This is a genomic window from Leifsonia sp. Y878, from assembly GCF_057669685.1.
The window spans coordinates 286,479-401,341 of the sequence record NZ_JBYHFS010000001.1; the positions used below are offsets into that span (position 1 = coordinate 286,479).

Genomic DNA, 114,863 nt, shown 5'->3' on the forward strand with positions numbered 1-114,863 from the left:
CCGAAGAACCCTGAGCACGTCGAGATCGCGACGGTTCGCTTGCTCGCCAAGCTTCCGGTCATGGCTGCATACGCGCACAAGAAGAGCATCGGCCAGGCCTTCCTGTACCCAGACAACTCGCTGAGTTTCGTCGACAACTTCCTCAAGCTGAACTTCGGCACCCTCGCGGAGCCCTACGAGGTCAACCCGGTCGTCAGCAAGGCGCTCGAGCGCCTGCTCATGCTGCACGAAGACCACGAACAGAACGCGTCGACGTCGACCGTTCGCCTCGTCGGGTCGACGGAGGCCAACCTGTTCGCCTCTGTCTCCGCCGGCATCAACGCGCTGTTCGGCCCGCTGCACGGCGGCGCCAACGAAGCAGTACTCTCGATGCTCCAGGACATCAAGGACTCCGGTGAGGGCGTTGCAAAGTACGTCGAACGTGTGAAGAACAAGGAAGCCGGCGTCAAGCTGATGGGCTTCGGACACCGGGTCTACAAGAACTACGACCCGCGCGCGAAGCTTGTCAAGGAGAGCGCCCACGAGGTACTCGCCGCGCTCGGCGTGCAGGATGACCTGCTCGACATCGCCATGGAGCTCGAGCAGTACGCGCTGAACGACGACTACTTCAAGGAACGCAAGCTCTACCCGAACGTCGACTTCTACACCGGCGTCATCTACAAGGCCATGGGATTCCCGACGCGCATGTTCACCGTGCTCTTCGCGATCGGCCGCCTGCCGGGCTGGATCGGCCACTGGCGCGAGATGAACGAAGACACCGCGACGAAGATCGGCCGCCCGCAGCAGCTGTACATCGGCTCAGGGGCGCGCGACTACCCCGTCCGCTAAGGCGGCACGTCAATAGAAACCACATCGTTCAGGGAGGCCAGCCGGCCTCCCTGAACTGCGTTAAGCCTGCCCGACGTGTCTTACGGCGTGAGGACCAGCGTGTTCGTCGCCGCCTTCGCAACGGCGTCCAGGCTGAAGAGCCACTCCCTGGTCTTGCCGTGCTGCCACAGCGGCGTCTGGTCGGTGTAGTTCGGGTGGTAGGCATGGCCTGATGCCCCGGTGAGGTTGATCCACGTCGACTCGTCGAAATCGGCCAGGCTGATCACCTGGCGCATCGACGGTACCCAGTTGACCTCATACCCCTCCGTTGCCGACCACGCCATGGCGTTGACGACGGATGACCCGCCCCCGACCTCGTATGGGCCGCGGTTGAAGAGCCACTCGATGGGCGCGATGCCCGACTGCCCGAAACTGCCGTTGGTGAGGCTCAGGGTGTGGAGGCTTCCCCACTCCCAGGTGGACTCGCGCGAGCCCAGGAGGTCGACGGCTTCTGCGGCGGCTTCGTCCAGCGCATCAGACAACACAGCGTCGCGGCCGGTGACGCCGGTGCGATCGCTCTTCCACCAGGGCGAATCGGGCTGTTCGAGGAGCGGAATCACCACCTGGAACGATCGGTCACCACCGGTGAGCTGGGTGCCATCGGGCAACGATCCGAACATGTCGTCGAGCAATACGCGCCAGACGATATTGAAGTAGGCAGCCGCTGCTGAATCGTCGTCGACCGAGAAATCCCAGCCATCGAACAACGCTTGCGCCTCTGCGGTGGCGTCATCGCGTGAGGTGTCGATGGCCTGCAGGTGCGGCACGAGGGCGGCCGCGATGGCACTGAAATTGTCTGACTGGATGTCGCTCATGTCGGCAGCGGTCAGCGGCACCCCCGCAGTGATGAACTCCTGCAGCCGGTTTGTGATCTGCGTGGCGCGGTAGCCGGCATCCCAGTCAGCGGTGAGGAACGCCGGGTAGTCGGCCGGCGTCGCCGCATTGTTCGCCGTCACGATGAAGCCGCTTGGTGGGTTGTAGAGCGTTGGAAGCTGCTCGAAGGGGATTGTGCCACTCCAGCCGTATTCGCTGGTCCAGCCGGGCACGGGGAGCGTGCCATCGCCACGCGTGCGGATGGGGATGCTCCCAGGAGCCTGGTAGCCGATGTTGCCCTCGACGTCGGCGTAGATCAGGTTCTGCGACGGTACTTCGAACAGTTCGGCTGCGGCGCGGAAGCTCGTCCAGTCCGTTGCAAGGGCCATGGCGAAGATAGCGGATGCCGTCGTGCCGGGGGTGAGGGCCGCCCACTGCAGTGACAGCTCATACGATGCAGCGGGCGGCGTCGCATCCGCTGCCGTCTCAGCGCTGCCGTCGGCAGCCGTGTCGGCCGCGGTGCCTGTGCCAGCTGCAGTGTCTGTGCCGGCTGGCGCCTCTTCGCTGAGGTCTGGCATATCTGCGGCCACCGGATACTCCGTCGAGATGCTCGCGAAGTCGGTGCCGACGAGTGAGCTGACGATCGGCCCGTGCCCCGTCGACCTGATTTCGATCTTCACAGGGTCACCGCCGGCGACCGTGATCTTCTCGTTTCGCACCGTGAGCGGCAGCTGCTGGCCGTCGTACTCGTAGGTGTCTCCGGTGACCTTTTCGACATACAGGTCGGCGACGTCGGGGCCCAGGTTCGTGAAGCCCCATGCGACGGTGGCATTGTGGCCGATGATGATGCCAGGCATGCCGGAGAAGCTGTAGCCGGCCAGGTCGAACGGGCAGTCCGGGCTGACGGTCTCGCAGCGGAGGCCCACCTGGTACCAGACGGAGGGCAGCGCAGGGCCGAGGTGCGGATCGTTGGCCAGCAGCGGCTTACCGCTGTCGGTGAGGGCGCCAGAGACGACCCAGGAGTTCGAACCGATCTCCCCGCCCGCAGGTCCAAGCAGCTCTGGAACGCTCGCCAGCGCGGCACGCAGGCTGTCCAGCGGGGTCGCCAGGTCCGCGGCGGATGCTGCGGCGTCAACTGTGGCAGTGCCGGCCGTGTCAGCGCTGGCAGCGGTGTCGGTGCTGGCAGCCGTCTCAGTGCTGGCAGCCGTGTCCGCTGCCGCGGTCTCTGCGTCGTCGGCCGGAATCACGGCGGGCAGGCCACCGAGGATTGTCGGCTGTGACGCGAAGTCGAACGCCGGATGCAGAACGCCGATATCGGTCGCCGCCAGTTCGGTGGACAAGAGCGAACGATCGATCTCGTCGTCGAGGTTCGACCTGAGGTCCCATGCCATGGCTTTCAGCCAGGCCACCGAATCGGCTGGGGTCCACTTTTCGGGGGTGTAGCCGGGGTTCTGCAGGTCGAGCACGGCGTACTCGAGTGAGATGTCCGCACCTGAGTGCTCATCGAGGTACTCATTCACGCCATCGGCGTATGCCTGGTAGTAGCCGAGCGTCACTGGATCGAGAAGGGCGACCTCCTGCTCGGCGATCGCTCGCCAGCCCAGGGTGCGGATGAAGGCATCCGTTTCAACCTGGCTCTCGCCGAACAGCTCTGACAGGCGGCCAGAGGTGACGTGGCGTCGGAAATCCATCTCCCAGAAGCGGTCCTGCGCGTGCACGTAGCCCTCTGCCATGAAGAGATCGGCCGGCGTTGTGGCCACGATCTGGGGAATACCGGCGTCATCGCGGTAGACCGTGACATCGGCCGACAATCCAGGTACCTGCACCTCGCCGCTCAGCTGTGGGAAGGAACGGGTGACCGTCCAGACCCCGACGCCGCCGGCAACAATGGCGAGTACCACCACCACGCCGAGGGTGATCAGCGCAGGCTTGTATCGTCTGCGCCTCTTGCTGCGCGGTGCGTCGGTTCCCACGTCACTCCCTCGTGATTGCTGTGCGGTGCTCGTGCTCGTGCCGTGCGTGTGCGGTGCTGGTGCGATGCTACTGCGGGTGGTGCTGCAAAGCGGGAATGTGTTGGAGCGTAAACCTTAGGCGTGCAGGGCGTCGTTCAAGACGACACCCGTGCCGCTTCTCGGCAGTACCTCGACCGCTCCCGTGAGGGAGTTGCGGCGGAAGAGGAGATTCGGAACGCCGGAGAGCTCGACGGCCTTCACCGTGCGGCGGGCGCCGTCAGCGGTGCGCGTCTCGTCGAGCACGACAACCTTGGTGCCGGCCGTGACGTAGAGCCCGGCCTCCACGACGGTGTCGTCGCCGATGGAGATGCCGATGCCGGAGTTGGCGCCGAGGAGTGCGCGCTCACCGATCGAGATGCGCTGCGTTCCGCCGCCGGAGAGCGTGCCCATGATGGATGCGCCGCCGCCGATGTCTGAGCCGTTGCCGACCACGACGCCCTGTGAGATGCGCCCTTCCACCATGGAGGCGCCGAGGGTGCCGGCGTTGAAGTTGACGAAGCCCTCGTGCATCACCGTTGTACCAGGGGCCAGGTGTGCGCCGAGGCGAACGCGGGAGGCGTCCGCGATGCGCACGCGGTCTGGCGTGACGTAGTTGAGGAGTGGCGGGAACTTGTCGATGCCTGATGCCTGGATTCCGGCGCGCTGCAGCAGGGGGCGCAGGCCGTCGAAGTCGGCGGGCAGCACGGGGCCGGCGTTAGTCCAGACCACAGAGGGGAGGTGCGCGAAGATGCCGTCGAGGTTGAGTGTGTTCGGGCGCACGAGCAGGTGCGACAGCAGGTGCAGGCGCAGGTAGGCATCCGGGGTGTTGCTGGGGGCGGCATCCAGGTCGATGACCGTGGTGATGGCGTCAAGCCGCACGTTGCGCCTGGCATCCTCCCCGGCCATCTCTTCGAGTTCGGCTGGGACGATCCACCGCTCGCGGTCCTCCGGCAGTGCGCCGAGGCGCGGGGCCGGGTACCAGGTGTCGAGGACGGTGCCGTCGCCGGCAATGGTGGCAAGTCCGTACCCCCAGGCCGTGGAGTGTGATTCGGCGGGAGCGGTGATCTCGGAGTCGGGGGTGGTTGCCATGCATCTAGATTAGTAGGGTGCCCGATAATGCCGAGTCCTCCGTCACAGCGCCCGCCGATCTCAACGCGGGCAGCCCGCAGTCCGCTTCCCTTGACCTGACTCTCGGGTCAGTTGAGCTGACCCGGATCATCTGCGACATGGAGTCGGTGTCTGGAAACGAGACAGCGCTGGCGGATGCCATCGTCGCCGCGCTCGCCGCGTACCCCCACCTCGAGATCATCCGCGACGGAGACACGATCGTGGCCAGGACCAACCTGGGACGTGCGGAGCGCGTGGTCATCGCCGGTCACATCGACACGGTTCCCCTCAACAACAACCTCCCGACCCGCTTCGAGACGATTGACGGCGTCGACTACCTCTGGGGACGCGGCACCGTCGACATGAAGGCCGGCGTCGCTGTGCAGCTGAAGCTGGCAGCCGAGCTGGTCGATCCAGCCGTTGACATCACCTGGATGTGGTACGACAACGAGGAGGTCTCGTCAGACCTCAACGGGCTCGGGCGACTGGCTCGTAACCGCCCTGACCTGTTCGCCGGCGACTTCGCGATCCTCGGCGAACCGAGCAACAGCCAGGTCGAAGGCGGCTGCAACGGCACGCTGCGCGCCGAGATCCGCACATTTGGGCGCAGGGCGCACTCCGCGCGCAGCTGGGTGGGGGAGAACGCCATCCACAAGGCAGCGCCCATCCTGGCGACGCTGGCCGCATACGAGGCGCGCGAGGTCGAGGTGGAAGGCCTGGTCTATCGCGAGGGACTCAACGCTGTCGGGATCACGGGTGGCATTGCCGGCAACGTCATCCCAGACGAGTGCATGGTCCACGTAAATTACCGGTTCGCCCCGAGTCGCAGCGTTGAGGAGGCCATCGCGCACCTCGACGAGGTCTTCCCCGGCTACGACATCACGGTCATCGACAGCGCTGCGGGCGCTCGCCCTGGCCTTGATGCCCCGCTGGCGCAGCAATTCCTGGCCGCCGTTGGTGCTGAGCCACGCCCCAAGTACGGCTGGACGGATGTCGCGCGCTTCTCCGCGCTTGGCGTGCCGGCCGTGAACTACGGGCCAGGCGACCCCCTGAAGGCCCACGCTGACGATGAGCGGGTGGCACTCACCCAGATCGTCGAGTGCGAGAACGGCTTGAGGTCGTGGCTCAGCGCCACCATGTGACCGGCATGACGTCCCTCACGCCCGCAGTGCCGACGACGCGAGCCACGCGCACGACGCACTGGCTTCCCGTCTCGTGGCGCGTCCGCTATCGACTGACGCCGTGGTGGGCGCGGGTACTGGTCGTCTGGGCGCTGTCCAGGGTGGTCACCACGACGCTGGTGCTGATCCTGGCCAGTGTGCAGGGGGCCAACGCGTGGACGGGCGCCCAGCCCGGCTATGCAGATTTCGCGAACATGTGGGACGGCCGCTGGTACAACATCGTTGCCGTCGGCGGATACCCGTCGCAACTGCCGCTCACCCCAGAGGGCGAGGTCGCCGAGAATGCCTGGGCGTTCATGCCTGGATACCCGGTGGTCGTCCGGCTGCTCATGATGCTGAGCGGTCTGCCGTGGGCGCCGGTCGCTGTCTTCGTCTCCGTGGCGTTCAGCCTCGGCACCGCGCTCGTCTTCTACCGGTTGATGGTGAAGTTCCTGCCAGCATCCACCGCGCTCTTCTCCGTGGTGCTGTTCTGCGTGGCTCCGCTGTCGCCGATCCTGCAGTTCGGCTACGCGGAGTCGATGAACCTGTTCTTCCTGACCCTCGCGCTCCTCCTGCTGGTTGAGCGTCACTATGCCCTGCTGTTCCCGGTGATCACGGTGATGGCCCTCACTCGGCCGAGCGGGCTTGCCTTTGCGCTGGCGCTCGGGCTGCACGTGGTGCACCGGTGGTTCACCAGGCAGCGCGATCCGTTCCCGGTGCGGGAACGGGTGCTGGCGGTATCCGTTGCAGTCTTCAGCGGGCTGATGGGCCTGGCGTGGCTCCTGGCCGCATGGGCGGTGACCGGTTCGATGAGCGCCTATACCGATACGGAGCTCGCCTGGCGTTCGGCCTACATCGGGTATCAGGAACTCATTCCATTCACGGCATGGTTCCAGAGCGGTGTCTGGTGGTTCGGAATGCCCCAGGGCATCATCATCGTGATTGTCGTGATCGCGCTGTTCGCCGTAACAATGTTTCTGCCGGCCGTTCGCCGCCTCGGCGTCGACCTGCGCTTCTGGGTGTTGAGCTACGCGCTCTACCTGCTCGCGGTGTTCTTCCCGCAGTCGAGCACGTTCAGGCTGCTCATGCCAATGTTTCCGTTGCTCGGGGCGGTCGCACAGCCCCGAAATACGATCTACCGGGTATTCCTCGTCATAGCCTCCATTGGGGGCCAGTGGGTCTGGTTATTGATCTGCTGGGGAGTCGATGGCGCCGATTGGACACCGCCGTGATTATTGTCTAGGCGAAAAATGGTCGATAATGGAAGAACACTCGAATGGAAGGGGAGTTCATGGCGGCCATGAAGCCACGGACCGGAGACGGGCCAATGGAGGCTGTAAAGGAGGGGCGCCTCATCATCGTGCGTGTACCGCTCGAGGGGGGTGGGCGACTCGTCGTCTCTGTGAACGACGCTGAGGCTCTTGAGCTTCACGATGCGCTCGCCGGGGTCGTGAACCCCGCGTAATAGCTTTATCAATCGGCTGTGCAGCTTCTGCTGCACAGTCGATTGCTATTTAACCCGTCTCCGCTGGTTCGAGGCGACAATGGATGTCGCGCAGAAGGCCACGTATGTCGCGCAGCGGGCCACCGTGTAGCGAATACAGGATGAATCGAGCAACTGTCACCGAATACAGGACAGATCGCGCTCTCTGCGGCAATGTTTCCGGTTTTCGCGACAGGCCTGGCGGCACCCTCGATCACGTCTGTGAAGCCGAGTGCGGCGCGCTACGCCCGCTTGGTCATCTGGAGCAGGCCGTCTCCAACGGGGGAGAGGGCGCTCACGACGGCGCCAGAGGGGGCGATCTCCGTGAGGAGCGTGCGGAAGCCGGTGGCAACCTCATCGCGCTGCGTTGGGTCTGCGACGCGGCCACGCCACAGGGCGTGCGCCACGAGCAGGGTTCCGCCTGGCCGGGTGAGGCGCAGGCCGTGTTCCACGTACTCGATGACGGACTGCGGGTCGGCATCGATGAAGACGATGTCGTAGGAGTTCTCATTCATCCGTGGCAAGACGTCGCCGGCCTTGCCCGTGATCAAGCGGATGCGATTGGCCATGATGCCGGCTTCAGCGAAGCTGACCCTGGCGTGCTGCTGGTGGTCGATCTCGGTGTCGATTGACGTGAGGGTCGCGCCAGGCGCACCCGTGAGCAGCCACATGCCTGATACGCCGGCGCCGGTGCCGACCTCGAGGATGCTCTGCGCATTGGACGCGGCGGCGATGACAGCGGTCTGCGCACCGACGGCCGGCGCGATGGCGTCGATGCCGAGCTCAAGGGACTGCTGCCGTGCCCGGGCAATGGCATCGGTCTCGACGACGAAATCGTCGGAGAATTTCCAGTTCAGTTCTTTGTCAGACACAGTGCGCTCCAGTAGATGATTAGGACTACCTTACGGCCGGCTGGGTGCTGGCACGGGGAGGCCTCGCCGCAGGTTATCCTGATGTGATGTTCGGGTTGACTATGGAGAAGGTCCTTTTGATAGGGATCATTGCTGTCTTCCTGCTCGGACCGGAAAAACTTCCGCACTACGCGGCCAAGTTCGGGCAGCTTGTTCGTCAGCTTCGTGACATGGCCAACGGGGCCAAAGACCGCATGCGCGACGAGATGGGTCCGGAGTTCGACGATGTCGACTGGAAAAAGCTCGACCCGCGTCAGTATGACCCGCGCCGGATCATCCGCGAAGCCCTGGCCGATGACGACCCTGCGGTCAGCGGCACCCCCGCATCGGCTGCTGCTGCCACGATTTCTCGGGCGCCGAATCAGAACGGGGCCTACCTGCAGCGGAAGCGTGCGCGCGAGAGCGCGCTGACGGCCACCGAGCCGACCCCGTTCGACTCAGAAGCCACCTAACGCTGAGCCCCCTGGCACCGCAGTCATCTAGCGGCGGCGGATTGCCTTCAGGATGCCAGACATCAGCAACATCGGTGCCGCCAGCTGCCCGAACTCCTGCCCGGTGCGGGGAAGCTGTACCAACCCGGTTGCCCGCGAGATCGTGACCGGATTGACGAATCGAAGCAGACCCTCGTGGCCGTTTCGGCGCCCGAGGCCCGAACCCTTCACGCCGCCCATCGGCGCATCGACCGTGCCGAACGAGCCACGGTAGCCCTCGTTGATGTTGACGCTCCCGGCCTCGATCGCGCTGGCCACCTGCATTGCTCGCCGAGTGGAGCCCGACATGACTGACGCGTTGAGGCCGTATGCACTGTTGTTGGCGGCGATGATGGCTTCCTGGTCTGAATCGACGATGGCGATCGACACGACAGGACCGAACGTCTCGTTGGCGAAGCAGTCCATCTCCGGCGTGACATCCGTCAACACCGTCGGTTCGAAGAAGAACGGTCCGACATCAGGTCTGGCGCGGCCGCCGGCCAGGACGGTCGCTCCCTTGGACACGGCATCGTCGACGTGCGCGGTGACGTTGTCGAGCTGGGTCTGTGTGGTCAATGAGCCCACATCGGTCGCGTAGTCGAAGGAACGACCAAGCTTCAGCGACGACACGACAGTGCTGAATTCGGCGATGAATGCGGCCGAAACCGATCGCTGCACGTAGATCCGCTCGATCGACACGCACAGCTGCCCGAGCGAGGAGAAGCACGCATAGGCGGCATCCTTCGCGGCCTTCTTCACGTCGACGTCGTCCAGCACGATCAGCGGATTCTTGCCGCCGAGTTCGAGAGAGACACCCGTCAAGTTCTCGGCGGCCTGCACAGCCACGCGCTTGCCGGTCGCCGTCGACCCTGTGAAGCAGATGTAGTCGGCCTGCGCAGTGACGGCGCTGCCGATTTCGGATCCCTCACCGGTGACGACGGCCCACAGCTCGGCGGGCACCCCGGCCTCGATGTAGGCGCTCCGGAGCGCCAGGATGCTGAGGGCACCCTGGTTGTCGGCCTTCTGCACGACGCCACAGCCAGCCGCGAGGGCAGGGACGACATCCATTGCAGCGAGGCTCAGCGGATAGTTCCACGGGGTGATGATCCCGGCGACGCCCTTCGGGCTGTATCGCACCCTGGTCGTCACGATGAACGGGAGGGCGGATTGTCGGCGCCCACCTTTCAGCACGTCACGGGCCGAGAGCGCGTTGTAGCGGGTGACACTCGTTGACTGGAAGACCTCCTCGAACGCCTGCCCACGGGTCTTGCCCGTCTCAGACTGCACGAGGTCAAGCAACAATTCCTTGCGCTCGATGATGAGGTCATGAGCACGCAGCAGAACAGCGCGACGGTGAGCGAACCCTGCCCTGGCCCACGCCAGCTGGGCGAGGCGCGCGCGGCCGTATGCGCTCTGCACATCGGCGGTGCTGCTGGTGGGAAGCTCATGCAGTACCTGCCCGCTGAACGGAGCGATGACGGGCACGGTGAGTCCGGTGGTTGAGGTGATTTCGCGATCAAGCGCGGCGATGAGCGTGTGATCGAGCGGGGAAGCTGCCATGGTCGCCAGTCTAGGTCAGACGCCCCAGTTGAAGCTCATATGCGGTGAGCGGATGCAGCAGCCTATGCAGCTGCCTCTACATCAGTAGGCGCAGTAGTCGGCGATCCAGTCGTAGATCTCGCTGCGCACAGTGTCTGGCACAGCCACATCGATCTGGCCGGCACGCTGACCGAGTTCTCCGCCCGTCACCGACACATCGACGGGGAACACGGTGCCTCGCTTGTCCTCAGCGACGGCGTGCGGGTCGCACCGTGTCGGCCGCAGGTCGAGCGAGATCGTGAGCGGCACAGACGAGGCGGAAACGGATGCGCCCACCGGCCAGCCCTCACCCGTCGGTCCGGCGAGCAAGACCGTGCCCCCGACCGAGTTCACCTCGATCGTTCCGGTGGAGCCGGTCGGGGTGAGCACGATATCGACCAACGCCACCGACTCTGGTCCGTCGCCCTCCACCCGCAGCTGGTCGCTCGCCACCGCGCTGGCCACCGCGCTCACCGCCGCGTTCAGGCAATCGTCAGCAGAGATCCGGGCAATCGCTCCCGTATCGTCGAGCGGCGTGACGGATGCCTGCACATCGTCTCCGCCCGGCTCTCGCCAGGTCAGTGTCACGGTCGCGCTGTCCGCCGTGCTGGCGCTGTCTGTCGTGTGCGTGCCTCCACCGGCATCCGTGGGCTCGGCCGGCGCTGTTTCGGCCGGAGCTGTTTCGGCCGAACCAGTGCAGACCGGCGCCGCCAGGGCGACGGGCAGATTCCGCCTCATGCCGGGGGAGAGCACGAGGTCGTCCGAGTAGCTGGCGGGCCCCGCGAACAGCGGGGAGGCGAACGTTGCATCCCGCAGGTCGAAGTCGGCTTCCCCGTTGTTGGAGACGCTCACCTGGAGCGTGCGGGTGGCGTAGTCGAACCTGCCCTGGAAAATTCGTACGCTGACCCCTGCCGGCAGCGCGGCATCCGTTGCCCCATCAACCGCAGGGGTCGGACTGACGCACGCCGTGACTGTGAGGCAGAGCAGGAGCGCGCCGGTAACGGCACGAGCGCGCGTTCCCCGACCAACGATTCCCCCATGCTCGTTCATCGCGGCGCCGATCCCACTACCGCCGGGTGACCGACAAGCTCAGGCCGGAGAGGCCGCGTGCCCTGGTGGCCAGGATGTCGGCCACAGAGCTGATGGCGACGCTGGCGGGGTCTGCAGGGTCGGCCAGCACAACGGGAACCCCATCGTCACCGCCGCTTCGCAGCGCGACGCTCAGCGGCACCTGGGCCAGCAGGGGAACGGGAGTGTCCTGTCCCTGGCTCAGGCGGAGAGCGACGTCTGCGCCGCCCCCTGAACCGAACAGGTCGAGGATGCTGCCATCCGGCTGGGGCAGGCCAGCCATGTTCTCGATGACCCCGTAGAGCTTCTGGCCGGTCTGCCTGGCGACGACGCCGCTGCGCTCTGCGACGTCGGCTGCGGCGGGCTGCGGGGTCGTCACGACGATGACCTCAGCATGCGGCAGCAGCTGCCCAACGGAGATCGCCACGTCGCCGGTGCCGGGCGGCAGGTCGAGAAGGAGGACATCGAGATCGCCGAAATAGACATCCGTCAAGAATTGCTGGATGGTGCGGTGCAGCATGGGCCCTCGCCACGCCACAGCCACAGACGCGTCGTCGACGAACATGCCAATGGAGATGACTTTCACGTCGTGTGCGACCGGCGGCAGGATCATGTCGCCCACCTGGGTGGGCTTCACCCCGTCGAGGCCGAGCAGGCCGGGGATCGAGAAGCCGTGCACATCCGCGTCGACGATGCCGACTTTCAGGCCCCTGCGTGCGAGCGCGACAGCAAGGTTGGCCGTGACCGTCGACTTGCCGACGCCGCCCTTGCCGCTCGTGATGGCATAGACGCGCGTCAGCGAATCAGGGCCGAACTGCACGCCGCGCGCGGCCTTGCCACCCCGCAGCTTCTCGGTGAGGGCCTGGCGCTGCTCGCGGGTCATGATGGCGACCTCCACCACCGCGTTGCCGGTGCCGGCAACAGACTCAGCGGCCGCCAGCACGTCGCGCTCGATGCGATCGGCTGCAGGGCAGCCGGCAATGGTCAAGCGGATGCCGACGGTCACCAGCCCGGCATCATCGACCTGCACGGACGACACCATGTCGAGCTCGGTGATGGGTTTCCGGATCTCCGGGTCGGTCACGCGCGTCAGCGCAGCCGTGACCCGTTCAACCGTCGACGAGGCATCACTCAGCGCCGGCATGGTTGCGTCCTTTGGAACTGTCACGTTCTGCCTGGTCCTTGCCTGGCAGCTCGTCGTTGTCGTGCGACTCCAACTGCTCGACCAGCGTACGCAGCTCAGCGCGGATGAAGTCCTTTGATGCCATGTCCTTGATCGCCAGGCGCAGCGCGACGACCTCACGGGCCAGGTACTCCGTGTCGGCCAGGTTGCGCTCCGCACGCTGGCGGTCCTGCTCGATCTGCACGCGGTCGCGGTCGTCCTGCCGGTTCTGCGCCAACAGGATCATGGGTGCCGCATACGACGCCTGCAGGGAGAGAACCAGCGTCAGCGCGATGAAGCCGAGCGCTGCGGAGTCGAAGCGCAGGTGCTCAGGGCCGAGGGTGTTCCAGAGGATCCACGCGATGGTGAACAGGGTGAGACCGGCGAGGAACCATGGCGTGCCCATGCCGCGGGCGATGGATTCGGTGAAGCGCCCAAACCGGTCGCTGCCGGTACGACCGCGCCCAACGAGGGGAGTCGTCCGCAGGCCTTTCGGTGCGTCGAGACGAATATCGGTCTTGCTAGCTCGTGCCATTGGTGCTCCTCCTTCCTCGTAGCATCCGCCCGCCCTGTGCGGGGTCTGCGGGAGTCGATCCGCCCGGAAGCGGGATACTGCCTGTTGTCAGCTGGGTTCTGGCTGCCGCGCGCCTTCGCACGTCGTCGTTGCCGTCCTGACTTCGCCAGTCGTCGGGTAACAGGTAATCGAGAACATCATCAATGGTCACCACCCCGACGAGTCGGCGGTTTTCATCGACGACGGGCACGGAGACCAGGTCGTAGCTTGCAAGAATGCGGGAGACCTCTGCGGCAGACGTGTCTGCGGTCACCGGGTCGAGGCCGGCGTCGAGCAGCGTGCCGAGGCGCTCGTGGGGTGGGTAGCGCAGCATCCGCTGGAAATGCACCATGCCGAGAAAACGACCGGTCGGCGGTTCATACGGGGGAAGCGTGACGCAGATGGCAGCGCCGAGGGCAGGGGCCAGGTCGTGACGACGGATGAGGGCGAGGCCCTCTGCCACCGTCGCGTCTGCCGACACGATGATGGGCTCTGTGGTCATGAGTCCACCGGCGGTGTCAGGGGCATACGTCAGCAGGAAGCGGACGTCGTCTGCTTCCTCCGGCTCCATGAGGTCGAGCAGCTGTTCGCCACGCTCCTCTGGAAGTTGCGCAATGAGGTCGGCGGCGTCGTCTGGCTGCATGTGGTCGAGCACGTCAGCGGCACGGGCGTCGCCCAGTTGGGTGAGGATGCCGACCTGCTCGCTTTCGGGCATTTCCTCAAGCACATCGGCGAGACGGTCGTCAGGAAGCTCACCGGCAACCTCGAACATCCGCTCCTTTGGCAGGTCGAGCAGTGTGTTCGCGAGGTCGGCCGGCTTCAGGTCTGAGTAGGTGGCGATGAGCTGCTCGGCGGACTGGGCCTCGCCGACCGTGGTCTTCTCACGCACATCGCTCCAGCTCGTGAACACCGTCGCGCCCTTGGCGAACGGTGACGGGCTGGTCTTTGGACGACGCACGAAGAGCTGGCTGATAGCCCACTCGCCCTGATCGGTCTCCTCGATGGCAACGTCTTCGACGGTGGCCTCGCCTGAGCCGTCGTTGAAGACGACCTTGCGCCCGAGCATTTCTGCGATCACGCGCACTTCGCCGCCGCGCTGTTCGAACCGGCGCACGTTGATGAGTCCTGTGGTGATGATCTGGCCGCTGCCGATGCTGGTGACGCGCCCGATGGGCACGAACACGCGGCGCTTTCCCGGAATTTCGACGATCAGGCCGACAACGGTGGGCGGGTCACTTTTTCGATAGACGACCAGTACGTCTCGCACCTTGCCGACGCGGTCACCCGCGGGGTCGAAAACGGTACACCCGGCCAAACGGGCGACGAAGACTCTGGAGGCACTCACAGGTACAAACCTATGCCACTCGCCTGTGTTTTCCTGACCCCGTGGAAGAATGGAGCCATGAGTAATCAGAGGACGTTTGGTGGCCGCGGTCAAGGTCTCTTCCCGACACTGCCCAAGGGAGACGTCGTCGCGACCTACGAAACCTACGTTGAGGCGCAGGCTGCGGTCGACACGTTGGCGAAAGCGGACTTTCCCGTGCGCCAGCTGTCCATCGTCGGCAATGACCTCAAGAGCGTCGAACGCGTGACCGGCAAGCTCACCTGGGGCCGTGTCGCCCTTGCTGGCGCGGCATCCGGTGCCTGGCTCGGTGTGTTCTTCGGATTGCTGTTCTTCATCTTCTCGCCCGACGGCGCCGGGCTGCCGTTCGTGCTCGCCGCCGTACTGATCGGTGCCGGTTTCGGAATGCTCTTCGGTGTCGTCAGCTATGCGGTCAACCGTCGCCGCCGCGATTTCACGTCGACGATGCAGGTCATTGCCGCCAACTACCAGGTCATCGCGGAATCGGGCCTTGCGAATCGTGCCCGCAACCTGCTGGCCGGGCAGGCCACCGCAGCGGAGGCCGCGCAGACCGAGGCACCCGCTCCGCACCCGTCAGACCCGCCGCGCGCCTTCGTGCCGCCGGTGGCGCCGCCGACCACCCCGCCTGCCGACACTCCAACGGATGCGACGCCGCCCGCAGCAATTCCGCCCGCAGCAACCCCACCGATCGACTCTCCTGACGCCGACGGCACTCGCCCACAGGTCTAACCACCCAAGCTCATCATCCGAGTGCACCACCCGTTAACGCGAAAGCGCACTTTACGTCGCTCTACCTTTCGGTAAGCGACACAAAGTGCGCTTTCGTGTGCTGGGTGTTCCGTGCTGGGTGCTGCAGGGCAGCTAGCTCAGGCGGGCGATCCAGGCCTCAACGTCGGTCGATGACCGGGGGATGCCGATCGACAGGTTCTCAGCGCCATCCGCTGTGACGAGGATGTCATCCTCGATCCGTACGCCGATGCCACGGAATTCCTCTGGCACGGTCAGGTCGTCCGGCTGGAAGTACAGTCCCGGTTCGATGGTGAAGACCATGCCGGCCTCCATCACGCCGTCCATGTACATGTCACGGCGAGCCTGGGCGCAGTCGTGCACGTCGAGGCCGAGGTGGTGGCTGGTGCCGTGCACCATGTAGCGGCGGTGCTGGCCGTTCTCCGGCTGCAGTGCTTCCTCAGCAGAGACGGGCAGGATGCCCCACTCGGCGGTCTTGCGGGCGATGACCTCCATGGCGGCGGCGTGCACCTCACGGAAGATGACGCCGGGGCGCACAACGGCGAATGCCGCATCCGCTGCCTCGTGCACTGCGTCGTAGATGCGGCGTTGCACGTCGGTGAACGTGCCGTCGACGGGCAGGGTGCGGGTGATGTCTGCCGTGTAGTAGCTGTCGACCTCGACGCCGGCATCGACCAAAATGACGTCGCCTGGCACGACGGGGCCGTCGTTGGTGGTCCAGTGCAGGATGCAGGCGTGCGGGCCGGATGCCGCGATCGTGTCATACCCGACGGTGTTGCCGTCGAGGCGTGCGCGTGTGTTGAACACGCCCTCGACCAGACGCTCACCGCGTGGGTGGCTGCTCGAGCGCGGGAAGTCGCGGATGACGTCTTCGAAGCCGAGCGCTGTGGCGTTGACGGCCAGGCGCATCTGCTCGATCTCGTAGCTGTCCTTCACCAGGCGCAGCTCTGAGAGGTCGCGGGCGAACTGGGCGTCAGGCTCGTGCTCAGAGTTGACCTCGAGGCTGAACGGGGCGTCGCTTGCGTTGTTGCTGAGTGCCTTCTCTGCGGCGAAGCGGATGCGGGCATCATCGACGAGCGCCGTCAGCTCCGGGTCGGCCTCCCGCACCACAAGCGTTGAGCTGTCGACAGCGGCGAGCACCAGGTCGAAGTCGGCGATGCCGCGTACCGTGAGGCCGAGGTCGCTGGAGACCTGCGCCAGCGACGGGCGCGAGCCGATCCAGAACTCACCGATGGTGGGGTTGGCGTAGAACTCGTTGGACTCGCGGCCGGCGCGCTCCCTGAAGTACAGGGTGGCGTCGTGTCCGGTCGCCGTCGGCTCGAGTACGAGCATGGCGCCGGGCTCTGAGTCGCTGCCCCAGCCGGTGAGGTGCGAGAACGCGGAGTGCGCGCGGAACGCGTAGTCGCAGTCGTTCGAGCGCTGCTTCAAGTGGCCGGCAGGGATGATCAGGCGCTGGCCCAGATACAAAGCTGAGAGGCGCGCGCGTCGCGCTGCGGCAAATGGCGCCTGCTCGCGGGCGGGAGGAAGCGTGTCCTCTCGCTCCGCCCAGCCGCTGGAGATGTAGTTCTGGAACGTGTCCGAACTCGGAGTGGTCGACCGGTTCGCGTTCGGGCGAGCGGTGGCGGCCGAGTCTGGGCCTGGGGTAGCTTCTGTGGAGCTAGCGGTGTTGGTGGAGTCTGCCATGTTGTTATTCTCTCATTCTGGCGACGATCGGGCGGTGGTCGCTCCCCGCGTCATCCTGGGTGCGGATGACACTCAAGCTGTCGAAAGTCCAGTTTTCCGTGGCCAGCACGTGGTCGATTGGGGTGCCGAGCACGGCGGGTGCGGTGGCAGGCCAGGTGCCGATTCCGGCTGAGTCGGTCTGCACGCCGGCATCACGACAGTTGCCAAGCACCGTATCCGACAACACAGAAGCGGATGCCCCACGCCCGGCCATGTGGTCAACCGTCGCGTTGAAATCGCCGGCCATGATGACATCCGCTCCCTGGCACTGGGTGGCGAGCCAGTCGAGGTCGACGCGCCAGTTGGCCATCTCCTCCTCGACCGGTGCGACGCTGTGCACGGCAACGAGGGTGGGCCCGCTTCCGCTCACGGGGCTGGCGACCACGGTCGGCAGCACGGCGGTGTTGCCTGGGGCGCCGGGCGCCTGGCTGTTGCTCAGTGTGTATTCGCCCAGCGCTGAACTGACCAGCAGCGTCGTCGACCTGGCCTTCGAGACGAGGTCGAATGCCACGGTGAACACCTGCATGGGGGTGCCGGCCTGCGCCATGGCATCGGCAACGGCCGTGCCGGTGATCTCCGTTGTCTCTGGCAGGGCAACGATATCGGCGCCCTCTGCGATCGCGAGCTCGGCGATGACGGCTGCCCCCGGCGCGTCTCCGAGCGTGTTCCAGCTCAGCACGGTGAGCTCGCTCGCAGACTCTGTGGCGACAGGGGCCGCGGCGGAGTCAAAACCACGGACGCCGAGAATCACGCCGTTCGCCACGGCGAACACGAGCATGAGGGCGGCGAGCGTTCCGGCCAACGCGCGGAACGGGGGGATGAGGCGGATCATGAGCAGCACGACGATCGAGGCGCAGGCGACGGCGATGCCCAGCCCCCTGAGGGAGACCGCCTGCGCGACGAGCCAGCTGTTCTGCAGATCGAAGAGCTGGGGCCAGGTGAGGATCAGGAGCCCGACAGCCACAGCCAGAACGATGAGGGTGTTGAGCAGACGGAAGATCATGACTCCACAAGAGTAGGCGACGAGACTGGAGTTTTTCTGGCTCTGTCCGCAGAATTGCTCGCTGAATTCTCCTGCTGGATGCCCTGGCTGGCCCCTTGTACTGCGGCGTGTGTGATTGCCATCCCACGGGGGCTTCGACAATCGCAACTAGCATGGGGGGATGGCAGTTGACTGGCGTTTTCGCACTCCCATCGACTTGCACACGCACTCGAGTGTCTCCGATGGCACAGAGTCACCAGCGCAGCTGATCAGGGCGGCGAAAGCTGCCGGACTCGGCACCGTTGCGCTCACCGACCATGACTCGACGGCTGGGTGGGCTGAAGCCACTGCAGCAACGCTCGGAACCGGTCTCACGCTCATCCCAGGCATGGAACTCAGCACCCGCGTCAACTACGCCAGCGTGCACCTGCTCGTCTACCTGTTCGACCCGACCAATGCGGCGCTCGTCGCAGAGACCGCTCGGATTCGCCACGCACGTCTCGTGAGAGCGGAGCAGATGGTCAATCGGATCGGGGAGGACTACGAACTCAGCTGGGATGACGTGCTGGCGCAATCAACGGATGGCGGCACGATCGGACGCCCGCACATCGCCGACGCTCTCGTCGCCCGCGGACACGCGCTCACGCGCAGTGAGGCCTTCGCGGGCATTCTGCACTGGAAGGCCGGCTACTATCAGCCGCACTATGCGCCGGATCCGCTCGATGCCGTCACCATGGTGCGGGCGGCTGGGGGAGTGCCGGTGCTTGCGCATCCCGCCACCCGCAGTGTCGCCGACGTCGTGCCTGAGGCCAGGCTCGCGAAGCTTGTCGACGCAGGGCTGTTCGGTCTTGAGCTTGACCACAGGGAAAACAAGCCAGACGCAACGGCGCGGCTTCGCGTGCTTGCGGCGACGTATGGCCTGGAGATCACCGGGTCGAGCGATTACCACGGCTCTGGCAAACCGAATCGTCTCGGGGAAAACACAACGGCGCCCGACGTGCTCGAGAAGATCATCGAGCAGGCGACGGGCGCCGAGCCGGTATACGGCTAGTGCTGTAAACGCTTAGGCCTGGGTGTCGCCCGTGGCCTGCGGTGAACGGCGACGTGAACGGCTGCGACGGCGCGGTGCGCTGTTGCCGTCGTGGTGCTCTACTCCGCCACCGTCGTGGGTTCCGGCAGCCGGGGTGGCCACAGGCGCGTCTGGGTTGGTGGTGGTGCTCACGCGGGTACGGGTGCGCGTGCGCTGCCCGGTGCGTGTGGCAGCGCCCTCGCCGATGGTCTCACTCGAGATGGGCGTTGAACCGGCAGACGAGTCGGTGCGTGAGCCCGAGTTCGAGCCTGAGCGTGAACCAGATCGCGGCGAGCCTGAGCGGGCAGAAGCCGACCTCGCAGAACCCTGGCCGGCGCGGCCGGAGCCAGCACGGTCAGAGCCTGAGCGGTCACCGGAGCGTCCGCCCGTTGACGGGGCACCTTCCTTGGGCGGCGATGCGCGCAGACGACCCTTTGACCCCGTGGGGATGTTGAGGTCGGAGTAGAGGTGCGGTGACGACGAGTATGTCTCTGTGGGTTCCGGCTGGCCGAACTCCAGTGCCTTGTTGATCAGGGCCCACTTGTGCAGGTCGTCCCAGTCAACGAAGGTGACGGCGATGCCGGTCTTGCCTGCGCGTCCGGTACGGCCGACGCGGTGCAGGTACGCCTTCTCGTCTTCGGGGATGGTGTGGTTGATCACGTGGGTGACGTCGTCGACGTCGATACCGCGAGCAGCGACATCCGTTGCAATGAGGATGTCTTTCTTGCCGGCCTTGAACGAGGCCATGGCGCGCTCGCGCTGGTCCTGGTTGAGGTCACCGTGCACGGCCGTCGCGTTGAAGCCGCGGTCGCCGAGTTCTTCGACGAGCTTGGCTGCCGCACGCTTGGTGCGGGTGAAGATCACGGTCTTGCCGCGGCCTTCAGCCATCAGGATGCGGCCGATGACTTCGTCTTTGTCCATGTTGTGAGCGCGGTACACGAGGTGCTCGATGTTGGCCTGCGTGAGGCCCTCATCGGGGTCGGTCGCACGGATGTGGATCGGCTTGGTCATGAAGCGACGTGCGAGGGCCACGATCGGGCCAGGCATGGTCGCGGAGAACAACATGGTGTGGCGCACAGCGGGAGTCTGGGCGAACAGCTTCTCGATGTCGGCGAGGAAGCCGAGGTCGAGCATCTTGTCGGCCTCATCGAGCACCATTTCGCGCACGTTCTTGAGGTTCAGCAGACGCTGGCTGGCGAGGTCGAGGAGACGACCAGGCGTGCCGACGACGATCTGGGCGCCGGCCTTCAGCTGCTCGATCTGGCCTTCGTATGCCTTGCCGCCGTAGATCGACACGATCTTGGTGTCGCGGTTCTTGGTGGCCAGTGCGAGGTCTTCGCTCACCTGGACGCACAGTTCGCGGGTCGGAACCACAACGAGTGCCTGTACGCCGGGCTCTGGGTTCAAGCCGAGGCGCTGGATCAGGGGAAGGCCGAAACCGAAAGTCTTACCGGTTCCTGTCTTGGCCTGACCAATGATGTCCTGCCCGGCGAGTGCCAGCGGGATGGTCTGTGTCTGGATGGGGAATGGTTCGACAATGCCTTTTTCGGCGAGAGCGTCGACCATGTCCTGGTCAATATTAAGTTCGGAGAAAGTCACGAATGTATGCCTGTCAATGCGTAGAAGAGAGATGCGCCTGTCATCGCTCTCAGGCGCAATGTTACCGATCCATCGCCGGTAACCTTCCCTCCAGCTTACCGGACCGCGCCTTGGAGCAGCCTGTGCCGCCCGGCGTGCCCGCTGGCGTGTCCTAAGCTGATGTCGTGATCTCGTGGTTAGGTGGGCGCGAAAAGCGCACAGAACTCCCGCGGCTGAAGCCCCGCCGGAGTGAGCTGTCGACGACGAAGGTCGACATCTCCCAGCTGACGCCTGCCCCACTGTCGGCTCTCGGCCAGGCCGCATATGTCGAGCTCGGCATCTTCGAAAGTCTTGCCATGGCTGTGGCCGGTGCCCCCAACCTGCACGCCAAAGAAGGCTTGAGCCTTGCGGCAGGCGGAGCGTTGACGAAGCATCACGCGTTGATCGCGGAGATCCGCCGTCGCGACAGCGAACCGGCAGAGGTGATGGCTCCGTTCGCCGACAGGCTCGACCGTTATCGCCAGGCGACGCACGGCGCCGACTGGTATGAACTGCTGCTCAGCTGCTACCTGACGACCGGCCTGCTCGAAGACTTTTTCGTGAGCCTCGCCGCCGGCTTGCCCGGTGACCTCGCCTCCAAGGTTGCGCACATCCTGTCAGCGGATGCCGCCACCGACGTCCTGGTGCGCGAAATCACCGCCGGCATCGAAGCCGACCCCCAGCTGGGATCGCGCCTGGCCATGTGGGGTCGACGACTCGTCGGCGACACCCTGCTGATCGCGCGTTCCGCCATGCAGGTGTCCGGCGATCTGACGCAGGACGAGTCCCGCATCGAGCCGGTGTTCACCGAGATGATCGCGGCGCACACGCGCCGAATGGATGCCGTCGGCCTGACGGCTTAGGGGCGCAGCGCTCTGACGCTCTGACGCCAAGGCCGCGCCTCCCCGCTGGTCGAGGAGCGAGCGCCAGCGAGCGTCTCGAGACCTTCATGCCGACCTGTGACGGTGAGCACAAGCATCCGCTCGCCGAGTGTCGCCGTTACGCCCGAAAGTCGCCGTTACAACGGCGATTCTCGGCGGAAACGGCGACTCTCGAGCAGAGCAGAGCAGAGCAGAGCAGAGCAGAGCAGAGCGATCAAGGGTGACCGCGCTACGACCTAGGAGTTGGTCTGTACGCCCGTGCGAATGAGCGTGTGCAGCAGCTGCTCATCGCCCTCTGCGCGCTTCTTCGACAGCACGATGTCGACGCCGAACGACACGATGAGCGCGAGTCCGAGTGAGACCCACCAGATCCAGCCGCCGTCCCACGCCCAGCCGAGCCACGTCAGTACGACCCAGGCAACGGATGCCACGGCCGTGCCGATCGCCGGCACCAACACGACACCGTGTGTGCGGCGACGCGGAAGGACGTACCGTGCAGAGAGCCCCAGGATGGCGCCACCGAGGGCGACGAAGAGGAGTTCCATCGAACTTAGGCGACGAAACCGACGCGGCGGGACGTCTCAGAGCCCACCTCGACGTATGCCAGGCCGTTGGTCGGAACGATGTAGAGCTTGCCCTTATCGTCGGAGAGCTTCAGGTAGCCGGTCTTGCCGGCAAGAGCGGCAGCAACCGCCTCTTCGACCTCAGTCGCGGGCAGCGACGTCTCGAAACCGATCTCACGGGGAGAGTTGAAGATGCCAATGCGGATTTCCACCAGTTGCGCCTTTCGTTGACTACTCGCCCAGATTACGGCAAACCGCCGAAGCCGTCCGACACAGTTCACTGTCGGCGCAACCCGCTAGCGTTGAATTGTGATCAACCCGGAACTCGAGCTCAGCCCCGACACACGGGCAACGACCACTCTCGACCCCACGCAGCGCGCGATTCTTGACCTGGCAGACGGCGAGTCTGCAGCGGTCATCGGGGCAGCAGGTACCGGCAAGACGACGACCATGCTCGAGATCATCGCCGAGCGCGTGCTCGGGCGTGGCTACTCGCCGAGCGAGGTGCTTGCCCTTGTGCCGACCCGCACCGGCGCGACAGCCCTCCGCGACACGATCGCGCTGCGGCTCGGCGTGCCAACCAACGGTCCGCTGGCTCGCACGCCCAACTCGGTTGCCTTCCAGATCGTGCGTAACGCTGCAACGACGGCGGGCGAGACGGCCCCAACGCTTCTCACCGGAGGCGAGCAAGACAAAATCATCGCCGAACTGCTCCAGGGCGACATCGACGAGGGAACAGGCCCTGCCTGGCCGAGTCCGCTCGGCCCCGACGTTCGCAGCCTGCGCGGATTCCGTACCGAACTTCGCGACCTCATGATGCGCGCCGTCGAATACGGCGTCACAGCGGATGCCCTCGCTCGCCTTGGCATGGCACACGACAGGCCAGAGTGGGTCGCCGCTGCCGAGTTCATCCGCGGCTACGAAGAAGTGAAAGATCTCGCTCGGCCGAACCAGTACGACTCCACAGAGCTCGCCCAGTACGCTGCAGCGCTGGTCAGGGCGGCACCACAGTCGATCCCCGGTGGATCGGGCAGGTTCGGCGGACTCGGGGGATTCGGCGGCACGGAGAGCGAAATCGACGCCCTCGGCCCGCTTGCCGCTGTGCGCCTCATCCTGCTCGACGACGCTCAGGAAGCCACCCAGGCCACGCTCACCCTGCTGGCCCAGTTCGCCGCACGGGGCGTTGCCATCATCGCGCTCGGTGACCCCGATCTCAGCACAGGATCGTTCAGGGGAGCGCACCCTGACTCCCTCGGCAGGCTCGGCTCATACCTCGGCACTCCACCCGTTCGTACCTTCTATCTCGACACGGTCTATCGGCACGGCGCCGCAGTACGGGCGGCCGTGATCGAAGCCAGCAGCAGAATCGGCACGGCAAGCGCCGGCCTGCAACGCAAAGCGCGGCTGGCTGGTGCCGGCGGCCATGCCAGCCTCATCGAAAGCCTCGGTGTCCCGGATGCCGGTGACGAGATTGCCGGCGACGTGATCACTGGCGACGGGATCACGAGCAACGGGATCGGCAGCGACGAGATTGCCATCACTGGGATCGTCGACACGGTCATCGCGGCCAGTCCAGCCGAACAGCTCGCCGTCATCGCACGGCGACTTCGCGAACGCCACGTCATCGACGGGGTGCCGTGGGGACGGATGGCCGTCATCGTGCGCAGCGGGTCACTGGTGCCGTCGCTGTCGAAGGGCCTCGCCTCGCTCGAAGTGCCGACGAGCGTCTCATCGGCAACCGTTGCCCTGCGCGACGAGTTCGCCGTGCGGGCGTTCATCGTTGCGCTCGACGTCACGCTTGGGAGGCGCAGCCTCGACGGCCCGACGGCCATGGAGCTGTTGAACGGCCCCCTGGCCGGGCTCGACCCGATCGCGCTCCGGCGGCTGCGGGCCGCCCTCCGCCAGCAGGAGCTGACCGCCGACGGTGATCGCAGCGCAGAGGAACTCCTCGTCGAGGCGCTGCGCAGTCCTGACTCCCTGGACGAGATCGACACCAGGGTGGCCAGAAAAGCCAAGGCGTTCGCTGCGAGCCTGCGCGAGGCATCCGCTGACCACGCAGCCGGCGCGACGATCGAAGAACTGCTGTGGGGCCTGTGGTCGCGCAGCGGTTTGGCCGACATCTGGTTCGAGCAGTCGAAGGGCATGGGCATCGTGGCCGAGGAGGCCAACCACAACCTCGACGCCGTCGTCGCCCTGTTCTCTGCGGCGCAGCGATTCGTGGAGCGCACACCCGGCATGCCGCCGGTGCTGTTCCTCGAGCACCTCGTCGATTCCGATGTGCCGGAAGACACCCTCGCGCCCCGCGCTCTCTCTGACGCGGTCGTCGTCTCGACCCCGCCTGGCACGATCGGCACCGATTTCCAGGTGGTGGTGCTGGCTGGCGTGCAGGACAACGTCTGGCCAGACCTCCGTATCCGCGGGTCATTGCTCGGCGCAGGCGACCTCGCCGCGGTGCTCAGGGACGAGGTCGACGTCGATGCCCGCGCGCAGGTGCTGCACGACGAGCTGCGGATGTTCGCCCAGGCGCTATCACGGTCCACTCACGAGGTGCTCGTCACGGCCGTCAATGATGAAGACAGCCAGCCATCCGCCTTCTTCCGGATGCTGCCAGAGCCAGACCCCGTCGCGGTCGGCCGCTATCCGCTGTCGCTGCGGGGCATGGTCGGTCGGCTCCGGCGCGACCTCACCACGTCGATCAAGCCGTCGATTGGCACGCAGGCCACCGCGTATCCGACCAGGGCGCTCGACGCCGCTGCCACCCTGGCCAGGCTCGCGTCCGAGGGCGTCGTCGGCGCCGATGCGTCTGAGTGGTACGGCATGAGCGTGTTGAGCACTACCAGACCACTCAACGATCCAGAGGCCGGCGACGGCCTGGTGCGAGTGTCGCCGTCGAAGATGAAATCGTTCGAGACGTGCCCGCTGCACTGGCTCATCGACCAGGTAGGCGGCGGAACCAGCAACACCGCTGCGAACCTCGGCACCATCATCCACTCTGTGATGGAAGAGGCCAGCCTGGCTGTGACAGACCCGGCAACAGCCCCCAGCATCTCGGGCTCCGCTGCTTTCAGCTCCGAAGCGCTGTGGGCCGGTGTTGAGTCTCGCTGGGGCGAACTCGTCTTCGACGCCCCCTGGCAGTCAGAGGTACAGAAGAAGGAAGCACGCAGGCTCACCGACAGGTTGGCGTCGTACCTCGGCGATTTCACCCGCGACGGATCGGAGTTGCTGAGCGCCGAAGGACGATTCGCGTTCGATGTCGGTGGCGCAATCCTTTCCGGAACCGTCGACAGGGTCGAGCAGCTGTCCGATGGCCGTGCACTGATCGTTGACCTGAAGACGGGCAAGGGCGACCCGATCAACGATGCGGGCGTTGTCGACCACCCGCAGCTTGGTGCGTACCAGCTCGCCTTCCACGACGGCCAGATCTCCGGCGTTCCTGAGGGGTCTGAGCTGGCCGGTGCCCGGCTGGCCATCGTGTCCTCCGGCACGGTCAAGCAGAACTATCGCAATCCAACGCAGAAGGCGTTCACGCCAGAAGAGCTCGCCGAGTTCCGGCAACGAGTGCTGCACGACGCCGAAGGAATGGGAGACGCCGTGTTCGTCGCCGAAATCGCCAATCACTGCCTCGACCCGTGGTCGTTCGGCTCCTGCCGCCTTCACGTGGTGAAGCAGGTCAGTTCATGAGCGCGCCCGTGCGCTCCATCTCCGCCGTCACCATCGCCGAAGCGTTGGAGATGCCGACGCCGACCATCGAGCAGCAGGAGGTCATCCAGGCGCCGCTCGCCCCGACGCTCGTTGTGGCCGGTGCAGGCAGCGGCAAGACGGAGACCATGGCGAACCGCGTGCTCTGGTTGCTCGCCAACGGGCATGCACGGCCAGATCAGGTACTCGGCCTCACCTTCACCCGGAAGGCCGCCGGAGAGCTGGCCACGCGCATCAACAAGCGAATCGGTGAGCTCGACGAGGCGGGTCTGCTTCCGGGGCAGCGCGCCGACGCCAACGGCCCAGCCAACGGGGCAGCCGACGGCGTCGCCGGCAGCGTCGCCGACGTGAACACGGCATCCGATCTCTTCAACACCCCCACGGTCTCGACGTACAACTCATTCGCCAGCCGACTGTTCAGCGATAACGCGCTACTGCTCGGTCGCGAGCCTGAGTCCGCGCTGCTCACCGACACGTCAGCCTGGCTGCTGGCTCGCCGAGTGGTCATCGACCACGGCGACGACCGGCTGGTGTCGTACGGCAAGAAGGTCGATGAGGTGACGGATGCCGTCCTGCAGCTCAGTCGGATGCTCGCGGAGAATCCGCCACAGGCCACGAGCGGCGCTGCCACCGGTTCGCACGACCTCGCTGCCCTCGCCGACGGGTTCGGCTATCTCGCCGACCTGCCATACGGTTCGGCGCGAAAGTCCAAGCCGTATGACTCCGTCGTCGATGCGCTTGCCGCGGTAGGCCCACTTCCTGTGCTGGCCGAGTTGGCCGGTCATTATCAAGACGAAAAGCGTCGCCTCGGCCTGATCGAGTTCTCCGACCAGGTGGCGCTGGCCCTGCAGCTGGCACAGCGGATTCCCTCCATCGTCGACAGGGCACGCGACCAGTACCGGATCGTGCTGCTGGACGAGTACCAGGACACGTCCGTGCTGCAGACCGAACTCCTGCGCACGCTGTTCGCCCACCACCCGGTGATGGCCGTCGGCGACCCTCACCAGTCCATTTACGGATGGCGCGGCGCTAGTTCAGCCAACCTGCTCGGCTTCTCCCGTGACTTCGCCGACCGCACGAACGCCGAAGCGCCTGCCATGTCGCTCTCGTACACCTGGCGCAATCCGGTCGCCGTGCTCGGCGTGGCCAACGAGCTCGTCGCACCGCTGAGTGATGCGCTTCGGGCGAAGCCGAACGGGATCCAGGTCGACACGCTCAAGGTTCCGGCCGGCAAGGCGCAGGGGAGCGTCTCCGGCGGCATGCTGGAGACGAACGCCGATGAGGCATCCGCCGTTGCCCGCTGGTTTGCCACCCGGCTCACCGCCGGTACAGACAAGACAGCTGCCATGCTGTTTCGCGCCAGGCGCGATATGGAATTCTTCGCCGAGGTGCTGCGCGAACACGGCGTCAAGGCGCACGTGCTCGGACTCGGCGGCCTGCTGTCGACGCCGGAAGTCTCCGACGTCGTCAGCGTCCTGCGGGTCGTGCAGGACCCGGCCGCAGGCTCAGAGCTCATCAGGCTGCTGACCGGGGGTCGCTGGCGGATCGGACCCCGCGACCTGCATGCCCTCTCCGATGTGGCGAGGGAACTGGCCACCCACGACTGGGCGCAACGCGCCGTCAGCGCCGAGCTCAAAGACAAGCTGCGCGCATCGGTCGCTGGCGAGGAAACGAGCTCGCTGGTTGACGCACTCGACTTCGTGGCGACAGCGCCCGCCGGGCACCGCTGGCTGGAAGGGTTCAGCGATGAGGGACTGGCCCGCATCAGGGAAGCCGGGCATCAGCTCGCCTGGTTCCGGTCACGGGCCGGGCTGCCGCTGCTCGACTTCGTGCGCCTCATCGAGCAGGAACTGATGCTTGACATCGAACTCGTCGCCAATGAAACCAGGGGGCACGGGCTCGCCAACCTGTATGCATTCCATGACGCCGTGTCTGCCTTCCTCGACAGCGACGAGCACGGCACGCTCAGCAGCTTCCTGCGTTGGCTGAAACGCGCAGAGCGCCAGGACGACCTCGGCCCGCGCACGGAGCCCTCTGAGCCAGGCACCGTGCAGCTGCTCACCATCCACGGCTCCAAAGGACTCGAGTGGGACTACGTGGCGATTCCGTCACTGGTTGAGAACTCGCTGCCCGCAAAAGCCAAGGAGGGCGCCGGCTGGCTGCGGTTCGGTGAACTCCCATACCCATGCAGGGGTGACAGGGATGAACTACCCCAGCTTCGCTGGGTCGGCCACGACAGCCAGAAGGAATTCGACGACGAATTCGCCGCGTACAAGGTTGAGATCGGTGCCAGGCACCACGCCGAAGAACGCCGCCTCATCTACGTGGCGACGACACGCGCCCAGGATGAACTGCTGCTGACCGGATCGTTCTGGGCCAGTGGCAAGCTGGCGCGAAAGCCCAGCCGCTACCTCGTCGAACTCGCAGAGGCCGGTCTCATCACCGAGCTCCAACAGGAGACGACACTGGAAGAAAAGCCCGAATTCGGTGGTGCGGGCAGTGAGGTCTGGCCATTCGATCCGCTGGGCACCCGCCGACCTGTCGTCGAGGCAGCCGCGGCACTGGTGCGACGCGCGGCCGAAAGCATCGATGCGGAGACAGCTGAAGCGGAGACCACCGATGCGATGACCGTCGACGCAGAACTGGTCGACGCAGTGCTTGTCGACCCGGAATTGGCCGACGCACTGTCCAACGGCCCGGCATCCGACGCCGGCTCGCCCTGGTCAGACGACGTCACGCTGCTGCTGCGCGAACGAGCGGTGCGGCAGGCAGACGGGGGAGTCACGCAGCTGCCGACCCGCATCCCTGCATCGCGGTTCAAGGACTATGTCGACGACCCGCACGCGGTCGCAGCCGGGCTTCGTCGGCCGATGCCGCAGAAGCCATACCGGGCCACTCGACTCGGCACGCTGTTCCACAGCTGGGTTGAGCAGAGGTCGGGCGGTGGCTTCTCCGGCGACCTGATCGACGCCGGCATGCTCGGCTGGGACATCGATGTCGACACCGACATCGACACTGATATCGACACCGGCTCAGACGCCGCCGGCGCTGACGACTCTGCCGAAATGCAGCGATTCGCCGAATTCAAGGCGACGTTCGAACGTTCGCAGTGGGCCGACCAGAAGCCGGAAGAGGTGGAGATCGAGATCCACCACGTGATGGCGGGGCAGGTGTTCATCTGCAAGCTCGACGCGGTGTATCGCACGCCGACCGGATTCCAGGTTGTGGACTGGAAAACCGGCAAGGCGCCGAAGAACGCGGCAGACCTCGAACTCAAGCAGACCCAGCTCGCGCTCTACCGGCTCGCCTATGCGCGCTGGAAGGGCATTGATCCGGATGTCGTCGACGCCGTGTTCTACTTCGTCGCCGACGACACGATCGTGGCCCCAGACCGGCTTTACTCCGAGGACGACCTGGTTGAGGCCTGGTCGTCGGTGCGTGAGTCGGTGGCGCCGAGCGCGATCCTCAGCTCAGCATCCGTGTAGGCGACGGTCTCAGACGGGTCTGACGTTGCAGCGGCAACGGTGTCAATAGCATCCGTCGGTGGGGTGGCCGACTCAGGATCGAACTCAGAGTCGGAGAAATCTGACGGCATGAATCCAGAGTCGTCGCGGTCGGAGAACTCGTACGAATCGGTGTTCATCACGCCTGATGTGTCGCGGCTCGGCGGCGTGCGCGGCGTCTGGGCGAGAATGGCCTCCACGTCGGAGACCTCCAGGATCGCGCCCGTCGTCGGGGAGAGCGGGTTCGTGGTGTGGCTGTGCACAGTGTCAACGAGGCCGTCGAGCATCTCGATGGCGTCGTCCACGATCGACTGGTCTTTCGTGTCAGTGCCGTGCAGCAGCCAGCGGGCGAGCTCAAGCTCGGCGTACAGCATGGCGCGCTGCGTGATGCGCTGGTCGCTGCCCTGCCTCGACTGGTTGTAGGCGGCGATGGCGGTCTCAGAGGCTTCGCCGCGAGAAGCCAGGAGCCACTGCAGGTCTTGAGCGGGGTCGCCGACGGTGAGCGCGGCCCAGCCGAGCACACCGGAAACGGCATCGTCTGAAATGAGGAGCGAATCGGCGGTGAGTGAACCGTGGATGACCGTCGGCTGGAACTGCCACAGCGCGTCGTCATCGGTGGCCAGTTCCCAGCGGCGGAGGAGCGCGGCCGGCAGGTGTCCGGTCGCGGCGGCGCGATCAATCAGATCAATGGTCGACGTGCGGCACTCATGCGCGGTGTGCTGCGAGAGACCAGCAGCGGCAACGAACGAGGTAGGCAGCGAGTGGATGGCGGCGATCGCGCGTCCGATGGAGCCAGCGACGCCCACGTGCCCTGTGAGGGCATCCGCTTCGAATGAATCGCCGGGGAGCAGCTCGTAGACGATGGCACGGGTGTTGCCGACCGGCGCCTGGCCGACGTATTCGGGAACGTCGAACGGCAGCCTGCTGCGGTTGCCGATTGTGAGTGCGCGAAGGGCAACGAGGTCGGCGGACTGCTCAGTCTCAGCAGACTGGGAGACCGGAACGCGAATGATGAGCTGTTGTCCATCGCTGCCGATGACCAATGCTGAGTCGAACAAACCGTGCGCGCCCTGGCTGTGCTTCTGAGTCTGGACGACGTTGAGTCCAGGCACTGCAGATGTGGCCAACGCGGCTAGAGTGAGGTGGGATCTGGCCATGAGTACTAGGTTAGGTCGACTTGCCCAACTCTTCGTTGTTCGCCACGCCCCGCCTCGAATTCGGCGTTCAGAATGCCGTGTCGTTCACTGGCTCTGCGCGGCTCACAGCTGCCGCCACAGGGCACGCCCATACACTTGATTTTCGCGGTGCGGCCTGCCGCGTTTCATCCACTCTGCAAGAAGAGGTTTTCATGTCGTTCGGTTTCACAGCGGGACTGCCACTCTCCCGTCACGCTGTCGACCGGGATCACGCCAGTCGCGCTCGGCCTGACCTGCTCAAGACGCTGTGGGCGGATGCCGCCACTCGCGTTCTCGTCCTGTCGCACGGCAGCGCGCTCCTGCAGTCCAGCCCGACGGGGTCTGCCGCTCCTGCCGACGTTGACGCTGCTGACGTTGCCGCTGTGGACGCCGCGGATGCTGCGGAATCCGCTCCGCGGCTCGCGTTGCTGCCGCCGACCGCGCTGGCCGACCTCGACGTCGACCTGTCGACACTCCTCTACCTCGGCCGCTCGATCGATGAGCACGCGGCAGAGCCCGTCGGCACATCGCTCGTTGCCGTCGTACTCTCCGAAGCCACGGCCACCGAACTCGCCCCGGACGCCGCGCGCTGGGGCACGCTCCGAAACCTGGCGACCGCGGCGTCAGACCGCGACGTCGGAGCCTTCACCGAAGCGCTGGCCGTCACGAACTGGCACGCGTCTCACCGGCACTGCCCACGCTGCGGAGCCGCGACCCGCATCGAAGACGCCGGCTGGACGAGGCGCTGTCCCGTCGACGGCGGCCAGGTGTTCCCGCGCACAGACCCAGCCGTGATCGTGCTGATCACCGACGCAGCCGACCGCATCCTGCTCGGTTCGAACGCCATGTGGGAGAACAACCGCTATTCGCTGCTCGCCGGTTTCGCGGAGCCGGGGGAGTCTCTGGAGGCCGCCGTCATCCGCGAGATGCACGAAGAGTCAGGTCTCAACGTCGTCGAGCCCACCTACATGGGTTCGCAGCCGTGGCCGTTCCCCGCCTCGCTGATGGTCGGTTTCACCGCTCGGGTCATCGACGAGGATGTCCCGCAGGTGCTCGTTCCTGACGGCGACGAAATCCTCGACCTGCGTTGGTTCACTCGAGCCGAGTTGCTCGCTGAGCGGCACGCCATCATGCTGCCGGGCACATCATCGATTGCGCGGGCCATGATCGAACACTGGCTGGGCGAACCGCTTGAGCCGACTGCATCACCGGCATCCACTGCATCACAGGCATCGGCCGGAACCGCCCGATGACGCTGCAGACCACCGACTCTCTGCTGGCAGGACTCGACGAACAACAGCGCGTAGCCGCTGAAGCACTGATCGGACCGGTGTGCATGCTGGCCGGCGCCGGCACCGGCAAGACGCGGGCCATCACCCACCGGATCGCATACGGCGTGCGCTCCGGAGCGTATGCCCCGAACCGCGTCATGGCCCTCACCTTCACCGCCCGCTCCGCAGCAGAGCTGCGCGGTCGGTTACGCCAGCTCGGCGCAGGGGGAGTAGCCGCACGAACCTTCCACTCCGCGGCGCTGTCGCAGCTCAACTATTTCTGGCCGCACGTTGTCGGCGGCCAGACCCCGCGAGTGCTCGACGGCAAGGCTCGCCTGCTCGGGCACGCGGCTGAGCAACTGAAACTGCGCCTCGACACCGCCACCCTCCGCGACCTCGCAGCAGAGGTTGAATGGCGCAAGGTCTCCGGGCTCAGCATCGAGCAGTACGGCACGGCGTCGCCGAAGCGCAGCCTGCCTGGCCGGTTGACACTCGACCAGGTCATGTCGATGCAGACGGCCTACGAGCGGCTGAAAGACGAGCGCAAGCAGCTCGACTTCGAAGACGTGCTCCTCGCCATGGCCGGAATGATCGAATCAGAGCCCTCGGTGGCCATGCAGGTGCGTGAGCAGTACCGGTTCTTCGTCGTCGACGAGTTCCAGGACGTCTCTCCGCTCCAGTACAACCTGCTGTCGTTGTGGCTCGGCGATCGACGAGACCTCTGTGTCGTCGGTGACGCCAGCCAGACCATTTACTCCTTCGCTGGGGCGCGCAGCGACTACCTGCTCGACTTCCCCAAGCGCTACGAAGACGCCACCGTCGTGCGGCTCGAACAGAACTATCGCTCGACGTCGGCCATCGTGTCGACGGCGAACCAGCTGATGCGGGGCCGCGCGGGCGCATTGTCCCTGCACGCCGCCGTGACGGAACCGGGGCCAGACCCGATCATCCGCGAGTTCGCCTCTGACATTTCAGAGGCACGGGGCATCGCCCAGAGCGTCCTCGAACTGGTGGAGGCAGGCACCCGTCCGGAGAACATCGCGGTGCTGTACCGCGTCAACGTGCAGGCAGCCCTGATCGAGGCCGCTCTCACCGAGGTCGGCGTCAGCTACCAGATCCGCGGCTCGAAGCGGTTCTTCGACCTGCCAGAGGTGAAGCAGGCGGTGATGTCGCTGCGCGCGGCATCCGTTTCAATCGTCGGAGAGCCGCTGTTCAAGTCAGTGAGCGACGTGCTGCGTTCGCTCGGCTGGAGCCAGACGGCGCCAGAGGCCAGGGGCGCTGTGCGGGATCGCTGGGAGTCGTTGAACGCGATCATGGGACTTGTCGACCAGGCTGCTGCCGGCACGACGTTCCGGCAGTTCACCGACGAGCTGATGGAGCGCCAGGCCGGCCAGCACGAACCGACGGTGTCCGCTGTCATGCTCGCCACCCTGCACTCCGCCAAGGGCCTCGAATGGGACGCCGTGTTCCTGGTCGGTCTCGCCGAAGGGCTCGTGCCGATCAGCTACGCCAGCACATTCGAGCAGATCGACGAAGAACGGCGCTTGCTTTACGTAGGAATCACCCGCGCCCGCAAGCGACTGACGCTCAGCTGGGCGTCGGCCGGGGGACAGCAGCGTTCGCCGCGGGAGCGCTCACGGTTCCTGGCAGAGATCGGCATCCGCAACGCTCGTGCGGCAGGTGCTCGCGGGGTGTGACAACACCCGTCGACGTCGCAATGATCGCTGCCATGGTTCCGGATCCCGCTCGCCCAGAACCCAGGCGATCGGTGACCCATCCGGCGACGAGCGCCGACACCTCGATCTGCTGGCCGACGTCCTCCGGGGGCGCCGTCCGTGCGAGCAGCTGAATTGCCATGGCCGGCCAGGCCGGATCGGCGTCGATGCGACTGAGCTCCAGGCAGCTGAGGCACGGACCCGTCCCCGGCTCGACGAGCGGGCCAACGCGAATCTCGGCGTCGCTGAAGACAACCGGCAGGTGCGGAACGTCGCGCCGCAGCCATCGCCCGTACCGAACAGGTGGGAGCGCGTAGTAGCCGACAATCACCGCCAGGTCTGCGGAATCGTCCCTGCGGGTGCTGGCGCCGTCGAAGACCTCGAAGTCGAGTTCGCGCAGGAGTCCGCGGATCCGGTCGGCGGTCGGCGCATCGCCATCGACGACGACACGAAACGTCGACAGGATCGACGCCGGCTCGTCCTGGAGCGCCGGGCTGAGCTTCGCCAACAGCGCCGCTGTCTCCGCCGGCGTCGCGCCGCCTGCCTCTGAGACATACTCGGCGACGGGCAAGGGCACGCCGGCGCGGAGGGCTGCGATGACGCGTTCCACCCCTGGTGTAGTCGCTTCGATGACCGCGAGCGGGGCATCGATGCCGACCTGCAGCGTGTCAGGGGTACGCCAGACAACGGGGACGCGGGGATTCAATCGGAGGAGCATGCACGCGATGATGCCGCACAGGGGCATCATCGCGTGCAATCTCTCCACAGCCGGCGCCGATTAGCGGCGCCACCTGTGAGTTACTCCTCGTGCGGGCGCTCTGTGCCGTCGTCGCGCAACAGGTCTTCCAGCGCCTGGTCGATCTCGTCGCGCACCGGTTCAGCGCCCGACGCGGTCGTGGTCAGGCGGGCGATGAGTGCTGCGGGGTCGTCCAGATCTTGCGCTGTCGGCAGGATGTCGGGGTGTGCCCACAGGTCGTCACGTGCCTCATTGCCAACGGCATCCGTCACGGCCTGCCACATGCTGGCCGCCTCGCGCAGTCGGCGCGGGCGCAGTTCAAGCCCGACGAGGGTGGCGAATGCGGACTCCGCCGGACCGCCAGCCGCCCGACGGCGCCTCACCATTTCGGCGATGGCATCCGCCTTGGGCAGTCGAGCTGTCGCCTCTGCCGTCACCACATCGACCCAGCCTTCGACGAGGGCAAGCATGGTCTCCAGGCGGCCGAGGGCAGCGGACTGCGCCTCGCTCTTCGGTGGGATCAGCGTGCCGTCGACCATGGCCTGGCGGAGCTCCTCCGGGTTGGACGGGTCGAAGCCTTCTGCAAGGTTCTCCAGGCGATCGGTGTCGATCCGGATTCCGCGGGCGAAGTCGGTGATGGAACTGATCAGGTGCAGGCGCAGCCAGCGAGAGTGCCGGAACAGTCGGGCGTGCGCGAGCTCTCGAACGGCCAGGTAGATCTGAACCTGGTCTGCAGGGATGTCGAGGCCCTCGCCGAACTCGGCAACGTTCTGGGGGAGTAGTGCTGCCTGCTGGTCGTCGAGGAGCGGAATGCCGATGTCGCCGCCGGAGACCACTTCACTGGCGAGCTGGCCGACAACCTGGCCAAGCTGCATGGCGAACAGGGTGCCGCCGAGGCTGCGCATCACCTGGCTGGCGTTGGCCAGCATGCCCTTGAGCTCTTCAGGCGCCTGCTCGGTGAGCACGGTCGTCAATGAGTTGGAGATGCTGGTGGCGACGGGCTCTGCCAACTGCGACCAGACCGGAAGAGTCGCCGTGACCCATTCCTTGCGGGTCATCAGGCGCGGGCTCACGGTCAATTCCGCCACGGAGATGACGTCGTCGAGCCACAGAGCCGCGATGTGGAATGCCTGCTCGAGCTGGGCGCGTTGTTCGTCTGTCGTTGGCACCTGGCTTGCTGCAGCGTTGTCCTGCCCTTGCTTCAGAGCGATGTCCCAGTTGATCTCCCCTGTGCCGCCGCCCCGGAGGGCGTTCTGCAGCTGACCCATCAGCGCAGCGACGCTGGCCGGGTCATTCGGCAGCCCTGCGGCGCCGGCAAGCTGGCCGGGATCAATCGACGAGTTGCCGGACAGAATGTCGCGCAGCATGTCCTGGAATTCGTCGTCGGGGTTTTTGTCTTCATTGGATAGCGAGTCGTCGGCCACTTCAGGCACCTCTCAGTTGCTTACTTCTACGCTAGTGCGACATAGGCCGCCGGGACTGGGAAATGACCTAGGCTGGGATGCTCTGGTGTCCGCCCGCCGCGAACACTGAGCAGAACTTACGAAGGATCGCAATGGCACTCTTTGACGATGGACCTGTGACACCTTCACGACAGCGCACGACGGGGCAGCGCGTCGGGTGGATTGTGCTCGGCGCATCACTGGTGATCGCGCTCATCCTCGCGCTGATGCCGGCACCATATGTGATCGAGAAGCCGGGCCCTGTGTTCAACACCCTGGGTACCACCGACCACGACGGCGAAGAGATTCCCCTCATCTCAATACCCGACCAGACCGTGTACCCAACGGAGGGCAGTCTCGACTTGCTCACCGTCTCGCTGCTCGGCAACCCTGAGTCCCGGCCCAGCTGGCTGAACATTCTCAACGCCTGGCTGTCACCCAGTGAAGCTGTGATCCCCATCGACGACGCGTTCCCGCCGAATGTATCGACGGAACAGCGAGAGCAGCAGAACCAGGTTGCGATGGTCGACTCCCAGCAGGATGCCATCGCTGCGGCGCTGACCAACCTCGGCTACACCTTCCCCACCTTCGTGACGGTGGCATCGCTGCCAGACAACTCGCCGGCCAAAGACATCCTGCAGGCCGACGACCAGATCGTGTCGGTGAATGAAGTTGCCGTCGCCAGCGTCGATGCCCTGCGCGCGGCACTGGCAGAGAGCGGTGCGGGAAATCCGGCGGCGATCGGCATAATCCGTGATGGCACGGCGTCGACCGTTGAGGTCACCCCCGTCGATATCGACGGCTCGGTGGTTGCCGGAATCAACGTTTCGACCACCTATGATTTCCCGTTCGATGTCACCATCCAGCTTGACTCCGTCGGCGGCCCGAGCGCCGGCATGATGTTCGCCCTCGGGATTATCGACAAGCTCACCCCTGGCCTGCTGCAGGGCGGCGAAGACGTCGCCGGAACCGGCACCATCGACGCGACGGGCACCGTTGGCCCGATCGGCGGCATCCGTCAGAAGATGTATGGCGCGCAGAACGCCGGCACTGACTGGTTCCTGGCCCCTGTCGACAACTGCAACGAGGTCACAGGGCACATTCCAGACGGGTTGACGGTGTTTGCAGTCGCGACTCTCGACGATTCGCTGGCCGCTCTTGACGCGATCAGCACCGGCGGAGACACGAGCGCGCTGCCCACCTGCCCGGTCGGCTGACTCGACGCAGGGCAGCAGCCGCGCCGCTTTCGCGATATGCCGAGGGAATCATCTGAATTCTCTCAGGTAGCTCACTCTAGGATTGGGGTCTGACCCTGATCTAATCGAGCAAGAGGCCAATTCGTGACATCAGCAGCAGCTGCCAGTGCACCACACCGAAGTAGAGCACCACTCGCCATAACCGTGGCGATCATTGCGGCGTTGGTGGTGCTTTTCTTTGTCTTCGCCGGCTTATATGCCGACATCCTCTGGTTCGACCAGTTGGGATTCCTGAGCGTCCTCACCACCCAGTGGGTCGCGGGAATCTCATTGTTCCTGATCGGCTTCTTCGCCATGGCGATCCCGGTGTGGGTGAGCATCCTGCTCGCGTATCGCCTACGGCCCATGTACGCCAAGCTCAACTCGCAGGTTGACCGCTACCAGCAGGTCATCGAGCCGCTTCGCAGGCTCGCCATGTATGGCATCCCTGCGCTGCTCGGCCTCTTCGCCGGTGTCGCCGCGTCGAGCCGCTGGGAGACCAGCCTCATGTGGGTCAACCGCACAGAGGTGGGAACCACCGACCCGCAGTTCAACATGGATCTGTCGTTCTACCTGTTCGACCTGCCGTTCTATCACGCAGTGCTGGCCTTCGCGTCGGCTGTTGTCATCATCTCTGCACTCGTCGCCATCGCGACGAGCTACCTGTACGGCGCGATCCGCGTGAGCGGCCGCGAGGTGCTGATCTCCAAGTCCGCCAGGGTGCAGATCGCCGTCACGGCGGCCGTCTACCTGCTCCTGCAGGCCGTGAGCATCTGGCTCGACCAGTACTCGACACTCACCGACTCCAATGGCCTCATCACGGGTGCCGGCTACACCGACGTGAATGCGACGATCCCCGGCCGCGCGATCCTTGCCGGTATCGCGGCGGTTGTCGCCATACTGTTCCTGGTCACCGCCTTCATCGGACGTTGGCGCCTGCCGATCATTGGCACGGTTCTCCTCATCGTCTCGAGCCTCCTGATCGGTTCGCTCTACCCGTGGGTTGTACAGCGCTTCCAGGTTGACCCGAGCGCCAAGACGCTTGAGCAGCCATACATCCAACGCAATATCGATATGACCCGTGATGCCTATGGCGTCGCCGGCATCGAGGAAATCGCCTACAACGCGACGACGACTGCCGAACCTGGCGCTCTTCGCACCGACGCCGAAACCACCGCGAACATTCGCATCATCGACCCGGCAGTGGTCAGCCCGGCGTTCGCCCAGCTTGAGCAGTTCAAGCAGTACTACCAGTTCCCGAAGGACCTCGACGTCGACCGCTACATGATCGGTGGCAAGTCGCAGGACGCCGTCGTCGCGGTGCGTGACCTGAACCTCGATGGACTGGGCTCCGGTAACACCTGGGTCAACAACACCATCGTCTACACCCACGGTTACGGCGTTGTCGCCGCCTACGGCAACCAGCGCTCCGCAGACGGCCAGCCGGTCTTCTTCGAGTCCGGCATCCCGACGACGGGTGACCTGGGGGAGTACCAGCCGCGCGTGTACTTCGGTGAGACGTCACCGACGTACTCCATCGTTGGTGCCCCGAAGGGCAGCAAGCCTGTCGAGCTCGACTACCCGTCAGGCACAGAGGGCGCCCAGCAGACGTACACCACGTTTGAGGGCGATGGCGGGCCCAAGCTTGACAACTCGTTCAAGAAGCTCATCTATGCGCTCAAGTTCCAGTCAGAGCAGATCTTCCTGTCCGATTCCGTCAACGACGACTCCCAGATCCTCTACGACCGCGACCCGATCGACCGCGTGCAGAAGGTTGCGCCGTACCTCACGCTCGACTCTGAGACGTACCCGTCGGTTGTCGATGGCCGTCTCAAGTGGATCGTCGATGGCTACACGACGTCGACAAGCTACCCGTACTCAACACCGGTGAGCCTGTCTGACTCGATTGCCGACTCCCAGACGCCGCCGCAGCCGTACGCGATCGATGACATCAACTACATGCGCAACTCGGTCAAGGCCACCGTTGACGCCTATGACGGTTCCGTGACGCTCTACGCCTGGGACACGGAAGACCCGCTGTTGAACACGTGGGAGAAGATCTTCCCCGCAACGGTCAAGCCCATGAGCGACATGAGCGGCGCGCTCATGAGCCACGTGCGGTACCCGGCGGACATGTTCAAGGTGCAGCGCGCGGTGCTCGGCAAGTACCACGTGACGGATGCCGGCTCGTTCTACTCACAGGACGACGCCTGGATCACGCCGGATGACCCGGTATCGTCCGCCACAGAGCCCACACTGCAGCCGCCGTACTACCTGACGATGCAGATGCCCGGGCAGGACGCGCCGACGTACTCGCTGTACACCACGTACATCCCGAACGCCTCTGGTACCTCGAGCCGCAACGTGTTGACCGGATACATGGCGGTTGACTCGGATGCCGGCTCCACAGACGGCAAACGGACCGCCGGTTATGGCAAGCTCCGGCTGCTCACGCTGCCGAAGGACGACACCGTGCCAGGCCCCGGCCAGGTGCAGGCCAAGTTCAACGGTGACCCGACCGTGTCCCAGCAGCTCAACCTGCTGAAGCAGGGCCAGTCGAAGGTCATCAACGGAAACCTGTTGACCTTGCCCGTCGGTGGCGGACTCCTCTACGTGCAGCCGGTGTACGTGCAGTCGACCGGCAGCAGCGGATACCCGCTGCTGCAGAAGGTGCTCGTCGCGTTCGGTGACCAGATCGCGTTCGAAGACACCCTCGACAAGGCACTCGACGTGCTGTTCGGTGGCGACTCAGGGGCCTCGGCCGGTGACACCTCTGTGCCGCCGACGGACACCACGGCGCCGACCACCCCAGACACGTCGACGCCGAGCACCGAAACTGGTAACGCAGCAACGGATGCCCAGCTGAAGGCGCTGCTCCAGGATGCCAAGCAGGCCATGAGCGACAAGCAGGCTGCACTCGCAGCAGGCGACCTCGCCGCGTTCGGTGTCGCAGACGCCAAGCTGAGCCAGATCATCTCCAGCATGCAGAACCTGCTCGGCCAGTAGCCGGCAGCTGAACGAATAGACGCCCGGCAGGGCGAGGTGAGAGCCTCGCGCTGCCGGGCGTCGTCGTTTGGCAGTGTCGTGGTGTGGCGTCGTTGGCGCCCGCCCGGTGGCGTGATTTGGCATCCGCCCGTGCCGTGATTTGGCGTCCGCCCGTGGCGTGATTTGGCGTCCCGTGGTCAGGAGCACTGCCAAGCTGTGGTAAATTAGTACTTGTAACGCGGGGTGGAGCAGTTCGGTAGCTCGCTGGGCTCATAACCCAGAGGTCGCAGGTTCAAATCCTGTCCCCGCAACGTTGTGTTCAACACGCAAGGCCCGGAATCCCCGTGATTCCGGGCCTTTTGCATGTCCGGGTGCCGTGCCTGTCCCGGCGCGCTGGGCTTGTCGTCTCACGCTTGGTGACGTCGTCGCGCCCGTTGTGGCTCACCGCGCCCGCTATAGCGGGCGCGACTCGCCGCACCGGGCGCCGTCACCGTCGCATCCCCCCCGTTGGTCGAGGAGCGAGCGCCAGCGAGTGTCTCGAGACCTGTCTGGCCGAGCAGCTAGCCGCTAGCGCGAGGGCGCGCCCGTCGGGGGAGTGCCCGTCGGGGGCGTTCCTCCAACGGGGCCGGTGCCGCCGTCAGGTGGGGTTCCACCAGGGCCGCTGCCACCGTCAGGTGGGGTTCCGCCAGCGCCGTTCGGCGGGGTGCCACCACCACCCGAACCGCCACCGCCAGGTGCGGCCCCTGCAGTCGGTGCCGTGGTCGTGTCGACCCGCACGGTGAGCGCGACGGTGTAGCCGGACGTGACATCGCCGGTCACCGCTGCGAGCTGCGAGGCACCGCCATCATCGCCAAACACGTTGTCGCTGTCCAAGGACACCTGGGCCAGGTTGGCGGCGGATCCGGCATACCCGTCAAGCGCGTAAACGGCCGTGCTGACATCGTGGGGGAGCGCGACCTGGGACGTCGCAATGGCGTTCGCGGCATCCGTTATTGAGTCCACGTTCGGGTAGACCTCGAAATGGACGTGTGGCCAGCGACCCGTGTAGCAGGCCGGGAAGATCGAGGTATAGCTCACCGTGCCGTTGCTGTCGGCGACCTGTACGCCGCGCAGGTACGTCTCGTTCTCAATTCCCTCCGAGTACATCGAGTACCCACCGGCGGCATCGCAGTGCCACACGTAGACCGCAACATCCTTGAACGGCGCGTCGTTGTTCGCCATGTCGAGAATGGTGAGCGTCAGGGCCATGGGAACACCAGTGGCCGTCAACCCGCCATCAAGGCTTGAGCGGATGTCGCTCCGCACGATGCCCGACTGGTCGAGTACGTCGGCCCCATTGGATCCGTCACCCGGGTACGGGCCAGCGGTCTCGTCAGGGATCTCGCCCGTCGACGTCGACGCTGCGGCGCTTGAGGCGGCGCCCGAGGAATCGGTGGAGCAGGCGGCAAGAGCGACGGCACCGGCACCGAGTCCGATGAGGCTGAGCACGTTCCGCCGGGTGATGAGTGTGCGGATGTCGAAGGCGACACCCTGATCGACGACCTCTTCATCTGCCCGATCAAGCAGGCGTCCTTCGTAGGCTGGGCCATCAGGCGTGGAGACTGGTTCAGGGATGCGGCTCATGGAGACCTCTCGCAATCGGGGACGTGGTGTCACTCGACAACCTTGCTCTGGCTGCGCGCGGATTCGCTTGGGGAATCCTATGTATCGACCATGAGTCGTTTGGGGTTGAGCACGACGCCACGCCACACGAACCGGAGCCTGACTCCGGCCACGAAACGTGTAACCGAAGCCGGCGCGCACTCTCTCGGGCGACGCGGCCCGGTGTGACGTGAGTTGTGTGGCGTCGACGTGTTCGGTTTGATGGACACATGACGGCAGACAGATACCGGTTCTCATCCCTCGTCGAGGACATGGACCGAGAGCAGATCCACGCGTGGTTGAGCACACAGGCGGACTGGGCGAAAGGGCGCACACGTGCCCTTCAGGATGCGGCGATCGACGCATCCCGGAACTTCGGCATGTTCGACGCAGCGAGCGGGCGCCAGGTGGCCTATGCCAGGGTCGTGACAGACTCTGTGACGTTCGCGTGGCTCTGTGACGTCTTCGTCGATGATGAGGTGCGCGGGCAGGGCGTTGGTGTCGCGCTCATCCAGAATGTCTGCCTTGTGCTCGACGAACTGAATCTGAGGCGGGTCGCACTGGCGACGCAAGATGCCCACGGCCTGTACGAGAAGTTCGGCTTTGAACCCCTTGCCGAGCCGAGCACCTGGATGGCGCGGCCTGTTCGAGTCCCCGAGTGGTAATCGTGTACCCCGATCGTGGGCTAGTATTGAAGAAGTGGCGCGGGGTGGAGCAGTTCGGTAGCTCGCTGGGCTCATAACCCAGAGGTCGCAGGTTCAAATCCTGTCCCCGCAACAAGAAGAAAAGTCCCGGTCTCCCAGAGGCCGGGACTTTTTTGTTTCTCCCGCAGTTGAACGCAGAGGGCTGCTCCAGATGCTTCGACATCAGCGCGGCTGTCGCGCCAACGCAGAGTTAGCCAACGCAGAGATATCTGTCGAATTCCCCAGTGCGGCGTATTGTGCTGGCATGGGCTGTCTCTCGAGTACACGTGCTCGGGAGTAGAACGTGTAGCCAGACATAGGGTCACGCTGACCAGAACTCGAATTGTGCGCCGGTCCGGAATCGCGAAGCAAGACGCGAGAAGGCTTTTTCCTCTCCTGGCTCGAATCCGGGGACAATGAATGCGCGTGAGTGCTTCTTGGGGAAGGGCGGGAACGATGAAAGCGAACTCGGAAAGCCAGCCGGGTAATGGCACGACAGGGCGAATCGGCCCGTCAGCCGGAGAGGTCGGCGCCAAGACGCCACGGCCATTCACCCTCGTCGATACGGGCTACTTGATCGTGTTGATCCTGATCACCGTGTCATACATCGTGTCGGCGCTGCAGGAGAGCGGCCGCCCAAGCCCCTTGGCCCTCATCCTGCAACTCGTGAGTGTCGTCGTGATCTTCCGCGTCGCGGAAGTCCACGTTGCGTTCATCCGAACCATCGACGTGATCATCGCGATCTCGCTCGTGCTGGTCATCGCGTCAGTGTGGCTCAACTGGGCAGAAAGCATTGAACGCACCTGGCTGGATATCGCGTTGTCGGCGTTGTCCGCGGCGTTCTACCTGCTGACGCCAATTGTGATCATCCAACATCAATTGCGACGCTCAAAGGTCGACATCCAGACCCTGCTCGCGTCGATCTCGGCGTACCTGCTGATCGCCATGTTCTTCACGTTCGCGTTCAACCTCATCGGTCTGATCGATCCGGGGAAGTCGTTCGGCACCAAAGGATCGGAATCCCTCTCTGCGCAGCTGTTCTACTCGTTCACCACGATTACGACCATCGGCAAGAGTGAGCTCGGGCCTGTGACGGCCCTGGCCCAAAGCCTCACAATCGCAGAGGTCGTCATTGGCCAACTGTTCCTGGTCGTGGCCGTCGCGAAGGTCGTGAACGACTGGACCCCGACCCGGATCGGCGCGCTGGAAAAGCAGCTGCAGAGCGATGTGGAAGGCCTCGTCAGCCGAGACGAGGAACGCGATGTCGCCAGGGATGTCTCCAGGGATGCCGCGCGCGACGCGCAGCGTGATGCGGCGCGGGATGCCGCTCACGATGCGGGCAGGGGCACGGGTCGCGCACCCGGTGTGCAACCAGGGACAACGCCGCCAGATGCTACTCCACCCACGGGCGCCGCGTAGGCAAACAAGTTCTGTAGACGCCCATCATGGATGCCCGCAGCGTCCTGTTCAGCTTCACCGTCGGTGTTGCTGCCACTTTGCTGGTCATGTTCCTCGTCGTCGTGGTGGTGCGCCGCCTGGTTGGCGTGCAGGTGGGCGGCATTCGAATCGTTCTCGCCGGCCTGGTTGCGCTCGCCGCAGAGGTCGCGTTCGAGGCACGGTTCGTCTGGACGCAACTGGAATACGTCCTCGCTTTCGCGCCGATTCAGATCGGGATTGTGCTCATCACGGCGATGCTGTTCCTGGTGATCGCCGAGATCATCGTGCCGCAGGGCAGTCTGCCGCCGATGTCGGCGTGGGGTTCGGAGTTCCGCGCCCAGCGGGCCAGGGCGCGACGTTATTCGGAGATCACCAGAATCGCGGTCAAGCATGGTTTGCTCGCGCCTGGCTCCCGGAAAAAGAAGAAGAATGCTGCACCCGACAACCCGGCGCAGCGTCGCTCACAGGCGCGGGCGCTCCGGCTCGCCCTGGAGGAAGCCGGCGTCACCTTTGTGAAGCTTGGGCAGGTGCTCTCAACGCGACCCGACCTGGTGTCCGCTGAGTACATCGCTGAGCTCTCACTGCTCCAACAAGATGTACCCCCCGCGGCGTGGGAGGCCGTGAAGGACCAGTTGGAAAGAGAGCTGGGGGCAACGGTTGACGATCTCTTCGCCGACTTCGAGCCGACACCGCTGGCCGCAGCATCCATCGGGCAGGTTCACCGTGCACGACTGGTGTCGGGGGAGGCCGTGGCGGTAAAAGTGCAGCGTCCAGGAATCGAACCCAGCGTGTCGCTGGACCTCGACATCACCGTCCGACTCGCCAAGGTGTTCGAGAGCACCTCTGGGGCGGCCAGCTCACTTCGGATCGTCGACATGGCCCAGAGCTTCGTCGATTCCTTGCGAGAAGAACTGGACTACCGAGTTGAGGCCGGCAACCTGGCTGCACTCAGCACCGCACTGGGCAGTCATCCGGAATCCGAACGGATGGTCGTGCCTCATTTGTACACCGCGCTGAGCACGCGACGGGTGTTGACCATGGACTTGATCGATGGCCGCGGGCTGAGCGACTCCGCGACTGTGGCCGGATTGGAGCCAGCGGCGCGCAGCCGCGACGCCCTCGTGCTCTATCGGTCATTGCTTCGGCAGATTATCGTCGACGGGGTATTCCATGCTGATCTCCACCCTGGGAACGTTCTGGTCCTCCCAGACGGAAACCTGGCGCTTGTCGACTTCGGCTCGGTGGGACGGATGGATTCCGAACTCCGCGCGTCGCTCAGAGCCCTGGTCCTTGGGTTCAACCGGGGTAACTCGCAACAGATGGTCGACGCCCTATTCAGCATGGTGGTGCGTCCTGACTCGCTCGATGAGCCAGAGCTGCGTCGAGTGCTTTCCAGCTTCATTGCCGCACATTTCGGGGCTGGAGCCACCGTCGATGTCGGGCTGTTCAACCGGATCGTCGAACTCATGGGCGCCTACTCGCTGGCGCTTCCAGGCGAGTTAGGGACCGCGGTACGCGCTTTTGCCGAGGCGCAGGGCACGGTCAACGTGCTGGAGCCTGGCTTTGACGTGGTCGGCAAGGCCCGTGAATTCGGCCGGGATCAGCTTCGGTCATCGCTTCAACCGTCCCACGTGGCGAATGCTGCTGTTGACGAAGCACTCGTGCTGTTGCCGATCCTGAAGCGCCTGCCCAGGAGTATCGATCAGATCGCCACGTCTGTCGAGGAAGGTCGACTGACCGTCAACACTCGCATCCTGGCGGATGAGCGGGATCGCCGGTTCATCACCGGATTGGTGCAGCAGGTGATGGTGGCGTTCCTCGGCGCCATCATCGGATTCATGGCGACGATCCTGCTGATCAACGGCGGGGGGCCGACGCTGGCTCCTGATCTCAGCCTCTACCAGCTCTTCGCCTATCTGCTGATCGTGGTGTCGTCAGTGCTGATCCTGCGGGTGCTCTTCGACGTCTTCCGTCGATCGTGAAGCCGTCGGTGTACGCGTCGCCCAGCCGGGCCTCGTCTGGCGTCAGACTCCAGCGGGCGACGCGGCAATCTCGTTCTGCGCTTCTGGCCGGTGGTTCGCGCCCTTGCCGGTGAGTCCCCAGACGGTGACGCGACGCATGGCTTCGAGAACGATTCCGCCGCTCATCTTCGACGAGCCACGCACACGTTCCACGAATGTGATGGGCACCTCGACGACACGGAGGTCGGCGCGAACTGCATGCAGGAGCATGTCGATCTGGAAGCAATAGCCGTGGCTTTCAACGCTGGACAGCTTCATGCGTTCAAGGGCGTCAGCGCTGTAGACGCGGTATCCGCCGGTCACGTCGCGCTGCGGCAGCCGAAGCATGATGCGGGCGTAGGTCGAGCCACCTCTGGAGAGGGCGCGGCGGTGCCATGGCCAGTTCTGCACCTCGCCACCCGGTACCCAGCGAGAGCCCATCACGACGTCGGTGGTTTCGGCTGCGTCGAGAAGCCGGGGAAGTTGCTCTGGCAGGTGAGAGCCATCGGCGTCCAGCTGTACGAGCAGGTCGAAACCATGGGAGCGTGCCCAGGCGAATCCCTCAAGGTAGGCGGCACCCAGCCCGCTCTTCTGCGCGCGGTGCAGGACATGCACGCGATCGTGGCGCGCGGACAGGGCATCTGCGATCGCGCCGGTGCCGTCTGGTGACGAGTCATCAATGATGAGTACGTGGCTCGTCGGCACACTCTCCAACACCCGACCGACGATGTTCTCGACATTGTCGCGCTCGTTGTAAGTGGGGATGAGAACCAGGGTATTCGGCATGTTTCTACCTTGTCATTTCAATGATGATCGTGCGGTTGACCGTAGTCGAGTCTGTCGTGACGAAACCAGACTCTTGAAGTATTCTGACGTCGGATTCGGAGGTGTTCTCCGTGCTTCCTCTGTTCTGCAGCACCCAGACGGTGTTCGTGTCTGAGAGCGTGCTTGTGACGTCAGCGAGCGGATTCGTTGTGTCCCAGATCCAACTCGTGTCCGCAAAATTCGTGTTCAACGTGATATCGACCAAACCGCTGAATGCGGCAGGGTACAGGTGCATCGCCAGTCGAGGTCGTTGCGAGGGATTCACACTCTCATCAAACACGATGGCGTCGCCCGGATGCGCATTCGCCTGCAGGACGTCCGCCACCTGGCGCCAGTCGCTGCCGTCATTTTTCGCGAATGGGCCACGCTGGCCGATGTAGGTGGGCAGGGTGACGGCAACGACGAGGGCAAGCGCGCCATACTGCAGCCAACGCGGTTTGATGGCCACGATGCCCATGGCGATCGCAATGGCGACAGCCGGAGTGCAGATTGACAGGTACCGCAGCGAGTACATCGGGGCAACGAGATGTGTGCCGACCAGGAGGATTCCACTCGGGATGATCATCCAGGCCAGCGCAACGATGAGCACACTCCTGGCGCCTGGCACCCGGGTGCTGCGTCGCCTGATGAGCACCGCGTAGATTGCGACGGCGATGAGCAGCCAGGCGATGATCGCCAGCGGCACAGACTCGAACCACTGCCGGACGGCCGCCTCGAGAACGCTGATCTGCGGGCGCCGTCCGATGAACGAGATCTGGTCACGCTGGGCTAACCCAAAAATGAAGACCGGCAGCGCGAGAATGCAGCCGAGCGCGGTTGCCAGGGCCCAACTGCCAAGTGGTGCCCAGCTGCGGCGTGACAGGTAGACGACGAGAATATGCACGGGCAGCAACAGCACGATGTAGAGGAAGTCATAGATCCCGACGGCGAGGAGCAGTGCGTATGCTCCCCACAGCCAGCGGGAGCCGCGCGTGCTGCGATCGGTGCGCACGGCGTGCACGAGGAGCACGATCAGCCACACGGCGATGGCCGTTGCCAGCGCCGTTGAACGCGCTTCTGCACCCATGTACGTGACCCGCGGGAGGATGGCGAAGACGAGGCCTGCCATGATGGCGACCCTGGTCGTCAGTACGGTGCGGGTCAGCACGAACACGCCGGCTGCGGCGATGCCGATCGCGAAGGCACTCGGCAATCTGGTCGCGAGTTCTGATGCGCCGAATTCGTCGATCCAGGCGTGCAGGAACAGGTAGTAGAAGCCGTGGACGGCATCCACATTTCCGAGCATCGTGAACAACGATGGCAGCGGACGCTCGGCCGACATCACGCTGGCAGCTTCGTCGCCCCAGTATGAGGGCTGCCATGACCAGGCCGCCGAAACAAGGAACGCGAACAGCCCGATGACAAACGCGGTTCCCCTGATACTTCGCGAGGATCCCGGTGCCGCGACCGGGGCAACGTTGGGGTCGAGGGGAAGGAGGAGGGCTGCCACGTCGTCACGCTACACGTGCTGTCTTAACGTTTGGGGTCGGTGCCAGTCCAGCGCCTTCGAACACTCACAGATTGCTGCGGCGTGGCAGGCGAATCTCCACGGCCAGGCCGCTGCCCGTGTTCTGCAGCTTCACCGTGCCGCCCGCGTACTCCACGATGGCCTGCACGATCGCGAGCCCCAGCCCTGATCCGCCTGTTCCGCTCGAGCGGGAATTGTCGGGGCGGGAGAAGCGGTCGAAGGCCAGCGGCAGAAACTCCTCCGGCATGCCTGGACCGGTGTCGACCACGCGCAGCCTGGCGCCCGCGCCGTATCTGTCGAGGCTGACCGTGACGGTTCCCCCGCCGTCCATGGCCGCTATCGCGTTGGAAATGAGGTTGTCGACGAGCTGTCCGACGTTGGTGCGCGAGAGGGCGTAGCGGCCGTTGGGATCGTCGCCGGTGATCTCGTAGTCGACATCGACGCCCGGCCCATTTCGCGTGCTGCGGGCGCGATCAACGGATGCCGTGATCTCGCTCTCGAGACCGGCCCAGTCCACTTCTGCCTGCGATTGCTGACTCTCCAGCTTCGAGAGCTCCAGCAAGTTGGTGGCCAGGCGCGATAGCCGAGTGACGGTGGCCGACGCGTCGTCGATGTCCTGCTCGAGGGCGTCAGCGTCGCCGGAATTGAGATGGGCGAGCTCCAGTTGGGTGCGGAGCACGGCGAGTGGGGTGCGCAGTTCATGGCTGGCGTCGTTGACGACCTGCTTCTCACGGTCAACGGATGCCCGCAACCGAACAATGAAGTCGTTGAGGGTGCCGGCCAGCTGGCTGACCTCGTCTTTGCCGGCCGGAACCAGGAGTTCGGCCGACGACCCTGACACGCTGAGGCTCTCCGCCTCTTCCCGCAGTCGGTTGACCGGTCGCAGGGCCGCTCCTGTCAGCAGCCACGACGCGATGCCAAATCCGACGACCAGCACGAAGGCGCCGATGATGAGCACCTGGTCGAGCTCTCCCATCAGCAGTCCGAGCGCCTCCTGGTTCCTGGCCGAGATGATCGTCCACTCTCCGGCATCCGTTTGCACCGTCGTTTTCAGCACCCAGTACGTCGAATTTCCGGCCCTGATGCTTTCCGGCCGTGCGCCGAGCTCTGTCAGCGTGTGCAGCTCTGCGGCGAGTTTCCGGGGCAACGACGACTCGACGACGACGCCGTCCGGGCCGAGCACCGCGATGAGCTGGCCTTCACCAGCCTCACGAATGGGATCGTCCGGGTTCTCCATGAGCGTGCTGATCATGGGGGCTGCATCATTCCGCAGCAGTGTCGCGGTGGTCTCGGTCAGGATCGACTGGACTTCCAGCCGAAAGAAGAAGCCCGCAACGCTGAAGAGGACAATCGCGATGATGAGGCTGCCCATGGTGATTCGAGCTCGGATCGAGAGGCCGAGCCGCCGAATCATTCGATCAACTCCAGGCAATAGCCGGTGCCACGAACCGTGACGATGCGCACGCTGGAGGCGTCTGTATCGATTTTGCGACGGAGGTAGCTGATGTATTGGTCAACGATGTTCGGGTCGATGTGGGCTGTGCCGTCCCAGATCTCCTCGAGAATGGTGGCGCGGTCAACGGTGACGCCGGCGTGACTGGCGAGCAGGCGAAGCAGCGAGAACTCCTTCGGGCTGACGGAGACGGAGCGTCCAGCGACGGCAACTTTGAGGTCGCGCGAATCGAGGGTGAGGTTTCCGATTTCCACGTTCAGCGGTGCACCCATCGCCTGGCGGCGAAGCAGCGCTCGCACCCTGGCCTTCAGCTCCTCAAAGGCAAACGGCTTGGTCATGTAATCATCAGCGCCGCTGTCGAGACCGAGTACCCGGTCCTCGACGGTGTCGCGCGCGGTGAGCAGCAGCACGGGCATGGTGCTCCCGGCTTCACGGATGCGACGGCAAATCTCGATGCCGGACATCTGGGGGAGCATGACGTCGATGGCGGCGAGCGCAAAGTCATCGTGCCTGGCCGCGATGAGGGCATCCATTCCTGTCGAGACACGAACGACGGTGTAGCCCTCTGCGGTGAGACCGCGTTCGATCAGGGCACCCATTTGGTCATCGTCTTCCACGACCAGGATCTTCATGTCCAGCTCCTTCAGGGCATCAATGTTCGAGGGGCCCATATTCGCAGCCTACCCAGTGCTGACTCGCACCGAAGTAGACCATATCTAATACCCGAGGCTCTCCCCGCCACGTCCGATCCTGGACCGGACGCAACACTAGGCTTGCCGCATGGTCGCATCCCCTCCATCGTCACCCGTGTCCGGTCTTCGAGCGGATGCCGTCGGCGTTGCGGTCGCCCAGTTCCGACCTGGCACCGACGAAGCAGAGAACCTCGCCGTCATCCACTCACTGGCCGCGCTGGCCGCGGCGCGCGGCGCGACGCTTGTCGTATTCCCGGAGTACTCGTCGTATTTCGAGGCCAGGATCGGGCGCGGTTTCGTCGATGCGGCCCAGCCCTTGACGGGATCCTTCGTCACCGGGTTGCGTGAGATGGCTGTCGAGCTGGGTATCTATGTCGTTGCCGGCATGCTGGAGCAGGTCGCAGACGCCGACCGATTCTCCAACACCCTCATTGCCCTGTCTCCGACCGGCGACCTCGTTGCCAGCTATCGGAAGCTGCACCTCTACGACGCCTTCGGCGATCGTGAATCGGACTGGGTCGTGGCCGGCGCAATCGACGATCCTGAGACTTTCACCGTCGGCAACCTGACTGTCGGCTTGCAGACGTGTTACGACATCCGCTTCCCAGAGGTCACCCGGCGCCTGGTCGATGCCGGTGCCGACCTGGTGCTGGTGCCGGCCGAATGGGTGCGGGGTCCGCTCAAAGAGCACCACTGGCGCACGCTCGTCACCGCGCGGGCCCTGGAGAACACCATCTACGTTGCGGCGGCCGACCACGCCCCGCCGGTTGGAGCGGGCAACAGCATGGTGGTCGACCCGATGGGTGTGGAGCTCGTGACCATCGGCGAGACAACGGATGTGGCACTCGCCTGGATCTCCGGCGAACGGATCAGCGCGGTGCGCGCCGTGAACCCGGCACTGGCTCTTCGCCGGTTCGGCGTTGTACCCCGCGAGCGTTGACGGATGACTGTCACGCCACCCACCTGGAATGAGCGGGTCGCCAGGCACCTGCCGGAGTATTCGGGGGCAGTCGCCCGCTATGCCGCGGCGTTGTCCGCGCGCTAGCCCACTCGGACTGTCAACGCTGTGAGCTGCTCAGCAGCCTGCTCCAGCACATCGACCTTCTTGCAATAGGCGAATCGCACGAGCGACGCGTACCGTGACGCGTGGGTTGGTGAGCAGAACGCAGAGATCGGCACCGCGACCACCCCGGCAAGCTCGGGAAGAACGCGGCAGAACTCTGCGCCGTTTGCATAGCAGAGGGGCGCGGCATCCGCGACGATGAAGTAGGAGCCACCCGGCAGTGTCACGTTGAACCCGGCACGGCTGAGGCCGGCGGCGAGCACATCGCGCTTCTGCTGCAGGTCGGCGGCGATGCCGGCGAAGTAACTATCTGGCAAGCCAAGGCCGAGGGCGATGGCCGGCTGGAATGGGGCGCCGTTCACGTACGTGAGGAACTGCTTGACCGCGAGTATCGCCGTTACAATCTCGGCGGGAGCGCTCAGCCAGCCGATCTTCCACCCCGTGGTGTTGAAGGTCTTGCCGGCAGAAGAAATGGTGACGGTGCGTTCTCGGGCTCCGGGCAGCGTGGCGACCGGAATGTGAGTGACGCCGAACGTCAGGTGCTCGTACACCTCGTCGGTGACAATGAGGGCGTCGTGCCGGTGGGCCAGCTCAACGATGGCGTCGAGGACCTCCCGCGGAAAGACGGTGCCTGTCGGGTTGTGCGGATTGTTGAGCAGGATGATGCGGGTGCGATCAGAGACGACGGCGCGGAGATCATCGAGGTCTGGCAGGAAGTCAGGGGCGTGCAGCGGAACGGTGCGGTGGATGCCACCGGCGAGCGTGATCAGTGCGCCGTACGCGTCGTAGAACGGCTCGAACGTGACGACCTCGTCGCCCGGTTCGAGGAGCGCGAGCAGCGTGGCAGAGAGCGCTTCAGTCGCCCCGGCCGTCACGAGGATCTCCGTGGCTGGGTCGACGCTCAGTCCGTAGAAGCGTTCCTGGTGGGCCGCGATGGCAGACAGCAGCACGGGGGAGCCGCGGCCAGGCGGGTACTGGTTGACCCCGTCTGAGATGGCTTGGCGAGCGGCCTCGAGAATCTCGGCAGGACCGTCTTCATCGGGAAACCCCTGCCCGAGGTTGATAGCCCCAGTACGCATGGCCAGTGCGCTCATTTCCGCGAAAATACTTGCGGCAACGCTGCCGTCTGCGGCCAGCAGGCCGGCGCCGCTGGCTGCGCGCTTCCATGCGCCGTGTACTGTCATCGCTTCACCTGCATGCCTCAAAACTACGACATTGGCGGCGGAGAGGCTCGTCGGGACGCACTTGCCCACTGGCCCAACCAGACGAGATGGTCTCGGTGGATCTCAGTCCCTGTGGAAAGATTCGACCACGCGGGCCCAATCTGCCCTACCGTGGCCCCATGCGGATTGCAGATGCGCGGGCCTTGAGCGGTGTCCTCGTGCTGCTTGCCGCCGTCATATTGAGCGGATGCGCGTCGTCACCGCAGCCGGCGCCCACTTCTGCGGCACCCACCGTTGCGCCCGTGTTCGCCACCGAGGAGGAGGCGCTCGCCGCGGCCACGGAGGCTTATGCCGCGTATCAAGAACTTGCTGATCGCATACTCTCCGAAGGAGGGCATGACCCATCACGCATCGCGGCGGTTGCCTCGACTGAGCTCGCATCATCTGAAATTGAGAGTTTTGAGCGTGCTCAGCGTGAGGGGTTGCGAAGCGTGGGACTCAGCAGTTTCGATAGTGTCGCGCTACAGAGCTTCGAACCAAACGCCGTGCGTGGTGAGGACTCTGTTTCGGTCTACCTGTGCTCTGATGTCTCCCAAGTCGACATTGTCGACAAAGACGGAGAATCGGTGGTGAAAAGTGGACGAACCGATAGAACACCGTTTGAAGTGGTATTTGCGCTTGATGAAGATAACTTGCTCGTTGTCAGCTCTAGAACAGTATGGACGAGAAGCGAATCATGCTAAGGAAAGTCCTCATCCCGCTGTTTGTGACGGCTCTAACTTTGTTGGGCGGTGGCACCGCGAATGCGGTCGCTTCCGAACTGCCGTGTAGCGTGCTTGAGCAACAATTGGGGAATTGCCCACCCAAGTCAACAGGTGAAATCGCTAACGGCGGCGGCGTCGACGTGAGTGCCGGCTATGACACCTCCTCGGGAGGTGGTGCCTCTGGTTCCGGGTCGGGCGACGATTCTGCGGGCGGCGTCTCAGCAGACGGCGGGGGAGTCGGCACCGGAACCGACACCCCGCCCCTGACGATCGTGCGCGACGACTACACGATCAATTGTGTGCCGGGTACTCCGTGTGATCCGAACCTGGTCGTCCGAGTCAGCGACCTGGTGAATTTCCGTAGTGCGCTTCCCTCGCTGGCCATGGAACCCAGCGGCTGGGCGGTCATCGGCTTGCCGGTGAATTTCTTCGCCACGGCATCCGTGAACGTGAAGTCTGGGTCTCTGCTCGGCTATCCGGCTGAGGTTCGCTTCTCGCCCGTCGGTTATCGCTGGGACTACGGTGACGGCCACAGCAGCCGCTCGGCAGGCGGTGGGTCATCGTGGGCGGCGCAGGGGTTGCCGGAGTTCTCTGCCACCGCCACGAGTCACGTCTACGAATCCCGCGGAGTGATGCTCGTCACCCTGGGCGTCGAGTACTCGGCCGAGTACCGCTTCGCCGATCAGACATGGAGAGGCGTTCAAGGTACGCTCGTCGTGTCAGCAGCACCGCTCAATGCGGTGACAGGAGACGCCAAGACAGTGTTGGTCGGCCAGGAATGCACCCGAAATCCGCGGGGTCCCGGCTGTTGAGATCCGGCTCGTCAGAACACCGGGCAAGATCGCAGCTTTGTCATTGAGTGCTCTCAGACTGTCCTCATCAAACGCACAGGTTTGGGATGGAAGCTGATCTCGCTTGGAAGGAGCAACCATGACTGACAAAGAGAACGAAGCCGGTACCACCCCGATCCCGCCGACCGAGGGCTCGGCTTTCGCGGTCACTTCCGACGGCCAGGCCGTCGCTCCCAGCACGAACCCGGTCACTCCGACCGCAGACACCGCGGCTACCGCAGAGGTCCCAGCCGCCGCAGAGGTGCCAGCAGCCGTACAGGTGCCAGCCACCGTTGCCCCCGAGTCCAACAGCACCCCGGCGCCTGGCGGCACGGCAGTGACCGAGGTCATTCCACCCGCCGCCGGAGCGCCCGTGGCCGCGTCTCACGCGGCACCGTCGCACGCAGCACCGTCAGCAGCCACCCCAACGCCCGCACTCACTTCTGGCGCTGAGGCCCCGACCGCGGCTCCGCTTCCCACGGCGCAGACCGCCGCGTACCCGACCGATGCATTCGGCCGCCCACTCACTGCAGGCGATGCTGCCGGTCACGGATACGCTCCACACGCTGCCCCGCAGGCATACGCCACAGCCGACGGGCTGCCGTCGGCCACCACGCCAGCTCACAAAGACCCGGCCAAGCGCAAGACCGCCGCACTCGTTGCCGCACTCGCTATCGCGGCCATCATCGGTGGTGTCTCCGGCGCCGGTGTCTACGCCGTTGCCGGAAACCAGACCACCGGTATCCCGGTGAGCCAGGCGCAGGGTCCAGCCAACGTCGTCGTCAACGACACCACGAGCGTCAACGAGATCACCGCAGTTGCCGCCAAAGCCTCACCGAGTGTCGTCACCATCAACGTGACGAGCGGACAGTCGGCCGGCACCGGTTCAGGCGTGATCCTCACAGACGACGGCTACGTCCTCACCAACACCCACGTCGCCACTCTTGATGGTGAAGTCAGCGACCCGACAGTGCAGGTCACGACCAACGACGGCAAGATCTACGCCGCCACAATCGTCGGAACCGACCCGATCTCAGACCTCGCCGTCCTCAAGCTCACCGACGCATCGGGTCTGACCCCGATCGAATGGGCCGACTCGAGCAAGCTCAACGTCGGAGAGACCACCGTCGCCATCGGAGCGCCCCTCGGCCTCGCCGGCACCGTCACCAACGGCATCGTCAGCGCGCTGAACCGCAGCATCACCGTTGCCTCGTCAGCCGCACCGACCACGCCGGACGCCACGACGCCAGACCAGGGCACCCAGAGCCCGTTCGACTACTACTTCGACCAGGGTGGCAACGGCCAGACCCAGACACCGTCGACGACTCAGGGCAGCGTTTCGCTCCCCGTCATCCAAACGGATGCCGCAATCAACCCCGGTAACTCCGGTGGAGCCCTGCTGAACAGCAAGGGTGAGCTCATCGGCATCAATGTCGCGATCGCCAACGCGAGCGAGACGTCAAGCACAGCCGGCAACATCGGTGTCGGCTTCGCACTTCCGTCGAACCTCGCCAAGCGCGTGTCTGACGAGATCATCGCAAGCGGCAAGGCGACCCACGGTCTCCTCGGCGCAACGGTGGGCAACGCTGCCAGCGCAGCCGACAGCTCCACGGTGGGCGCACTCATCAACGAGGTCGTCTCCGGAGGTGCTGCGGCCAAGGCCGGGCTCAAGGCTGGTGACGTCATCACCAATTTCAATGGTGTGCCGATCACGGATGCCAACGACCTCACCGCGCAGGTTCGATCGCTTGCTGCCGGCGGAACCGCCGACCTCACGTATGTACGCAGCGGCACATCAACGACTGTCTCCGTGACGGTGGGCGAACTGACCAGCTAACACTCTCGGCCTTCCACCGAACTCTGCACCACCGCACCGCACCGCTCCACCACCACTGCACCGCCGACTTCCCGTCGGCGGTGCAGTGTCGTTTCACCGTTAGTGCCGTCGAGTGGACTCAAATCCTGCGACTGATAGGCTCTATCGACCTCCTCAACAAGTGGAAAGATGGCCTACCTGGTGCACTCATCCGGAGACGAACTGCTTATTGGTGTCTCCTACGTGATGCCGGTACTCAACGAAGTCACCCACGTTCGAGCCGCCGTCGATAGCCTGCTTCAGCAGGACTATGACGGCCCGTTCGAAGTCACGCTGGCCCTCGGCCCGAGCATTGACGGCACCACAGAGCTGCTCGAAGAGATGGCTGCTGTCGATCCGCGCATCCACATCGTGCCCAATGACGTCGGCTCAACGCCGGCCGGGCTGAACGCCGCGATCCGCGCCTCGACGTATCCCGTGATCATCCGAGTGGATGCCCACTCCGTCCTTCCGAAGAACTACGCACGCATCGCCGTGGAGACACTGCAGCGCACTGGGGCTGACAACGTCGGCGGCATCATGGACGCCCAGGGCACCAGCCCGTTCCAGAAGGCGGTTGCTCGCGCCTACGGCACCCGGGTCGGCCTCGGTGGCACCCCGCTCCATGTCGGCGGCAAGGAAGGCGAATCGGAGACGGTTTACCTGGGGTGCTTCCGCAGGGAAAGCATCGTCAAGGTCGGGTTGTTCGACGAGGGCATCAAGCGCGGCCAGGACTGGGAACTCAATCGCCGACTGCGTGAATCCGGCGGCACCGTGTGGTTCACCCCGGAGCTGAAGGTCACGTATCGCCCGCGACCCAGCCTGTCCAGGCTCGCCCGCCAGATGCTGTCGACCGGGCTCTGGCGCGGCGAACTCGCGCGACGTTTTCCCGCTGATAACGGCATCCGCTACTTCATCCCTCCTGCCATGGTTGCCGGTGTGATCCTGGGTGTTCTCCTCGGCATCATCGGCGTCGGCCAGGCCATCGCGGGCGCGCAGCCCTGGCTGTTGCTCGGCCTGGCCATACCGGCCGTCTACCTCGTGTTCGTCATCGCGGCCACGATTGCCGTTTCGCGGCCAGACGGGTTTCGTGCTTCGCTATGGTTTCTCGTAGTGTTGCCCTGCATTCATTTTTGCTGGGGTCTCGGGTTCATCCTCGGGTACCTGAAACTCACCAGCAACATCACTGCCCACACAGGAAGATGACCATGACGCACGGTACGCCAGCCCCTTCAGGCGCCCTGCCCACTCGCCCTTCGTCGATCGCCGAATTGCGCAGAGTGGCACAGCCGCCAGAGGTGAGATTGCGGGCCAACGCCGAGCACTGGACGGCATCGCTCTACCTGCGCGATATCTCGCCATACCTCACCTGGCTGTTCCTGAAGACGCGGATCTCTGCCAACGGAGTGACGGCGATCATGATTCTGGTCGGGTGGTCTACGGCCGCCGCGCTGCTGATCCCCGGCATCTGGGGTGCGCTGCTCGCCCTGGTGCTCGGCCAGCTGCAGATGCTCGTTGACTGCTGCGATGGTGAGGTGGCCAGATGGCGCCGCACATCGTCACCGGCCGGTGTCTTCCTCGACAAGGTGGGGCACTACTCGACCGAAGCGCTGATCCCCATTGCGCTCGGAATCCGCGCGGCAGCGTATCCGTTCGAGGCGCCGGCAGATTACCTGTGGACCACCCTCGGACTGCTGCTCGCGCTCATCATCGTGCTTAACAAGGCGCTCAACGACATGGTGCACGTCGCCCGTGCGAACGCGGGTCTCACCAAGCTTGCTGACACGCACGGTGAGAAGGCGCTCACCTCTAGCGCGCTTGCCACGCTGAAGCGTGTGGCGCGCTTTGTGCCGTTCCACCGCCTGTACCACTCGGTCGAGATGACGATCATCATCTTCCTCGCCGCCGTTGTCGGGCTCTTCGTCGGTCAGCCTGAGGTCGACCGCGTTGTGCTCATCGCGCTTGTTCCCTTGGCGTTCCTGGCGCTCATCGGTCACTTCGTGGCGATCATGGCGTCCAAGCGGGTTCGTTCCTAACGTGTCGACCGAACACTCGTCGCTGCATCCGGCGCCCACCGTCGGCGTTGTCCTGCTGACCCAGGGCACGCGGCCTGACGACCTTGATCGCGCCATCCGGAGCATTCTGGGCCAGACCGGTGTGCACCTCGACGTCGTGTGCGTCGGCAACGGCTGGCAGCCAACGGGCCTGCCTGCCGGCGTACGTGCGCTTGGCCTGCCGGAGAACCTCGGAATTCCTGCCGGCCGCAACCGCGGCGTTGAGGCTGTCACAGGCGAATTCATCTTCTTCCTCGACGACGATGCCAGCATCCCAGACCCCGCGTTCCTCAGCAGAGCGATCGCGCAGCTGCGCCGCGATCGGTCGATCGGATTGCTTCAGCCTCGCGTCGTCGACCCGTCAGGGCTCACCTCGCCACGGCGTTGGATTCCCCGCATTCGCAAGGGGGAGGCGACGCACTCCAGCCCCGTCTTCTCCGTGTGGGAAGGGGCGGTCATCCTGCCCCGCGCGGTCTTCGACGCAACGGGCGGTTGGGCCGAACCGTTCTTCTACGCCCATGAAGGCATCGAACTGGCCTGGCGCGTCTGGGACCTGGGCCTCCGCGCTTGGTATGCGGGCGACCTGGAAGCCAACCACCCGGTCATCCAGCCCACGCGCCACGCTGACTACTACCGGCTGAATGCCCGAAACCGCGTCTGGCTGGCCAGGCGCAACCTGCCAGCCATCTTGGTTCCGGTGTATGTCGGGTCGTGGACCGGAATCCAGGTGTTGCGATGGGCGCGCAACATGCCTGCTCTCCGCGCATGGTTCAGCGGATGGCGCGAAGGCTGGGCAACGGATCCTGGTGTTCGCAAGCCCATGTCGTGGCGAACGGTGTGGCGGATGACCGTAGCCGGTCGGCCCCCTATCGTCTAACGATTCACTACCGGTATACCCAATTCGGGGCAGATCCCCAGAGTGGCACGAAGTCGATCTGTAACCTTGGACCGTGGGTATCAGCAATGACATTAGACGTGCACTCAAATTAGTCAGGGATGTCAGATCCTCGAGAAAAGCGCAGCGCGCGCTGAACAGCACCCTGGCAGAGCGTATACCGCTGCCCCGGAAGCACTTCAAGGTGGCAGTCTACTTTGCTGATGGCCCCGTCAACCTGTATCAGCTGCGCCAGTGGTACAAGCCGCTCGCCAAACTCGCGGAGCGCTGGCCGGTGCTCATCCTGAGCCGTTCGGGCGGTGGAGCCCTCGCACTCCTGAAGGAGTCACCCGTTCCTGTCGCCTACGTGCGCAAGGTCAACGACCTGGAGCGCGTGCTTGAAGAGCAGGACATCCGCATCGTCCTCTACGTCAACCAGAACACCCGCAACTTCCAGATGATGCGCTACGGGCGCCGCTGGCACGTTTTCATCAACCATGGTGAGAGCGACAAGATGTACATGACCACGAACCAATTCAAGGCATACGACTATTCCTTCGTCGCGGGTGACGCAGCGCTGTCACGCCTGAACCGGGTGCTGTGGGACTATGACTTCGACAAACGCGCCATCGAGATCGGCCGCCCACAGGCCGACTATTACTATGGCGACCCCCTGCCGTACACGCCCGATGAGCGTCAGGTCATCCTCTATGCCCCCACCTGGGAAGGCGACAGGGCTGCGGCCGCGTACGGCTCCATTGCAACCCACGGCGTTGCGCTCGTCTCGGCCCTGCTGGCGACCGGCAGACACCGCGTGATCTACCGGCCGCACCCTCGTAGCGGTGTCATCAACCCTGAATACGGTGCGGCGAACAAGCGCATCATCGCGGCCATCGAAGCGGCCAACGTTCGCGACCCTTCCGCGAAGCACATTTACGACCACGGCCCTTCCCTGGGCTGGCAGCTCGCGGCAGCGGATGTCGCGATCGTCGATATCTCGGCTATGGTTTACGACCGCCTCGCCGTCGGCAAGCCCCTCATGATCACGCGACCGCTGAACCCGGGCGCCGAGATCGACACGAGTGGCTATCTCTCAGACTGTGAGTGGCTGACAGCCGATGCGGCCGCGGGGATCGCAGGAGCGCTGGACACGCTGACCCACGACGACGCCGTGCAGTCGCGTCTCCACCGCTGGGTCGAGCACTACTTCGGTGATACGTCTCCTGGCGTCGCCACCCGGCGCTTCCACGCTGCAGTTGAGCGCCTCATGACCGAATGGGACCGCAACGCCGCCATCCACGCCGGTGATGGTGTGATCGAGGAGCACGCGGCCCTCGAAGACGAGGATCAGGGCGTCTGACCCGAACCGTCTCCAGGGGGAAGCTCCGGGGGAGTGCCGGGCTTATCGGTGCTCTGTGCCGTGCGCGGATGCCGAATGGAGTGCATCAGTGCTCCCGGCTTGACCTTGGGAACGGCGTTCAGCATCCCTGACCCGATGGCCGTCAGCCGCCGGGTCGTGGCTCCGACGATGTTGGCCTGGTTTGTCTGCGCCGCTCCGCGTGATGCGCTACGAACACGCACGACTCGCGCCACCGGATCGAGTTCTGTCCGGAAGTAGCCGGGTGCGGCGCCGAAGGCGAGGCGGGACGAGTGCACGACCCGCTTACCCAGGATGTGGTTACCACCGCCGCCGATCACAGCTCCGACACCGAAAGGGATGGCCTTTCCGATGAAGCTGACGCTGCCCTTGGCGGTGAACTGCTTGATGAAAGACTTCCGGAGGCGGTCGGTGAGCGGCCCCATGATGGCGCGCGGCATATTAGACGTGACGAGTTCGCCCCAGTATGAGCTGCGCCCGACGCCAATGCCCTGCACCTGACCGGCCAGCTGGCGCACGAGGTCTGATCCCTCGCGGCCGAGCATCATCGCCATGACGAGTGCGCGGGCACGATCTGGATCATCGACGGCCAGGCCATGGACCTCGCTGATGGATTGGGCGAACAGGGCTGTGGCTTCCAGGAAGCCCGCGGTTTCGACGCCGGACAGCGCGAGGGTGATTCCGGTGCCGACGCCGGGGATAACCGCGGTCGCTCCCACAGTCGCGCCACCGGTGGTCACTGTCGCGAGGTACCGGCGTTCCAGGATCCTGATGAGCTGTGTGGGCGACGCATCGGGGTGACGGCGACGGAGCCCGCGGATGTACGCCAGCACGGCCGGTCGCTGCACGGCTATGTAGCGATCAAAGCCTTTGACGAAGCCTGTCGGCATGTCTCCGCCGAGCGGTGCTCCGCCACTCGGGGAAATGAGCGGTTTGCTTTTCCTGGCCATGATCCGAGTTTACGTGCTGGGCTGCTGCGAGAAAAAAGGTGCGCCGTGATCGTTGTTGAAACCGTCCTGCTGTGGCTATATGTACAGCACGGTGACGCCAATGGTGGGGGGACGACATGTCGGTTCAGAGGTCAGAGGCTTCGCGAATGCTGGGAATCCGTATGAGGCAGCGGAGATTGGCGCTCGATCTCAACCAGGAGACGGTGGCTCATCTGGCCGGCATCAACGTATCGAACTATGCGCGCATCGACAGGGGCAACGGCAACCCAACGTTCCATACGTTGATCCGCCTGGCTGTGGTGCTGGGGATGGAGCCCAGCGAGCTGCTCGCCGATTTCACCGCTGAGCACCTGCCGCCCACCCGGGATGACGCTCGCGCGCCAACCCCGTCTCGCACCTAAGCCTTGGCCGGCGTGACGCCGTAGTCCTCGTTGTATTTCGCCAGCACCTCGGTGATGGGGGCGTCCAGCACGAGGGCGCCCTTGTCGAGGTACAGGCCTCGGGTGCAGAACCGGCGGAGATCACGCTCGTTGTGTGAGACGAAGAACAGCGTCCGACCGCCGGCGAGAAGCTCCTCAATCCGGCGGTAGCACTTTTCGCGGAAGGCCTTGTCGCCAACGGCGAGCACTTCGTCAACGAGGATGATCGGCTCTTCCAGACGCGAAATCACGGCGAACGCGATGCGAACCTTCATGCCGCTGGAGAGGTGCTTATACGGCGTATCGATGAAATCGCCGATCTCAGCGAAATCGATGATGTCGTCGAAACGCGACTCGATCTGCTTCTTGGTCATCCCGTGGAGTCCTGCGGTCAGGAAGACGTTGTCTCGCACGCTCAGATCGTCGACGAACCCGCCGGTGATCTCGATCAGGGGTGCGACGCCCTCGTCGACCTTGACGGTGCCCTCATCGGGGAGCACAACGCCGGTGACCAGCTTCAACAGCGTCGACTTGCCCTGGCCATTGCGGCCGACGACGCCGATTGCTTCGCCGCGCTCGACGCTGAAGGAGACGTTGCGAAGCGCCCAGAACTCGCCGGGCCGACTGCGCCGTTTGCTTCCGGCGAAGAGGTCCTTGAAGGTTCGGCGTCCGCGCCTGTTGCGGCGGAAGCGGATGCCGACATCCGTCAATGTGATTACCGGCGCCATCGTTAGATCTCCTTCAAGACGGCGCGCTCGGTGCGCGAGAAGACGAGAAGTCCTATACCGAGGAAGGCGAAGGAGATCACAGCGCCAACACCTACCACGAACCAGTCCAGCTGATCAGGGAAGAACGCCGCCCGGTAGAGGCTGAAGATCCCGCTGAGCGGGTTGAATGCCGCCCAGAAATGCAGTTGCTCAGGGAGGTCGCTCGTTCCGTAGATGATGGGCGACGCGTAGAACAAGAATCGAAGAATGAGTTTCACCGCGCGCTCAAGATCGCGGAAGAACACCACCAGCGGCGCGACGATGAGGCCGACGCCCGCGGTCAGTGCAGCCTGAATGATGATCGCGAGCGGGAAGTAGAGCACGTCAGCGTTGATCTGCGCGCCGTAGATCCAGGCGAACAGCAGGAGCACCGGCAGTGAAGCCACGAACTCGATGCCCTTGGAGAGAACGAGCCTGTTCACCCAAATCGTGCGCGGAATGCGCGTCGAGCGGATGAGCTTCGCCTCGCGCAGGAATGCGCGCGTGCTGTCAGCCACTGTCCCGTTGAACCACATCCACGGCAGCAGAGCCGACAACAGGAAGACGATGTACGGGTCGTTGCCGACGGTGCGCTGGAAGACCTGGGTGAAGACGAACCAGTAGATGCCCGCCATGACAAGCGGATCAAGGATCGACCAGAAATAGCCCAGTACCGACGTCGAGTAGCGAACACGCAGGTCACGCTGCGTGAGCAGCCACAGCGAATGCCGATATCGAGCGAACGGCGTGCGTTGCTCCGGCCGCACTTCGGTGTAGTTACTCACGACACCCATCGTAGAGGCGCACGGCCGCGCTCATTGCACAGCAGCATCCGCTCTGGACCAGAGCGGTTGAACGGGGCGATCAATTGCTAGGCGTCACGTGCTAGACGTAGAGGTTGGCGCGCTCGAGGTCTTCAGCGAAGTCGACCTCAACGGCGTACAGGTCAGAGATGTCGACGGGCTCCACGAGGATGTGGTTCTGCTCGATCGCAAGCTCAAGGCCGCGCTCGAAGTAGTCCTGGTCTGCCACCTTGGTGAGGTGATGCAGCAGGACTGCCTTGTCGGCGCTCGAGATGTAGTTGATGCCAACGGCTTCGCCGAGTCCGCCCTTGACGGTCTTGGAGAGCTCTTTGATGTAGCCCTCTGCGCTCGTGGTGTACTTCACTTCTTCGTCGGAGACCTTGGAGGTGTTCACGGTGACGAATGACTGGTCGCGGGACATCATGGCCGCGGCACGGTCGAGCACGGCGGGGTCGAAGACCACGTCACCGTTCATCCACAGGACACCACCTGAGGTCGATGCCTGAAGGGCACGCATCAGGCTCTTCGAGGTGTTCGTCTGGTCGTACTGCTCGTTGTACACGAACGATGCCTCTGGGAATGCCTCGATGATGTGCTCGAGCTTGTAGCCGACAACAATTGTTGCCTTGGCGGCGTTGCCAAAGGCGTGGTGGATGTTGTCGAACTGCTGCTTCATGATTGTGCGGCCGTCGGCCAGTTCGGTCAGCGGCTTCGGCAATGAGCGGCCGAGACGGCTGCCCATTCCTGCGGCAAGAATGACTACCTGAGTGGTCACGAATATCTCCTCAATAAATCCTGGGTGAGAATCGCAAGACGCGCTCAATTTTTGTGAGTTTGTCTTCCGTTTACCCATAAGTTCACGTGCAGACACATCGTTATGCCATTTTGATTGTAACTTGCCTCCCTGACGGGGGGAAAGGCGGGCGTGTCGACGTGACCAAGCTGTGATCGTTCACCCTGCGTATTCACAGGGAACCGGCAGGCTTACTTTCTGACCCGCCGCAACGGTGTCGTCCTTGGTAGGTTAGCGAGGTGACTTCTGTACCGCCGCCCTTTCAGCCAGATGACGCGACTCGCGCCAAACCGGATGATGCTGCCATCGGTTCATCGTCACCTGACAAGCCTCTGCAGGATGAGGCGTCAGGACGGATATCCGCGGGGGCGGACACCACAGCTTTGACTGCTCGGGGGGAGCACAAAACGGACACTTCATCCAACTCATCGTCAGCCAGCAGGGCTCCGCGCACTCCGCCTGCCCGAAAGCCTGTGACGCGAAAGGCTGCCGCGCCGAAGGCGACGGCAGCCAGGAAGCCGAGCGCGCCAGCAGCTGGTGCTGCGGCCGCCGCGTCGGCCGCTGAGTCAACCGAGGCAGCCGCGGAGGCAGCCACTGAGGTAGCCACTGAGGTAGCCAAGGGGGCGCCCACTGGGTCAGCCACGGCAGCTCCGGTGACTCCACGAACGCCTCCGGCCCGAAAGCCGCCGGTTCGAAAGACAGCCGCTCCGCGTCAGACGACCGAGCGTCAGCCTGCTGCGGCCCGCAAGCCCAAGGCGACCCCAGCACAGAGCGCTGCAGCCCTGGTTGAGGGGGCGAGCGTGCTCTCTGAGAAGAAGTCGGCCCCGGCAGCGACTCCCGTACCTGCCGACGCGTCAGCAGAGTCGGCGCCCACGACGGCAGCCGCTGTCACTCAAGCCACGCCCGAACGCCCGAAGCGCCCGACGACCACGCAGGCGCGAGCCGCTGCCGCAGCCAAGACTGCCGCAGCACGGGAGGCCGCCGCTCAGCGAACGGCCGCCAGGGCTGCAGCGTCGAAGGCTGCCGCAGAGCGCGCCGCTGCTGCGCGTGCAGCCGCCGGTCTGGCGGCCGCGACTGCCGAGGCCGAGGCCGCCCAGGCAGAGGCTGCGGCGCAGGCCAAGGCCACAGCTCACGAGGCCCAGGCCGCGGAAGCTGCCCAACTTGCTGAAGCTGCCCGGCTCGCAGATGTCGCGGAGGCTGCAGAACGAGCCGAACGCGCACGCGCCGCAGACGCCGCATTCACGCAGGCGCTGGCACACGCAGAAGCCCCTGCTCCGGCATCCGCTGCTGTTGTGGCCGCCCAGGTGACAGAGGTCTTGCCTGCTCTCGTCGCTACAACGCCGGCATCCGCTCCGGCTCCGGCATCCGCTCCGGCGAAAAAGACCAAGACGGCAAAGCAGCCGCGCAAGACGACACCGCCGACCGATACGTCGTCGGCGATTGCTGTGCCCGTCGCCGGCGTGCCCGCTGTGAACAACAACCCCGTGGTGCTGTCGGTGTCGAACCTGACGAAGAGCTTCGGGCAGAATCTGGCCGTCGACGGGATCGATATTGAGGTCCAGGCCGGATCGTTCTACGGGATCGTCGGACCGAACGGCGCCGGAAAGACCACGACGTTGTCCATGATCACCGGGCTGCTGCGCCCGGATTCAGGGTCGATCAACGTGAACGGTATCGATGTGTGGTCTGATCCGATCGCGGCAAAGCGCATTATTGGTGTGCTGCCTGACCGCCTTCGGTTGTTCGACCGCCTCACCGGTGCACAGTTGCTGTACTACTCCGGCGTTCTGCGGGGGATCGACAATGACACCGTTCGCGCTCGTTCTGCCGACCTGGCTGCGGCCTTCGGCTTGGAAGACGCGTTGAACCGGTTGGTCGCAGACTATTCCGCCGGTATGACGAAGAAGATCGCACTGGCCTGCGCCATGATCCACTCCCCGCGAGTGCTGATCCTCGACGAGCCGTTCGAATCAGTCGACCCGGTCTCCGCGGTGAACGTCACGGAGATCCTGCAGAAATACGTCGCAAGCGGGGGCACTGTTGTGCTCTCCAGCCACGGCATGGACATGATCCAGCGAGTGTGTGATCGTGTCGCGATCATCGTCCAGGGGCGCGTCCTCGCGTCGGGGACTATCGATGAGGTTCGTGGCGAGATGTCGCTGGAAGATCGATTCGTGGAACTCGCCGGCGGGCGCAAGGTAGCGGAAGGTATGGAATGGTTGCACAGTTTTTCGGACTAAAACTCCGGCTGCTCGCAAACCTGTTCCGACGTAGTCCCTGGCAAATCGTGGGGCTCGTTGTCGGCTTGCTCTACGCGCTGGCAGTTTCGGTCGGACTCGCTGCGGTGCTGATCGGCCTTCGATTCATCGGTGACATTGAGCTGGTTCGAAACGCCATGATCGTGGGCGGTTCGCTTGTCGTGCTCGGGTTCATCGTGCTGCCGTTGATCTTCGGCGTCGACGACTCCATGGATCCTCGGTCGTTCTCGCTCCTGGCGATTCCGAATCGCACGCTGTCATTTGGCCTTGCGCTCTCGTCGGTGATCGGCATTCCCGCAATCGCCCTGACCATCGTGCTGCTTGGCAGCGTGTTCACCTGGTCTCGGGGCATTGGCGAGACGCTTCTCGCCATCATCGCCGCGGCGCTGCTGTTGGCAACGTGCATGCTGGCGTCCAGGGTGAGTACCTCCATGGCCGCCTTCCTGCTCGCAACTCGCCGCTCGCGGGAGTTCACCGGCATCCTCGGGCTTCTGCTGCTCGTCGTCATCTCCCCGGCCATCATCGTTGTGCTCACCATGGACTGGACGCGCTACGGACTCGACCTGCTCGAGGGGCTGGCAGCGATTCTCGGCTGGACTCCGCTCGGCGCGGCCTGGGCTGTTCCAGCGGATGCCGCGAACGGCGACTGGGGACTGGCACTCCTGCGCCTGGTCATCGCATCGGCCACGATGTACCTACTGTGGCTGGCCTGGCAAGGCCTCGTCGCTCGTATGCTCGTCACGCCGGAGCGTGAAGCACAGATCAAGCAGTACGGAGGCCTCGGCTGGTTCGACCGGATGCCAGCCAACTCCGTCGGCGCGATTGCGGCGCGGAGCCTGACCTACTGGGGCAGGGACTCCCGCTACTGGGTGTCGCTCATCATGATTCCTGTCGTGCCTGTTCTGGCGATCGTGCCGCTGGCGATCGCCGGGGTACCAACCGATGCCCTTGCGCTGGTGCCGGTTCCCCTGATGTGCGTGTTCCTCGGCTGGGCCATGCACAATGACGTCGCCTACGACAACACGGCGATCTGGTTGCACATCGTGTCGGGCGCCCGTGGCGTGCCCGACCGTATCGGGCGCGCCATCCCCGCACTCCTGGTGGGCATCCCGTTGATCGGTATCGGCACAGTGTTGAGCATGTGGGCATACGGAGACTGGGCCGCGCTGCCGGCCATGCTCGGAGTCAGCACCTGCATCCTCTTGGCCGGCTGCGGATTCTCCAGCTACACCTCAGCCCGCTTCCCGTACCCCGTGGCCAAGCCGGGCGACAGCCCCTTCGCGCAACCGCAGTCATCAGACACCGCATCCGCTCTCATCCAGTCGGTCAGCTTTATCGGCTCCGTCGTGGTGTCGCTGCCCGTCATCGCGTTCGCTCTTCTTGGCCTGCTCGTTGACCCGGTGTGGTATTTCCCCGCACTGTATTCCGGTGTCGGAATCGGTGTTCTTGCGCTTACCGGCGGTATTTGGCTCGGGGCAGTGACGTTCGAGCGGCGCGGCCCGGAGATGCTGTCTTCCGCTCTCCGTGCCTAACTCACAGCGCAGGCGAAGCACGGGTGCGCCAGACCGAATTAGACTAGGCGTATGACTGAACAATTCCGTGCGAGCATTGCAGACCCAGGCCAGCCAGGTGGGGGAACGTCGACGCTTGACCGCGAACTGGAAGAACTCCTGAACCAGGAGCAGATCGAGCCGGGCGACCACGAGCGTTTCTCGCACTATGTGCCGAAGGACAAGATCCTCGAATCGGCCATCACGGGTAAGCCCGTCAAAGCGCTGTGCGGCAAGAAGTGGCTGCCGGGCCGCGACCCGGAGAAGTTCCCAGTGTGCCCGACGTGCAAGTCAATCTTCGAAAACATGAAGCCGTAACTGCTTGCCCGTGGTCGTTGAGGATCGGTTTCCCCTCGTCGAGTGAGGTGCCGCTCAGCGTCCACGCCCAGTGACCTGCCTCGCGTGCCCCTCGTCGATTGAGAAGTCGCTCGGCGCTCTCGCGGAGTGAGTAGCAGCGAGCGGATAGACGCCTACGCGAGCCAACCCACGCGCATCCGTTCGAGAGGCTCGAGAGATGCGCGACCGGTCCTGCGGCCGCCGTCGCTGGCCAACGCTGCGGTTCGAGGCGTCACGAGTACGGCGTGGTCGCGAATACAGGATGAATCGGCCATGTGTCGTCGAAAACAGGACGGATCGCGCTCTCTTCGGTAATGGTTCCTGTATTGGCGACGCACGCACCGATCGCCGCGAGATGCAGCCTCGTTCGCCGCTTGCGGCTACTGACTACTACCGGTAGCTGGTGGGAATCACGGGGTCGCCGTGACCAAGTCGGAACGCCTGGATGGGCAGTTCCTGCATCGCCAGCGCGTGATGCGCGCGAGCGCGTTCGGTTCCCGCGATGCCCAGGTACTGGTCATCAACGACGCCAGAGGTGATGAGCGGGACGAGCAGGCGGCGTTCGTTTCCGTCGTCAATCGCTTCTGGCTCTCCCATCGGCCCATCGCCGAGCAGCACGATCTCCTCGCGGGCGATGCCCGACGAGTCGAGGCGCCTGACCGCATTCTTCCGACCGCCAACGGATGCCTTCGACGCTGACGTCTTGGCGACGGAGACCCAGTCCCCGTTGTCGTTGGTGTGCGCGACCAGCTTGTAGACCATTCCGGCGGCGGGGGATCCTGAACCAGTTACGACGGATGTTCCAACGCCGAACGCGTTGACCGGCGACCCCGACAGGGCAGCAATCGAGTACTCGTCCAGGTCACTGGTCACCGTGATGGTGGTGTTGACGGCGCCCAGTTCGTCGAGTTGGCGCCTGGCCGCTGCGACAACGGTTGGCAGGTCGCCGGAGTCGATCCGGATGGCGCCCAGCTGGGGGCCAGCGACCTCGACGGCCAGCGAGATGCCGTTTTCGATGTTGTAGGTGTCGACCAGCAGCGTGGTCTCAGGGCCGAATGCGGCGACCTGGGCCCTGAACGCGTCAGCTTCTGTGTCGTGCAGCAGCGTGAAGGAGTGTGCGGCTGTGCCCATGGTGGGGATGCCCCATGCCCGACCTGCTTCCATGTTGCTGGTCGCTGCGAAGCCGGCGATGTACGCGGCACGCGCTGCGGCGACGGCCGAGTATTCGCTGGTGCGTCGCGAGCCCATCTCCGCGATCGGACGGTCGAGGGCCACCGACACCATGCGCGCCGCGGCGCTGGCGACAGAGGTGTCGTAGTTGAGGACGCTCAGGATGAGCGTCTCAAGGATGACGCCCTCAGCAAACGTTCCTTCGACGAGGAACAGGGGAGAGCCGGGGAAGTAGACCTCGCCCTCCTGGTACCCCCACACGTCGCCACTGAAGGAGTAGTTGGCGAGCCAGTCGAGAGTGGGCTGGCGCACAACAGAGTTGTCCTGCAGCCAGGTGATCTCGTCATCCGTGAATCTGAACTGGGTGATCAGTTCCAGCAGCCGACCGGTGCCGGCTAAGACGCCGTAGCGTCGCCCATCTGGGAGGCGTCTGGCGAAGGCTTCGAACATGCAGTCGCGATCGGCGGTGCCGCTCTGGATGGCGGCATCCACCATCGTGAGTTCGTAGCGGTCGGTGCGAAGTGCGGAGGAAGGTGCGGTCACAGGAGAAAGCCTAGCCACCCGCGCGGCTAAGCTTGTGACGTGACGGATGCACCGATTGGAATCTTCGACTCCGGCGTAGGCGGCCTGACGGTGGCCAGGGCCATCAAGGACCAGCTGCCGAACGAATCGATTCTCTATATCGGCGATACGGCTCACTCTCCTTATGGGCCCAAGAAGATCGCGACCGTGCGCAAGTACGCGCTCGATGTGCTCGATGACCTGGTCGCGCAAGACGTCAAGATGCTCGTGATTGCGTGCAACACGGCATCCGCTGCAATGCTGCGTGACGCGCGCGAACGCTACAGCGTTCCTGTGATCGAGGTCATCCAGCCAGCCGTTCGACGAGCGGTGGCCACGACGCGCAATAAGCGCGTCGGCGTGATCGGCACGGTCGGCACCGTCAAGTCCCGCGCATACGAAGATGCCTTCGCCGCCGCGACCGACCTGTCATTGTTCACGCAGTCGTGCCCGCGGTTCGTGGAGTTCGTTGAGGCTGGTGTGACCACGGGTGACGAGGTCCTCGCCGTTGCGGCCGAGTACCTCGCGCCGCTCCAGGATGCCGGCGTCGACACGCTCGTCCTCGGCTGCACGCACTATCCGTTCCTGAAGGGCGTGCTCTCCTACGTCATGGGGGAAGACGTGACGCTGGTCTCGAGCGACACGGAGACCGCCAACGATGTCTACCGCGTTCTGGTCAGCCAGGGCATGCTGCGCACGGCATCCACCCCTCCCAGCTACCGCTACGAAGCGACGGGCAGCAGCGAAGCTGACTTCCTCCGCCTGGCCCACCGCCTGATCGGCCCAGAAGTCTCGCGGGTCGACCTCGTGCACACGGGCGCCCTGAATCTTGGTGCGCTGTCGCACCGCACCGCATCGAACCCATCACTCACCAAGGAGAATTCGTGACCGACACCCTGCGCTCAGACGGACGCACCAACGACGAGCTGCGTCCCATCACCATCGAACGTGGCTGGAGCGACCAGGCCGAAGGGTCTGCCCTCATCTCGTTCGGCCGCACCAAGGTGCTGTGCACCGCATCGTTCACCAACGGCGTTCCGCGCTGGATGGCCGGCAAGGGCAAGGGCTGGGTGACGGCTGAATACTCGATGCTGCCCCGCTCGACCAACGACCGCATGGACCGCGAGTCGGTGCGTGGCAAGATCGGTGGCCGTACGCACGAGATCAGCCGCCTCATCGGCCGCAGCCTGCGCGCTGTCGTCGACATGAAGGCGCTCGGCGAGAACACCATTGTGATCGACTGCGACGTGCTGCAGGCCGACGGTGGCACGCGCACCGCTGCGATCACCGGCGCATACGTTGCCCTGGCCGACGCGCTGGAGTGGGGTCGCCAGAAGAAGTTCATCGGCCAGAAGGCCGTTCCGCTCATCGACAGCGTTGCCGCTGTCTCCGTCGGCATCATCGACGGCTCGCCCATGCTTGACCTCGCCTACGTTGAAGACGTGCGCGCCGAAACCGACATGAACGTCGTCGTCACCGGCCGTGGACTGTTCGTCGAGGTGCAGGGCACCGCAGAGGGCGCGCCATTCGACCGCCGCGAGCTCGACTCGCTCCTCGACCTGGCTCTCGGGGGAGCCGTGACCCTGACCGAGTTCCAGAAGAAGGCGCTCGGGGCGTAACCATGGTCAAAATCGTTCTCGCCACCCACAACCAGCACAAGGTGGAGGAGCTGCGTCGAATTCTGGAGCCTCAGCTCCCCGGCATCGAGGTGCTGGCCTATGACGGACCTGAGCCAGTGGAGAACGGTGCCACGTTCACGGAGAACGCGCTGATCAAGGCCCGTGCCGCTGCGGCGCACACGGGGCTGCCCGCCATCGCTGACGACTCTGGTATCTGCGTCGATGTTCTCGGTGGTTCCCCCGGCATCTTCTCTGCGCGCTGGGCCGGTCCGGCCAGGGATGCCACTGAGAACCTCGAACTGCTGCTCTGGCAGCTGAGCGACATGGGCGACGAGCATCGTGCAGCGCACTTCACCTGCGTTGCAGCCCTGGCTACCCCTGACGGCGCCGAACACGCGGTGACGGGGAAGTGGCCTGGCCGCATCCTGCGAGAGACCGCGGGCACGCACGGCTTCGGCTACGACCCGATCTTCCACCCAGACGGATCAGACGTATCAGCCGCCGAAATGGATCCGGCCGTCAAGAACAGCACCAGCCACCGGGCTATCGCCTTCGAGAAGCTCATCCCGATCGTGCAGGAGTTGGCCGCTCGCTGAAGCGCTGCTGAGAACGGCACTCATTCCCAACTGTGTGGGGCGCTGGCGATTGTTCGCCGGCCCCCGTACCGTTGAAGTATGGGTCACGATCACAGCCACGGCACGCAGACGAATCGCCGGCGTCTGGTGATCGTGATCGCCATTGTGGCGTTCGTGCTTGTCATCGAGGTCGTCGGTGCATGGTTGACCGGTTCCCTGGCGTTGCTGGCGGATGCCGGCCACATGTTCTCCGACCTGGCTGGGTTGATCATCGCCCTCATCGCCACCATTGTTGCGGCCAGGCCGGCGACTGATCGGCAGACGTTCGGCTATCAGCGCGCCGAGGTGTTCGGCGCTTTGATCAACGGGTTGATCCTCATCGGCGTTGCCGTGTCCGTCGTGGTCGGTGCCGTCATCCGGCTGACTTCAGCGGCACCGGGGGAGGTGCACGGCGGGCCGATGCTGATCGTCGCTGTGGTTGGTCTGGTCGCCAACATCGCAGCCCTGCTGCTGCTGCGCCCAGCCGCCTCCCACTCGATCAACATGCGGGGCGCGTACCTCGAAGTGCTGGGCGACGCCCTCGGCTCTCTTGCCGTCATCGTTGCGGCCGTGATCATTCTCACCACCGGCTTCCAGCAGGCCGACTCGATCGCCTCGCTCCTCATCGCCCTCATGATCGCGCCGCGGGCGTACTCGCTGCTGCGGGATGCCGTTCGGGTGTTGAGCGAGGCAGCGCCTGCCGACACCGATGTGGCACAGATCCGCAGCCACATCCTGGAAACTCCTGGCGTCGTGGCCGTGCACGATGTGCACGTCTGGGCCATCACCTCTGGCGCGCACGTCTTCACCGCGCATGTGGTCGTTGAACCCGGCGTCCTTAACTCCGGTGGCGCGGGCCGCCTGCTCGATCAATTGGGCGGATGCCTGTCAGAGCACTTCGACGTCGATCACTCGACGTTCCAGCTTGAGCCGGCTGAGCATGCTGGCCACGAGGAGCACTCGCACGCCTGACGGTGCGTGAGCGGCATCCGCTGACTCTTGTTACGCCTCTGGCTTGGCGTCGGGGTGCGGCGCGTTGAAGACGTCGGGGTCGAGCGCGAGGTCTTCACCGTGTACGACGCCGCTCTTTGCCGCATGACGGGCCTTGAGACTGGACTGCACGTAGTGAATCACCGTGGGAATCAAAGTGATGAAGACGGCGCCGAGCAGAATGATGTCGATGTACTCCTTGACGAAGTCAGCGACGGGCGGAATGTTGTTCAGGAGGTATCCGGCGTAGGTGAGGCCTGCTCCCCAGACCATCGCGCCGATGAAGTTGTAGATCGAGTACTTGCGGTAATTCATGTGGCCGACGCCGGCCGCAACCGGAGCGAAGGTGCGCACGATCGGAACGAAACGGGCCAGGACGACCGCGAGACCACCGAAGCGCGTGAAGAATGCGTTGGTGCGTCTCACATTGGCAACGCTGAAGATGCCGGATTCTTTTCGTTCGAAGACCTTCGGGCCGAGCTTGTGGCCGATCAGGTAGCCGACTTCTCCGCCGAGGAATGCAGCGAACCCGATGGCCAGGCAGACCCACCAGATATCAATGTTGATAAGTGTGCCAGTGAGGAGCCCCGTGATCACCAGCAGGGTGTCACCAGGGAGCAGGAATCCGACCAGGAGCCCGGTCTCAGCAAAGACGATCGCGCAAACGATGAGGAGCGCCCATGGCCCGGCGGATTGAATAATCAGTTCCGGGTCTAGCCAAGGGATCAATGCGGTATTAACCAAGGGGGAATCTCCAGTGGACGCGGTCAAGTCAGAGCTGTGGCGATGATCGCTGCGGTTCTCCAAGGCTAACGTGTTGGTCGGACTCGCAGAGGGGGGCTAGCCTCCAGAAGTGCCGTGAGTTTCTTACTGTTCAGCAGCTATTTTCTTCTGTTCGGCTCTGTCTGCCCGCCAGGTGCGAATTCCGAAAACGATGGACGCCGCGATGAATATACCAGCAATGACATATGCCGCACTTTTCACGCCGGGAATTGACGCTGCGTAATAGCCAACCAGCGTGAGGCCGACGCCCCAGGCGAGCGCTCCCACGAGGTTGCTCGTGAGGAATTTGTAGTAGTTCATCCGGCCGACACCGGCGACGACGGGAACGAGCACGCGAGCCCATGGCATGAATCGGGCGATCACGACTGACCACCATCCGTACTTGCGATAGAACGATTCGGTTTTGACAACGGCGAGGGCCGTTCGTCTCCCTCCGCGGCGGTCGAGGTAGCCCCGGCCGTACCGGCGTCCGAGCAGGAAACCGACCTGGTCGCCGAGGAACGCGGCGATGCCTGTGCCGACGGCAAGGATCACGATGTTGAGGTTGTCTGAAGATGCCGCGACGAGGCCGGAGGCGAAGAGGAGTGAATCTCCCGTGATGAACGGGATGAAGACCCCGAGGAAGAGAGCCGTGCCCGCAAAGACCAGGCCCCAGACGAGCAGGTAGAACAGGATCGCCCCTGAGTGGGCGAAGATGTCGGCCAGTTGCCCATCGAGGGCGGAGGCACGAACCATCTCGCTATCCCGCCAGTTCGTCGAAGATTGCGCCGTTGAACGAGAAGGCAGCGTCAACCTCGCGTACGAGCACGTCGATCTCGCCCTGATCGAGCGTCAGCGCGTTCATGCCATCGCGGTAGGCGCGCTTGTAGGGCACGATGTCGCCGATGTCGGTGAACGTGAAGAAGGTGAGCTGCTCTGGCGTAGCGCCATAGTGGCGTGTGACGAGGCGAGAAATGGCCTGCCCACCCGACAGGTCGCCGAGGTAGCGCGTGTAGTGGTGCGCGAGGCATTCGAGCCCGTCGTCTGCGCCCAGGCTGTTCAGGTGTGCGACGTAGGCAGCCGTTGCCGGCAGCGGTCGGTGGCTGACGCGCCAATCTGCGGCGCCGAGAGCAGCCAGGTCATTTTCAATCGATGCGAGACGGGACAGGCGGGCGTCGAACAGCTCGTAGCCATCGATCTGCGCGACCAGGTTCTCCAGCGCTTCGTACACCCAGCCGTACTGTGCCAGGTACCGGGTGTAGTCAGCCAACGACAACTCGCCACGCATCAGCTGCGTGATGAAGGTGCGATTCTCTGTGCTTTTGTGCTGCTCGCTCGAGCCGGATCGAATGAGATCGGCAAGATCTACGGGTTCAGCGGCAAGAGTCGAGGTCATCACAGCACCAGTCTTCGAAGGGGAATGTAAGGCAATGCTAACCTAACAGCGTCGCGCCGTGCAGGCTTTTCTGGCCTTATCACTACCCCAGTGCGGGAGAGGGGACTTGAACCCCCACGCTCGAAAGCACAGGATCCTAAATCCTGCGTGTCTGCCAATTTCACCACTCCCGCGAGTGCCGTTCTAGTGTACGGGCAACGAGCCTGTCCTCGTGTCTCGTCGGCGTTCGTTGGCCATCCGCTCTGTGGATAAGTTCTGCGGGCAAACGTGCGGGTAGAGCATCATGCAGGGATGAGTGAGGCTGTCCGCACCATCATCGAGCAGGTTCGTGTTCGGGTGCGCCGCGAGGGCGTCGACCTCAGCTCCGATGGTGTGCTCGCTGAGAAGTATGTGCACGACGAAGTTCGTCGGTACAGCGAGCTAGCACTCGGCGGTTCGCTTCCGCTGCTGGCAGACGAGGGGCAGGCGGCCAGGGAGGTGGTCGCCACACTCACCGGGTTTGGTGCCCTGCAGCCATTGCTCGACGACCCGGATATCGAGGAGATCTGGATCAATTCGCCCACCAGGGTGTTCATCGCTCGCAATGGTGTCCCGGAGTTGACGAGCCTGCTGCTGACCGAGCGGGAGGTGCGCGACCTGGTCGAGCGGATGCTGCAGGCCTCCGGTCGCCGCGTTGACCTGTCCTCCCCGTTTGTCGACGCATCCCTCCCCGACGGCTCTCGGTTGCACGTCGTCATTCCCGACATCACCCAGAAGCACTGGGCAGTGAACGTTCGCAAGTTCACGGCACGCATCCGAGACCTGAACCAACTCGTCGCCCTGGGCTCGCTCAGCCACCACGCCGCCGAGTTCCTCCGGATGTGCGTTCTGGCCGGGCAGAACATCCTGGTGTCCGGCGCGACCCAGACCGGCAAGACGACCATGCTGAACGCCCTGCTCTCCGCCTCCAGACACAACGAGCGCATCGTGACGGTGGAGGAGACCTTCGAGCTCGACGTGAACGCGCGCGATGTCGTCGCCATGCAGTGCAGGCAGGCCAGCCTCGAGGGCACGGGGGAGATCACGCTTCGCAAGTTGATCAAGGAGTCATTGCGGATGCGCCCCGATCGGCTGGTTGTCGGTGAAGTGCGCGAAGCGGAGAGCCTCGACCTCCTCATCGCGCTCAACAGCGGGTTGCCAGGGATGTGTTCGATCCATGCCAACAGTGCGCGCGACGCGCTCTCGAAACTGTCCACGCTGCCCTTGTTGGCCGGGCGCAACATCGACTCCGCGTTCGTGCTGCCGACCGTGGCCAGCTGCATCGACATCGTGGTGCACTGCGAGATCGATCGACATGGCAGGCGCCGTGTGTCGGAGATCATCGCTCCGAGCGGCGGGCTATCCGGCACCCTGATCGAAGCGAGCCCGATCTTCCTCATCTCCTCAGGCGTGTTGGAGGCCACCGGCGGCTATCCGACGAAACTCACGAAGTTTGAGGCGGCGGGTTTCGACCCGGCGCTGGTACTGAGGGGTGACCCCCGATGATCCTCATCGTTGGCTGCACGCTCGGCTGCGGGATGGTGCTCACCATTTCTCCGCTGTTGTGGCCGGCCCACCGCAGGAGCCAGTCGGTGAAGCCCGGCCCGTTCGATATCGTGCGGGCGAGATTGACGCAGGCCGGCCTGGCATCCGTTCCCGTTTCGGCATTCCTGCTGCTCTCGGCCCTCGTTGGCATAGTCGGCGCAGCGCTCAGCCACGCCATCATCGGGGTGATGGCGATCACGATCGCGGCCGGCTGCGCGGCGCTCGCGCTGCCGACTCTGCTGGTCATGGTGAAGGCGAAGTCCAGGCGTATCGCCACCCGCATGGTGTGGCCGGATGTCGTTGATCACCTGGTCTCTGCGGTGCGCTCGGGGCTCGCGCTGCCCGACAGCGTCAGCAGCCTCGCGCTCACAGGGCCGCAGGAGACTCGACAGGCATTTGCAGAGTTCGAGCAGGAGTACCGAACGACGGGAAGCTTCTCCCACGCCATCGACCGGCTGAAGGCGACCCTGGCTGACCCGGTCGCCGATCGAATCCTGGAGACATTGCGCATGGCGCGAGAGGTGGGCGGAAGCGACCTCACCCAGGTACTGCGCAGTCTGGCGGCGTGGCTCAGGCAGGATGCCGCGATCAGGCAGGAGGCAGAGGCCAGGCAGTCGTGGGTTATGAACGCGGCCAAGCTCGGCGTAGCAGCTCCATGGATCATCCTCGTCCTCCTCGCATCGCGACCGGAGGCCGCCGTGGCGTACAACTCGGCCTCAGGTCTCGTCGTCATCGTGAGCGGTCTCGCGGTGTCGATCGTCGCATACCGGGTGATGATCGCACTGGGGAAGCTACCTGAAGAGAAGCGGTGGTTTCAGTGAGCTCGACAGTGGCTTTGGCACTGCTCTGCGGAACGACCCTGGGTCTCGGGCTCTGGTCGCTGGTGAGCCTCGTGCCCAGGCTCTCTCGCCCGCGGCTGGTTGATCGCGTCGCTCCTTACGTGCTGGACGTCTCTGCCGAGGCCCGCCTCTTCGTGGGCAGGCGGAGTACCGACCCGCTGCCCGTGCTCGGGTCGCTCTTCGCTCCGATGTTCAACCGCGGCACGACCGCACTCTCCCGGGTGCTCGGCGGGTCGGACACGATCCGGCAACGGCTCCAGCAGGCGGGCTCCGCTATGTCGCTGCAGCAGTTCAGGTCTGAACAACTGTTGTGGGGCGTTGCCGGCCTGGCTGGCGGTGTGTTTCTCGTTGCCGTGTCGCCAGCCTTCAGCACTGTGCCGTTGATTGTGCGCGCACTGTTCCCGCTCGTCGCCGCAGGCTGCGCTGGCCTCGCTCGCGACCTGATCCTGCAGCGCGCGGCGAAAGCCAGGCTTGCTCGCATGGAAAGCGAGCTCCCGACGGTGCTGGAGTTCCTCACCTTGTCGCTCTCGGCCGGGGAAGGGATCCTGGATTCCCTGCGGCGCGTGTCTGCCTCAAGTTCCGGTGAACTCTCCGCCGAACTGGCTGGCGTGATCGGCGAGGTACGCACCGGGGTTCCACTGGCGGATGCGTTGAACCGCTTGGCAGAGCGGCTCCAACTTCCAGCGCTCACCCGGTGCGTCGACCAGATCACGAATGCGCTGGAACGCGGTTCACCGCTGGCCGAGGTGCTGCGCGCACAGGCCCAGGACGCCCGTGAAGAGACCAAACGCCGTCTGCTCGAAACCGTGGGAAAGAAGGAGGTCGCCATGCTCGTGCCCTTGGTGTTCCTCATCCTCCCGCTGACCGTACTTTTCGCGATATTTCCAGGCATTTTCGTGCTCCAGACGGGCTTTTGAGTTCGTCATCCACCACCACAGTCACCCCGCGAGAAAGGAATCCTGATGGCCACGATCAACAGCATTGCCACCGACACTTCGCACCACGACAGTCGCCCCGACGAGCGGGGAGATGTCCCCGGCTGGGTGCTCATCACGCTCATGACGGCAGGACTGGTCGTCATCATCTGGGGACTGGCCGGACCGGCGCTCAGCGGTGTGTTCCAACAGGCCATCGATCGCGTCAGCGGATTCTAGATCGCACCATGAAGCCGTTCGCGTCGCCGAATCGGTCGTCGTCTCTGCGCGGGGACGACAGTGGTTCGGCGATCGCTGAATTCGTGATGGTGGTATCGCTCCTGACCTTTTTGACACTCTCCGTGCTGCAATTCGCCTTGGCGCTGCACGTGCGCAACACCGTGCTGGATGCCGCCGCAGAGGGTGCCCGCTACGCCGCGCTCGCGGACGGTGGGCTGGCGGAGGGGGAAGAACGGACCCGTCTGCTCATTACGGCGGCACTGGGCGACAGCTACGCCCGGAACATCGTGGCCACCTTCGGTGAGTCCGCGGGGTACACCAGCGCCGAAGTGCGTGTGGTGACGCCGCTACCGCTGCTTGGACTGCTCGGCTTCGAGTCCGGGCTGAGCGTGGCCGGTCATGCCGCCGTGGAATCGCTGGAGTGAGAGCCATGAGCATCATCAGGGGGCGGATGCCTGACGACACCGGAACAGCATCCCTGGAATTCATCACCGTTGGCATGATCCTGTTGGTGCCGCTGGTCTACCTGGTGCTTGCGCTCTCGGCGGTGCAGAGCGGAGCGCTCGCCGTGGAGGGCGCCGCCAGACAGGCCGCGCGAGCGTACGTGCTGGCACCGAACGAGGCGGAGGGGCGTGCCCGTGTGGCCAGGGCCGTGGATGTCGGTCTCACCGACTACGGGCTGGAGAATACCGACGTGGCAGCCAGCATCGACTGCGAGAATCCCGCTCGATGCCTCATGCCCCAGAGCGCTGTAACGGTGACGGTTCGCATTGTGGTGCCGTTACCTCTGGTTCCCGACATATTCTCCTTCGGCGCGGCGGCGATCCCGGTGGAGGCAACGGCAACGCAGGTCGTCTCTCGGTTCTGGCGGGCGGGATGACCCGCCTGGCACTGCATCGGCGATTCGGGGCGAGGATCAGCTCCGGGGGCCCCGGACGCCCCAGCGACGAGGGCACGATCCTCATCCTGACGATGTTCTTCTGCGCGCTGGCGCTCGTGGTGGTGCTGGTGGTGACGGCAGCGACCTCGCTCTACCTGGAGCGGAAGAGACTGTTCACGCTGGCCGATGGCGCGGCCCTGGCCGGTGCAGAATCGTTTCAGATCGCCGGTATGAGTCTCGACGGCGATCAACTGCAGCCTGTTCTCACGCCGGATGAGGTGCGGGCTGCCGTGCTGGACTATCTGGACTCCGCCTCGCATCCCGACATGGAGGGGCTGACCGTCAGCGAGGCGACGTCGTCGGACGGCGTCAGCGCGACGGTGACGCTGCACGCATACTGGCGACCGCCCGTCGTGGCCTGGGTGTTGCCGGAGGGCGTGCCGCTTGACGTGACCGTGGTCGCCCGGTCGGTGTTCTGGTAGCCGGGCGCGCTCGCATCCGCTTTCGAGTGGCGCTGCATCCCGTACCCTCAAGAGGTGCCATCTAGCGGCCAAGACAGGAGATGGCGTGTCAACCAGGCGTGAACAGACGATCGGTGCGGGAGCACAAATCGTCACCGAAGTCAGCATCAACTTCGGGTCGTCGCTCGCCGGACTAGCCATACCGCTCGTCGGGTCTCCCGTCGTCGTCGCCGTGCGGCAGCTGGTGATGATCATCGTGCTGCTGCCGTTCTACCGGCCGAAGCTGGCGCACCTGGCCTGGCGACGCATCTGGCCGGCCCTGCTGCTTGGTGTGGTGCTCGCCGTGATGAACCTGTCGTTCTACGAGGCCGTCGACATCCTGGGCCTCGGCATGGCAGCCACGCTGGAGTTCCTCGGCCCCCTCACGCTTGCGCTGCTGGGGTCACGCCGACTGCTGGACTTCGTGTGCGCGCTCGCCGCGGCCGGGGGAGTCGTGCTCCTGACCTGGTCTGACACCGAGCCGAACGTGCTCGGCATTGCGCTCGCCCTCGTCGCCGCGGTGTCATGGGCCGGCTACATCCTCTTGACCCGGCGGGTCGGCAAGGACTTCGCCGGACTCGAAGGCATCTCCATCGCCGGGCTGGTGAGCCTCGTGCTCGTGCTGCCGCTGGCGTTGCTCACGGTTGATTACAGCGCGCTCAACTGGGGCGTCATTGGCCTGCTGGCTGCGATCGGATTGCTGTCTTCAGCGTTCCCGTACTCGCTCGACACCTTCATCCTGCGGCGGATCCCGCCCCGGCTCTACGCGATCATTACGAGCTTCGGCCCGGTCATTGCCGCCGTGTTCGGTGTTCTGGTGCTGGGGGAGACCTTCACGCTGCAGCAGCAGATCGCCATCCTGCTGGTGTGCGTCGCCGCCGGAGCGGCCATCGCAACGCAGCGCGAGCGTCCCAAGACCGATCTCGAGCGCACAGCGGATGCCGTGACGTAAGTCACCAGCATCCGCTTACGTCGTACGACGAACGAATTCTTGTGAGACAGAATATTTTTGTCTCGACTACTCGACGATCACGCCAAGGTGAGCCGCGAAGACCGGGGCGAACAAGCTGAGCTGCGCGTCATCGATCGTCGCACCCTTGAGACCCTCGATGCCGAGCACCGCGCTGAAGTCGCTCGAGCGCAGGTCGACATCCTTGAACCGCGACCCTGAGACGTCGAGTGTGCCGATGCGGCAGTTCTGCAGTTCGAGTCGCTGCACCGTGGCGCTACTGAGGTCGAGCTCTTCGATGATGCAGTTGCTCAACAACACGTCGGTGAGGTTCGCGTTCCGCAGGTTCACAAAATCGAGCTTGGATCCGTCGATCTGCACCGAGCGCATGGTGGCCTCGTAGATCTCCACTGAGCCGAGGCGGGAGTGCTCGATCCGCACATCGCGCCAGCTGGAGCGCGGTGCGCTGAACACGGGCGCCTGCAGGTCGGCGATCACGCACTCGGCGAAGGTCACCCCGCGCAGTTTCGTGTCGTGGATGGAGACGCCCCTGAACTCGCATTCCCGAAACGTCGCCCCTGTAAGGTCGCGACCGTCAAACTCGACCCGGTCGAAGAGCTCACCTTCAGAGTCGCTGCCTGAGCGGAGCAGCGATCCGTCGACAGGCAGGAGGTCATCCAGGACTATCGCGTCGATCGAGGGACTGAGGGTGCCGCTCTTCTTCACTCTGCGCTCTCTGGCAGGCGCTCAAGCACGAAGACGGGAATCTCGCGCTCGGTCTTCGTCTGGTAGTTCGCGTAGTCGGGGTATGCGGCAACGGCGCGCTCCCACCACTCGGCCTTCTCTGCGCCGAAGACTTCGCGGGCAATCATGTCCCACTTCTCCGGGCCGTCCTGCAGTTCAACAACCGGATGCTTGACCACGTTGTAGTACCACACCGGGTTCTTCGGACTGCCGCCGAGTGAGGCCACGATCGCGTATTCGCCGTCGTGTTCGACGCGCATCAGCGCGACCTTCCGCAGCTTGCCGGATTTCGCGCCCACGGTGGTGAGCACAACGACGGGCATTCCCCGCAACGTCGTACCCTTGGTGCCGCCGGAGCTCTCGTACAGCTCGACCTGGTCGCGCACCCATTTTTCCTGGCTTGGTTCGTATTCTCCGTTGAGAGGCATCTCTACATTCAATCAGTCTTCGAGGCGGGCGGCATGCGGCGCGTTGGCGTGTGGGTGATGTACCGGGGGATGTAGCGCCCGAGGAGTACGGCGCCGAACAGCCCGAGCACGCCCATCACGCCGCTGGCCAGCGCGATCGACGCGGCGGCGGTGATCCCGGCTACCGCAAGGGGCGCAGCAGCCCCGCCGAGGTCTGCGGTGAAGCGCCAGGCGCCGAGGAACGGTGCTGGGTCATCCTTGGGTGCCAGGTCGGCGCCGAGGGTCATCAGGATGCCGCTGCCGATGCCGTTTGCCAGGGAGAGGAACATGGCAACGCCAATGAACCACTCCACGTTCTGGGGGAGGTCGTGCGTGAATGCGAGCACGAGATGTCCGACGCCCAGCCCGATCATCGATGGCAGGGCACTCCAAATGCGCCCGAAGCGGTCCATGATTTGCCCGCTGACGTAGAACAACGCAAAGTCGATGGCGCCGGCGATGCCGATGATGAGCGCGGTGTCTGGAACGTTGATCCCGATGCTCACCGCCCAGAGCGGCAGGATCACGGTGCGGCTGGCGCGCATCGCCCCGATCAGGCCGGCGCCGGTGCCGAGTTTCACCAGCACCCCGCGGAAGCCCCAGAGCGTTTTGAAGAGTCCCTCCGACTCTTCGGCCGCGAGTTCTTCGCCGGCGCTTCGGACGCTGCCGTCCTTCGCCACCGCGAGCTGCGGCTGGCCGAAGGTGCTCTCGGGGTCTGGCAGCAGCATGAGGATTGTTGCGGCGCCCACGCAGCTCACGATGAACACCCAGAACACGGCTTCTGTGCTGCCGGTGAGGTAAATGAGGCCGGCCGAGATGAACGGTCCGACGAACCAGCCGGCGCGAAAGATGCCGCCGAGCGTTGACAGGGCGCGGGCCCGATAGGCGATCGGAACGTAGCTGGTCATGAACGCGTGCCTGGCGAGGGCGAAGACGGCTGTGGCAAGACCGACGATGAAGATGCCGATTCCGAGCACCAGCGGGTTCGGGGCGACCATGCACACGATCACGGCGAGGATCGTCAAAAGGGATGCGCCGATCATGGCGTTGCGTTCCCCGATACGGGACACGACCCATCCGCTCGGAATGTCGCCGACCAGCTCACCGACCATCACCATCGCGGCGATGAGGCCGGCCACTGCGAGAGTCGCGCCGAGGTTGTGCGCCACCACGGGGATCAGGGGGATGATCGCACCCTCGCCGATGGAGAACAACAGCGTGGGCAGGAATGCGGCAAGTGCGACTGAGCGCATTGAGAAGGGGCGCTCTGGATTGCTCATGACGCTTCGATGCTATGCCAGCAAGAGTTGCGACAGGGGCCGTTAGACTCTCTGTGACATGGATGAGCAGGAATTCTCGGAGCAGATCGCCGCACTGCGGGCCACTTTTGGAGACATCAGATCGGTGATCGACGTCGATCGACTCCGCGCTGAGATCGCCGACCTGAGCGAGCAGGCGGGGGTGCCAGACCTCTGGGATGACACTGAGCGTGCGCAGAAGGTCACCAGCGTGCTGAGCCACCGCCAGTCGGAACTGGCCAAGCTGGAGAGCATCGACTCGCGCCTCGACGACCTCAAGGTGCTGGTGGAGATGGCCTTCGACGGCCAGGGCGATCCGGATTCCGCAGAGGAGGCTGCAGCCGAGCTGAAGAGCATCCAGAAGATCCTCGGCGAGCTCGAAGTGCAGACGCTGCTGAACGGGGAGTTCGACCCACGCCCGGCCGTCATCACCATCCGCGCCGGCGCCGGTGGCGTTGACGCCGCTGACTTCGCCGAGATGCTCATGCGCATGTACCTGCGCTGGGCCGAACAGCACAAGTACCCGACGAGCGTGCTCGATGTGAGCTACGCAGAAGAAGCCGGAATCAAGTCCACGACGTTTGAAGTTGACGCCCCATACGCGTTCGGCACGCTGAGCGTCGAAGCCGGCACGCACCGCCTGGTGCGGATGAGCCCATTCAACTCCGCAGGCAAGCGCCAGACCTCCTTCGCCGCGGTCGAGGTCGTGCCATTGATCGAGCAGACCGAGTCCGTCGAGATTCCCGACAACGACATTCGCGTTGACGTGTTCCGCTCGAGCGGGCCTGGTGGACAGTCCGTCAACACGACTGACTCCGCCGTGCGCATCACCCACCTTCCGACGGGCATCGTGGTCAGCTGCCAGAACGAGAAGAGCCAGATCCAGAACCGCGCGGCGGCACTCCGCGTGCTGCAGTCCCGTCTTCTCCTGGTGCAGCGCGAGCAGGAAGCCGCAACCAAGAAAGAATTCGCCGGAAACATCACCGCCAGCTGGGGCGACCAGATGCGGAGCTACGTTCTCGCGCCGTACCAAATGGTCAAGGATCTCCGCACCGACTACGAGGTCAACAACCCGAGCAACGTGTTCGACGGCGACCTTGACGGCTTCATCGCTGCCGGCATCCGCTGGCGCAAGCAGGCCCCAACAAACTAGCGGTTCGGCTGAATAGGCATGTCGCACTCGCAAATTAGCGGATGCCTGCCTAGGCTCGAAAGGCCATGATCCGCTTTGATCACATCACCAAGCAATATCCGGGTACGAACCGACCGGCCCTGAATTCCATCGACCTCGAAATCCTGCGCGGAGAGTTTGTCTTCCTCGTCGGAGCATCCGGGTCGGGGAAGTCGAGCTGTCTGCGACTTGTGTTGAAGGAGGAGAAGCCGACCAGCGGCAGCATTCACGTGCTGGGGCAGGATCTGCGCTCCATTTCCAACCGCAAGGTGCCGTACTTCCGCCGCAACCTCGGGGTCGTCTTCCAGGACTTCCGACTGCTGCCGAACAAGAGCGTGTACGACAACGTCGCGTTCAGCCTGCAGGTGATCGGTAAATCACGCGGATTCATCCAGGAAGCCGTGCCTGACACGCTGAAGATGGTCGGGCTGGCCGAGAAGGCACAGCGACTTCCGCACGAACTTTCCGGTGGAGAGCAGCAGCGCGTGGCCATCGCCCGCGCCATCGTCAACAAGCCGCAGATTCTCCTCGCCGATGAGCCGACGGGTAACCTCGACCCCACCACGAGCGCCGGAATTATGTCGCTGCTCGAGCGCATCAACGCCGGTGGCACCACCATCCTCATGGCCACCCACGAGGCCGGCATCGTCGACAAGATGCAGCGACGCGTGATCGAGCTGGCCAGTGGCCAGATCGTGCGCGACGAGCGTCAGGGTGGTTACGACCGCACCAGCGCCATCCCCACCGTCGGCGGGGCAACGCCACGCGAGACGATCACGGCGGCTGCACCCACAGCAGCAACCCCGACGGCAGCAACCCCCGCAGCGGCCACGCCAACGGCAGCAACGCCGACAGCCGCTGCACCAACGACAGCACCGACAGCGGCACCGGCACCGGCGACCGCTCCCGTGGCGCCGCCGCGAGCCGAGCCCTCAGCACCACAGCCGCCAACCGCATACGCTGCACCTGCCGCGTACAGCGGTGTTCCGGCATCCGCTGCCGCCTACCGGGCGCCGATTGGACGCACGACGGTTCCGCCCGCGCATGCAGCGTTCGCGCCGCGCGTCGAGGCACCCGCACCTGCACCGACTACGCCGACAGCTCCAGAGCCCGTTGCTCCCTTCGCCCCGGTAGCAGCGCAGACCGTCGAAGAGCAGAAGCACGCGATCGCCGCGGACACCGGGATGCCGTTCCTACCTCCGACCGAGGCGACACGGCCCGTTGAGCCCGAATCAGACGCCCAGCCTCCGACGGATGCCATGCGCACGATGAATCGACCGGTTCTGCCGGTCACCCAGCACGAGGTACCAGAGCAGTTGACACTTGCCGAGAAACTGGGCCTGCGGGCGCCAGGAGAGAAGCCTGACCAAACCGGTGAGCAGAATGTAGGGCCCACCCGATGAGACTTGCACTCGTACTCTCCGAAGCCGCGAACGGCTTGCGTCGCAATGCGTCGATGGTGGTCTCCGTCGTTCTGGTGACCTTCATCTCCCTCACCTTTGTCGGCGCCGCGATCCTGTTGCAAATGCAGATCGGCCAGATGAAGAACTTCTGGTACGAGAAGGCGCAGGTGGGCATTTACATGTGCACGGCCATCTCGCCTGGTGAAACGTGTACCGCGGGCGAAGCCACCCAGGAACAGATCGACACGGTGCAGGCGCAGCTAGAGTCACCGACCCTCGCTCCTTTCATCGACAAGTTCTACTTCGAGACCCACGAGCAGGCGTTCGAGAACTTCCAGAAGCAGTTCGCAGGCAACCCGGTCGCCGACTACGTCACGGCCGACCAGCTCAACCAGACGTTCTGGGTGAACCTCGTCGACCCGTCACAGTCAGATGTGCTCGTGGAGAGCCTGTCCGGTGTCGCCGGCGTTGAGAACGTTGCTGACCAGCGGAAGTACCTCGACCAGATCTTCTCTGTTCTCAACGTGGCGAGCTACACCGCGATCGGCATTGCCTCCCTGATGCTGGTGGCCGCCGTGCTCCTGATCGCGACCACCATCCGACTGTCGGCCTTCTCGCGGCGACGCGAGATCGGCATCATGCGATTGGTGGGTGCGTCGAACCGGTTCATCCAAACCCCGTTCATCCTGGAGGGTGTGTTTGCGGCCCTGCTCGGATCGGTACTCGCGGGAGCCGCCATCCTGGGTATCGTGAAATGGTTCGTGCAGGACTTCCTGAGCGCGAGGCTCACCGGGTTCGCCCTGGTCGGGCTGGACGACGCGCTGATCGTGGTGCCCATCCTGCTGGCGCTCGGAGCGGTGCTCGCCGCACTGTCCGCGAACTTCGCCATCAGCCGGTACTTGAAGGTCTAGCGACCACGTTTCAGCGGCAGGGTCCACAGGCGACGCACGACTGCGGCAACTGGCGGCATCCGCTTGCGCGCTAGACTGGTGGGCTGCCCGGCACACGCCGGGCGTTCACAGACATTAGATCGAGGAGAACCTCCGTGCCCAGGGAACGTGGCGAGAAGGTCGTAGCGACCAACCGCAAGGCGCGTCACGACTATCTCATTGAAGACACCTACGAGGCCGGAATGGTGCTCAACGGTACTGAAGTGAAGTCGTTGCGGGCAGGTCGGGCGTCCCTGGTCGACGGTTACGCGTTCATCGAATCCGGCGAGGCCTGGCTCGATGCGGTGCACATCCCCGAGTACACGGCCGGAACCTGGACGAACCACCCGCCGCGCCGCAAGCGCAAGTTGCTCCTGCACAAGCAGGAGATCATCAAGATCAGCCACAAGACCAAAGAGGGCGGATACACCCTCATTCCGCTGAAGATCTACTTCAAGGATGGTCGGGCCAAGGTCGAGATTGCGGTCGCCAAGGGTAAGAAAGAATACGACAAGCGCCAGACCCTGCGGGAACGCCAGGACAAGCGCGAATCTGACAGGGCCATTTCGGCACGTAAGAACCTCGGAGACTAATATCCGTCTGAGGTCGGGCAAGGGGAGCTGTATGAACAAAGAAGTTCGATTTCCAGTGGATGGCACGTTCAACTTTCGAGAGCCGGCAGGCTTCCAGGCGACCAACGGGGTCATCCGGAGCGGCGTGCTGTATCGCTCAGACGCGCTCAAAGGGCTGACGGATGCCGGGCGCAGCCAGCTTCTCGATCTGGGCGTGCGCACGATCGTTGACCTGCGCGATGACTTCGAGGTAAAGGTTCAGCCGGATGCCATCGACGACCTCGACATCGATGTAGTGAGCCTGCCGGTCTACGAGGGGACAGCGGCGGCGAACAGCGGGCCAGGAATCACCCTGCCGACGATGTACGAGAGCATGGTGCTTGAACACGGCTCAATGTTGGTGAGTGCGTTGCGTGTCATCGCCGAGCCCGACGACGGCGCGGTGCTCGTGCACTGCACAGCGGGCAAGGATCGCACCGGAATCGTCGTGGCGCTGGCTCTCAGCGCGGTGGGAGTGGCGCGGGAGGTCGTCGTTGCCGACTACGCCATCTCAGAACAGAACCTCCAGGGCGAATGGCTCCACGAGATGCTGGCCCTGGTGGCGCGCTATGGCATCGAGGAGTCGCCAGAGCTGCGCATGATCATGGGCGGTACCCCGCCGGAGGTGATGGCTGGTTTGCTCGAGATGATCGATGACCGCTTCGGCTCTGTGGCCGATTATCTGTTGGCGCAGGGGTTCACCGCCGCGGAGATCGCCCTGCTGGATCGCCGTTTGGTCACGTCGTCGGCATAAAAGGCACTGCCGTTGTGTTGTAGGATGAAAGGCTGCAGCGTGCTGGAACATTCCGGCTCACTGCATTGGTAATTCAACAGCGTGTGACAGTGACCCGCCTCAATGCTCCATAGTGGGCGAGGTGTGCATGGGGATGATCGGTTTCGACATTGCCTGCGCAATTGTGAGAAGCGGGTCGAGGATGCAGGGTTATCTCGTTAACGATCTCTGCAAAACAATAAGTGCCAATTCAAACCGCACTGACTCTGCTTCTGCTTACGCCCTCGCGGCCTAAGTAAAGCAACTATAGAGTCCGTCAGACCGGGAATGCTCTCTACCCGGACCCTGGCGTTATCTAGAGAGCTTGCTTCTACATTGAGCCGCGGGGTGTAGAGGGACTAAAACGAGGGCTGGGCTTGTCGGATTAGGTGCCAGTGGCAAATTCCGGAGCCGAGTAGAACGATTTCACTGGATACACCCGTAGAAGGCACATGACCACAGCAGTGGACGGGGGTTCAATTCCCCCCATCTCCACCATTTGGGTTGCTGTCACACGCTCTTGACCGAGATAGCCCGCACTCCCCGTGAGTGCGGGCTATTTTTGTGCCCTTCGTAGCAAGCGGATGTCCCTTCGGGCGGAGTTTTTGCAACTCGCCGACCTGAGATGCCAGATTCACACGGCGTTTCGCAATTTCTCTGTCTGAACGCGCCGGGTAGACCGCATCCGCATCCGTCAGTACCGTTGGAAAACCCGATGCGCGTACCGGCAACGACGGAGGCAAACCATGACGGATGCCGAGGGCATACCCCCTGAGTCAGGGCGCGCCAGCACAGCGCGCGGCAGCACGGGTCAGGACACCACCTCCCAGGACAACGCCCGCTCCGGCCGCAGCCCGTCCATCGTCCTCGTGCTGCGCGCGTACCGCACGGAATACGCGATCTATGGAACCGTGCTCGTCAGCGCCCTCATTGCCGTGGGGTGGAAGTACGACACCGATCTGGATGTGTTGCTGTTCGTCGTCGGCACGATTGGGGTCTTCTGGCTTGCCCACATCTACTCAGGGGTGATCGCCTCCGAGCAGACGGACGGACCACGCGCCACGGCGTTGTGGAAGGCCGCCCTGCACTCTGCCCGTCATTCACTGGGTCTTGTGTTGGCCATGCTCGTGCCTGCAATGTTCCTGCTCGTGGCCACAATCGGCCTACTCGACGAGTACGTGGCGTACTATCTGGCGCTCTGGGTCGGCGTCGTGATCCTGGCGGTGCTCGGCTGGGAGAACTCAACTCGGCGAGGCAATCGCTGGCCGGTGCGCCTCCTCAGCGCGGCCGTCACCTCGGCCCTCGGCTTGGGCGTGATCTGGTTGAGCACGCTGGTGCACTGACCGGCCTGCATTGACTGAGCGGCCCGCACTGTCCGGCCATAGGCTGTGGGGATGAATGCCCCCGCACAGACGCCGCGCAATCGGCTAGAGCTCGTACTTGCCAAGCCTGCCATCGGGTGGTTTCCGAAGCCCACCGTCGTGCTGAACGGTCGTGGCCAGCCGGCGCAGTGGGGGAGCGGCACCTGGCAAGTCGATGCGGAGGGGGCAGACGGGTCGGCCACGGCCACGATCCAGGTGTTCCTCTTCAACAGGCTGTGGAAGTACGGCGAGGCGGAATACTCCATGGGCAGCGAGCCGCCGAGAGTGCTCGTCTATTCTGCGCCCTGGCTGCCCTTTCTCCCCGGGAAGCTGCGCGTTCGACCCGAGAGCTAAGCGCAGCGATGCTACTCTCGCGGCGAGAGGTGACGGATGGCTGCATCGGATAAAACGACGACTGTAAGGCGCGCGTCCTGGGTCGATGGCACGATGCTGCGCTCTCGGGTTGTCGATGCCAACGATGGGATCATCGCCACCGCCGGGATCGTGGAGGGGCTCGCCGCCGCTGGAGCCACCGGAATGACCGTGGTCGTTGCGGCCCTGGCGGCGATGGTCGCCGGTGGCATGTCGCTGGGCGCCGCATCGTATGCAGAGGCAGCGATCGAAGCGGATGCCGCCACAGCCGTGCTCGAGCGGGAGAGCAAACGCATCGCCGGTGACCCAGACGCAGAGCTCGCCGAACTGGCGCAGCTCTACGAACGCAAAGGGCTCACGCCAGAGCTGGCCCGCGAGGTGGCCATCGAACTCACCGAACACGACGCGCTGGCCGCGCATGCCGACGCCGAGTACAACATCACGGCCGAGACCCGGCATCGTCCGGTGGTGACCGGCATCCTGGCCGGGGTCTCCTTCGCACTCGGCTCCGGCATCCCGTTGATGAGCGTCGTGCTGGCGCCAGACCACCTGCGAATCCCGGTGACGTTCGGAGCCGCTGTCGTATCGCTCGTCGTGACCTCGCTGGTGGCCGCGCGCCTCGGCGGCACTCGCGTTGCCCGCACGGTAACGCGAACCGTGACCATCGGCGTCGCCACGATGCTGATCACCCTGGCCGGTGGAAGTCTCATCAACCTGTAGGTCGAGTCACCTGTAGGCCGAGTCACCCTGTAGGTAGAGTCACCCCGTAGGGCGGTGAGGCGGCATCCGCTTGGATGCGGCCGACTGTGTCGGACTCAGCTGTGTAGGTGGGCGACGACGCTCTCGTGGAGCAACCCGTTCGTGGCGAGTGAGCTGCCATGGGCGAGGTCGTCGCGGCCGTCGATTGTCGTGAAGCGTCCGCCGGCTTCCTGCACGATCGGGATGAGCGCGGCGATGTCGTACGGCTTGACGTCGAATTCGGCCACGACGTCGAGGAGGCCCTCCGCGAGCATCATGTATGGCCACATGTCGCCATAGGCCCGATCGCGCCACACGGTGCGGGTGAGGCTGATGAGCCGGTCAAGGTAGCCGGCATCGTCCCACTGTTCGATGCTCTGGAAGCTCAGGGATGCGTCACCGAGCTCTGCGACGCCCGACACACGGATTTGGCGAGGCGCTTCGCCGTTCTCCTGGATCCAGGCGCCTGAGCCGGTGGTCGCCCACCAGCGCCTGCCAAGGGCCGGCGCGCTGACGACGCCGACGACGGGCACGCCGTCGATGGCCAGTGAGATGAGCGTTGCCCACACGGGCACGCCGCGCAGAAAGTTAGCGGTGCCGTCGATGGGATCGATGATCCACTGCCGCCGGGCCTCTCCGGTCGTGCCGTATTCCTCACCGAAGAAGGCGTCTGACGGGCGCTCTGTCGTGACCAGGTCGCGGATGGCGCGCTCTACCGCCTGGTCGGCGTCGGTGACAAAGGTGCGGTCCGGCTTGGTGGACACTTCGAGATCGACGGACTTGAAGCGTTCGCGGGAAATGGCATCCGCTGTGTCGGCCAGTTGAATGGCCAGCGCGAGGTCGTCTTCGAGAGTGTAATTTCCGGCGTCAGTCACCCTCCAAGAATAGTCAGGAAGGCGCAACACGCCGACGTGCACGCTCGATTAGCGTCGTCGTGGAATCTGATGCTATTGTTTTACCTCGGCCGGGGTTGTGAACTACGGCCGAAAAGCAAGCACCTCTAGCTCAATTGGCAGAGCAACTGACTCTTAATCAGTGGGTTCCGGGTTCAAGTCCCGGGGGGTGCACAGGCAAGCCCAGGTAGATCTTACGATCTACCTGGGCTTTTTTCTTGCCCTCAAGCACAGCTTTGTCCGGGTTCTCATGCTGATCGCGTACCTGTTCTTCCGTACGTCGCTGACCTTCCTCCTTAGCGCTGTCGTACTCCAACTCGCCGTCCGACTGTTCAGATATCGGTCCATCGAATACACGAACAAAGTGTCCTCCAAGACAGTGTTTCTCGTCCGAAAGCCAAAGGCGCGACCCGACGGTGAATGCAATTTGAGTAGGTTCACGCAGTTGGATTCAGCCGGGATGTCTTATCGCCGGTTCTGACGATTGCGCTCGAGCCAATAGATGATGCCGCGCAGGCACAAATATCATCCATATCCGTCGGAGCATGTTGCACGATGGGCAACGCAGCAGATGTCATGGCATGATCTCGGATAAGCACCAATACTGCGCCGGTGGGCACATCAGTGTTGAACATGTGGCCCTCTTCCGAAAGTAGTTTTGGTTTGAAACTTCGTGTGTCCCTAGCTGAGCACCCCACGGGGCCAAGGCAGCAGAGCAAAGATGTCACCTTGACCGCCGATGTCACGGCGACGGTGGGCGAGGTTGCGCGCGGATTGGTTCGTGCCGGGGCCGGCGATCCTCGGCTCTTGAGCTTTGCCGTTCACCGGCACGCGCCGTTGACTCTCCGGGCAGTGTTCCCAAATCGGCCCGGACTGATCCTGGACGGGGGTGATCCGCTCGGCAAATCTGGCATCCAGTCAGGCAGCATGGTTGAGCCGGTACTTGAGTCGAGCCCAGGCGATGGGCAGCGGACGAAGTCGCCGGTTGCAACGGTAACGGTGCTTTCGGGGGAACAGTCGGGGGTCGCCTTCAGCATCGTGCAGGGCGAGAACTTTATCGGCCGCGACCGGGCAAACCGGGTTGAGCTGCATGACCCAAGCGTGTCGAGACAACATGCGGTGCTGCGTGCGGAAGACGGGGCGCTGACGTTCGAGGACCTGGGTTCTGCGAACAGCAGCTTCCTGCTGGATAGCACGAGTGCCGGTCAGAAACCGGTCACCACGGTACTGATTCAACGAAGTAGCGTCCTCGTGTTGGGTGACGTGCAGGTGCGCATCGAGGTGGGGCCGCCAGCTGTGGCAGGGCCGGACCTTGAGGCGTTCGTTGCGCACTTGCAGTCGCCCCGCGTGGATCCGGTGCACATCCCGGAGCCGATCACTCTTCCTTCTCCGCCTGACCCACCGGAGCCTGCACGCTTCCCGCTGATCGCGATGCTCGCACCGCTGGCGATGGGCGCTGTGCTGTTCATGGTGACGCAGTCTGCCCTCAGCCTGATCTTCATCGCCCTCTCGCCGATCATCATGCTGGGCACCTGGTTTGATAACCGGCTGACGCGTCGGCGGACCTTCCGTGAAAAGCAGAAAGAGTTTGACGAGGGTCTGCAGCTTGCGACGGATGAGCTGACGGTGGCTCGCGACACGGAGCACCAAGCACGCAATCGTGAATCCGTGTCTCCTGCCGAACTGCTGACGCTGCCGTCTCAACCAAATGGGTTGCTGTGGACCCGCAGGCCGGAGCACCGCGCGTTTCTCGAACTGCGCCTCGGAAGGGCGGAGATGCCGAGCCGCAAACAGATCGAGATGCCTGCCAGGGGGAAGATTCCTGCGGAGATCTGGAAGCAGTTGACCGCCGTTCAAGACGAGTTCAGCACCATCGCCGATGTTCCAGTGTTGGAACGGCTAGATCGGTGTGGATCTCTGGGCGTCGCGGGTCCGCGGCTCTGGTCGGAGTCGGTGGCGAGGTCCCTGCTCGTACAGCTGCTTGCGCTGCATTCTCCGGCGGATCTCACTTTCACCGTGTTTGCTGATCGAGGGCAGTCGCAGTCGAGTTGGGCCTGGCTCAAGTGGCTCCCGCACGCCGATTCAGCGTATAGTCCGCTTCCGGTGCCTCACCTCGCCGACGATGAGCGCAGCTCGGCAGTCCTGCTGACCGCGCTCGAAGGTTTGATCGCGACGCGTGCGACCGCTGCTCGCGGTGCGACGGTCAGATCACGAGTGGATGACAGTGCGTCCGATTCGAGCGAACGGCTCGCACCGGTGTCCTCGCCGGCGCCGACACCGGCCGTCGTTGTGCTCGTGCTTGCTGACTCAGAAGTTGAGCGCGCCCGGCTGGTTGGGCTCGCGGAAGACGGTGCCGACGTTGGAGTGCACCTCATCTGGGTTGCCGAGCACTTGGGCGCGGTACCTGCTGCGTGCCGCACGACAGTTGAGGTGCAGGACAACACCTGGCGGGTGCACTTTGTGCGTCAGGGCGAGATGGTGGCCCTGAGCCAAATCGATGCTGTGGACGCGCCGGTTGCCGAGACGTTTGGGCGGGCGATCGCACCGTTTGTGGATGCCGGTGCGCGAGTGCTTGATGAGAGTGATTTCCCGCGTTCTGTGACACTTGGACAGATTTTGCCGCGCGATGTGATGGGTGCCAGTGAGGCGGTGCTCTCTAACTGGCGTTCCACAGACAGCCTGGTGTCGCACTGGGAGTCGGGCCGGGAACGCGAGCCGGGTCAGCTCACAGCGGTTGTCGGGCAAGGTGGTGCAGGAACGGTCGCGCTCGATCTGCGCGTACATGGCCCGCACGCGTTGGTCGGTGGCACGACAGGATCTGGCAAATCGGAGTTCTTGCAGACCTGGATCTTGTCGTTGGCTGCGCAATATTCACCGGACCGGCTGACGTTCTTGCTCGTTGACTACAAGGGTGGTGCCGCATTCGCAGAATGCACGACCCTTCCGCATACGGTCGGCCTGGTTACCGACCTCAACACCCACCTCGTGCGCCGGGCATTGACCTCACTCCGGGCGGAGCTGCGGTATCGGGAGGAGCTGTTGGCTGCGAAGGGAGCGAAGGACCTCATCGCCCTCGAACGCCGATCTGACCCGGACGCCCCGCCGGCGCTCGTGATCGTGATCGACGAATTTGCTGCGTTGGTGAGCGAGATCCCTGAGTTCGTGGACGGTGTGATTGATGTGGCGCAACGAGGTCGCTCGCTCGGCTTACACCTCGTACTGGCGACCCAGCGGCCAGCCGGCGTGATCAAGGACAATCTACGGGCGAACACGAACTTGCGAATCGGGTTGCGCATGGCTGACCCGGCCGACAGCACAGATGTGTTGGGGGTGACGGATGCGGCGGAGTTCGCACCTGACACTCCGGGTCGTGCTGCGGTCAAGATTGGTGCGGGCAGGCTCACCCACTTCCAGACTGGTTACCTCGGCGGCCGCTCTGAAGCCCAGCACCTGGAACCCGTCGAGGTCCGAACGCTGGGTTTCGGCGAGCATGCACCCTGGGCATTGCAGCCGGAGGTGCGAAGCCAGCGTCGCAGCGCGAAGAAGGGTCCCCGCGACATCGAAGTGCTCACCGCGCACATTCAGCAAGCCGCAACGGGAGCGCAGGTGTCATCGCCACGCAAACCCTGGGTAGACCAACTGCCAGAGACTGTCTCGCTCGAGGCGCTTCTCGTGCCACGGCCTGCCATGGACCGCTCTTCACAGGCACAAGGCGGCCCGTTGAGCATCATTGCCGGACTGATTGATGAGCCGCATCTGCAACGCCAGTCGCCGTACATCTGCGGGCTCGGCGAGGTGGGCAACGTTGCGATTTATGGTGGCGGTGGAAGCGGAAAGACAACCGCACTTCTGACGATCGCGGCCGCGACGATCGCGGCCGACCCCAGCACTCACATCTATGGCATTGATGCGAGCGGTGGCCGACTGGACATCCTCGCGCAGCTTCCCAATACAGGCGACATCCTTCTAAGCGACGAGCGCGACCGGGTTGTTCGCCTGCTCAGAATGTTGCGCTCCCTTGTAGTCGACCGTGCCGCCGCACAGCTGGCTTCGCCGCCGGTGCTGCTCCTTATTGATGGATTCTCGGCTTTCCGGGATGCCTATGAACACCTCGGAGGCGGGGCAGACCCATTCGCAGACCTTGTGGAGATCACTCGGTCGGGCCGAAATGTCGGCGTTCACGTTGTCTTCACGTCAGAGCGCGCAAGCGGGTTCCCCGCGTCACTGGCCTCAAGCATCCCGGAGCGCCTGGTTCTCCGGCTGGCCGCTGAGAGTGACTATCAGATGCTCGGCGTCTCAGCTGGCATCTTCGAGGGCGCTCCCGCGGGCCGCGCCGTTCGTATTGGTGCAGACGACGAGATCCAACTCGCGGTCCCCGGGGCAAGTAATGATCCCGCGGACACAGATGCGGCGTTTGCACGGTTGGCCGATCAGCAGCGTTTGGTGCCAGGGCTTGCGCCTGCGCCGGTGCCCCGCATCCCGGAGGCGATTCAGAGAATTGACCTGAGGGCGCCCGCGCTGGCGGGTGCGCCCTTTGCGATCGACACCGTGCAACTCCAACCTTTCGCCGCTCCGAATGGCGGATTCCTGCTGGTCACGGGGCCGGCCGGTTCTGGCCGAACAACAGCGATCGCTTCACTTCTGGAAGCGTTTGAAGTACAAGCTCGTGCGGCGGGGCAGCTGCTTGATGCGGTCCTCATTTCCCCGAATCGATCGACTCTGCGTCACCTGCCGGTCTGGCAGGAGATCGCTGATTCGCCAGAGCGCCGCGAGGTCGTCATCGAAAACTTGACGCGGTCCCTGGGTGGAAGCGCGCCCGCCGCTGTTGGCTTGTCTCTTTTGCCGCTGATCGGTACAAGCCTTCCTCTCGCCGCAACACCGCCCGCTGAACCAGTGACTGCACCGGAATTCCCAATGCCGGGACATCGTGGGGTGGTTGTGATCGAAGACATCGGTGGGTTTGACGGAAGCGGCAATGAGCGTGCTCTGGCCCAGCTCCTCAAACTTCTGCGTCGGAGCGAGCTGACCGTCATCGTCGAGGGTGAAAACGCGACGCTGGGCACAGTGTGGGAGCTTGCGAGTCCGCTGCGCGGGGCCCGCTGGGCACTTGCTCTGCAGCCTGACGCCAACGACGCGCCGAGCGTGTTCACGACCCCATTCACCCATGCGCGTCGCGCGAACTTCCCACCGGGCCGAGGCTTCCTCATCGAAAGCGGAAAACTCACCGGGGTGCACATTGCGCTGCCGGCACGTTTGTGATGCGACGCATCTGTTCAGGTAACTTGTGCAGATGAACACGGCGCCTGTAGGTTGTAGCCGATTGGCCAATGCGAGCAGACCGTAAGTTTGCGCGCTGTGATTGGCAGTTCCGGGGGGATCTATGATTCCGGATGCATTTAACCGTTATCTAGCTACTGCTTATTGAAAGAGGCCCGCTTCTATGTCGAATATCAAGGTCAGCTACGCCGAGATCGAGACCGCAGCAACCCAGTTGGGTGCGGGTCGTGACGAGATCACAACGAAGTTACAGAACATGCAGACCCAGATCGGCCAGCTCGTTTCCTCGGGCTTCGTCACCGATCAGGCGTCGGGCAAGTTCAACGACGCTTACACGAAGTACACGACGAGCGCGAACACGCTGATCTCACAGTTGAACGAGATCCAGCAGTTCCTGACCGGGACCGCGAACGCGATGCGCGACCTCGATTCTCAAATCGCCTCGAAGATCAACTGACACGTCGAGGTATGTCGCCGAGCGAACGAGCGTCGCCTGTGCCTAGCGCGGCCAATGCTGTGACGCCGGAAGGTGATCAAGTTGAGCGTCCGCTTCTTGTAGAGTTCGCCGAGCTATGGAGTCGGGGGCTTGCCGACACAGGCAAACTTTGGCAACTGTTTGACCTCAGCGAGATGTATCTGCATCGTCCGGACTACTTCGGGGCGCCGGTGTTCACTGTGACTGGTCAGCTCGTTTCCCCGGTGTTTTCGAGCCAAGAAAAACTCGCGCGCTTCATGGTTGCAGAAGATCAGATTGACCTGGACAATGCCGAGGATGGGTACGACTGGGTTCGCCTAACCGGCATAAAATTCTTCGGCCTTCCTGTTCGAGCCAGGCATCTGTTCATCGATCCTGGTTCAGAGCATGGCGTGGTCGTAGACCTGCGTTCCCGAGAAACGCCACCTCCGATCACGAACGGTGCGCCGCCGATCGCTATCGATCTTGAGTTGTTACCCGATGGAAGTATCAGTGGCGGTCCCCATAATTTGGGTGCTGCAGTTCCGGAGAAGTGAATGAGTACCTTTCAGTGCTCGCCGCAGCAGTTGCGGAATGCAGCGACCAACGCGACAACGATCGGAAACGCGATCGGAACGCATCCCGTGCACAACTTGTCGAGCGGCAATCTGGGCCATGCGGAAGTCGCGGCTGCTCTTGTCGCTTTCCGGTCGGCATGGTCCGGTGAGTTCCAGCTGCGTGGGAACGCGGCCAGTGAAGCTTCGCGGCTTCTCACCGGTGCTGCAGCTGACACGAGTCGTCTGGACACGCTCCTATCGAATGCAGCATCCGGGCTTGGGATGAGCCGATGATCTCCGGCAGTTCATCGGTTGAAACGGTTCTTCCCGGGAGCCCCACGGCGATCTCTACGGTTCTGGAGGCGGTAGGTGCCGGTGCTGGCCCTGCACGCGCCGTCACCAGTGCTTGGCAGACGATGTCCCTGCCCGAGTGGCACGGGCGCGCAGCGTCCAGCTGGGAATCGTTCGTCCCCCGGGAAACAGCGCGGACCGGCAAAGCGCCGGCCGCGTTCAGTAGGGCTGCGTCGGCCATGCTCCGGTACCAGTCGGCATTCCTCTCGGCGCGGGCGGAAATCGAGGCGGCGATTCAGGACGCGGCCAGGGCCGAGAATGCCACCGCGGCCGCGCTCCAAGAGCACCGTGCGGCGAAGCGAAGGGCCTACGCCGCCGAGCCGGGAACGCGAGAGGCGGTGGTCGCCCCGTTCAGAGACCCTGGTGCGGTGGCACTCTCAAGCGCGCAGGCCCGCGCACAAACTGCACTTGCCGGCTTCACGCGGTCCGGTGATGAAATTGCTGCCGAGATACGCGCAGCGGCCGGGCAGACTTCGAATGAGAAACCCGGAATCGAATGGTGGGATCAGATCCTCCAGTTCCCCGGACGATTCGTCGAAGGAGTCATCCTCCAGGTCGGGGACACAGTTGTTGGCGCGTGGGACATGCTGCCGATCAAGTACATGTTCGACGACTGGTTCGGTGGCGGCAAATCGTGGTGGGATCAATACGTCGGCGATCTCTGGGGCGGCATTATTGGCGCGATAGTCGAGGACCCTGGGGGCGTGGCCAAAGCGCTGTGGGACGATTTCATCGCTGCCGACCAGTGGGACGAATATGCCGGCGAAGGGACAGGGCGAGTCACTACCAACGTTGCGCTTCTCCTGCTTGGTGGGGCAGGCGTGCTCAAGACCCTCAAGGGGCTGAAAGGCATCAAGAGTGCTGAGATTGCGGGTGTGACGCTCAGAAATGGTGAGCACTTCAACTCAGATGGCACGCTCAAACCAAATGTCACGTACAAGACCGGTGAGTTCGAGTACATCTACACGACCGATAAGAACGGCCACATCTCGAGCTTCCATGCGGACGATCTGAATCTGAAAACGCATGAGGGCCGGCTTCCGCATAATCCGAAAACGCCAGGCAAACTCCCGGGCGACCACGCAGGGCACCTCGCGGGGGATCGATTTGGTGGATCACCAGAGCTCGACAACATAGTCTCGCAGCTGAAAAACGTGAACCTTAGTCAGTACCGCCGAATTGAGGAACAGTGGGCCAAGGCACTAAAACCAGAGCAGCCGGGCGGGCCAAAGAAGGTCTCCGTCGATATGAGAATAGAAACCGATCCTGCGACGGGGCGGCCGGTTAGGTTCGACGTTGAGTATACGATTGACAACCGCTTCTTCGAGCGCTCATTGATGAATGAATAGAATTTGGGGCAGACAAATGGATTCCTTAGAGGAACTTCTCGCAGACGCCCAATCCGAGATGATCGCAGTGTGCCTAGAGTACGCGGGCAAATCGGCGAGCGACATTTTCATCTACGGTTCGATTGAGGACCGGACTGTCTTCTTTGACCCGTTCTTTGTTGTCCACGGGCAAGTAGTGGCCCGAGAGAGCCTTCCCGGAGTAGATACATCTATCCCTCGTCAACGGGCGATGGTGAAGTACGGGAACGAGCAGCTTAGGCGCTTGTACGACGCTGGTAAGGATTCGGGGACTGCCATACCTACGCAGCTCAAGCTCCATTATTCCGTTCAAGCGGGTTCGCTCGATGCGGAGTTCGAGTACGAACCGCAGTATTCCCACGATGCAACGTTGGACAGTTCTGAGCTGAGTAGCACTTGGCAGAGCGAAGTCCAGTTGTCGCTCGCCAAAGAGCAAGGTTAGCCCGCGCCCATCCTCGGGCCGGGAGCGAAGCCGGGATTTGATGCAGAACTCGACTTGCGACCTTTGGGCCTCGGTGGAGGACAGGTCTAGGGCGTCGAGTTCCCCGCGTAAGGATCGATCCACCGGTCCGCTTTCGCAACTGTTATTCGCAACTGTTAGGGGTAAGCCGTGAACGTCAACGATCGTTTCATTCCGCCGATTACGTCTGCGCTCCGCCAACTCGCCGCGCAGAGTCCTGGCGCGTGGGTCTATGTCGTTGACCCTGAACTCAACGCGAATGAGGAGGTTCCGCCTGCAGGGATCGAGGGAGCGTGGAAGGTCTCTGAGGAGGGAGAAATCACCGGCGACTTCGTTCCAAACCCGGACTATCGTCCATCGCCGACTGCGCTCGGTTGGCCTGAAGCTAGGAATCGACTTGAACGGTTCGTTCAGCTTCATGCCGCTGGCCTTGTGGGTGACGAGACACTTTCTGAGGAGTTCCTCCGGGCAGTGGTCTGGGTTCCAACTGGCTCGCATGAATTTGCCCCGGGTCAATTTCCGGAGGAAATTCGGGCCTACACCGACGAAGATGTCGCAATTGCTGCAGGAGTCACCGATCTACGCAGCGTCTTGGGTGGGTCGCTGGTATCCGCGGCGGATGCTGTCCGGGTCCAGTTGAACCCGGACGCGATTGTCAATGCGAGTTTTATCGTGAGACGACTTCCCTAGGAACGCTTGATTGGGTTATCTATCTATGAGCTCTTTTCTCCTCGAGCCTGACGTGCCCTTCGGTCTTGGCGACGGTGCTGAATTTGACCAAGACCCGGCCGCACTGGTCCAAGGTGTGAAGCCATTTGCTCGAGTTGATCTGGTCCTGTGGGAGATGCCTGTTTCGGACTTGTCGACGATCCAAGGGCTCTATCTCGTGACTCCACAATTGGCGTCGACTCTTGACGGGTTCACAGGGCTTGAAAGCAGCCCGTTTACGCTCGCTTTCGAGTCGCAGATGGCTGAGCTCGGAACATTCGATGGGATGACTCTTCCGGATCTTGTGTGTTTGGCAGTCACTGGAGTAATCGGTGTGGATGACTTCGCTCATGTTCCTGGCGTGCCCGGGCTCATTGTCAACGAGAGAACAATGGAGCATCTCAAGAAGTTCAATCCTGACCGTTGCGTGATCTCACCTGTAAATCTGAGCGACTACCGACGAATCGAAAACCAGTGGGCTCGCGCTTTGGACCCGAAGAGGGAAGGCGGACCAGAAAGAGTCTCAGTCGAGGTGAAGATCGAGACTGATCCCGCGACGGGCCGTCCAGTAAAGTTTGAATGGCACACTCTTCTTCGACCCGTTCTTCGTGGTTCGGGGAGAGCTCGTGGCTAAGAGCAAGGTTCCCGGCGTAGACACATCGATCCCACGCCAGAAGTCATTGGTGAACTTTGGGACCGCGCAGCTGAAGCGCCTCTATGACGGTTGCAACGAGTTGGGTGTTGCGATTCCGACTCAGCTCAAGCTCCACTATTCTGCCGAAACGCGGTCATTGGATTCTGACTTCGTGTACACCCCCCAGTACTCGAATGACACTTCGCTCCACAGCATAGATCTCAGCAAGAAATGGCAGTCCGAAGTTGATTCCCGTTTGGGTGACGACCGGTAGCTCTTCTGAGCCCGCTACCAACCTCGGGACGGGAGCGAGTGCGAAGCCCGATCTGATCCAGAATTCGACATGCGGCCTTTTGGCGGAACTAGAATGCAATCCGACATGACATCTCTTCCTTCGGAGCAAATGACGTTCCAGTACTCGCCCGTGCCGAACGCGTCCGGCCGCCGTTTTTGGGGGATTGGGTTCCTCTGGTTTGTTCCGTTCTTTGGCGCGGTGCTTGCTCCGATTTTGCTCGGTGTGTTCGCGGCTAAGAACCGCCGGCACCCGGACTTGCTGGTGCGCGAGAATTCGCGGTGGGCAGCAAACTGGGCGATTACTGTGACGCTTGTCGCAGCGATCGCGGCAGCCCTTGTGTTGTTCAACATGATTTTCGGGCTCGTTCTGACTGGAGATATGCAAGCCAGCCGGGGACTGCCGCCAACGCTTCTCGTGGCGAATGTGCTGGTTTGGGCGGCTTGGATTGGGCACCTCGTTGTGTCCATTGTCGGGGTGTCTTCAGCAGGCACCCGTGTTGTTAACCCGAAGATCGCGATCCCGTTTATCCCGGCGACAAGGTAGTTGCGGGCGAGGGCAAGCATTCCGCCTCTCCGCGAAGCGCCTCACGGACAGCATCGAGCCGAGCTGCTCGTAGACCAAGCATTGGTGATACATGATCAATTCCTATATTGCGCGCGACAAGGCTCTTGCTGGCTTCGGGCAGCATAGTGCGGCACCTGTGGTTGAAAAGTATGAGACTGCCATCTCAGGGCATGCGATCGGCGGGTTTTCCATTCCAGACTGCCCTGCTCGGTCTTTTACTTCGTGGGCTACGGTCGCGATGAGCTTCTTTGATACGGGATATAGGAAAAATAGCGAGAAGCCGGTTGTCACCGAGCTTGTCGGCTGTGCCGCATCAGAATGGACAATCTTCGGTTACGGTCTTGCGTACTGCGCGTTTTATGTTGCTGATGGAGGGCCATCACGACCAGGAACAGTGATTTCCGATGCGTTCGCGAATCACGGGCAGGCGGTGACAACGCCGCACGCCTTGCTTCTTCCGCCGTTCACTTGGGACGAAGGATTCCCGCCTTACGAAGACGAGGATGTCTACGCGACGTGGCTCCAGGTGGTTCCTGCGACCGACGATGAGGCGATGTTCGTCATGGCGCACGGCAGCGAGGCTCTTGAAACACTTTTTGAGCAAGAACAACCTGACCTCTGTGACCTGTCGCGCTCGGGCATGACGCTGCCCAGATAGGCAGCAAGCTGATGTCCCTCGGGTACAAAAGCGACGCTTCGGCGTGGGCGTCGAGTCGAAATCCTCCGTCGACTGAATGTGCGACGTTCCGGTCGCCGAACCGCCTCTTGCGGTACGCATAAAACTGGCGTAACTTTCGGGAAAGTGAGACGCACCGTCTCGGTTTTGCCCGGTCAGAGGAGATCGCAATGCCAGCTTCCGCTCACGACCCAGCCGCCCACGTTTCACCAGGCCACTGGGACGACACCGTCGACTATCTCGTGGCCGGTACGGGCGCCGCCGGCCTCTCGGCCGCGATCACAGCGAAGATCAACGGACTCGACACCCTCGTCGTTGAAAGCGAAGCCCTCTGGGGCGGCACGACGTGCATCTCTGGGGGCGGGCTCTGGGTGCCGAACAATCCGCTCATGAATCGGGATGGCGCGCAGGACTCGATCGACGAAGCGCTCGCCTACATGGATGCCGTGATCGGCGACGTCGGCCCGTGGACGAGCAGGGAACGCAAGCTCGCTTTTCTCACCGCCATCCCGAACTACGTCAATCTGCTCGCCGACGAGGGTGTGAAGTGGTCACGTGCGAAGGACTATCCCGACTACTACCCCGACCTCCCCGGCGGCAAGATCGGCCGCAGCATCGAGGTCACCTCGTTCAACATGCGGAAGCTCAAGGGTTACCAGCGGCTCTCTCGCATGAAGCAGGGTGTCCCTTTGCCTGTCCGCAACGACGACTTTTGGCTACTAAGCCGGGCGTGGTCGTCGCTGGGCGGCTTCGTTCGCGGTGCGCAACTCGTACTGCGGGTGCTCGGGCATGGGATCATCGGCCAGCAGGCTCGCGGCATGGGGCCGGCACTCGCCGGGAATCTCATGCACATTGCGCGCAAGCACGAGATTCCCGTCTGGCTGGAGTCGCCGATCACCGAGGTGCTCATTGAGGACGGCCGCGTCGTTGGAGCGGTTGTGCAGCATGACGGCCAGGAGCGCCGCATCCGCACGCGCCGCGGCATCATGCTCGGCGCCGGAGGCTTTGCCCGCAACACGGCCTGGCGGCAGAAGTACCAGGGCATCCCCGGCTGGTCTGCAGCTCCGGATGGCCAGATGGGCACGGGCATCCAGGTCGGAATGGATGCCGGTGGCGAGATCGCGATGATGGAGGACGCCTGGTGGGGCGCCGGCGTGATTCTGAAGCCCGGCAGCAACAGCTTCATCCTCGGCGAGCGGTCGATGCCGTTCAGCATGGTCGTCGACCAGAAGGGTAGCCGCTACCTCAACGAGTCTGAGTCATACGTCGACTTCGGTCACCACATGCTCGAGCACAACAAGGTCAGCCCGGCCATCCACTCCTGGCTCGTCACCGATTCCCGGCACACCAAGCGCTATCTCAACACATTCGCCCTCGCTGCCAAGAAGGAAATGACCGAGGCCGGTGAAATTGTGATGGCCGACACTATCGAGGAGCTCGTCGCGAAAATCGGCGTCGACCCGGCAACCTTCGCGGAGACGGTCGCCCGTTTCAATCGCTTTGCATCGGCCGGAGTCGACAGGGACTTCCAGCGTGGGCGCACCGCATACGACCGCTACTACGGAGACCCTGGCATCAAGCCCAACCCGAACCTCGGGCCGATTGAGCGCGGGCCGTTCCATGCCTTCAAGGTGTATCCGGGAGACCTCGGCACCAAGGGCGGTCTCGTCACCGACGAGTTCGCACGGGTGCTGCGCACCGACGGGTCGGTGATTGAGGGCCTCTATGCGGCCGGCAACAACACGGCGTCGGTCATGGGACACACCTACCCAGGGCCAGGCGCGAGCATCGCCCCCGCCGGCGTCTTCGGCTACATCGGCGCGCTGCACGCGGCGCAACAGGCGCAGAACCCGGCCGCGCGGGCTGCCGTCGAATTCGTAGAACCGGTGGAGGAGCCCGAGACGCTGGAAGTGGCGTTCTAGCCGCTACTCCGCGGCAGGCGCAATCCTGGTGATGGTGCGGCCACAGTGCGTGCAGACCCTCGGCGCCTGGGCGAGCATGGCTTAACGTTGGTGGTGAGCAGTCACCATTGCGGTCACTTTCCTGAGTAGATCACTCAGTTCGACGCAATATAGTTAGTGCGATCTTAACTAAGTGATTGCTTTCGACACGTCGAAAGGCCTCAGACAATGGATGGGACGCGCGCTATCAGCTCCAAGGACCTGACCGAATAATGGAACTTGGTATCTATGGCGTAATTGGCCTGGCCATCATCGTGGCCGCTGCCGCGTTCTCCAAACGTCTGGGAGTCGCCGCGCCCATCCTGCTGGTGGGCGCCGGCGTCGCGCTCTCGTATATGCCTGGCATGCCGCCGTTCATCCTGCCCAGCGAGGTCGTGCTCGACGTCCTCCTCCCGCCCATTCTCTACGCCGCCGCGATCAGCGTTCCGATCATCGATTTCCGCCGAAACCTGGGAACTATCACGAGCCTGTCCGTGGTCCTGGTCATTGTTACCGCGTTCGGCGTCGGCTTCCTGCTCTACACACTGCTGCCCGACCTCAACTTCGCCGCTGCCGTGGCGCTGGGAGCGATCATCAGTCCACCGGATGCCGTGGCCGCGACATCCGTTGGACGTCGCCTTGGTCTTCCCCCGCGCATCCTCACGATGCTCGAGGGCGAAGGGCTTGTCAACGACGCGACAGCGCTGGTGCTCTTGCGGTCTGCGGTCGCCGTGGCGGGCGGCGCGATCATCAGCCCCTGGGACGGTGTGGTCGACTTCTTCTACGCGGTGGTCCTTGCCATCGCAATCGGGCTGGCAGCCGGCTTCGTCACCGTGTTCGTGCGATCCAAGTTGAACGACCCCGTACTCGACACCGCGATCTCGCTCGCCGTCCCCTTTATCGCGTTCTTGCCCGCAGAGGGAATTCACGCCTCAGGAGTGCTGGCCGTCGTGGTCGCCGGCCTGTACACGGGGCATGCCAGTCCCGCGATCTTCACCGCGCAGTCCAGGGTCAGCGACCGCATCAACTGGCGCACCGTTCAGTTCCTGCTTGAGAACGCAGTCTTCCTCGTCATCGGTCTTGAGATCCGAACGCTCATCGAGAACGTTGCACCGGGAACCATCAGCGCAGCCAATGCGGTGTTCATCGGGCTCATCGCCACGGCTGCGCTGATCGTGCTGCGATTCCTCTGGGTAGGGCCGCTTGTGCTTGGGTTGCACGCACAGGCCGCCCGCACGGAGAAGAAGACGCTCGGCCTCTGGTTGATGCTGGGGTACTTCCGCACTCATCCCAGTACGAGCCGCCTGAAGACCAAGCAACGCATTCGGGCGGAGAAACTCTACGCACGCCGTCGAGCCGATCTCACGCAGCTGCGTGACGAGGCCATCGATTGGCGTGGGGGAATCGTGCTGGGCTGGTCAGGCATGCGAGGTGTAGTCACGCTTGCCGCAGCCCAGTCGCTGCCGGAGGAAACGCCGTACCGCGAGCAGCTCATCCTCATTGCCTTCACCGTCGCCGTGGTGACGCTCGTCGTGCAGGGCGGCACCCTGCCGTTGCTGATCCGTGTGCTCGGCATCCAGGGCGTGGATGAATCGAAGGACCGCGAGCAGCTCGCCACTCTCCTCGATGAGATCAGCTACGACGGACTTGCCGTGCTGGATGACCCCGCGGCAGCGATCAACCATGACGACGTGATCGACCCTGACGTCGTCGAGCGCGTACGCCAATCGTCGTTCCTCCGTTCGGAGTCAGCCTGGGAGCGCGCGAACGACCTGGGCGCCGGCTCTGGGGAGACGCCGCACCGCACCTATCGACAACTCCGGATGGCCGTCGTCGATGCGGAGCGCCAGAGTCTGCTCGCTGCCAGAGGGCGTGGGGACTACCCGTCGCGCATCCTTGCCCAAGCGCAGGCGATGCTCGACCTTGAGGAAACCCGACTGCGTCCACCGCGCTCTGAACACTAGGTCGGGCGGGAACTCCACCCACATCGCGATCGCGATACCAACGCTGGTTCGCGGTGCAGCGTCCCATTGTCCGATCCGAAGCATATTCATACACTCGGATCACGGCCGCCATGGCCGTCACGCAGTCACGCGATGTCGCCGATTGCGAAGCGACGCTGAGGAGACGGTGATGGCACTCAAGTTTGGACTGTTGGTGTTGGTGGAAGCCCAACCGGGTAAAGGGCGAGATGTCTGGGACTTCCTGGCCTCTGCTCGCGAAATCGCGGCCGGGGAACCTGAGACCAAGACCTGGTACGCCTTCAAGATCGACGACACGCACTTTGGAATCTTTGACACGTTCGAGACGGAAGATGGCCGGCAGGCGCACCTCACCGGCGCCATCCCGGCTGCCGTTGCGGAGAACGGGCCACAGCTGCTGGTCGGCGACCCTGACATCAGAAAGATCGACCTCATCGCCGTCACCTAGCTCGCTACAGCGGATCGGGGCTGGCCTCAAGCGGCTCGTCGTGATGGATGCGATCGGTCAGCCTCACCAGGGGTTCTCGGCTGCCGCCCCATTGCAAGGCGATGATCTCGGCCGCGATTGACACCGCGGTTTCTTCCGGCGTGCGCGCGCCCAGATCCAAGCCGATCGGGCTGTGGAGTGCCGACAGTTCAGGCTCGTTTACACCAGCGGCGCGCAGCCGAGCGAGTCTGTCCTCGTGCGTGCGTCGGGATCCCATGGCGCCGATGTAGGCGACCCGTGGGCCGCGCAGGGCCACTTGCAGCAGCGGGACGTCGAACTTGGGATCGTGGGTGAGCACGCAGATCACAGTTCGCGCATCGAGCAGTCTTGTGGCGTACTGCCCTGCGAGGTAGTTGTGCGGCCAAGCCACGATGACCTCAGCCGCGGCAGGGAATCGGGCGGGGGTGGCGAACACTTCGCGGGCATCACACACCGTGACCCTGTAGCCGAGGTAGGTCCCGAGTGTGGCCAGCGCCGCAGCGAAGTCGATGGCGCCAAAGACCAGCATGCGCGGCTTGGGGGCGAAGCTCTGGAAAAACACCCGCATCCCGGTGTCCTGACGTTCCCCGTTGGGCCCATAGGGGAGAGTGCCATTCCTGCCGACCGCCAGCATCCCCTGGGCGTCCTCTCCGACAGCGCGATTCGCCTCCGCTGATCCGAGATCACCGCTGATTGAGTGCGGGCGCACCACAAGATGGCGGCCGATCCAACTGGCATCCGGATGCTCGATCACGGTTGCGACGGCCACCGGCACGTCGTTCCCAATGTCTGTTCCGAGTACGGAAAGGTCGGCGAACGTGTGCGGTGAGATGGGTTCAACGAAAACGTCCAGGATGCCGCCACACGTCAGGCCGACCGAGAAGGCGTCTTCGTCGCTGATGCCGTAGCGCACCAGTTCTGGCTTCCCCTCTGCGATCACCTGGGTGGCCAGCTCGTAGACCGCGCTCTCAACACACCCGCCGGATACGGACCCGACGACTGCCCCCTGCGCGGTGACCAGCATCGATGCCCCGGCAGGCCGCGGTGCCGATTGGAAGGTGCGCACGACCGTTGCCAGTCCGGCCACCTCGCCGGTGTGCCACTCGGCCAACAATGTGTCGAGAACGTCACGCATGGCTGAGGCTCCGTTGCTGCGTGGTCACTGCGGTGATTTCTGACCTACGCGCTTGCCAACGCGGAACGCAACGAACGCGACAGCGGCGAGCACGCCGATGAGACGCCCTGGCTGGGAAAGCTGGTCCATGACCATTCGGCTCATGAACGAGAACGCATTCAGGCTGTTGTCGGGGGCGGTGGAGGAGTGCGCCGCGTTCGAATGGGTGGCGGCTCGTGTGGAGGTGGTGGCGCTGCGCGCCGTGGCTTCGGGTCCGCTAGCCGCGCTGGTAGCTCCGGCCACCTCTGGCCCGGTCTGCTGCGTCGCTTCCCCGAGCATTGCCTGAAGGTTGTCGGCGAAAAGAGACATCATTTGATCGGTCACGCCGCCAATGATGCTCTTGCCCATCGCTGCGACCTTGCCGGAGAGATCGACATTCGCCGTGACGAAACCGGTGGTGTGCCCGTCTGACTCGGCGAGCACCAGCGTCGCAGACCCCTGCGCGGTGCCTTGCCCCCTCGTCTCCTGGGCCCGGCCGTCGAACACGGCCCGATGCTGGTCGGCGTCTCGTTCAGCCACGGTGAGCTGGCCGCGGTATTGCATGGCAATTGGACCCAGCTTCACTTTCATGGCCACCTGGTAGGTGTCGTCAGAGAGCTTGTTCAGGATCTCGGCCCCCGGCACGCAGCCGGCCACCCGTTCAAAATCCATCAGGGCATCCCAAACCTGGTCGATGGGTGCATCAACGCTGAAGGTGCTTTCAATCTGCATGGCGGTGTCCTCTGTTCGTCATCTGGATGCGGTCGAGTGAAGATGTTCGGGGTGAATGGGCGCAGCACCATTCGTGTCGGTGTGAATCGCCCTGGCGACATCCGCCAATGCCGCGTAGCTGTGTCCGCTGACAAAGGCATCGCAGTAGGGGAGCGCAGCCGCCATGCCGCCGACCAACGGCTGGTAGCCCTCCGCAGACTTGCGCGGGTTCACCCAGACGATCGTGCGCGCGAGCAGCCGGAGGCGCTTCATCTGAACGGCGACCTGATCGGGGTCATCCTGCGCCCAGCCATCCGACAACACGACGACTACGGCGCCCCTCGCGAGACCGCGACGGCCGTACTCATCAATGAAACTGCGGATGCTCTCCGCGAGCCTGGTTCCGCCAGCCCAGTCTGGCGCGTGCTCGGCCGCACGGGCCAGCGCCCGGTCAGGGTCGCGGGCCGTCAGTTGGCGCGTCAGCCGCGTCAATCGGGTCGAGAAGACGAAGGCCTCCGCCCGCGCGCCCGCGACGGCGCCCTGCAGCAAGGAGAGGAAGACGCGCGTGTACGGCTCCATCGAGCCGGAGACGTCGCAGAGCAGCACAAGCTGGCGCGGCCGCGCTGTGCACTCGGCGTATATGAGCCTCTGCGCATCGCCACCGGTTCGATGGGCTGCCCGCACTGTGCGGCGGAGGTCGACCCTGCCACCGTGCAGCGAGGGGCGTGTTCGACGGCTCAGCCTGACCGGCGTCGACATCACCAGCTTCCGCACCAGCTCGTGCATGTGCAGCAACTCCTCAGGCGTGAGCTGCGCGAATGACGTCTCATGAAGGCGTTCGTCGACGGATGCGGCGGCAAGAATCGCGTCGCGCGTTGACTCCTGCGAGTCGTCACCGTCACCGCCTCCGCCGGTACCGACAGTGACGGCGGGATCAACACTCGGCACGTCCTGGGGCGATGCCTCAGGGCGCTGATCGCTGGCCGTTGGCCGTGCTGGCGATGGCGCCATAGTCGGCGGTGCATTCGGGTCGCCGCGGCTCTCTGCAGGGTCGCCGGTTCCCGCGAAGATTGCCGCGAACGCCGCGTCGAACAGGTCGAGCTGGTCCCTGCCGGTGACGAACACGACCCTGCACGTCCAATACAGTGCGTCGATGGTGAGGGGCGGAACAAGACGAAATGCCCGGGAGAGTCTCGCCGCACGATCGGGGGAGCTGGGCAGTCCAGCCCGCCGCAGCGCCGTCGTGATCCCCACCGCCAGCGATGCGGCTTCGACGCTGGGTGCTGGGTGGCGACGTTGTTCAGCCATGCTGACCCTCGTGCTGTCCCTGGCTCTCCATCAGCCAGGCGGCGCCTCGCGCAGTTCCGAGCTCGCGATCGTCACGGTTCTTGAGGAGCGATCCCCAGGTGCGATCAATGCTCGGTACATCGAGCCGGTCGACGCCCAGCACGGTCAGCGCCGACACCCAGTCGATCGCTTCTGCGATGCCAGGGGGTTTGTCGAGATCGAGCGAGCGCAGCCGGGCGACGGCCGATGCGGCCTGCAGTGCAAGCGGTTCCGCGCTCTGTGGGACCTTCCGGCGCACGATCTCTGCGATTCGATCCGGCGATGGGTAGTCGATCCAGTGGTACAGGCATCGGCGGGTCAGCGCGTCGTGCAGGTCACGGGTGCGATTTGATGTCAGGACGACGACAGGGGGATGCGACGCGCGTACCGTGCCGAGCTCCGGGATTGTGACGGCGGCCTCTGCGAGCATCTCGAACGTGAATGCTTCAAACTCGGCATCCGCCCTGTCGATTTCGTCGAGCAACAGCACAGCCGGACGCGGGCCGCGATGCTCGATAGCCTTGAGTAGCGGCCGGCGCAGCAGGTACTCCGGCCCGAACAGTTCTATCTCGTCTACATTCGACCTGTTTGCCTCTGCCAAGCGGATGCCGAGCAATTGGCGCGGATAGTTCCACTCGTAGAGTGCTTCCCCGGCATCGATGCCCTCGTAGCACTGCAGCCGGAAGAGCGGAGTGTCGAGCACCCGTGCCAGCGCGAGCGCTGCCTCAGTCTTCCCCACGCCGGGTTCGCCCTCGAGCAGGATGGGCTGCGGCAGGCGCACAGCCAGGAAGAGGGCGGTGGCCAGGCCCGCATCGGCCAGATAGCCGACATCGTCGAGAGCTGTGCGCAGTGCCTCGACGTCTGGAATTTGGCTACGCACGTCATCCGTTGCGCCCGGTCGGGTCGAATCGATCATCGTGGCCCTCGACATCCTCGGCCACGAGGCGAGAAATCACCGGGCGGCGACATACTGTTCCGGGCTGGCGAGGAAGGTTGTCTGGCAGGAGGCAGAGCAGAAGTAGTACGTCTCACCGTTGACATCGACATGAATGGATGCCGACACAGCGGCGACTGACATGCCACAGACCGGATCGACGGCGATGGTTGATGCCTGCTGGGTGCTGGGCGGTCGGAACGTCGCGCGCTCCTGAATCAACTGCGCAAAGATCGACACCGCGATCTCTCCCGGCGTCTTGGCGCCGATGTCGAGCCCAGCAGGACTGTGCACCCGGATGCGATCCGCCTCTGCAGCGCCCAGCGAACTCACCACTGCTGCGCCGCGCCGTGGGCTGGCAACCAGGCCGACGTAAGGCACCTGCGCTATCAACGCCGCTTCAAGGGCCGGCTCCTCGTCGCGGCCGTGTGAGGCAACAACAAGAGCGGCGTCATCGGGTGCTGGGTCCACCGACAGGCCATCCCGGAGGGCCATGCTCCACCCTGCCGCGGTACCGACGGCGACGATGGCATGCGCAATCGGGGTGGTACCGACCACGACGACCCGGGGAGCCGGAAGCCTGGGTTCGAGGAAAATCTCAATGGCGCCGCCGCTCAGGCACGGGTTCGTCACTTCGACCACGCCGGACTCCGGCTCCGCAGACGGTTCGCCAGGCAACACCCTGAGCAGCAGCGGTTCACCGGTCGAGAGCGTCATCAAGCCGTATTGCCGAACGGATGCTTCGACGCAGTTGCCGCCGACGAATCCGTCGATCTCGCCGCGTGCGTTCACCAGCGCGGTGTCTCCTGGCCGTGTGCTTGTCGGCCGTTGCGCACGCACGACGGTGGCGCGCACGAACGCTTCGCGGCGCGCTGCGAGTTCGTGCGCGCGCGTGGACAGGGTGTCTCCCTGTGATGCGGGGTCGGGCGGTGACTCCACGTCGGGCGGTGGTGCCATGTCGGGTGACGTTGCCATGTTAGATCGGGGGCCGTGCTCTGCCCTGCATGGCCTCCCAGACCCTGGCTGGCGTGCACGGCATGTCCATATGGGTGACACCGAGCGGCGAGAGTGCGTCGACGATCGCGTTGACGATGGCCGGGGGAGACCCGACTGTGGCCGACTCTCCGATGCCCTTTGCGCCGATCGGGTGATGCGGCGACGGGGTGACGGTGAACCCGGTCTCCCAATTCGGAACTTCCATCGCGGTGGGGATGAGATAGTCCATGAATGTGCCGCCCAGGTTGTTGCCTGCCTCGTCAAACTCGATGAGCTGCATAAGCGCCATGCCAACGCCATCCGTCAGACCGCCGTGCACCTGGCCCTCGATGATCATGGGGTTGATGCGGGTTCCACAGTCGTCAACGGCGATGAAGCGTCGTACCGTAACGTGGCCGGTACCTGGATCGATGTCGACAACGCAGATGTATGCACCGTACGGGAACGTTAGATTGGGCGGATCGTAGGTCACCTCCGCGTCGAGGTTGCCATCCACGCCCTCGGGGAGCGCCACAGTGCCATGCGCGCCCATCGCAATTTCTGCGATGGTTTTTCCCACGCTCGGGTCGCCGGTCACGAACCAGCGGCCCTTCTCCCATTCCAGGTCTTCCGGTCGGGTCTCCAGCATCGCTGCGGCGATCAGTCGCGCCTTCTCACGCACCTTCCTGGCGACGAGAGCCACCGCTCCGCCGCTGACGGGCGTCGACCGGCTGCCATAGGTGCCCAGACCGAACGGGGTCTGGTCGGTGTCGCCGTGCACGACGTCGATGTCCTCAGGGGGGATGCCTATCTCCTCCGCCACGATCTGGGCGAAGGTTGTTTCGTGTCCCTGCCCCTGGCTCTGGACTGAGATTCGTACGACCGCTTTGCCCGTCGGATGGACGCGCAGCTCCGCGCCGTCGTTCATTCCGAGGCCGACGATGTCCATGTGCTTTCGGGGTCCGGCGCCGACAGTCTCCGTGAAGAAGGCAACGCCGATGCCCATCAGTTCGCCGCGTTCCCGCTTCTCTTTCTGCTCGCGCCGAAGCTCGTCGTACCCGGCAATCTCCATCGAGAGCCGCATCGTCGCTTCGTAGTTGCCTGAGTCGTACTCCCACCCGGTCTTGTTCGGGTATGGAAACTGGTCTGGCTGTATGAAGTTCTTCAGCCGGAGTTCAGCGGGGTCGATCTCGAGCTTGTGGGCGAGCATGTCCACCAGCCGCTCGACCAGGTACACGGCCTCCGTGACCCTGAATGAGCAGGCGTATGCCACGCCCCCAGGCGCCTTGTTCGTGTAGACGCCGGTCACTGTGCAATGCGCAGCCTGGATGTCGTAGCTGCCGGTGAAGATGTGGAAGAACCCCGCAGGGTACTTCGTCGGCTGCGCCGTCGCGTTGAAGGCGCCGTGGTCGGCGAGGACGTTGGTGCGCACGGCGAGAATCTTGCCGTCCTTCGTCGCCGCGATCTCGCCCTGCATGATGTAGTCGCGGGCGAAGGAGGTCGACATGAGGTTCTCCGACCGGTCTTCCACCCACTTGACCGGCTTGCCGGTGACGATGGACCCGACGACAGCGAGGATGTATCCAGGGTAGATCCCGACCTTGTTGCCAAAACCGCCGCCGATGTCGGGGGACACGACCCTGATCTTGTGCTCGGGGATGCCTGCGACAATCGCGAACAAGGTGCGGTGCGCGTGCGGGGCCTGGCTGGTCTCGTAGAGGGTGAGCGTTCCGTCGATCGGATCGAAGTCGGCGACGGCGCCGCAGGTCTCCATGGGCGCAGGGTGCGAGCGTGGATAGACAATCTCTTGCGAGATGATCACGTCGGCTGTGGCGAAGACGGCGTCGGTGGCAGCGGCGTCTCCCGCCTCCCAATCGAAGATGTGGTTGTCGGTGCGGCCGTCCATTTCGTCGCGGACGACGGGAGCGTCGGCATCCATCGCCCGTCTGGCGTCGACAACGGCGGGCAGTACGTCGTATTCGACCTCGATGAGTTCCAGTGCATCACGCGCTGCATAGCGGTCCTCTGCCACGACGAACGCAACCTCCTGGCCCTGGAAGCGCACTTTGTCCGTGACGAGCACGGCCTGGACGTCAGCCGACAGGGTGGGCGCCCACGCCAGGTTGAGTCCGAGGAGGTCTTGTCCCGTGATGACAGCAACAACGCCAGGGTGGGCAAGTGCTGCGGTGGTGTTGATGGAGACCAAGCGGGCATGCGCGACCGGCGCGCGCAGAATGGCGCCGTGCAGCATGCCAGGCAGCACGATGTCATCGACGTAGTGGCCCTTCCCCCTCACGAAGCGTGGATCTTCCTTGCGCTGGATGCGGCCGTAGCCGATCGGGCGGTCCTCGTCTCC

General features: G+C 64.1%; 102 protein-coding genes, 4 tRNA genes and 1 other RNA gene (2 of these 107 cut by a window edge). 65 read left to right on the plus strand and 42 right to left on the minus strand.

Annotation, left to right across the window (positions count from 1 at the left end):
• Positions 1–828: the 3' portion of a citrate synthase gene (locus tag AC25Y4_RS01300; RefSeq protein ID WP_488118563.1), read on the plus strand. The gene continues 477 nt to the left of window position 1, outside the view; 828 of the gene's 1,305 nt are visible here — the last part of the coding sequence; the start codon falls outside the window, past its left edge; the stop codon is at positions 826–828.
• An 80-nt stretch (positions 829–908) separates the two neighbouring features.
• On the opposite strand, the gene AC25Y4_RS01305 is transcribed toward AC25Y4_RS01300, so the two are convergent.
• Positions 909–3,653: a penicillin acylase family protein gene (locus tag AC25Y4_RS01305; protein WP_488118564.1), complete on the minus strand. Its 2,745-nt coding sequence runs from the start codon at positions 3,651–3,653 to the stop codon at positions 909–911.
• Positions 3,654–3,767: 114 nt separating this feature from the next.
• Positions 3,768–4,760 carry a 2,3,4,5-tetrahydropyridine-2,6-dicarboxylate N-succinyltransferase gene (gene dapD / locus AC25Y4_RS01310; RefSeq protein ID WP_488118565.1) on the minus strand — a complete coding sequence of 331 codons (993 nt, stop codon included), beginning with the start codon at positions 4,758–4,760 and terminating at the stop codon, positions 3,768–3,770.
• A 95-nt stretch (positions 4,761–4,855) separates the two neighbouring features.
• Between dapD and dapE the strand changes: the two genes are divergently transcribed.
• From dapE to AC25Y4_RS01325, 3 genes are read left to right on the plus strand one after another with little or no spacing between them, the layout of a single operon-like run.
• Positions 4,856–5,920 (plus strand): succinyl-diaminopimelate desuccinylase, encoded by a 1,065-nt coding sequence (gene dapE / locus AC25Y4_RS01315; RefSeq protein WP_488119505.1) that lies wholly within the window; start codon positions 4,856–4,858, stop codon positions 5,918–5,920.
• Positions 5,921–5,925: 5 nt separating this feature from the next.
• Positions 5,926–7,170, plus strand: coding sequence for a hypothetical protein (locus AC25Y4_RS01320; RefSeq protein WP_488118566.1), 1,245 nt, complete (start codon positions 5,926–5,928; stop codon positions 7,168–7,170).
• A gap of 59 nt (positions 7,171–7,229) precedes the next feature.
• Entirely contained in the window at positions 7,230–7,403 is a 174-nt protein-coding gene (locus AC25Y4_RS01325; RefSeq protein WP_488119506.1) for a DUF3117 domain-containing protein, read from the plus strand.
• A 260-nt stretch (positions 7,404–7,663) separates the two neighbouring features.
• Here AC25Y4_RS01325 and AC25Y4_RS01330 read toward each other — a convergent pair whose 3' ends face one another.
• A complete protein-coding gene (locus AC25Y4_RS01330) occupies positions 7,664–8,293 on the minus strand; it encodes an O-methyltransferase (protein WP_488118567.1) in 630 nt (209 codons plus the stop codon).
• 86 nt (positions 8,294–8,379) lie between these two features.
• On the opposite strand from AC25Y4_RS01330, the gene AC25Y4_RS01335 reads away from it, so the two are divergent.
• Positions 8,380–8,784 (plus strand): twin-arginine translocase TatA/TatE family subunit, encoded by a 405-nt coding sequence (locus AC25Y4_RS01335; RefSeq protein ID WP_488118568.1) that lies wholly within the window; start codon positions 8,380–8,382, stop codon positions 8,782–8,784.
• Between the two features lie 27 nt (positions 8,785–8,811).
• Here the strand turns inward: AC25Y4_RS01335 and AC25Y4_RS01340 are convergent, their stop codons facing one another.
• The 5 genes from AC25Y4_RS01340 to AC25Y4_RS01360 form a co-directional block, all read right to left on the minus strand.
• Positions 8,812–10,362, minus strand: a complete 1,551-nt coding sequence (locus AC25Y4_RS01340; RefSeq protein WP_488118569.1) for a succinic semialdehyde dehydrogenase — start codon at positions 10,360–10,362, stop codon at positions 8,812–8,814.
• Between the two features lie 81 nt (positions 10,363–10,443).
• Complete coding sequence (locus AC25Y4_RS01345; RefSeq protein WP_488118570.1) at positions 10,444–11,430, minus strand: hypothetical protein; 987 nt, start codon at positions 11,428–11,430, stop codon at positions 10,444–10,446.
• A 16-nt stretch (positions 11,431–11,446) separates the two neighbouring features.
• Entirely contained in the window at positions 11,447–12,592 is a 1,146-nt protein-coding gene (locus AC25Y4_RS01350; protein ID WP_488119507.1) for an Mrp/NBP35 family ATP-binding protein, read from the minus strand.
• Positions 12,576–13,145, minus strand: a complete 570-nt coding sequence (locus AC25Y4_RS01355) for a DUF1003 domain-containing protein (RefSeq protein ID WP_488118571.1) — start codon at positions 13,143–13,145, stop codon at positions 12,576–12,578. Before AC25Y4_RS01355 ends, AC25Y4_RS01350 begins: the two co-directional genes overlap by 17 nt.
• A complete protein-coding gene (locus tag AC25Y4_RS01360; RefSeq protein WP_488118572.1) occupies positions 13,132–14,508 on the minus strand; it encodes a magnesium transporter MgtE N-terminal domain-containing protein in 1,377 nt (458 codons plus the stop codon). The genes AC25Y4_RS01355 and AC25Y4_RS01360 overlap by 14 nt, the downstream gene beginning before the upstream one ends.
• Positions 14,509–14,565: 57 nt before the next feature.
• Here AC25Y4_RS01360 and AC25Y4_RS01365 point away from each other — a divergent pair, with 57 nt between their 5' ends.
• Positions 14,566–15,255: a YflT domain-containing protein gene (locus AC25Y4_RS01365; RefSeq protein ID WP_488118573.1), complete on the plus strand. Its 690-nt coding sequence runs from the start codon at positions 14,566–14,568 to the stop codon at positions 15,253–15,255.
• A gap of 132 nt (positions 15,256–15,387) precedes the next feature.
• Here AC25Y4_RS01365 and AC25Y4_RS01370 read toward each other — a convergent pair whose 3' ends face one another.
• Positions 15,388–16,956 carry an aminopeptidase P family protein gene (locus AC25Y4_RS01370; RefSeq protein ID WP_488118574.1) on the minus strand — a complete coding sequence of 523 codons (1,569 nt, stop codon included), beginning with the start codon at positions 16,954–16,956 and terminating at the stop codon, positions 15,388–15,390.
• Positions 16,957–16,960: 4 nt separating this feature from the next.
• Positions 16,961–17,998, minus strand: coding sequence for an endonuclease/exonuclease/phosphatase family protein (locus tag AC25Y4_RS01375; protein WP_488118575.1), 1,038 nt, complete (start codon positions 17,996–17,998; stop codon positions 16,961–16,963).
• A gap of 160 nt (positions 17,999–18,158) precedes the next feature.
• On the opposite strand from AC25Y4_RS01375, the gene AC25Y4_RS01380 reads away from it, so the two are divergent.
• Entirely contained in the window at positions 18,159–19,028 is an 870-nt protein-coding gene (locus AC25Y4_RS01380; RefSeq protein WP_488118576.1) for a PHP domain-containing protein, read from the plus strand.
• Between the two features lie 12 nt (positions 19,029–19,040).
• Here AC25Y4_RS01380 and AC25Y4_RS01385 read toward each other — a convergent pair whose 3' ends face one another.
• Positions 19,041–20,645 carry a DEAD/DEAH box helicase gene (locus tag AC25Y4_RS01385; RefSeq protein ID WP_488118577.1) on the minus strand — a complete coding sequence of 535 codons (1,605 nt, stop codon included), beginning with the start codon at positions 20,643–20,645 and terminating at the stop codon, positions 19,041–19,043.
• A 164-nt stretch (positions 20,646–20,809) separates the two neighbouring features.
• On the opposite strand from AC25Y4_RS01385, the gene AC25Y4_RS01390 reads away from it, so the two are divergent.
• Positions 20,810–21,526: a ferritin-like fold-containing protein gene (locus tag AC25Y4_RS01390; RefSeq protein ID WP_488118578.1), complete on the plus strand. Its 717-nt coding sequence runs from the start codon at positions 20,810–20,812 to the stop codon at positions 21,524–21,526.
• A gap of 254 nt (positions 21,527–21,780) precedes the next feature.
• On the opposite strand, the gene AC25Y4_RS01395 is transcribed toward AC25Y4_RS01390, so the two are convergent.
• Positions 21,781–22,089, minus strand: a complete 309-nt coding sequence (locus AC25Y4_RS01395) for a hypothetical protein (RefSeq protein WP_488118579.1) — start codon at positions 22,087–22,089, stop codon at positions 21,781–21,783.
• A 5-nt stretch (positions 22,090–22,094) separates the two neighbouring features.
• Positions 22,095–22,319 carry a DUF3107 domain-containing protein gene (locus AC25Y4_RS01400; protein ID WP_488118580.1) on the minus strand — a complete coding sequence of 75 codons (225 nt, stop codon included), beginning with the start codon at positions 22,317–22,319 and terminating at the stop codon, positions 22,095–22,097.
• Between the two features lie 97 nt (positions 22,320–22,416).
• Between AC25Y4_RS01400 and AC25Y4_RS01405 the strand changes: the two genes are divergently transcribed.
• Positions 22,417–25,788, plus strand: a complete 3,372-nt coding sequence (locus AC25Y4_RS01405) for an ATP-dependent helicase (RefSeq protein WP_488118581.1) — start codon at positions 22,417–22,419, stop codon at positions 25,786–25,788.
• Positions 25,785–29,291, plus strand: a complete 3,507-nt coding sequence (locus AC25Y4_RS01410) for an ATP-dependent helicase (protein WP_488118582.1) — start codon at positions 25,785–25,787, stop codon at positions 29,289–29,291. The genes AC25Y4_RS01405 and AC25Y4_RS01410 overlap by 4 nt, the downstream gene beginning before the upstream one ends.
• On the opposite strand, the gene AC25Y4_RS01415 is transcribed toward AC25Y4_RS01410, so the two are convergent.
• Positions 29,204–30,466, minus strand: a complete 1,263-nt coding sequence (locus AC25Y4_RS01415) for a phosphotransferase (RefSeq protein WP_488118583.1) — start codon at positions 30,464–30,466, stop codon at positions 29,204–29,206. The two genes, AC25Y4_RS01410 and AC25Y4_RS01415, sit on opposite strands and share 88 nt — an antisense overlap.
• Positions 30,467–30,657: 191 nt before the next feature.
• Between AC25Y4_RS01415 and nudC the strand changes: the two genes are divergently transcribed.
• The gene (nudC, locus tag AC25Y4_RS01420) at positions 30,658–31,737 is read left to right on the plus strand and encodes an NAD(+) diphosphatase (protein ID WP_488118584.1); all 1,080 of its coding nucleotides are present in this window, start codon (positions 30,658–30,660) and stop codon (positions 31,735–31,737) included.
• The gene (locus tag AC25Y4_RS01425; protein ID WP_488118585.1) at positions 31,734–33,452 is read left to right on the plus strand and encodes an ATP-dependent helicase; all 1,719 of its coding nucleotides are present in this window, start codon (positions 31,734–31,736) and stop codon (positions 33,450–33,452) included. The genes nudC and AC25Y4_RS01425 overlap by 4 nt, the downstream gene beginning before the upstream one ends.
• On the opposite strand, the gene AC25Y4_RS01430 is transcribed toward AC25Y4_RS01425, so the two are convergent.
• Together AC25Y4_RS01430 and AC25Y4_RS01435 are read right to left on the minus strand one after the other, a co-directional pair.
• Entirely contained in the window at positions 33,343–34,188 is an 846-nt protein-coding gene (locus AC25Y4_RS01430) for a TOMM precursor leader peptide-binding protein (RefSeq protein ID WP_488118586.1), read from the minus strand. The two genes, AC25Y4_RS01425 and AC25Y4_RS01430, sit on opposite strands and share 110 nt — an antisense overlap.
• A gap of 80 nt (positions 34,189–34,268) precedes the next feature.
• A complete protein-coding gene (locus AC25Y4_RS01435; protein ID WP_488118587.1) occupies positions 34,269–35,630 on the minus strand; it encodes a zinc-dependent metalloprotease in 1,362 nt (453 codons plus the stop codon).
• Between the two features lie 131 nt (positions 35,631–35,761).
• Between AC25Y4_RS01435 and AC25Y4_RS01440 the strand changes: the two genes are divergently transcribed.
• From AC25Y4_RS01440 to AC25Y4_RS01450, 3 genes are all read left to right on the plus strand, one after another.
• Positions 35,762–36,865, plus strand: coding sequence for a YlbL family protein (locus tag AC25Y4_RS01440; RefSeq protein ID WP_488118588.1), 1,104 nt, complete (start codon positions 35,762–35,764; stop codon positions 36,863–36,865).
• A gap of 123 nt (positions 36,866–36,988) precedes the next feature.
• Positions 36,989–39,889, plus strand: coding sequence for a UPF0182 family membrane protein (locus tag AC25Y4_RS01445; protein WP_488118589.1), 2,901 nt, complete (start codon positions 36,989–36,991; stop codon positions 39,887–39,889).
• A gap of 216 nt (positions 39,890–40,105) precedes the next feature.
• Positions 40,106–40,179 (plus strand) — tRNA-Met (locus AC25Y4_RS01450).
• Positions 40,180–40,435: 256 nt separating this feature from the next.
• Here AC25Y4_RS01450 and AC25Y4_RS01455 read toward each other — a convergent pair.
• Positions 40,436–41,491, minus strand: coding sequence for an intradiol ring-cleavage dioxygenase (locus AC25Y4_RS01455; RefSeq protein ID WP_488119508.1), 1,056 nt, complete (start codon positions 41,489–41,491; stop codon positions 40,436–40,438).
• Between the two features lie 248 nt (positions 41,492–41,739).
• Between AC25Y4_RS01455 and AC25Y4_RS01460 the strand changes: the two genes are divergently transcribed.
• The 4 genes from AC25Y4_RS01460 (at position 41,740) to AC25Y4_RS01475 (ending at position 45,611) form a co-directional block, all read left to right on the plus strand.
• On the plus strand, positions 41,740–42,174 hold the full coding sequence (locus AC25Y4_RS01460; RefSeq protein WP_488118590.1) for a GNAT family N-acetyltransferase: 435 nt from the start codon (positions 41,740–41,742) through the stop codon (positions 42,172–42,174).
• Between the two features lie 38 nt (positions 42,175–42,212).
• Positions 42,213–42,286, plus strand: a tRNA-Met gene (locus AC25Y4_RS01465).
• A gap of 362 nt (positions 42,287–42,648) precedes the next feature.
• Positions 42,649–43,611, plus strand: a complete 963-nt coding sequence (locus tag AC25Y4_RS01470; protein WP_488118591.1) for an ion channel — start codon at positions 42,649–42,651, stop codon at positions 43,609–43,611.
• 26 nt (positions 43,612–43,637) lie between these two features.
• Complete coding sequence (locus tag AC25Y4_RS01475; protein WP_488118592.1) at positions 43,638–45,611, plus strand: ABC1 kinase family protein; 1,974 nt, start codon at positions 43,638–43,640, stop codon at positions 45,609–45,611.
• Positions 45,612–45,653: 42 nt separating this feature from the next.
• On the opposite strand, the gene AC25Y4_RS01480 is transcribed toward AC25Y4_RS01475, so the two are convergent.
• From AC25Y4_RS01480 to AC25Y4_RS01495, 4 genes are all read right to left on the minus strand, one after another.
• Entirely contained in the window at positions 45,654–46,415 is a 762-nt protein-coding gene (locus AC25Y4_RS01480) for a polyprenol monophosphomannose synthase (protein WP_488118593.1), read from the minus strand.
• 4 nt (positions 46,416–46,419) lie between these two features.
• Complete coding sequence (locus AC25Y4_RS01485) at positions 46,420–47,943, minus strand: glycosyltransferase family 39 protein (protein ID WP_488118594.1); 1,524 nt, start codon at positions 47,941–47,943, stop codon at positions 46,420–46,422.
• Positions 47,944–48,007: 64 nt separating this feature from the next.
• Positions 48,008–49,333 carry a sensor histidine kinase gene (locus tag AC25Y4_RS01490; RefSeq protein WP_488118595.1) on the minus strand — a complete coding sequence of 442 codons (1,326 nt, stop codon included), beginning with the start codon at positions 49,331–49,333 and terminating at the stop codon, positions 48,008–48,010.
• A 38-nt stretch (positions 49,334–49,371) separates the two neighbouring features.
• The gene (locus AC25Y4_RS01495) at positions 49,372–50,085 is read right to left on the minus strand and encodes a response regulator transcription factor (protein ID WP_488118596.1); all 714 of its coding nucleotides are present in this window, start codon (positions 50,083–50,085) and stop codon (positions 49,372–49,374) included.
• A 109-nt stretch (positions 50,086–50,194) separates the two neighbouring features.
• Here AC25Y4_RS01495 and AC25Y4_RS01500 point away from each other — a divergent pair, with 109 nt between their 5' ends.
• Positions 50,195–51,046 (plus strand): carbon-nitrogen hydrolase family protein, encoded by an 852-nt coding sequence (locus AC25Y4_RS01500; RefSeq protein WP_488118597.1) that lies wholly within the window; start codon positions 50,195–50,197, stop codon positions 51,044–51,046.
• 101 nt (positions 51,047–51,147) lie between these two features.
• Here the strand turns inward: AC25Y4_RS01500 and AC25Y4_RS01505 are convergent, their stop codons facing one another.
• Positions 51,148–52,353, minus strand: a complete 1,206-nt coding sequence (locus AC25Y4_RS01505; protein ID WP_488118598.1) for an aminotransferase class I/II-fold pyridoxal phosphate-dependent enzyme — start codon at positions 52,351–52,353, stop codon at positions 51,148–51,150.
• Positions 52,354–52,511: 158 nt separating this feature from the next.
• Between AC25Y4_RS01505 and AC25Y4_RS01510 the strand changes: the two genes are divergently transcribed.
• The 7 genes from AC25Y4_RS01510 to AC25Y4_RS01540 all read left to right on the plus strand — a co-directional run bounded on the left by AC25Y4_RS01510 (position 52,512) and on the right by AC25Y4_RS01540 (position 60,069).
• A complete protein-coding gene (locus AC25Y4_RS01510) occupies positions 52,512–53,075 on the plus strand; it encodes a hypothetical protein (RefSeq protein WP_488118599.1) in 564 nt (187 codons plus the stop codon).
• 161 nt (positions 53,076–53,236) lie between these two features.
• Positions 53,237–53,908 (plus strand): PKD domain-containing protein, encoded by a 672-nt coding sequence (locus AC25Y4_RS01515; protein ID WP_488118600.1) that lies wholly within the window; start codon positions 53,237–53,239, stop codon positions 53,906–53,908.
• 118 nt (positions 53,909–54,026) lie between these two features.
• Positions 54,027–55,763 (plus strand): S1C family serine protease, encoded by a 1,737-nt coding sequence (locus tag AC25Y4_RS01520; RefSeq protein WP_488118601.1) that lies wholly within the window; start codon positions 54,027–54,029, stop codon positions 55,761–55,763.
• A gap of 168 nt (positions 55,764–55,931) precedes the next feature.
• Positions 55,932–56,987, plus strand: a complete 1,056-nt coding sequence (locus tag AC25Y4_RS01525) for a glycosyltransferase family 2 protein (RefSeq protein WP_488118602.1) — start codon at positions 55,932–55,934, stop codon at positions 56,985–56,987.
• Between the two features lie 2 nt (positions 56,988–56,989).
• A complete protein-coding gene (locus tag AC25Y4_RS01530) occupies positions 56,990–57,817 on the plus strand; it encodes a CDP-alcohol phosphatidyltransferase family protein (protein WP_488118603.1) in 828 nt (275 codons plus the stop codon).
• 1 nt (position 57,818) lies between these two features.
• Positions 57,819–58,712 carry a glycosyltransferase family 2 protein gene (locus AC25Y4_RS01535; RefSeq protein ID WP_488118604.1) on the plus strand — a complete coding sequence of 298 codons (894 nt, stop codon included), beginning with the start codon at positions 57,819–57,821 and terminating at the stop codon, positions 58,710–58,712.
• 73 nt (positions 58,713–58,785) lie between these two features.
• Positions 58,786–60,069, plus strand: coding sequence for a CDP-glycerol glycerophosphotransferase family protein (locus tag AC25Y4_RS01540; protein ID WP_488118605.1), 1,284 nt, complete (start codon positions 58,786–58,788; stop codon positions 60,067–60,069).
• Here AC25Y4_RS01540 and AC25Y4_RS01545 read toward each other — a convergent pair.
• Positions 60,057–61,037, minus strand: a complete 981-nt coding sequence (locus tag AC25Y4_RS01545; protein WP_488118606.1) for a hypothetical protein — start codon at positions 61,035–61,037, stop codon at positions 60,057–60,059. The genes AC25Y4_RS01540 and AC25Y4_RS01545 overlap by 13 nt on opposite strands.
• A gap of 146 nt (positions 61,038–61,183) precedes the next feature.
• Between AC25Y4_RS01545 and AC25Y4_RS01550 the strand changes: the two genes are divergently transcribed.
• A complete protein-coding gene (locus AC25Y4_RS01550; protein WP_488118607.1) occupies positions 61,184–61,438 on the plus strand; it encodes a helix-turn-helix domain-containing protein in 255 nt (84 codons plus the stop codon).
• Here the strand turns inward: AC25Y4_RS01550 and AC25Y4_RS01555 are convergent.
• From AC25Y4_RS01555 to AC25Y4_RS01565, 3 genes are all read right to left on the minus strand, one after another.
• The gene (locus AC25Y4_RS01555) at positions 61,435–62,184 is read right to left on the minus strand and encodes an ABC transporter ATP-binding protein (protein WP_488118608.1); all 750 of its coding nucleotides are present in this window, start codon (positions 62,182–62,184) and stop codon (positions 61,435–61,437) included. The genes AC25Y4_RS01550 and AC25Y4_RS01555 overlap by 4 nt on opposite strands.
• Positions 62,185–62,186: 2 nt before the next feature.
• Complete coding sequence (locus tag AC25Y4_RS01560) at positions 62,187–62,987, minus strand: ABC transporter permease (RefSeq protein ID WP_488118609.1); 801 nt, start codon at positions 62,985–62,987, stop codon at positions 62,187–62,189.
• Between the two features lie 100 nt (positions 62,988–63,087).
• Complete coding sequence (locus AC25Y4_RS01565; RefSeq protein ID WP_488118610.1) at positions 63,088–63,780, minus strand: phosphocholine cytidylyltransferase family protein; 693 nt, start codon at positions 63,778–63,780, stop codon at positions 63,088–63,090.
• Between the two features lie 491 nt (positions 63,781–64,271).
• Here AC25Y4_RS01565 and AC25Y4_RS01570 point away from each other — a divergent pair, with 491 nt between their 5' ends.
• From AC25Y4_RS01570 to AC25Y4_RS01580, 3 genes are read left to right on the plus strand one after another with little or no spacing between them, the layout of a single operon-like run.
• Positions 64,272–66,038, plus strand: coding sequence for an ABC transporter ATP-binding protein (locus AC25Y4_RS01570; RefSeq protein ID WP_488118611.1), 1,767 nt, complete (start codon positions 64,272–64,274; stop codon positions 66,036–66,038).
• Positions 66,014–67,588, plus strand: coding sequence for a hypothetical protein (locus AC25Y4_RS01575; protein ID WP_488118612.1), 1,575 nt, complete (start codon positions 66,014–66,016; stop codon positions 67,586–67,588). The genes AC25Y4_RS01570 and AC25Y4_RS01575 overlap by 25 nt, the downstream gene beginning before the upstream one ends.
• Before the next feature lie 51 nt (positions 67,589–67,639).
• Positions 67,640–67,924 (plus strand): DUF3039 domain-containing protein, encoded by a 285-nt coding sequence (locus tag AC25Y4_RS01580; RefSeq protein ID WP_488118613.1) that lies wholly within the window; start codon positions 67,640–67,642, stop codon positions 67,922–67,924.
• Positions 67,925–68,332: 408 nt separating this feature from the next.
• Here AC25Y4_RS01580 and AC25Y4_RS01585 read toward each other — a convergent pair whose 3' ends face one another.
• Positions 68,333–69,655: a nicotinate phosphoribosyltransferase gene (locus AC25Y4_RS01585; RefSeq protein WP_488118614.1), complete on the minus strand. Its 1,323-nt coding sequence runs from the start codon at positions 69,653–69,655 to the stop codon at positions 68,333–68,335.
• A gap of 39 nt (positions 69,656–69,694) precedes the next feature.
• On the opposite strand from AC25Y4_RS01585, the gene murI reads away from it, so the two are divergent.
• The 4 genes from murI (at position 69,695) to AC25Y4_RS01605 (ending at position 72,878) form a co-directional block, all read left to right on the plus strand.
• Positions 69,695–70,561 (plus strand): glutamate racemase, encoded by an 867-nt coding sequence (murI, locus tag AC25Y4_RS01590; protein WP_488118615.1) that lies wholly within the window; start codon positions 69,695–69,697, stop codon positions 70,559–70,561.
• Positions 70,558–71,292 (plus strand): ribonuclease PH, encoded by a 735-nt coding sequence (gene rph / locus AC25Y4_RS01595; RefSeq protein WP_488118616.1) that lies wholly within the window; start codon positions 70,558–70,560, stop codon positions 71,290–71,292. Before murI ends, rph begins: the two co-directional genes overlap by 4 nt.
• A 2-nt stretch (positions 71,293–71,294) precedes the next feature.
• The gene (gene rdgB / locus AC25Y4_RS01600) at positions 71,295–71,888 is read left to right on the plus strand and encodes an RdgB/HAM1 family non-canonical purine NTP pyrophosphatase (RefSeq protein ID WP_488118617.1); all 594 of its coding nucleotides are present in this window, start codon (positions 71,295–71,297) and stop codon (positions 71,886–71,888) included.
• Positions 71,889–71,966: 78 nt separating this feature from the next.
• The gene (locus AC25Y4_RS01605; RefSeq protein ID WP_488118618.1) at positions 71,967–72,878 is read left to right on the plus strand and encodes a cation diffusion facilitator family transporter; all 912 of its coding nucleotides are present in this window, start codon (positions 71,967–71,969) and stop codon (positions 72,876–72,878) included.
• A gap of 30 nt (positions 72,879–72,908) precedes the next feature.
• On the opposite strand, the gene AC25Y4_RS01610 is transcribed toward AC25Y4_RS01605, so the two are convergent.
• From AC25Y4_RS01610 to AC25Y4_RS01625, 4 genes are all read right to left on the minus strand, one after another.
• Positions 72,909–73,640 carry a DedA family protein gene (locus tag AC25Y4_RS01610; RefSeq protein WP_488118619.1) on the minus strand — a complete coding sequence of 244 codons (732 nt, stop codon included), beginning with the start codon at positions 73,638–73,640 and terminating at the stop codon, positions 72,909–72,911.
• A gap of 123 nt (positions 73,641–73,763) precedes the next feature.
• The gene (locus tag AC25Y4_RS01615) at positions 73,764–74,414 is read right to left on the minus strand and encodes a DedA family protein (RefSeq protein ID WP_488118620.1); all 651 of its coding nucleotides are present in this window, start codon (positions 74,412–74,414) and stop codon (positions 73,764–73,766) included.
• Positions 74,415–74,418: 4 nt separating this feature from the next.
• Complete coding sequence (locus tag AC25Y4_RS01620) at positions 74,419–75,054, minus strand: biliverdin-producing heme oxygenase (protein WP_488119509.1); 636 nt, start codon at positions 75,052–75,054, stop codon at positions 74,419–74,421.
• Positions 75,055–75,145: 91 nt separating this feature from the next.
• Positions 75,146–75,227: transfer RNA gene (locus AC25Y4_RS01625), tRNA-Leu, on the minus strand.
• Positions 75,228–75,345: 118 nt separating this feature from the next.
• Here AC25Y4_RS01625 and AC25Y4_RS01630 point away from each other — a divergent pair.
• The 8 genes from AC25Y4_RS01630 (at position 75,346) to AC25Y4_RS01665 (ending at position 80,942) form a co-directional block, all read left to right on the plus strand.
• Entirely contained in the window at positions 75,346–76,578 is a 1,233-nt protein-coding gene (locus AC25Y4_RS01630; protein WP_488118621.1) for a TadA family conjugal transfer-associated ATPase, read from the plus strand.
• Positions 76,575–77,438 (plus strand): type II secretion system F family protein, encoded by an 864-nt coding sequence (locus tag AC25Y4_RS01635; protein WP_488118622.1) that lies wholly within the window; start codon positions 76,575–76,577, stop codon positions 77,436–77,438. Before AC25Y4_RS01630 ends, AC25Y4_RS01635 begins: the two co-directional genes overlap by 4 nt.
• On the plus strand, positions 77,435–78,373 hold the full coding sequence (locus AC25Y4_RS01640; RefSeq protein ID WP_488118623.1) for a type II secretion system F family protein: 939 nt from the start codon (positions 77,435–77,437) through the stop codon (positions 78,371–78,373). The genes AC25Y4_RS01635 and AC25Y4_RS01640 overlap by 4 nt, the downstream gene beginning before the upstream one ends.
• 45 nt (positions 78,374–78,418) lie before the next feature.
• Positions 78,419–78,610 (plus strand): hypothetical protein, encoded by a 192-nt coding sequence (locus AC25Y4_RS01645; protein WP_488118624.1) that lies wholly within the window; start codon positions 78,419–78,421, stop codon positions 78,608–78,610.
• An 8-nt stretch (positions 78,611–78,618) separates the two neighbouring features.
• Entirely contained in the window at positions 78,619–79,035 is a 417-nt protein-coding gene (locus tag AC25Y4_RS01650) for a TadE family protein (RefSeq protein ID WP_488118625.1), read from the plus strand.
• Positions 79,036–79,040: 5 nt separating this feature from the next.
• Complete coding sequence (locus AC25Y4_RS01655) at positions 79,041–79,490, plus strand: hypothetical protein (protein WP_488118626.1); 450 nt, start codon at positions 79,041–79,043, stop codon at positions 79,488–79,490.
• Positions 79,487–79,972: a pilus assembly protein TadG-related protein gene (locus AC25Y4_RS01660; RefSeq protein WP_488118627.1), complete on the plus strand. Its 486-nt coding sequence runs from the start codon at positions 79,487–79,489 to the stop codon at positions 79,970–79,972. The genes AC25Y4_RS01655 and AC25Y4_RS01660 overlap by 4 nt, the downstream gene beginning before the upstream one ends.
• 85 nt (positions 79,973–80,057) lie before the next feature.
• Entirely contained in the window at positions 80,058–80,942 is an 885-nt protein-coding gene (locus tag AC25Y4_RS01665; protein ID WP_488118628.1) for an EamA family transporter, read from the plus strand.
• 66 nt (positions 80,943–81,008) lie between these two features.
• Here AC25Y4_RS01665 and AC25Y4_RS01670 read toward each other — a convergent pair whose 3' ends face one another.
• Genes AC25Y4_RS01670 through AC25Y4_RS01680 form a run of 3 tightly spaced genes read right to left on the minus strand, consistent with a single transcriptional unit; the run spans position 81,009 to position 83,409 of the window.
• Positions 81,009–81,665 (minus strand): pentapeptide repeat-containing protein, encoded by a 657-nt coding sequence (locus tag AC25Y4_RS01670; protein ID WP_488118629.1) that lies wholly within the window; start codon positions 81,663–81,665, stop codon positions 81,009–81,011.
• Complete coding sequence (locus AC25Y4_RS01675; protein ID WP_488118630.1) at positions 81,662–82,111, minus strand: nitroreductase family deazaflavin-dependent oxidoreductase; 450 nt, start codon at positions 82,109–82,111, stop codon at positions 81,662–81,664. Before AC25Y4_RS01675 ends, AC25Y4_RS01670 begins: the two co-directional genes overlap by 4 nt.
• Positions 82,112–82,119: 8 nt before the next feature.
• A complete protein-coding gene (locus AC25Y4_RS01680; RefSeq protein ID WP_488118631.1) occupies positions 82,120–83,409 on the minus strand; it encodes an MFS transporter in 1,290 nt (429 codons plus the stop codon).
• Positions 83,410–83,467: 58 nt separating this feature from the next.
• Here AC25Y4_RS01680 and prfB point away from each other — a divergent pair, with 58 nt between their 5' ends.
• The 9 genes from prfB to AC25Y4_RS01725 all read left to right on the plus strand — a co-directional run bounded on the left by prfB (position 83,468) and on the right by AC25Y4_RS01725 (position 90,766).
• The gene (gene prfB / locus AC25Y4_RS01685) at positions 83,468–84,580 is read left to right on the plus strand and encodes a peptide chain release factor 2 (RefSeq protein ID WP_488118632.1); all 1,113 of its coding nucleotides are present in this window, start codon (positions 83,468–83,470) and stop codon (positions 84,578–84,580) included.
• Positions 84,581–84,645: 65 nt separating this feature from the next.
• Complete coding sequence (ftsE, locus tag AC25Y4_RS01690; protein WP_488118633.1) at positions 84,646–86,001, plus strand: cell division ATP-binding protein FtsE; 1,356 nt, start codon at positions 84,646–84,648, stop codon at positions 85,999–86,001.
• On the plus strand, positions 85,998–86,912 hold the full coding sequence (gene ftsX, locus AC25Y4_RS01695; protein ID WP_488118634.1) for a permease-like cell division protein FtsX: 915 nt from the start codon (positions 85,998–86,000) through the stop codon (positions 86,910–86,912). Before ftsE ends, ftsX begins: the two co-directional genes overlap by 4 nt.
• 134 nt (positions 86,913–87,046) lie before the next feature.
• On the plus strand, positions 87,047–87,523 hold the full coding sequence (gene smpB, locus AC25Y4_RS01700) for an SsrA-binding protein SmpB (protein WP_488118635.1): 477 nt from the start codon (positions 87,047–87,049) through the stop codon (positions 87,521–87,523).
• A gap of 31 nt (positions 87,524–87,554) precedes the next feature.
• The gene (locus AC25Y4_RS01705) at positions 87,555–88,295 is read left to right on the plus strand and encodes a tyrosine-protein phosphatase (RefSeq protein ID WP_488118636.1); all 741 of its coding nucleotides are present in this window, start codon (positions 87,555–87,557) and stop codon (positions 88,293–88,295) included.
• A gap of 129 nt (positions 88,296–88,424) precedes the next feature.
• Positions 88,425–88,811: a transfer-messenger RNA gene (gene ssrA / locus AC25Y4_RS01710) on the plus strand.
• 248 nt (positions 88,812–89,059) lie between these two features.
• Complete coding sequence (locus AC25Y4_RS01715) at positions 89,060–89,656, plus strand: hypothetical protein (protein ID WP_488118637.1); 597 nt, start codon at positions 89,060–89,062, stop codon at positions 89,654–89,656.
• Positions 89,657–89,707: 51 nt separating this feature from the next.
• Positions 89,708–90,028 (plus strand): hypothetical protein, encoded by a 321-nt coding sequence (locus AC25Y4_RS01720; RefSeq protein WP_488118638.1) that lies wholly within the window; start codon positions 89,708–89,710, stop codon positions 90,026–90,028.
• 36 nt (positions 90,029–90,064) lie between these two features.
• On the plus strand, positions 90,065–90,766 hold the full coding sequence (locus AC25Y4_RS01725; RefSeq protein WP_488118639.1) for a VIT1/CCC1 transporter family protein: 702 nt from the start codon (positions 90,065–90,067) through the stop codon (positions 90,764–90,766).
• A 95-nt stretch (positions 90,767–90,861) separates the two neighbouring features.
• Here AC25Y4_RS01725 and hisN read toward each other — a convergent pair whose 3' ends face one another.
• Complete coding sequence (gene hisN, locus AC25Y4_RS01730) at positions 90,862–91,659, minus strand: histidinol-phosphatase (RefSeq protein WP_488118640.1); 798 nt, start codon at positions 91,657–91,659, stop codon at positions 90,862–90,864.
• Between the two features lie 119 nt (positions 91,660–91,778).
• On the opposite strand from hisN, the gene AC25Y4_RS01735 reads away from it, so the two are divergent.
• Positions 91,779–91,851, plus strand: a tRNA-Lys gene (locus tag AC25Y4_RS01735).
• 263 nt (positions 91,852–92,114) lie between these two features.
• On the opposite strand, the gene AC25Y4_RS01740 is transcribed toward AC25Y4_RS01735, so the two are convergent.
• On the minus strand, positions 92,115–92,312 hold the full coding sequence (locus AC25Y4_RS01740; protein WP_488118641.1) for a hypothetical protein: 198 nt from the start codon (positions 92,310–92,312) through the stop codon (positions 92,115–92,117).
• Between the two features lie 94 nt (positions 92,313–92,406).
• Here AC25Y4_RS01740 and AC25Y4_RS01745 point away from each other — a divergent pair, with 94 nt between their 5' ends.
• The 12 genes from AC25Y4_RS01745 to AC25Y4_RS01800 all read left to right on the plus strand — a co-directional run bounded on the left by AC25Y4_RS01745 (position 92,407) and on the right by AC25Y4_RS01800 (position 107,390).
• Complete coding sequence (locus tag AC25Y4_RS01745) at positions 92,407–96,936, plus strand: type VII secretion EssC family protein (protein WP_488118642.1); 4,530 nt, start codon at positions 92,407–92,409, stop codon at positions 96,934–96,936.
• 181 nt (positions 96,937–97,117) lie between these two features.
• A complete protein-coding gene (locus AC25Y4_RS01750; RefSeq protein WP_488118643.1) occupies positions 97,118–97,411 on the plus strand; it encodes a WXG100 family type VII secretion target in 294 nt (97 codons plus the stop codon).
• 38 nt (positions 97,412–97,449) lie between these two features.
• The gene (locus tag AC25Y4_RS01755; protein ID WP_488118644.1) at positions 97,450–97,965 is read left to right on the plus strand and encodes a hypothetical protein; all 516 of its coding nucleotides are present in this window, start codon (positions 97,450–97,452) and stop codon (positions 97,963–97,965) included.
• Positions 97,966–98,255: 290 nt separating this feature from the next.
• The gene (locus tag AC25Y4_RS01760; protein ID WP_488118645.1) at positions 98,256–99,665 is read left to right on the plus strand and encodes a DNA/RNA non-specific endonuclease; all 1,410 of its coding nucleotides are present in this window, start codon (positions 98,256–98,258) and stop codon (positions 99,663–99,665) included.
• A 16-nt stretch (positions 99,666–99,681) separates the two neighbouring features.
• Positions 99,682–100,125 (plus strand): hypothetical protein, encoded by a 444-nt coding sequence (locus tag AC25Y4_RS01765; RefSeq protein WP_488118646.1) that lies wholly within the window; start codon positions 99,682–99,684, stop codon positions 100,123–100,125.
• Positions 100,126–100,293: 168 nt separating this feature from the next.
• A complete protein-coding gene (locus tag AC25Y4_RS01770; protein ID WP_488118647.1) occupies positions 100,294–100,833 on the plus strand; it encodes a type VII secretion system-associated protein in 540 nt (179 codons plus the stop codon).
• Positions 100,834–100,858: 25 nt separating this feature from the next.
• On the plus strand, positions 100,859–101,485 hold the full coding sequence (locus AC25Y4_RS01775; RefSeq protein ID WP_488118648.1) for a hypothetical protein: 627 nt from the start codon (positions 100,859–100,861) through the stop codon (positions 101,483–101,485).
• Positions 101,486–101,864: 379 nt separating this feature from the next.
• The gene (locus tag AC25Y4_RS01780) at positions 101,865–102,323 is read left to right on the plus strand and encodes a magnetosome magnetite crystal formation protein family (RefSeq protein WP_488118649.1); all 459 of its coding nucleotides are present in this window, start codon (positions 101,865–101,867) and stop codon (positions 102,321–102,323) included.
• A gap of 91 nt (positions 102,324–102,414) precedes the next feature.
• Positions 102,415–103,002 carry a suppressor of fused domain protein gene (locus AC25Y4_RS01785; protein ID WP_488118650.1) on the plus strand — a complete coding sequence of 196 codons (588 nt, stop codon included), beginning with the start codon at positions 102,415–102,417 and terminating at the stop codon, positions 103,000–103,002.
• Between the two features lie 188 nt (positions 103,003–103,190).
• Positions 103,191–104,942: an FAD-binding protein gene (locus tag AC25Y4_RS01790; protein WP_488118651.1), complete on the plus strand. Its 1,752-nt coding sequence runs from the start codon at positions 103,191–103,193 to the stop codon at positions 104,940–104,942.
• Positions 104,943–105,193: 251 nt separating this feature from the next.
• Positions 105,194–106,924 carry a cation:proton antiporter gene (locus AC25Y4_RS01795; RefSeq protein ID WP_488118652.1) on the plus strand — a complete coding sequence of 577 codons (1,731 nt, stop codon included), beginning with the start codon at positions 105,194–105,196 and terminating at the stop codon, positions 106,922–106,924.
• Between the two features lie 169 nt (positions 106,925–107,093).
• Complete coding sequence (locus AC25Y4_RS01800) at positions 107,094–107,390, plus strand: putative quinol monooxygenase (RefSeq protein WP_488118653.1); 297 nt, start codon at positions 107,094–107,096, stop codon at positions 107,388–107,390.
• A gap of 4 nt (positions 107,391–107,394) precedes the next feature.
• Here AC25Y4_RS01800 and AC25Y4_RS01805 read toward each other — a convergent pair whose 3' ends face one another.
• The 6 genes in view from AC25Y4_RS01805 to AC25Y4_RS01830 are tightly spaced (at most 36 nt apart) and all read right to left on the minus strand, a layout consistent with a single transcriptional unit that may run on beyond the window.
• Positions 107,395–108,543, minus strand: a complete 1,149-nt coding sequence (locus tag AC25Y4_RS01805) for an XdhC family protein (protein WP_488118654.1) — start codon at positions 108,541–108,543, stop codon at positions 107,395–107,397.
• A gap of 24 nt (positions 108,544–108,567) precedes the next feature.
• The gene (locus tag AC25Y4_RS01810; RefSeq protein ID WP_488118655.1) at positions 108,568–109,293 is read right to left on the minus strand and encodes an SRPBCC family protein; all 726 of its coding nucleotides are present in this window, start codon (positions 109,291–109,293) and stop codon (positions 108,568–108,570) included.
• 18 nt (positions 109,294–109,311) lie between these two features.
• On the minus strand, positions 109,312–110,580 hold the full coding sequence (locus AC25Y4_RS01815) for a vWA domain-containing protein (protein ID WP_488118656.1): 1,269 nt from the start codon (positions 110,578–110,580) through the stop codon (positions 109,312–109,314).
• Positions 110,573–111,514, minus strand: a complete 942-nt coding sequence (locus tag AC25Y4_RS01820; protein WP_488118657.1) for an AAA family ATPase — start codon at positions 111,512–111,514, stop codon at positions 110,573–110,575. The genes AC25Y4_RS01815 and AC25Y4_RS01820 overlap by 8 nt, the downstream gene beginning before the upstream one ends.
• Positions 111,515–111,550: 36 nt before the next feature.
• Positions 111,551–112,489, minus strand: coding sequence for an XdhC family protein (locus AC25Y4_RS01825; protein WP_488118658.1), 939 nt, complete (start codon positions 112,487–112,489; stop codon positions 111,551–111,553).
• Between the two features lie 19 nt (positions 112,490–112,508).
• Positions 112,509–114,863: the 3' portion of an aerobic carbon-monoxide dehydrogenase large subunit gene (locus AC25Y4_RS01830; protein ID WP_488118659.1), read on the minus strand. It continues 39 nt past the right edge of the window; only the last 2,355 of its 2,394 coding nucleotides appear in the window; the start codon falls outside the window, past its right edge — the gene reads right to left on this strand; it ends in the stop codon at positions 112,509–112,511.

What these genes read in the sequence shown, in the direction of transcription:
- AC25Y4_RS01675 (WP_488118630.1), bottom strand. Translation starts at nt 82,111, where the DNA reads ATGCCTCTCAACGGAGAATACGAACCAAGCCAGGAAAAATGGGTGCGC.
- AC25Y4_RS01740 (WP_488118641.1), bottom strand. Translation starts at nt 92,312, where the DNA reads ATGTTCAACACTGATGTGCCCACCGGCGCAGTATTGGTGCTTATCCGA.
- AC25Y4_RS01680 (WP_488118631.1), bottom strand. Translation starts at nt 83,409, where the DNA reads ATGAGCAATCCAGAGCGCCCCTTCTCAATGCGCTCAGTCGCACTTGCC.
- AC25Y4_RS01470 (WP_488118591.1), top strand. Translation starts at nt 42,649, where the DNA reads ATGAAAGCGAACTCGGAAAGCCAGCCGGGTAATGGCACGACAGGGCGA.
- ftsX (WP_488118634.1), top strand. Translation starts at nt 85,998, where the DNA reads ATGAGACTTGCACTCGTACTCTCCGAAGCCGCGAACGGCTTGCGTCGC.
- AC25Y4_RS01805 (WP_488118654.1), bottom strand. Translation starts at nt 108,543, where the DNA reads ATGCGTGACGTTCTCGACACATTGTTGGCCGAGTGGCACACCGGCGAG.
- AC25Y4_RS01660 (WP_488118627.1), top strand. Translation starts at nt 79,487, where the DNA reads ATGACCCGCCTGGCACTGCATCGGCGATTCGGGGCGAGGATCAGCTCC.
- AC25Y4_RS01380 (WP_488118576.1), top strand. Translation starts at nt 18,159, where the DNA reads ATGGCAGTTGACTGGCGTTTTCGCACTCCCATCGACTTGCACACGCAC.
- AC25Y4_RS01325 (WP_488119506.1), top strand. Translation starts at nt 7,230, where the DNA reads ATGGCGGCCATGAAGCCACGGACCGGAGACGGGCCAATGGAGGCTGTA.
- AC25Y4_RS01605 (WP_488118618.1), top strand. Translation starts at nt 71,967, where the DNA reads ATGGGTCACGATCACAGCCACGGCACGCAGACGAATCGCCGGCGTCTG.
- AC25Y4_RS01620 (WP_488119509.1), bottom strand. Translation starts at nt 75,054, where the DNA reads ATGACCTCGACTCTTGCCGCTGAACCCGTAGATCTTGCCGATCTCATT.
- ftsE (WP_488118633.1), top strand. Translation starts at nt 84,646, where the DNA reads ATGATCCGCTTTGATCACATCACCAAGCAATATCCGGGTACGAACCGA.
- AC25Y4_RS01760 (WP_488118645.1), top strand. Translation starts at nt 98,256, where the DNA reads ATGATCTCCGGCAGTTCATCGGTTGAAACGGTTCTTCCCGGGAGCCCC.
- AC25Y4_RS01800 (WP_488118653.1), top strand. Translation starts at nt 107,094, where the DNA reads ATGGCACTCAAGTTTGGACTGTTGGTGTTGGTGGAAGCCCAACCGGGT.
- AC25Y4_RS01350 (WP_488119507.1), bottom strand. Translation starts at nt 12,592, where the DNA reads ATGCCGGCGCTGAGTGATGCCTCGTCGACGGTTGAACGGGTCACGGCT.
- AC25Y4_RS01725 (WP_488118639.1), top strand. Translation starts at nt 90,065, where the DNA reads ATGGCTGCATCGGATAAAACGACGACTGTAAGGCGCGCGTCCTGGGTC.
- AC25Y4_RS01490 (WP_488118595.1), bottom strand. Translation starts at nt 49,333, where the DNA reads ATGGGCAGCCTCATCATCGCGATTGTCCTCTTCAGCGTTGCGGGCTTC.
- AC25Y4_RS01365 (WP_488118573.1), top strand. Translation starts at nt 14,566, where the DNA reads ATGAGTAATCAGAGGACGTTTGGTGGCCGCGGTCAAGGTCTCTTCCCG.
- AC25Y4_RS01335 (WP_488118568.1), top strand. Translation starts at nt 8,380, where the DNA reads ATGTTCGGGTTGACTATGGAGAAGGTCCTTTTGATAGGGATCATTGCT.
- AC25Y4_RS01645 (WP_488118624.1), top strand. Translation starts at nt 78,419, where the DNA reads ATGGCCACGATCAACAGCATTGCCACCGACACTTCGCACCACGACAGT.
- AC25Y4_RS01825 (WP_488118658.1), bottom strand. Translation starts at nt 112,489, where the DNA reads ATGGCACCACCGCCCGACGTGGAGTCACCGCCCGACCCCGCATCACAG.
- AC25Y4_RS01495 (WP_488118596.1), bottom strand. Translation starts at nt 50,085, where the DNA reads ATGGGCCCCTCGAACATTGATGCCCTGAAGGAGCTGGACATGAAGATC.
- AC25Y4_RS01650 (WP_488118625.1), top strand. Translation starts at nt 78,619, where the DNA reads ATGAAGCCGTTCGCGTCGCCGAATCGGTCGTCGTCTCTGCGCGGGGAC.
- AC25Y4_RS01815 (WP_488118656.1), bottom strand. Translation starts at nt 110,580, where the DNA reads ATGGCTGAACAACGTCGCCACCCAGCACCCAGCGTCGAAGCCGCATCG.
- AC25Y4_RS01375 (WP_488118575.1), bottom strand. Translation starts at nt 17,998, where the DNA reads ATGATCTTCCGTCTGCTCAACACCCTCATCGTTCTGGCTGTGGCTGTC.
- AC25Y4_RS01780 (WP_488118649.1), top strand. Translation starts at nt 101,865, where the DNA reads ATGACATCTCTTCCTTCGGAGCAAATGACGTTCCAGTACTCGCCCGTG.
- AC25Y4_RS01635 (WP_488118622.1), top strand. Translation starts at nt 76,575, where the DNA reads ATGATCCTCATCGTTGGCTGCACGCTCGGCTGCGGGATGGTGCTCACC.
- AC25Y4_RS01415 (WP_488118583.1), bottom strand. Translation starts at nt 30,466, where the DNA reads ATGGCCAGATCCCACCTCACTCTAGCCGCGTTGGCCACATCTGCAGTG.
- AC25Y4_RS01705 (WP_488118636.1), top strand. Translation starts at nt 87,555, where the DNA reads ATGAACAAAGAAGTTCGATTTCCAGTGGATGGCACGTTCAACTTTCGA.
- AC25Y4_RS01765 (WP_488118646.1), top strand. Translation starts at nt 99,682, where the DNA reads ATGGATTCCTTAGAGGAACTTCTCGCAGACGCCCAATCCGAGATGATC.
- AC25Y4_RS01475 (WP_488118592.1), top strand. Translation starts at nt 43,638, where the DNA reads ATGGATGCCCGCAGCGTCCTGTTCAGCTTCACCGTCGGTGTTGCTGCC.
- prfB (WP_488118632.1), top strand. Translation starts at nt 83,468, where the DNA reads ATGGATGAGCAGGAATTCTCGGAGCAGATCGCCGCACTGCGGGCCACT.
- AC25Y4_RS01430 (WP_488118586.1), bottom strand. Translation starts at nt 34,188, where the DNA reads ATGCTCCTCCGATTGAATCCCCGCGTCCCCGTTGTCTGGCGTACCCCT.
- AC25Y4_RS01395 (WP_488118579.1), bottom strand. Translation starts at nt 22,089, where the DNA reads ATGGAACTCCTCTTCGTCGCCCTCGGTGGCGCCATCCTGGGGCTCTCT.
- AC25Y4_RS01655 (WP_488118626.1), top strand. Translation starts at nt 79,041, where the DNA reads ATGAGCATCATCAGGGGGCGGATGCCTGACGACACCGGAACAGCATCC.
- AC25Y4_RS01455 (WP_488119508.1), bottom strand. Translation starts at nt 41,491, where the DNA reads ATGAGCCGCATCCCTGAACCAGTCTCCACGCCTGATGGCCCAGCCTAC.
- AC25Y4_RS01500 (WP_488118597.1), top strand. Translation starts at nt 50,195, where the DNA reads ATGGTCGCATCCCCTCCATCGTCACCCGTGTCCGGTCTTCGAGCGGAT.
- AC25Y4_RS01790 (WP_488118651.1), top strand. Translation starts at nt 103,191, where the DNA reads ATGCCAGCTTCCGCTCACGACCCAGCCGCCCACGTTTCACCAGGCCAC.
- AC25Y4_RS01510 (WP_488118599.1), top strand. Translation starts at nt 52,512, where the DNA reads ATGCGGATTGCAGATGCGCGGGCCTTGAGCGGTGTCCTCGTGCTGCTT.
- AC25Y4_RS01410 (WP_488118582.1), top strand. Translation starts at nt 25,785, where the DNA reads ATGAGCGCGCCCGTGCGCTCCATCTCCGCCGTCACCATCGCCGAAGCG.
- AC25Y4_RS01810 (WP_488118655.1), bottom strand. Translation starts at nt 109,293, where the DNA reads ATGCAGATTGAAAGCACCTTCAGCGTTGATGCACCCATCGACCAGGTT.
- AC25Y4_RS01545 (WP_488118606.1), bottom strand. Translation starts at nt 61,037, where the DNA reads ATGGCCAGGAAAAGCAAACCGCTCATTTCCCCGAGTGGCGGAGCACCG.
- AC25Y4_RS01345 (WP_488118570.1), bottom strand. Translation starts at nt 11,430, where the DNA reads ATGAACGAGCATGGGGGAATCGTTGGTCGGGGAACGCGCGCTCGTGCC.
- AC25Y4_RS01460 (WP_488118590.1), top strand. Translation starts at nt 41,740, where the DNA reads ATGACGGCAGACAGATACCGGTTCTCATCCCTCGTCGAGGACATGGAC.
- AC25Y4_RS01615 (WP_488118620.1), bottom strand. Translation starts at nt 74,414, where the DNA reads ATGGTTCGTGCCTCCGCCCTCGATGGGCAACTGGCCGACATCTTCGCC.
- AC25Y4_RS01505 (WP_488118598.1), bottom strand. Translation starts at nt 52,353, where the DNA reads ATGACAGTACACGGCGCATGGAAGCGCGCAGCCAGCGGCGCCGGCCTG.
- AC25Y4_RS01795 (WP_488118652.1), top strand. Translation starts at nt 105,194, where the DNA reads ATGGAACTTGGTATCTATGGCGTAATTGGCCTGGCCATCATCGTGGCC.
- AC25Y4_RS01370 (WP_488118574.1), bottom strand. Translation starts at nt 16,956, where the DNA reads ATGGCAGACTCCACCAACACCGCTAGCTCCACAGAAGCTACCCCAGGC.
- rdgB (WP_488118617.1), top strand. Translation starts at nt 71,295, where the DNA reads ATGGTCAAAATCGTTCTCGCCACCCACAACCAGCACAAGGTGGAGGAG.
- AC25Y4_RS01530 (WP_488118603.1), top strand. Translation starts at nt 56,990, where the DNA reads ATGACGCACGGTACGCCAGCCCCTTCAGGCGCCCTGCCCACTCGCCCT.
- AC25Y4_RS01480 (WP_488118593.1), bottom strand. Translation starts at nt 46,415, where the DNA reads ATGCCGAATACCCTGGTTCTCATCCCCACTTACAACGAGCGCGACAAT.
- AC25Y4_RS01340 (WP_488118569.1), bottom strand. Translation starts at nt 10,362, where the DNA reads ATGGCAGCTTCCCCGCTCGATCACACGCTCATCGCCGCGCTTGATCGC.
- AC25Y4_RS01580 (WP_488118613.1), top strand. Translation starts at nt 67,640, where the DNA reads ATGACTGAACAATTCCGTGCGAGCATTGCAGACCCAGGCCAGCCAGGT.
- AC25Y4_RS01320 (WP_488118566.1), top strand. Translation starts at nt 5,926, where the DNA reads ATGACGTCCCTCACGCCCGCAGTGCCGACGACGCGAGCCACGCGCACG.
- AC25Y4_RS01520 (WP_488118601.1), top strand. Translation starts at nt 54,027, where the DNA reads ATGACTGACAAAGAGAACGAAGCCGGTACCACCCCGATCCCGCCGACC.
- AC25Y4_RS01575 (WP_488118612.1), top strand. Translation starts at nt 66,014, where the DNA reads ATGGTTGCACAGTTTTTCGGACTAAAACTCCGGCTGCTCGCAAACCTG.
- AC25Y4_RS01355 (WP_488118571.1), bottom strand. Translation starts at nt 13,145, where the DNA reads ATGGCACGAGCTAGCAAGACCGATATTCGTCTCGACGCACCGAAAGGC.
- AC25Y4_RS01525 (WP_488118602.1), top strand. Translation starts at nt 55,932, where the DNA reads ATGGCCTACCTGGTGCACTCATCCGGAGACGAACTGCTTATTGGTGTC.
- AC25Y4_RS01820 (WP_488118657.1), bottom strand. Translation starts at nt 111,514, where the DNA reads ATGATCGATTCGACCCGACCGGGCGCAACGGATGACGTGCGTAGCCAA.
- AC25Y4_RS01630 (WP_488118621.1), top strand. Translation starts at nt 75,346, where the DNA reads ATGAGTGAGGCTGTCCGCACCATCATCGAGCAGGTTCGTGTTCGGGTG.
- AC25Y4_RS01785 (WP_488118650.1), top strand. Translation starts at nt 102,415, where the DNA reads ATGATCAATTCCTATATTGCGCGCGACAAGGCTCTTGCTGGCTTCGGG.
- AC25Y4_RS01555 (WP_488118608.1), bottom strand. Translation starts at nt 62,184, where the DNA reads ATGGCGCCGGTAATCACATTGACGGATGTCGGCATCCGCTTCCGCCGC.
- AC25Y4_RS01425 (WP_488118585.1), top strand. Translation starts at nt 31,734, where the DNA reads ATGACGCTGCAGACCACCGACTCTCTGCTGGCAGGACTCGACGAACAA.
- AC25Y4_RS01750 (WP_488118643.1), top strand. Translation starts at nt 97,118, where the DNA reads ATGTCGAATATCAAGGTCAGCTACGCCGAGATCGAGACCGCAGCAACC.
- AC25Y4_RS01775 (WP_488118648.1), top strand. Translation starts at nt 100,859, where the DNA reads ATGAGCTCTTTTCTCCTCGAGCCTGACGTGCCCTTCGGTCTTGGCGAC.
- dapD (WP_488118565.1), bottom strand. Translation starts at nt 4,760, where the DNA reads ATGGCAACCACCCCCGACTCCGAGATCACCGCTCCCGCCGAATCACAC.
- nudC (WP_488118584.1), top strand. Translation starts at nt 30,658, where the DNA reads ATGTCGTTCGGTTTCACAGCGGGACTGCCACTCTCCCGTCACGCTGTC.
- AC25Y4_RS01440 (WP_488118588.1), top strand. Translation starts at nt 35,762, where the DNA reads ATGGCACTCTTTGACGATGGACCTGTGACACCTTCACGACAGCGCACG.
- AC25Y4_RS01715 (WP_488118637.1), top strand. Translation starts at nt 89,060, where the DNA reads ATGACGGATGCCGAGGGCATACCCCCTGAGTCAGGGCGCGCCAGCACA.
- AC25Y4_RS01720 (WP_488118638.1), top strand. Translation starts at nt 89,708, where the DNA reads ATGAATGCCCCCGCACAGACGCCGCGCAATCGGCTAGAGCTCGTACTT.
- AC25Y4_RS01550 (WP_488118607.1), top strand. Translation starts at nt 61,184, where the DNA reads ATGCTGGGAATCCGTATGAGGCAGCGGAGATTGGCGCTCGATCTCAAC.